The 108,471-nt window shown below is 43.5% G+C and carries 96 protein-coding genes, 1 tRNA gene and 1 riboswitch (2 of these 98 cut by a window edge); of the genes, 62 read left to right on the top strand and 35 right to left on the bottom strand.

Translation table 11 applies throughout. From position 1 onward, the window contains the following. The 10 genes from rplW to J8Z24_RS01160 form a co-directional block, all read left to right on the top strand. On the top strand, positions 1 to 273 hold the 3' portion of the coding sequence (rplW, locus tag J8Z24_RS01115) for a 50S ribosomal protein L23 (protein WP_095728987.1). Its footprint begins 30 nt before the window's first position; only the last 273 of its 303 coding nucleotides appear in the window; its start codon lies off the left edge, out of view; its stop codon occupies positions 271 to 273. Between the two features lie 17 nt (positions 274 to 290). Next, on the top strand, positions 291 to 1,115 hold the full coding sequence (rplB, locus tag J8Z24_RS01120) for a 50S ribosomal protein L2 (protein ID WP_010607737.1): 825 nt from the start codon (positions 291 to 293) through the stop codon (positions 1,113 to 1,115). A 16-nt stretch (positions 1,116 to 1,131) separates the two neighbouring features. Next, entirely contained in the window at positions 1,132 to 1,410 is a 279-nt protein-coding gene (gene rpsS / locus J8Z24_RS01125; protein WP_010376377.1) for a 30S ribosomal protein S19, read from the top strand. A 12-nt stretch (positions 1,411 to 1,422) separates the two neighbouring features. Continuing rightward, positions 1,423 to 1,755: a 50S ribosomal protein L22 gene (rplV, locus tag J8Z24_RS01130; protein ID WP_010376375.1), complete on the top strand. Its 333-nt coding sequence runs from the start codon at positions 1,423 to 1,425 to the stop codon at positions 1,753 to 1,755. Positions 1,756 to 1,767: 12 nt separating this feature from the next. After that, positions 1,768 to 2,469, top strand: a complete 702-nt coding sequence (gene rpsC / locus J8Z24_RS01135; RefSeq protein ID WP_010376374.1) for a 30S ribosomal protein S3 — start codon at positions 1,768 to 1,770, stop codon at positions 2,467 to 2,469. A gap of 13 nt (positions 2,470 to 2,482) precedes the next feature. Beyond that, entirely contained in the window at positions 2,483 to 2,896 is a 414-nt protein-coding gene (rplP, locus tag J8Z24_RS01140) for a 50S ribosomal protein L16 (RefSeq protein ID WP_095728988.1), read from the top strand. Next, positions 2,896 to 3,087, top strand: a complete 192-nt coding sequence (rpmC, locus tag J8Z24_RS01145; protein ID WP_058031280.1) for a 50S ribosomal protein L29 — start codon at positions 2,896 to 2,898, stop codon at positions 3,085 to 3,087. Before rplP ends, rpmC begins: the two co-directional genes overlap by 1 nt. Beyond that, positions 3,087 to 3,344 carry a 30S ribosomal protein S17 gene (gene rpsQ, locus J8Z24_RS01150; protein ID WP_125251479.1) on the top strand — a complete coding sequence of 86 codons (258 nt, stop codon included), beginning with the start codon at positions 3,087 to 3,089 and terminating at the stop codon, positions 3,342 to 3,344. Before rpmC ends, rpsQ (J8Z24_RS01150) begins: the two co-directional genes overlap by 1 nt. Before the next feature lie 56 nt (positions 3,345 to 3,400). Next, the gene (rpsQ, locus tag J8Z24_RS01155) at positions 3,401 to 3,673 is read left to right on the top strand and encodes a 30S ribosomal protein S17 (protein WP_167508225.1); all 273 of its coding nucleotides are present in this window, start codon (positions 3,401 to 3,403) and stop codon (positions 3,671 to 3,673) included. A 168-nt stretch (positions 3,674 to 3,841) separates the two neighbouring features. Then, positions 3,842 to 7,300, top strand: coding sequence for a PAS domain-containing hybrid sensor histidine kinase/response regulator (locus tag J8Z24_RS01160; protein ID WP_252095129.1), 3,459 nt, complete (start codon positions 3,842 to 3,844; stop codon positions 7,298 to 7,300). Here the strand turns inward: J8Z24_RS01160 and J8Z24_RS01165 are convergent, their stop codons facing one another. Continuing rightward, positions 7,301 to 7,966, bottom strand: coding sequence for a response regulator (locus J8Z24_RS01165; RefSeq protein WP_128730417.1), 666 nt, complete (start codon positions 7,964 to 7,966; stop codon positions 7,301 to 7,303). Positions 7,967 to 8,063: 97 nt separating this feature from the next. After that, a complete protein-coding gene (locus J8Z24_RS01170; protein WP_252095130.1) occupies positions 8,064 to 10,346 on the bottom strand; it encodes a TonB-dependent receptor in 2,283 nt (760 codons plus the stop codon). A 248-nt stretch (positions 10,347 to 10,594) separates the two neighbouring features. On the opposite strand from J8Z24_RS01170, the gene J8Z24_RS01175 reads away from it, so the two are divergent. The 3 genes from J8Z24_RS01175 to J8Z24_RS01185 are packed head-to-tail and all read left to right on the top strand — an operon-like array spanning position 10,595 to position 13,862. Then, positions 10,595 to 11,899, top strand: coding sequence for a GntP family permease (locus J8Z24_RS01175; RefSeq protein ID WP_252095131.1), 1,305 nt, complete (start codon positions 10,595 to 10,597; stop codon positions 11,897 to 11,899). A gap of 15 nt (positions 11,900 to 11,914) precedes the next feature. Next, complete coding sequence (locus tag J8Z24_RS01180; RefSeq protein WP_252095132.1) at positions 11,915 to 13,093, top strand: E22 family MetX-like putative esterase; 1,179 nt, start codon at positions 11,915 to 11,917, stop codon at positions 13,091 to 13,093. A 13-nt stretch (positions 13,094 to 13,106) separates the two neighbouring features. Next, positions 13,107 to 13,862: a 3-hydroxybutyrate dehydrogenase gene (locus tag J8Z24_RS01185; protein WP_252095133.1), complete on the top strand. Its 756-nt coding sequence runs from the start codon at positions 13,107 to 13,109 to the stop codon at positions 13,860 to 13,862. A gap of 77 nt (positions 13,863 to 13,939) precedes the next feature. Here the strand turns inward: J8Z24_RS01185 and J8Z24_RS01190 are convergent, their stop codons facing one another. Together J8Z24_RS01190 and J8Z24_RS01195 are read right to left on the bottom strand one after the other, a co-directional pair. Then, a complete protein-coding gene (locus tag J8Z24_RS01190) occupies positions 13,940 to 14,536 on the bottom strand; it encodes a PLAT/LH2 domain-containing protein (RefSeq protein WP_176033314.1) in 597 nt (198 codons plus the stop codon). 399 nt (positions 14,537 to 14,935) lie between these two features. Beyond that, positions 14,936 to 15,583, bottom strand: coding sequence for a DUF2959 domain-containing protein (locus J8Z24_RS01195; protein ID WP_125251486.1), 648 nt, complete (start codon positions 15,581 to 15,583; stop codon positions 14,936 to 14,938). 115 nt (positions 15,584 to 15,698) lie between these two features. On the opposite strand from J8Z24_RS01195, the gene J8Z24_RS01200 reads away from it, so the two are divergent. The 3 genes from J8Z24_RS01200 (at position 15,699) to dtd (ending at position 18,129) form a co-directional block, all read left to right on the top strand. Continuing rightward, positions 15,699 to 16,619, top strand: a complete 921-nt coding sequence (locus J8Z24_RS01200) for a virulence factor BrkB family protein (protein ID WP_404824207.1) — start codon at positions 15,699 to 15,701, stop codon at positions 16,617 to 16,619. 109 nt (positions 16,620 to 16,728) lie between these two features. After that, positions 16,729 to 17,673 (top strand): alpha/beta fold hydrolase, encoded by a 945-nt coding sequence (locus J8Z24_RS01205; RefSeq protein ID WP_125251487.1) that lies wholly within the window; start codon positions 16,729 to 16,731, stop codon positions 17,671 to 17,673. 15 nt (positions 17,674 to 17,688) lie between these two features. Then, on the top strand, positions 17,689 to 18,129 hold the full coding sequence (gene dtd / locus J8Z24_RS01210) for a D-aminoacyl-tRNA deacylase (RefSeq protein WP_252095134.1): 441 nt from the start codon (positions 17,689 to 17,691) through the stop codon (positions 18,127 to 18,129). A 92-nt stretch (positions 18,130 to 18,221) separates the two neighbouring features. Here dtd and J8Z24_RS01215 read toward each other — a convergent pair whose 3' ends face one another. Beyond that, positions 18,222 to 18,911: a spermidine synthase gene (locus J8Z24_RS01215; RefSeq protein WP_252095135.1), complete on the bottom strand. Its 690-nt coding sequence runs from the start codon at positions 18,909 to 18,911 to the stop codon at positions 18,222 to 18,224. Positions 18,912 to 19,080: 169 nt separating this feature from the next. Here J8Z24_RS01215 and J8Z24_RS01220 point away from each other — a divergent pair, with 169 nt between their 5' ends. Further along, entirely contained in the window at positions 19,081 to 19,980 is a 900-nt protein-coding gene (locus J8Z24_RS01220) for a bifunctional GNAT family N-acetyltransferase/hotdog fold thioesterase (protein WP_125251490.1), read from the top strand. Positions 19,981 to 20,028: 48 nt separating this feature from the next. On the opposite strand, the gene J8Z24_RS01225 is transcribed toward J8Z24_RS01220, so the two are convergent. From J8Z24_RS01225 to dapA, 5 genes are all read right to left on the bottom strand, one after another. Next, positions 20,029 to 21,051, bottom strand: coding sequence for a phospholipase A (locus tag J8Z24_RS01225; protein ID WP_128730400.1), 1,023 nt, complete (start codon positions 21,049 to 21,051; stop codon positions 20,029 to 20,031). A gap of 253 nt (positions 21,052 to 21,304) precedes the next feature. Continuing rightward, positions 21,305 to 22,417, bottom strand: a complete 1,113-nt coding sequence (locus tag J8Z24_RS01230; protein ID WP_252095136.1) for a succinylglutamate desuccinylase/aspartoacylase family protein — start codon at positions 22,415 to 22,417, stop codon at positions 21,305 to 21,307. A gap of 2 nt (positions 22,418 to 22,419) precedes the next feature. Then, a complete protein-coding gene (locus J8Z24_RS01235) occupies positions 22,420 to 23,625 on the bottom strand; it encodes a PLP-dependent decarboxylase (RefSeq protein WP_176033312.1) in 1,206 nt (401 codons plus the stop codon). Beyond that, positions 23,625 to 24,365 carry a 2,3,4,5-tetrahydropyridine-2,6-dicarboxylate N-succinyltransferase gene (locus tag J8Z24_RS01240; protein WP_176033311.1) on the bottom strand — a complete coding sequence of 247 codons (741 nt, stop codon included), beginning with the start codon at positions 24,363 to 24,365 and terminating at the stop codon, positions 23,625 to 23,627. The genes J8Z24_RS01235 and J8Z24_RS01240 overlap by 1 nt, the downstream gene beginning before the upstream one ends. A gap of 11 nt (positions 24,366 to 24,376) precedes the next feature. Beyond that, the gene (gene dapA, locus J8Z24_RS01245; protein WP_252095137.1) at positions 24,377 to 25,261 is read right to left on the bottom strand and encodes a 4-hydroxy-tetrahydrodipicolinate synthase; all 885 of its coding nucleotides are present in this window, start codon (positions 25,259 to 25,261) and stop codon (positions 24,377 to 24,379) included. A gap of 115 nt (positions 25,262 to 25,376) precedes the next feature. After that, positions 25,377 to 25,552, bottom strand: a riboswitch (Lysine riboswitch). A gap of 208 nt (positions 25,553 to 25,760) precedes the next feature. Here dapA and J8Z24_RS01250 point away from each other — a divergent pair. Beyond that, entirely contained in the window at positions 25,761 to 27,452 is a 1,692-nt protein-coding gene (locus J8Z24_RS01250; protein ID WP_176033309.1) for a response regulator, read from the top strand. A 6-nt stretch (positions 27,453 to 27,458) separates the two neighbouring features. On the opposite strand, the gene J8Z24_RS01255 is transcribed toward J8Z24_RS01250, so the two are convergent. Beyond that, positions 27,459 to 28,076 (bottom strand): hypothetical protein, encoded by a 618-nt coding sequence (locus tag J8Z24_RS01255; protein WP_147389187.1) that lies wholly within the window; start codon positions 28,074 to 28,076, stop codon positions 27,459 to 27,461. A gap of 158 nt (positions 28,077 to 28,234) precedes the next feature. Further along, positions 28,235 to 29,110, bottom strand: a complete 876-nt coding sequence (locus J8Z24_RS01260; RefSeq protein WP_125251498.1) for a TraB/GumN family protein — start codon at positions 29,108 to 29,110, stop codon at positions 28,235 to 28,237. A gap of 524 nt (positions 29,111 to 29,634) precedes the next feature. On the opposite strand from J8Z24_RS01260, the gene ilvG reads away from it, so the two are divergent. The 9 genes from ilvG (at position 29,635) to can (ending at position 39,565) form a co-directional block, all read left to right on the top strand. Next, positions 29,635 to 31,296: an acetolactate synthase 2 catalytic subunit gene (gene ilvG / locus J8Z24_RS01265; RefSeq protein ID WP_176033307.1), complete on the top strand. Its 1,662-nt coding sequence runs from the start codon at positions 29,635 to 29,637 to the stop codon at positions 31,294 to 31,296. Next, positions 31,293 to 31,535: an acetolactate synthase 2 small subunit gene (gene ilvM / locus J8Z24_RS01270; protein ID WP_125251500.1), complete on the top strand. Its 243-nt coding sequence runs from the start codon at positions 31,293 to 31,295 to the stop codon at positions 31,533 to 31,535. Before ilvG ends, ilvM begins: the two co-directional genes overlap by 4 nt. A gap of 25 nt (positions 31,536 to 31,560) precedes the next feature. After that, a complete protein-coding gene (locus J8Z24_RS01275; RefSeq protein WP_125251501.1) occupies positions 31,561 to 32,484 on the top strand; it encodes a branched-chain amino acid transaminase in 924 nt (307 codons plus the stop codon). An 88-nt stretch (positions 32,485 to 32,572) separates the two neighbouring features. Continuing rightward, positions 32,573 to 34,429 (top strand): dihydroxy-acid dehydratase, encoded by a 1,857-nt coding sequence (gene ilvD, locus J8Z24_RS01280; RefSeq protein ID WP_147389184.1) that lies wholly within the window; start codon positions 32,573 to 32,575, stop codon positions 34,427 to 34,429. A 2-nt stretch (positions 34,430 to 34,431) separates the two neighbouring features. Then, positions 34,432 to 35,973, top strand: a complete 1,542-nt coding sequence (gene ilvA, locus J8Z24_RS01285) for a threonine ammonia-lyase, biosynthetic (RefSeq protein ID WP_176033306.1) — start codon at positions 34,432 to 34,434, stop codon at positions 35,971 to 35,973. A 106-nt stretch (positions 35,974 to 36,079) separates the two neighbouring features. Then, the gene (locus J8Z24_RS01290) at positions 36,080 to 36,511 is read left to right on the top strand and encodes a hypothetical protein (protein ID WP_147389182.1); all 432 of its coding nucleotides are present in this window, start codon (positions 36,080 to 36,082) and stop codon (positions 36,509 to 36,511) included. A gap of 106 nt (positions 36,512 to 36,617) precedes the next feature. Continuing rightward, positions 36,618 to 37,670, top strand: a complete 1,053-nt coding sequence (locus J8Z24_RS01295) for an ABC transporter substrate-binding protein (RefSeq protein WP_252095138.1) — start codon at positions 36,618 to 36,620, stop codon at positions 37,668 to 37,670. Positions 37,671 to 37,706: 36 nt separating this feature from the next. After that, positions 37,707 to 38,879 (top strand): methyltransferase, encoded by a 1,173-nt coding sequence (locus tag J8Z24_RS01300; protein WP_128730423.1) that lies wholly within the window; start codon positions 37,707 to 37,709, stop codon positions 38,877 to 38,879. Positions 38,880 to 38,893: 14 nt separating this feature from the next. Then, entirely contained in the window at positions 38,894 to 39,565 is a 672-nt protein-coding gene (gene can / locus J8Z24_RS01305) for a carbonate dehydratase (RefSeq protein ID WP_176033303.1), read from the top strand. A 174-nt stretch (positions 39,566 to 39,739) separates the two neighbouring features. Here can and ubiK read toward each other — a convergent pair whose 3' ends face one another. Next, a complete protein-coding gene (gene ubiK, locus J8Z24_RS01310) occupies positions 39,740 to 40,009 on the bottom strand; it encodes a ubiquinone biosynthesis accessory factor UbiK (protein WP_125251507.1) in 270 nt (89 codons plus the stop codon). A gap of 194 nt (positions 40,010 to 40,203) precedes the next feature. Here ubiK and rep point away from each other — a divergent pair, with 194 nt between their 5' ends. Next, entirely contained in the window at positions 40,204 to 42,219 is a 2,016-nt protein-coding gene (gene rep, locus J8Z24_RS01315; RefSeq protein ID WP_176033302.1) for a DNA helicase Rep, read from the top strand. Here rep and J8Z24_RS01320 read toward each other — a convergent pair. The 3 genes from J8Z24_RS01320 to elbB all read right to left on the bottom strand — a co-directional run bounded on the left by J8Z24_RS01320 (position 42,205) and on the right by elbB (position 46,450). Then, positions 42,205 to 44,775 (bottom strand): bifunctional diguanylate cyclase/phosphodiesterase, encoded by a 2,571-nt coding sequence (locus J8Z24_RS01320; RefSeq protein WP_252095139.1) that lies wholly within the window; start codon positions 44,773 to 44,775, stop codon positions 42,205 to 42,207. The two genes, rep and J8Z24_RS01320, sit on opposite strands and share 15 nt — an antisense overlap. 349 nt (positions 44,776 to 45,124) lie before the next feature. Continuing rightward, positions 45,125 to 45,517, bottom strand: a complete 393-nt coding sequence (locus tag J8Z24_RS01325) for a c-type cytochrome (RefSeq protein ID WP_252095140.1) — start codon at positions 45,515 to 45,517, stop codon at positions 45,125 to 45,127. A gap of 282 nt (positions 45,518 to 45,799) precedes the next feature. Next, positions 45,800 to 46,450 (bottom strand): isoprenoid biosynthesis glyoxalase ElbB, encoded by a 651-nt coding sequence (gene elbB / locus J8Z24_RS01330; protein ID WP_147391116.1) that lies wholly within the window; start codon positions 46,448 to 46,450, stop codon positions 45,800 to 45,802. 432 nt (positions 46,451 to 46,882) lie between these two features. On the opposite strand from elbB, the gene polA reads away from it, so the two are divergent. The 3 genes from polA to J8Z24_RS01345 all read left to right on the top strand — a co-directional run bounded on the left by polA (position 46,883) and on the right by J8Z24_RS01345 (position 51,399). Continuing rightward, on the top strand, positions 46,883 to 49,639 hold the full coding sequence (gene polA / locus J8Z24_RS01335; RefSeq protein WP_252095141.1) for a DNA polymerase I: 2,757 nt from the start codon (positions 46,883 to 46,885) through the stop codon (positions 49,637 to 49,639). Positions 49,640 to 50,312: 673 nt separating this feature from the next. After that, on the top strand, positions 50,313 to 50,882 hold the full coding sequence (locus tag J8Z24_RS01340; RefSeq protein WP_128730791.1) for a YceI family protein: 570 nt from the start codon (positions 50,313 to 50,315) through the stop codon (positions 50,880 to 50,882). Beyond that, positions 50,869 to 51,399, top strand: coding sequence for a DUF1285 domain-containing protein (locus J8Z24_RS01345; protein ID WP_147391118.1), 531 nt, complete (start codon positions 50,869 to 50,871; stop codon positions 51,397 to 51,399). The genes J8Z24_RS01340 and J8Z24_RS01345 overlap by 14 nt, the downstream gene beginning before the upstream one ends. Positions 51,400 to 51,427: 28 nt before the next feature. On the opposite strand, the gene yihA is transcribed toward J8Z24_RS01345, so the two are convergent. Then, entirely contained in the window at positions 51,428 to 52,063 is a 636-nt protein-coding gene (yihA, locus tag J8Z24_RS01350; RefSeq protein ID WP_252095142.1) for a ribosome biogenesis GTP-binding protein YihA/YsxC, read from the bottom strand. A 457-nt stretch (positions 52,064 to 52,520) separates the two neighbouring features. Here yihA and J8Z24_RS01355 point away from each other — a divergent pair, with 457 nt between their 5' ends. The 4 genes from J8Z24_RS01355 (at position 52,521) to J8Z24_RS01370 (ending at position 55,566) form a co-directional block, all read left to right on the top strand. Beyond that, a complete protein-coding gene (locus tag J8Z24_RS01355; protein ID WP_125251517.1) occupies positions 52,521 to 53,153 on the top strand; it encodes a c-type cytochrome in 633 nt (210 codons plus the stop codon). Between the two features lie 632 nt (positions 53,154 to 53,785). Then, positions 53,786 to 54,457 carry a methyltransferase domain-containing protein gene (locus J8Z24_RS01360; RefSeq protein ID WP_252095143.1) on the top strand — a complete coding sequence of 224 codons (672 nt, stop codon included), beginning with the start codon at positions 53,786 to 53,788 and terminating at the stop codon, positions 54,455 to 54,457. Between the two features lie 6 nt (positions 54,458 to 54,463). After that, positions 54,464 to 55,051, top strand: a complete 588-nt coding sequence (yihI, locus tag J8Z24_RS01365; RefSeq protein ID WP_252095144.1) for a Der GTPase-activating protein YihI — start codon at positions 54,464 to 54,466, stop codon at positions 55,049 to 55,051. Further along, positions 55,051 to 55,566, top strand: a complete 516-nt coding sequence (locus tag J8Z24_RS01370) for a DUF2489 domain-containing protein (protein ID WP_252095145.1) — start codon at positions 55,051 to 55,053, stop codon at positions 55,564 to 55,566. Before yihI ends, J8Z24_RS01370 begins: the two co-directional genes overlap by 1 nt. A 309-nt stretch (positions 55,567 to 55,875) precedes the next feature. Here the strand turns inward: J8Z24_RS01370 and J8Z24_RS01375 are convergent, their stop codons facing one another. Together J8Z24_RS01375 and J8Z24_RS01380 are read right to left on the bottom strand one after the other, a co-directional pair. Then, a complete protein-coding gene (locus J8Z24_RS01375) occupies positions 55,876 to 56,568 on the bottom strand; it encodes a 4'-phosphopantetheinyl transferase family protein (protein WP_125251521.1) in 693 nt (230 codons plus the stop codon). A gap of 445 nt (positions 56,569 to 57,013) precedes the next feature. Next, the gene (locus J8Z24_RS01380; protein ID WP_125251522.1) at positions 57,014 to 57,580 is read right to left on the bottom strand and encodes an NADPH-dependent FMN reductase; all 567 of its coding nucleotides are present in this window, start codon (positions 57,578 to 57,580) and stop codon (positions 57,014 to 57,016) included. Between the two features lie 107 nt (positions 57,581 to 57,687). On the opposite strand from J8Z24_RS01380, the gene J8Z24_RS01385 reads away from it, so the two are divergent. After that, a complete protein-coding gene (locus J8Z24_RS01385) occupies positions 57,688 to 58,569 on the top strand; it encodes a LysR family transcriptional regulator (RefSeq protein WP_176033297.1) in 882 nt (293 codons plus the stop codon). Between the two features lie 216 nt (positions 58,570 to 58,785). Here J8Z24_RS01385 and J8Z24_RS01390 read toward each other — a convergent pair whose 3' ends face one another. The 3 genes from J8Z24_RS01390 to J8Z24_RS01400 all read right to left on the bottom strand — a co-directional run bounded on the left by J8Z24_RS01390 (position 58,786) and on the right by J8Z24_RS01400 (position 61,869). Next, a complete protein-coding gene (locus J8Z24_RS01390; protein ID WP_252095146.1) occupies positions 58,786 to 60,390 on the bottom strand; it encodes a S41 family peptidase in 1,605 nt (534 codons plus the stop codon). A 63-nt stretch (positions 60,391 to 60,453) separates the two neighbouring features. Further along, positions 60,454 to 61,074, bottom strand: a complete 621-nt coding sequence (locus J8Z24_RS01395) for an endonuclease (RefSeq protein ID WP_147389256.1) — start codon at positions 61,072 to 61,074, stop codon at positions 60,454 to 60,456. Between the two features lie 90 nt (positions 61,075 to 61,164). Beyond that, positions 61,165 to 61,869, bottom strand: coding sequence for a hypothetical protein (locus J8Z24_RS01400; protein ID WP_128730610.1), 705 nt, complete (start codon positions 61,867 to 61,869; stop codon positions 61,165 to 61,167). A gap of 178 nt (positions 61,870 to 62,047) precedes the next feature. Here J8Z24_RS01400 and J8Z24_RS01405 point away from each other — a divergent pair, with 178 nt between their 5' ends. Both J8Z24_RS01405 and J8Z24_RS01410 read left to right on the top strand, forming a co-directional pair. Then, positions 62,048 to 62,428 carry a hypothetical protein gene (locus tag J8Z24_RS01405; RefSeq protein ID WP_125251527.1) on the top strand — a complete coding sequence of 127 codons (381 nt, stop codon included), beginning with the start codon at positions 62,048 to 62,050 and terminating at the stop codon, positions 62,426 to 62,428. Positions 62,429 to 62,546: 118 nt separating this feature from the next. Further along, positions 62,547 to 63,713 (top strand): DUF3103 family protein, encoded by a 1,167-nt coding sequence (locus J8Z24_RS01410; protein WP_176033294.1) that lies wholly within the window; start codon positions 62,547 to 62,549, stop codon positions 63,711 to 63,713. Between the two features lie 93 nt (positions 63,714 to 63,806). Here the strand turns inward: J8Z24_RS01410 and J8Z24_RS01415 are convergent, their stop codons facing one another. Then, the gene (locus tag J8Z24_RS01415) at positions 63,807 to 65,417 is read right to left on the bottom strand and encodes an endonuclease (RefSeq protein WP_176033293.1); all 1,611 of its coding nucleotides are present in this window, start codon (positions 65,415 to 65,417) and stop codon (positions 63,807 to 63,809) included. A 297-nt stretch (positions 65,418 to 65,714) separates the two neighbouring features. On the opposite strand from J8Z24_RS01415, the gene J8Z24_RS01420 reads away from it, so the two are divergent. From J8Z24_RS01420 to J8Z24_RS01440, 5 genes are all read left to right on the top strand, one after another. After that, entirely contained in the window at positions 65,715 to 67,529 is a 1,815-nt protein-coding gene (locus tag J8Z24_RS01420) for an assimilatory sulfite reductase (NADPH) flavoprotein subunit (RefSeq protein WP_176033323.1), read from the top strand. Between the two features lie 44 nt (positions 67,530 to 67,573). Then, entirely contained in the window at positions 67,574 to 69,295 is a 1,722-nt protein-coding gene (gene cysI / locus J8Z24_RS01425) for an assimilatory sulfite reductase (NADPH) hemoprotein subunit (RefSeq protein WP_176033292.1), read from the top strand. Positions 69,296 to 69,333: 38 nt separating this feature from the next. Continuing rightward, the gene (locus tag J8Z24_RS01430) at positions 69,334 to 70,074 is read left to right on the top strand and encodes a phosphoadenylyl-sulfate reductase (RefSeq protein WP_176033291.1); all 741 of its coding nucleotides are present in this window, start codon (positions 69,334 to 69,336) and stop codon (positions 70,072 to 70,074) included. Between the two features lie 310 nt (positions 70,075 to 70,384). Further along, positions 70,385 to 71,215, top strand: coding sequence for a transporter substrate-binding domain-containing protein (locus J8Z24_RS01435; RefSeq protein ID WP_252095147.1), 831 nt, complete (start codon positions 70,385 to 70,387; stop codon positions 71,213 to 71,215). A gap of 4 nt (positions 71,216 to 71,219) precedes the next feature. Continuing rightward, positions 71,220 to 71,756, top strand: coding sequence for a DUF4124 domain-containing protein (locus J8Z24_RS01440; protein ID WP_176033290.1), 537 nt, complete (start codon positions 71,220 to 71,222; stop codon positions 71,754 to 71,756). A gap of 5 nt (positions 71,757 to 71,761) precedes the next feature. Here J8Z24_RS01440 and J8Z24_RS01445 read toward each other — a convergent pair whose 3' ends face one another. From J8Z24_RS01445 to J8Z24_RS01455, 3 genes are all read right to left on the bottom strand, one after another. Beyond that, positions 71,762 to 72,847, bottom strand: a complete 1,086-nt coding sequence (locus J8Z24_RS01445; RefSeq protein WP_252095148.1) for an NAD(P)/FAD-dependent oxidoreductase — start codon at positions 72,845 to 72,847, stop codon at positions 71,762 to 71,764. A 171-nt stretch (positions 72,848 to 73,018) separates the two neighbouring features. Continuing rightward, on the bottom strand, positions 73,019 to 73,237 hold the full coding sequence (locus J8Z24_RS01450; protein WP_176033288.1) for a hypothetical protein: 219 nt from the start codon (positions 73,235 to 73,237) through the stop codon (positions 73,019 to 73,021). A gap of 78 nt (positions 73,238 to 73,315) precedes the next feature. After that, positions 73,316 to 73,753 carry a PaaI family thioesterase gene (locus J8Z24_RS01455; protein WP_176033287.1) on the bottom strand — a complete coding sequence of 146 codons (438 nt, stop codon included), beginning with the start codon at positions 73,751 to 73,753 and terminating at the stop codon, positions 73,316 to 73,318. Between the two features lie 95 nt (positions 73,754 to 73,848). Between J8Z24_RS01455 and J8Z24_RS01460 the strand changes: the two genes are divergently transcribed. Further along, positions 73,849 to 74,610, top strand: coding sequence for a hypothetical protein (locus tag J8Z24_RS01460; protein WP_176033286.1), 762 nt, complete (start codon positions 73,849 to 73,851; stop codon positions 74,608 to 74,610). A gap of 199 nt (positions 74,611 to 74,809) precedes the next feature. On the opposite strand, the gene acnA is transcribed toward J8Z24_RS01460, so the two are convergent. Both acnA and J8Z24_RS01470 read right to left on the bottom strand, forming a co-directional pair. Continuing rightward, the gene (gene acnA / locus J8Z24_RS01465) at positions 74,810 to 77,548 is read right to left on the bottom strand and encodes an aconitate hydratase AcnA (protein ID WP_252095149.1); all 2,739 of its coding nucleotides are present in this window, start codon (positions 77,546 to 77,548) and stop codon (positions 74,810 to 74,812) included. Between the two features lie 198 nt (positions 77,549 to 77,746). Further along, positions 77,747 to 78,118, bottom strand: a complete 372-nt coding sequence (locus J8Z24_RS01470; protein ID WP_252095150.1) for an RNA-binding S4 domain-containing protein — start codon at positions 78,116 to 78,118, stop codon at positions 77,747 to 77,749. Positions 78,119 to 78,317: 199 nt separating this feature from the next. On the opposite strand from J8Z24_RS01470, the gene J8Z24_RS01475 reads away from it, so the two are divergent. Further along, a complete protein-coding gene (locus J8Z24_RS01475; protein ID WP_125251538.1) occupies positions 78,318 to 78,587 on the top strand; it encodes a hypothetical protein in 270 nt (89 codons plus the stop codon). 80 nt (positions 78,588 to 78,667) lie between these two features. Further along, positions 78,668 to 79,327, top strand: coding sequence for a hypothetical protein (locus J8Z24_RS01480; RefSeq protein WP_252095151.1), 660 nt, complete (start codon positions 78,668 to 78,670; stop codon positions 79,325 to 79,327). Here the strand turns inward: J8Z24_RS01480 and J8Z24_RS01485 are convergent. Beyond that, complete coding sequence (locus tag J8Z24_RS01485; protein WP_252095152.1) at positions 79,304 to 80,284, bottom strand: extracellular solute-binding protein; 981 nt, start codon at positions 80,282 to 80,284, stop codon at positions 79,304 to 79,306. The genes J8Z24_RS01480 and J8Z24_RS01485 overlap by 24 nt on opposite strands. Before the next feature lie 156 nt (positions 80,285 to 80,440). Between J8Z24_RS01485 and J8Z24_RS01490 the strand changes: the two genes are divergently transcribed. Together J8Z24_RS01490 and J8Z24_RS01495 are read left to right on the top strand one after the other, a co-directional pair. Further along, the gene (locus J8Z24_RS01490) at positions 80,441 to 83,098 is read left to right on the top strand and encodes a sensor domain-containing protein (protein ID WP_252095153.1); all 2,658 of its coding nucleotides are present in this window, start codon (positions 80,441 to 80,443) and stop codon (positions 83,096 to 83,098) included. Between the two features lie 98 nt (positions 83,099 to 83,196). After that, the gene (locus tag J8Z24_RS01495) at positions 83,197 to 84,015 is read left to right on the top strand and encodes an arylamine N-acetyltransferase family protein (RefSeq protein WP_252095154.1); all 819 of its coding nucleotides are present in this window, start codon (positions 83,197 to 83,199) and stop codon (positions 84,013 to 84,015) included. 79 nt (positions 84,016 to 84,094) lie between these two features. Here the strand turns inward: J8Z24_RS01495 and cysQ are convergent, their stop codons facing one another. The 6 genes from cysQ to cysG are packed head-to-tail and all read right to left on the bottom strand — an operon-like array spanning position 84,095 to position 91,013. After that, positions 84,095 to 84,865, bottom strand: a complete 771-nt coding sequence (cysQ, locus tag J8Z24_RS01500; protein WP_176033280.1) for a 3'(2'),5'-bisphosphate nucleotidase CysQ — start codon at positions 84,863 to 84,865, stop codon at positions 84,095 to 84,097. A 3-nt stretch (positions 84,866 to 84,868) separates the two neighbouring features. Continuing rightward, positions 84,869 to 85,465 (bottom strand): adenylyl-sulfate kinase, encoded by a 597-nt coding sequence (gene cysC / locus J8Z24_RS01505; protein ID WP_147389247.1) that lies wholly within the window; start codon positions 85,463 to 85,465, stop codon positions 84,869 to 84,871. Positions 85,466 to 85,476: 11 nt separating this feature from the next. Continuing rightward, entirely contained in the window at positions 85,477 to 87,201 is a 1,725-nt protein-coding gene (locus J8Z24_RS01510; protein WP_176033321.1) for an SLC13 family permease, read from the bottom strand. A 33-nt stretch (positions 87,202 to 87,234) separates the two neighbouring features. Beyond that, a complete protein-coding gene (gene cysN, locus J8Z24_RS01515) occupies positions 87,235 to 88,650 on the bottom strand; it encodes a sulfate adenylyltransferase subunit CysN (RefSeq protein WP_176033279.1) in 1,416 nt (471 codons plus the stop codon). Beyond that, positions 88,650 to 89,549: a sulfate adenylyltransferase subunit CysD gene (gene cysD, locus J8Z24_RS01520; protein WP_125251547.1), complete on the bottom strand. Its 900-nt coding sequence runs from the start codon at positions 89,547 to 89,549 to the stop codon at positions 88,650 to 88,652. The genes cysN and cysD overlap by 1 nt, the downstream gene beginning before the upstream one ends. 42 nt (positions 89,550 to 89,591) lie before the next feature. After that, the gene (gene cysG, locus J8Z24_RS01525) at positions 89,592 to 91,013 is read right to left on the bottom strand and encodes a siroheme synthase CysG (RefSeq protein ID WP_176033278.1); all 1,422 of its coding nucleotides are present in this window, start codon (positions 91,011 to 91,013) and stop codon (positions 89,592 to 89,594) included. Between the two features lie 350 nt (positions 91,014 to 91,363). Between cysG and deoC the strand changes: the two genes are divergently transcribed. From deoC to fusA, 14 genes are all read left to right on the top strand, one after another. Then, positions 91,364 to 92,119, top strand: a complete 756-nt coding sequence (gene deoC / locus J8Z24_RS01530; RefSeq protein WP_128730626.1) for a deoxyribose-phosphate aldolase — start codon at positions 91,364 to 91,366, stop codon at positions 92,117 to 92,119. Next, the gene (locus tag J8Z24_RS01535) at positions 92,097 to 92,597 is read left to right on the top strand and encodes a hypothetical protein (RefSeq protein ID WP_176033277.1); all 501 of its coding nucleotides are present in this window, start codon (positions 92,097 to 92,099) and stop codon (positions 92,595 to 92,597) included. Before deoC ends, J8Z24_RS01535 begins: the two co-directional genes overlap by 23 nt. A 96-nt stretch (positions 92,598 to 92,693) precedes the next feature. Further along, a tRNA-Trp gene (locus tag J8Z24_RS01540) sits at positions 92,694 to 92,770 on the top strand. A 133-nt stretch (positions 92,771 to 92,903) separates the two neighbouring features. Beyond that, positions 92,904 to 93,281: a preprotein translocase subunit SecE gene (secE, locus tag J8Z24_RS01545; RefSeq protein WP_010376231.1), complete on the top strand. Its 378-nt coding sequence runs from the start codon at positions 92,904 to 92,906 to the stop codon at positions 93,279 to 93,281. Positions 93,282 to 93,285: 4 nt separating this feature from the next. Further along, a complete protein-coding gene (gene nusG, locus J8Z24_RS01550) occupies positions 93,286 to 93,843 on the top strand; it encodes a transcription termination/antitermination protein NusG (RefSeq protein ID WP_010376230.1) in 558 nt (185 codons plus the stop codon). 167 nt (positions 93,844 to 94,010) lie between these two features. Further along, entirely contained in the window at positions 94,011 to 94,439 is a 429-nt protein-coding gene (rplK, locus tag J8Z24_RS01555; RefSeq protein WP_099642992.1) for a 50S ribosomal protein L11, read from the top strand. Between the two features lie 6 nt (positions 94,440 to 94,445). Then, positions 94,446 to 95,150, top strand: a complete 705-nt coding sequence (gene rplA, locus J8Z24_RS01560; RefSeq protein ID WP_125251551.1) for a 50S ribosomal protein L1 — start codon at positions 94,446 to 94,448, stop codon at positions 95,148 to 95,150. A 335-nt stretch (positions 95,151 to 95,485) separates the two neighbouring features. Further along, positions 95,486 to 95,980, top strand: a complete 495-nt coding sequence (gene rplJ, locus J8Z24_RS01565; protein ID WP_125251552.1) for a 50S ribosomal protein L10 — start codon at positions 95,486 to 95,488, stop codon at positions 95,978 to 95,980. 71 nt (positions 95,981 to 96,051) lie between these two features. Further along, positions 96,052 to 96,414, top strand: coding sequence for a 50S ribosomal protein L7/L12 (rplL, locus tag J8Z24_RS01570; RefSeq protein WP_125251553.1), 363 nt, complete (start codon positions 96,052 to 96,054; stop codon positions 96,412 to 96,414). A 347-nt stretch (positions 96,415 to 96,761) separates the two neighbouring features. Then, positions 96,762 to 100,787 carry a DNA-directed RNA polymerase subunit beta gene (rpoB, locus tag J8Z24_RS01575; protein WP_125251554.1) on the top strand — a complete coding sequence of 1,342 codons (4,026 nt, stop codon included), beginning with the start codon at positions 96,762 to 96,764 and terminating at the stop codon, positions 100,785 to 100,787. Between the two features lie 109 nt (positions 100,788 to 100,896). Continuing rightward, positions 100,897 to 105,078: a DNA-directed RNA polymerase subunit beta' gene (gene rpoC, locus J8Z24_RS01580; protein WP_147389240.1), complete on the top strand. Its 4,182-nt coding sequence runs from the start codon at positions 100,897 to 100,899 to the stop codon at positions 105,076 to 105,078. A gap of 385 nt (positions 105,079 to 105,463) precedes the next feature. Next, positions 105,464 to 105,838 carry a 30S ribosomal protein S12 gene (gene rpsL / locus J8Z24_RS01585; protein ID WP_010387308.1) on the top strand — a complete coding sequence of 125 codons (375 nt, stop codon included), beginning with the start codon at positions 105,464 to 105,466 and terminating at the stop codon, positions 105,836 to 105,838. Positions 105,839 to 105,939: 101 nt separating this feature from the next. Then, positions 105,940 to 106,410, top strand: a complete 471-nt coding sequence (gene rpsG, locus J8Z24_RS01590; protein ID WP_099031881.1) for a 30S ribosomal protein S7 — start codon at positions 105,940 to 105,942, stop codon at positions 106,408 to 106,410. Between the two features lie 27 nt (positions 106,411 to 106,437). Then, positions 106,438 to 108,471: the 5' portion of an elongation factor G gene (gene fusA, locus J8Z24_RS01595; RefSeq protein ID WP_125251556.1), read on the top strand. The gene runs 81 nt beyond the window's last position; 2,034 of the gene's 2,115 nt are visible here — the first part of the coding sequence; it begins with the start codon at positions 106,438 to 106,440; its stop codon lies beyond the right edge, outside the window.

Here is a 108,471-nt window from a genome sequence, read left to right on the forward strand (position 1 = left end):
ATCCTTGCTCCACACATCTCTGAGAAGAGCACTGTATCTGCTGAAGAAAACAACACGATTGTTTTCAAAGTAGCAAAAGATGCAAACAAAGCAGAAATTAAAGCTGCTATTGAAAAGCTTTTCGAAGTAGAAGTAACTGGTGTTCGCACTCTAAATGTTAAGGGTAAGACAAAGCGTACTGGTATGCGTTTTGGCCGTCGTAGCGATTGGAAAAAAGCATACGTTACTCTTAAAGAAGGTAGCGAGCTAGACTTTGTCGGCGGCGCCGAGTAATAAGGGGAGTTAGAATTATGGCACTTCAAAAGTGTAAACCAACTTCTGCGGGTCGTCGTCACGTCGTTAAAGTGGTTAACCCTGATCTACACAAGGGTAAGCCTTACGCTCCGCTACTAGAGAAAAACTCTAAATCAGGCGGTCGTAACAACAACGGTCGTATCACGGTTCGTCACATCGGTGGTGGTCATAAGCAACACTACCGTGTAATCGACTTTACACGCACAAAAGATGGCATTCCTGCTAAAGTTGAGCGTCTAGAGTACGATCCAAACCGTAGCGCAAACATCGCTCTTGTATTATATGCAGACGGTGAGCGTCGTTACATTATTGCACCTAAGGGTCTTAAAGCAGGTGATGCAATCCAATCTGGTGTTGATGCACCAATCAAGGTTGGTAACACACTACCTATGCGTAATATCCCTGTAGGTTCTACAGTACACAACGTTGAACTTAAACCTGGCAAAGGTGCACAAATTGCACGTTCTGCTGGTGCTTACGTACAGATCCTTGCTCGTGAAGGTCAATACGTAACACTACGTCTTCGCTCTGGTGAAGTTCGTAAGGTTGAGTCTGATTGTCGTGCGACTCTTGGCGAAGTAGGTAACGCAGAGCACATGCTACGTTCACTAGGTAAAGCTGGTGCAAATCGTTGGCGTGGTATCCGTCCTACAGTTCGTGGTGTTGCCATGAACCCGATTGACCACCCACACGGTGGTGGTGAAGGTCGTACTTCTGGTGGTCGTCACCCTGTATCTCCATGGGGCGTACCTACTAAGGGTTACAAGACTCGTAAGAACAAGCGTACTGATAAGTTCATCGTACGTCGTCGTACTAAATAATAGTTGAGGAATTGCCATGCCACGTTCTCTCAAGAAAGGTCCATTTATTGACCTACACTTGCTGAAGAAGGTAGAGAAAGCGTTGGAAAGCGGTGACAAGAAGCCAATTAAAACTTGGAGCCGTCGTTCAATGATCATACCTAACATGATCGGATTGACCATCGCTGTCCATAATGGTCGTCAGCACGTTCCTGTGTTCATCACAGACGAAATGATCGGTCACAAACTAGGTGAATTTGCACCTACACGTACTTACCGCGGTCACGCTGCGGATAAGAAAGCTAAGAAACGTTAATCGGAGGGTATGATGGAAGCATTAGCTAAACACAAATTCGCCTCTGGTTCGGCGCAGAAAGCACGTCTAGTGGCAGATCAGATCCGTGGACTTCCGGTTGATCGCGCGCTAGAAATCCTGGCGTACAGCCCGAAGAAAGCGGCTGTATTAGTTAAGAAAGTACTTGAGTCTGCTATCGCGAACGCGGAGCACAACGAAGGTGCTGACATTGATGAGCTTAAAGTGGCTAAAGTATTTGTAGACGAAGGTCCTACAATGAAACGCATTATGCCACGTGCTAAAGGACGCGCAGACCGCATCCTTAAGCGTACAAGCCACATCACTGTTGTGGTATCGGATAGCTAGGAGATATAAGTAATGGGACAAAAAGTTCATCCTACTGGTATTCGCCTAGGTATCTCAAAGCCTTGGGTATCTACTTGGTACGCGAATACAAAAGATTTCTCTGAACAGCTTTTTGGCGATCACAAAGTACGTCAATACCTTACTAAGGAATTGAAAAGTGCTTCTGTAGCTAAGATCGTTATCGAGCGTCCAGCTAAATCAATCCGTGTAACAATTCACACAGCTCGTCCTGGTGTTGTTATCGGTAAAAAAGGTGAAGATGTTGAAAAGCTTCGCCAAGCTGTAACTAAGCTTGCTGGTGTACCTGCGCAAATCAACATCGCAGAAGTACGTAAGCCAGAGCTAGATGCACAATTAGTTGCTGACGGTATTTCTTCTCAGTTAGAGCGTCGTGTTATGTTCCGTCGTGCTATGAAGCGCGCAGTACAAAACGCAATGCGTCTAGGTGCGAAGGGTATCAAAGTTGAAGTAAGCGGCCGTCTAGGCGGTGCTGAAATCGCACGTTCTGAGTGGTACCGTGAAGGTCGTGTGCCTCTACACACTCTACGTGCTGATATCGACTACGCAACTTCAGAAGCTTTGACCACTTACGGTATCATCGGTGTTAAGGTTTGGATCTTCAAAGGCGAAGTAATTGGTGGTCTTCCACTAGTTCAAGAGCAAGAGAAGCCAGCTAAACGTGCGCCGAAGAAAGCTAAAAAAAGTGCTAAGTAAGAGGTAGCGACTAATGTTACAGCCAAAACGTACAAAATTCCGTAAGGTACACAAAGGCCGCAACCGTGGTCTGGCTACCAGCGGTAACAAAGTTAGCTTCGGTTCTTTCGGCTTGAAAGCGACTGGCCGTGGCCGTATGACTGCTCGTCAAATCGAAGCAGCTCGTCGTGCTATGACACGTCACGTCAAGCGTCAAGGTAAAATCTGGATCCGTGTATTCCCAGATAAGCCAATTACAGAAAAGCCGCTTGAAGTTCGTATGGGTAAAGGTAAAGGTTCTGTTGAATACTGGGTTGCTGAAATTCAACCTGGTAAAGTGCTTTACGAAATGGAAGGTGTTTCTGAAGAGCTTGCTCGTGAAGCATTTAACCTTGCTTCTCGTAAACTACCATTCAAGACAACTTTCGTAACTCGGACGGTAATGTAATGAAAGCTAGCGAATTAAAAGACAAAAGCGTAGAAGAGCTAAATGCTGAACTTCTTGAGCTACTTCGTGAGCAGTTTAACCTGCGCATGCAAGCGAGCACTGGTCAGCTAGCTCAAACTCACGAACTGAGAAAAGTACGTCGCAACATTGCGCGTGTTAAAACGGTTATTAACCAGAAGGCAGGTGCATAATGAGCGATAAGATCCGTACTCTTCAAGGTCGTGTAGTAAGCGATAAAATGGACAAATCAATTGTTGTTGCTATCGAGCGTCAGGTTAAGCACCCGATCTACGGTAAGTTCATCAAGCGTACAACTAAGTTGCACGCACACGATGAAAACAACACGGCACTAGCAGGTGACGTCGTGACTATTCGCGAATGTGCGCCAATCTCTAAGAAAAAATCTTGGATGCTAGTTGACGTTATTGAACGTCCTAAGAAAGCTTAATTTTAGTTTTTAACTAAATTAGACTTTTGATAAAGCCCCAGCACATGCTGGGGCTTTTGCGTTCCTGGATAATTTTTATAAATGGCTATCGAACGTCAGATTTACTCATTCAAATTGAGCAAGTATTAAGTCAAATTGGTATTAAGCACCCGATCTACGGTACTCGTTATAAAAAGAAAGCATCAAGCGTACAACTAAGTTGCACGCACACGATGAAAACAACACGGCTACTCACAGGTGACGTCGTGACTATTCGCGAATGTGCGCCAATCTCTAAGAAAAAATCTTGGATGCTAGTTGACGTTATTGAACGTCCTAAGAAAGCTTAATTTTAGTTTTTAACTAAATTAGACTTTTGATAAAGCCCCGGCATTAGCTGGGGCTTTTGCGTTTCTGGGATGTTTTTTATCGCCTTGATGATCGGTAGCACTAAAGTGTGCTGTCTTTTTACGATACAGTCGTTATGCTAGAAAAAATAATAAAAAATCATCACAGTTATGTTTTCTATTGGACTTATCAGTCTTATTGCGCTGCTGTATTTAGCGCTTTTATTTACCATTGCATGGGGCGCGGATAGGGCAAGTACTAAATTTCGCTCTTATCATGCCAAGCAAGTTACCTATGCCTTGTCACTTGGGGTATATTGCACCTCTTGGGCGTTTTTTGGTACTACCGCGCAAGCTGCAAATAATGGTTGGTGGCTAGCGCCAACTTATGTTGGCACGATTTTACTGTTTATATTTGGTTGGCAAGTCTACACTCGTATTGCTGAAATCTGTCGCCAGCAGCAACTGACCTCTATGGCGGACTTTATTGCCACGCGTTACGGTAATTCCTCTAGTCTGTCAGGGTTAATTTCTCTGATCTCTGTCATTGCAGTCGTCCCCTATATTGCCCTTCAGCTTAATGCCACCAGTGCTAGTATCGGTATGCTAACAAGCGAAACCCAGCTGGTGAGTGCCGCATTTTGGCAAGATAGTACTTTTTACATTACGTTACTGTTGGCTCTATTTGCCATTTTGTTTGGCACACGTAGGCTGAGACCCAGTGAGCATAACCCTGGGTTGATGACTGCAATCGCCTTTGAGTCATTAATTAAGTTGCTGGCGTTTATGGGCGTTGGTGTTTACGTCTGTTTTGTGCTCTTTGAATCGCCAGCTCACTTATTTAACCAGGTGGAGCAGCAGGGAATTACCAAGCAAATAGAGGCAACCGCCAGCCCAACCTATGTTTATTTAGTCCATGTTCTCTTGGGTGCATTGGCAACGCTTTGTTTGCCACGACAATTCCATACCTCTTTTATTGAATATGATGAACAAAACCAATTTAAAACCGCACGCTGGCTATTTCCCGTTTATTTGCTGCTGATTAATTTATTTATTTTGCCAATCGCTTACGCCGGATTGGTGTATTTTAATGGTCAAGATATTGGTTACGATACGTTTGTGCTCGCCTTACCGCTGGGATCTGATGCACCTTTGGTTGCTTTAACTGCCTTTCTGGGAGGGTTCTCTGCGGCGACGAGCATGGTAATAGTTTCAGCCATCGTGCTATCTATTATGATCACCAATGATTTTATCAATCAATTTTTGTTGCGCCGCTCGCACTTAAATTCACACCATCGTGGTTTATCTAAGTTTAATCTGCTCAATGCTAGACGGGTGGTCATTGTTGGCATTTTATTGTTGAGTTACGCCAGTCATCGTGTGCTTGCTGAGGGTAACACATTAGCCAATATGGGACTCATGTCATTTGCTTTGGTAGCACAGTTTTCGCCCGCGATGGTGATTGGTTTGTGGTGGCGAGGAGCTTCGTGCTTAGGCGCGCAATTAGGTATTGTGACAGGTTTTGCTATTTGGTTTTACACCCTGTTGTTACCGAGCTTGATCAGTGGCCTTAACTTCGAAAGTCACTGGTTGAGCGCGGGGCCTATGGGTATCACATGGTTAGCACCGTTAGACTTTTTGAGTCTGGGGTTAGACAGTACGAGTCAGTCTGTGCTGATCTCGTTAAGTGCAAATTTGTTGGTTTATTTTCTGGTGCCATTTATTTCATCAGCACGTCTTGCTGAGCGCTTACAAAGCAATAAATTTGTTATGCCATCCAAATCTGCACAGTCTGCAAACACGGTGTTGAGTTACCACGACTTGGCAGCATTACTGCAGCGCTTTAGCGAGCAGGCGCGAGCACAGCAGCTTGTAGAGCTTCATTTCCCTAAAGAGCCCGGAAACTGGAAACTGCCAGCACCTTTGCAAGTTGAAAGTATCATTGAGCGGGAGATGTCGACCCTCGTTGGTGGGGCATCTGCGAAACTGATTTTAGATGTCGCCAAAGATGAAAAGCGTCAGCCTTTAGAGCAAGTTGCAGAGTTTGTCGATGAAGCGTCACAGGTATTACGTTTTAATCGTGACTTGCTACAGTCGACCATAGAAAATGTCAGTCAGGGGATTAGTGTAGTAGATAGCCAACTGCAACTGGTCGCTTGGAACCAGCGCTATGCAGAAATGTTTAACTATCCAGACAATGCACTGTTTATTGGTCGCCCTGTGGCTGAGCTTATTCGTTACAATGCACAGCGCGGACTATTTGGTGATGCTGATGTCGAGCAGCAAGTACAGAAGCGTCTATCACATTTACGACGAGGCAATGCGTATCGTTACCGCCGCGAGCACCACGATGGTCGCGTGTTTGAAATACAAGGTAACCCGCTTCCGGGTGGCGGGTTTGTAACAACCTACACTGACATCACGGAGTTTGTGAAACAGCAGTCCCTACTAGAACAAGTTAATACAAACCTAGAAGAAACGGTCGCAGCAAGAACCAAAGAGTTGATAGACGCCAACCATGCTTTATCTACTGCGAAACGCCAAGCTGAGCAGGCAACGGAGAGTAAGACCCGTTTTTTCGCAGCAGCAAGCCATGATCTGTTACAGCCATTTAACGCAGCGAGCCTGTTTTGTTCATTGATGAGTGAAAAAGCCCACGGGACTGAACTAGCTGAGCTTTCGCATAGCATCAAAAGTTCATTGGCAAGTGCTGAAGAGCTGTTGTCGAGCATTCTTGAACTCACAAAGTTAGAAGCCGGTGCGTTTAAGGTTAATCGCTCGCGCTTTGTATTATCGTCACTGTTGGAGCCATTAGAAAATGAATATGGGGCGATAGCGAAAGACAAAGGGTTAGCGTTTACTGTGCGGGTTTGTGATGCCATGCTCTACACCGATAAAGCACTCCTAAAAAGGGTGTTGGGAAACTTACTGAGTAACGCGATTCGTTACACTGAGTCTGGTACGATAAGGCTTATCGCTGAATCTCAGGGAGAGAGTGTTTCAATCATTGTTGAAGACACAGGCGTAGGCATTGCAAAGCAAGATCAGGACGCCATATTTCAAGAATTCAAACAGCTGCATAGTAAAGAGCTAGCGCAGGGATTAGGACTTGGACTTGCGATCAGTAAACGGATATGTGAAGTGTTGGAAATACCCATCACCCTTGGCTCACAACTTAATAAAGGCACGCAATTTACCTTAACACTGCCAAGTTATGGAATGCCGACGGATCAAAAGAGCGAAGTAATTGCTGACAAACCCAGTGGTGATGCGCAATTATCGGGTCTGTCTATCTGGCTACTCGATAATGATGCCAACGCACTTGATGCACTATCACAAGTATTGCTAAGTTGGGGGTGTAAGGTGGCCGTAGCGCGAGATGAAGCAGCGCTTAGCGCACTACAAGCAACGAGTCGGGCTGATATGTTGATTGCGGATTATCAGCTTGATCATGGTGTCACCGGACTTGAGGTAATTACGGCGCTTGCGCTGGACAATATGCCAATCATTATCAACACAGCTAACCACGACGAGGCTATTCGCGAGCAAGTAAGTGATGCCGGGATCCCATTACTTTATAAACCGCTTAAAATACCAGCCCTAAAGCGCATGATTAAACGACTAATTTAGTTAAGCACTCGCTTCATCGTCGAGGTGTACATCCGTAGCCAGCTGATTAAAGAGGATCCCAGCTTGGGTGCGGTTATACACATTGAGCTTTTTTAAAATTGCTGAAACATGCTGTTTGATGGTGGTCTCTTGAATCGACATTGCATACGCAATCTGCTTATTCAAAAGGCCGTCGGCAATCATGGTTAATACTCGATATTGCTGGGGAGTTAGTTTTTCTAAATTACGTGCAAATTGCGCTTGTTCGCTGTCACTTTCTGGCGCGATATCCACGATTTCAGGCAACCAAGTTTCTCCTTCAATAACGAGCTTGATAGCATCACTAATCACTTCTAGTGAGGAAGACTTGGGAATATAAGCGCTTGCCCCGAGGGCAACACATTGACTAATAATGGATGCTGATTCGTTGGCTGAAACCATGATCACTAGTATGTCTGGATACTGATTTCTTAACCGGGCAAGACCTTCGAGGCCTTTCGCCCCAGGAATAGACAAGTCCAAAAATACTAGCTCTGTCTCAGGATGCGCGAGCAACATCTCGAATAAGCTGTCTAAGGTACTGGCTTCTTTAATGGGGTCATGACCAATCGCTTGTGCAGCAGCGTGTTTAAGTGCGCTGCGAAATAATGGGTGGTCATCAGCGATGATTGCTTGCACCTGAGACATCCTTAACTAACTCCTAGTATCCGTTGTTATAGGGTATTTCCAAAACTACATCAAGCGATTGAGATAGCGAGACTCTCTTGCAGCCTCGCTTTCGGTGCTAAAAACGATAACCTACGGTAAGCGAAACGGTTCTTGGGTCGCCAAAGTAGCCTATCAAAGTATTATCACCACCAAGTCCTGGCGTGTATTTACTCACATTACTCGGATCGCTCGGATCTGGTGTCACGAACTGATAGCCTCCTATCATATATTCTTCATCGGTCAGGTTTTTCCCATGAAGACCAACACGCCAATTGCCACCTGTGCTATACCAATTAATACTCAGATTGACTAAACCATAGCTGTCCTGCGTCAGTAGGCTATCTTCCTCAAATAAGACATAATCACCACGATGGTAGTAGCTGGCATTGAATACCCAATCGCCAATATCGCTGTAGAGTTTATAGGTCGCCCCAAGGTTAAAAGTTAAATCAGGGGTGTTAGAAATACTAAAGCGGTCTGATTTGTCAAATGTCGCGCCTGTGTCTGGGTTAGTATCGAGTACCTCTTCAAAGTCGCTGTCTATATATCCTATCGCGGCGTCAAAACTCAGCGCCTCTGTAGCGACATAGCTCAGCTCGGCTTCGATACCATTTGCTGTAGACTTACCGATGTTGCCAAGTCTTTGGTTGAGATCGGCAGAAGTTGCACCGGGCAATATGGAAATATATTGGCGGTCTTTGTGATCTAATGTGAATAGCGTGATATTGGCTCTTAGATTGTCGTTCCACTCGCTTTTCATACCGATTTCGAATGAATCTACGATTTCAGGGTCTGCAGCAGGCTCCGCGGTGCTAGCTCTGGGGTTGAAGGTGCCGGATTTAAATCCTTGAGCATAGCTGGCAAAGAACATAATATCGCGGTTGTATTGATATTCCACTCCTACTCTTGGCGTAAACCGTGACCAATCTTCTTCATCATCGAGCACTGACGGTACCAGTTCACCTGCAGGGCGTGTATAACCTGGGATCCAATTTGATTCGGGATACACAACATCAAAGACCAAACCATTACTTACTTGTGCTTCTTTGCTGTCTTTAGTGTAACGAGCGCCTAATGTGAGCGACCACTGCTCTGCTAAATCAATGCTGCCTTGAATATACGCAGCTTTACTATTTGAGTTATTACAACCACTCACTTCTCGCGTAAGACCGGGAGCGCCCAAGCTTTGTCCTAATACCTCCAAAATTGCTTGGAATTGGCCGCATGACTCACCATCGTAATAATATAGACCTGAGACAAATTTATAGCCGTTACCTGCATGGCTTAGCTGTATCTCATGGGTGGTTTGTTCATCATCATAAATGGCGGGTACATCAAAGATCCGCAATGGCGTATTATCAAAGTCAATATTGGTCGGGGAGTAACTATCTCGGCTAGCGCCGATGTATTTTATTGTGGTGGCGTCAGAAAGATCCCAGCGAGCGGTCAAACTATATCCCTCAAGCTCGACTTTATTCCACGTTGGCATACTGGTGTAAGAATCAAATACGCTGTCAGGCACGGGGGCGTCAGTCAGTAAGCTAGACAACAAGCGGTAACCCCCTTTAGAGTTGGAGTCATCGTCGGTTTTATCCCATGCTAAACGGAAGAACAAATCATCGCTTGGACGATATTCCAAGGTTAACCGCGCAGCTTGAATTTCTTTATTGTAGTTTTCCTTGTCTTGGCCGGGCAGCGTTGAAACCTTGAACTCACCAAAGCCATCTCGATTCAAAGTCGCAAAGCCATAACCTAGGTAGAGTGTATCTTCCACGAGCGGCAGTTGACCTGTGATCTTAAGATCGCGTTGATTATAACTACCAACAGTCCCTTCCACGTTAAAAGTCGCATCGCCAGACATTTCCTTAGTGACATATTTTATAGCGCCACCAATAGTGTTCTTGCCATATAGCGTTCCTTGCGGTCCACGTAGTACTTCAATCTGTTGTACATCAAGGAGGTCTAGTACAGCCCCTTGCGGCCTTGCTAAGTAAATGTCATCGACGTAAATACCGACACCAGGTTCATAACCCCATAATGGATCTTGTTGCCCAACACCACGAATAAAGGCTGTGAGGGTAGAGTTAGTGCCACGGCTGGCTTGAAGTGTGGTATTAGGTGAAAACTGCTGGACTTCAGAGAGTACCGAAATGCCATTTTCGAGTAGATCGGTTTCACCGATAGAAGTCACTGCCACCGGAACGGTTTGAAGGTTTTCTACCGTCTTTCGTGCCGTGACCTCGATGCGCTCTAACTTGCCTTGTGATTGTATTGCTTGTTCTGCTGCCGCTGGGCTGACTTGAGTTGCCAGTGTAATAGCCAACGCGATAGCTGAATATCTAGGTTGGTAAATGTTCATCCAGTGATCCCTTTATTATTGTCATTTGGGGCTTGTTGTCACACCAAAGCATAGGGGAGTTGTAAAGTTTTTCTATTAGTACCTTAGTACTAATACCTTGATACGCTAGGATTAACACGGGGTGTAGGGCTTCTATAACCTTAGTACTATGGTTTTTATTGCGCCTGCACGCCACACTGATATTCATCAACAGTATGCCCAACACATCAATTTATAACGGGCATTAATAACAATAAAAGGAAGCCCTTATGCTCAGTATGCTTGGACTGGCAGGAGGACTTGGCCTACTTATTGGGCTAACTCTTCGTGGTGTAAATTTGTTTATTGCAGCTCCACTATGCTCATTATTGGTCGCACTAACCAGTGGCGTTGCTTTATTTCCTTCAGATGTGGTGCAAAGTAGCTTTATTACACTGTATATGGACGGCTTTGCAGGTTTTTTGAGCGCTTGGTTTTTTATGTTCTTGCTTGGTTCTTTATTTGGTAAGTTTATGGAAGACAGCGGTGCCGCTGATAGTGTAGCGCGTTATATTGTTAATAAACTCGGTATGAAACATGCTGTGTTAGCGGTAGTGATTGCCTGTGCGGTATTAACGTATGGCGGTGTAAGTGTTTTTATTGTGGCTTTCTCTGTCTACCCCATGGCGCTCAGCTTATTTAAAGATGCCAATTTACCAAGGCGCTTTATTCCCGCAACTCTGGCTTTCGGCTCTGTCACCTTTACCATGACTTCAGCAGGCTCTCCTGAAATTCAAAACTGGATCCCAATAAAGTATTTAGGTACTTCGCCTTATGCGGCTTGGGAAGTCAGTTTAGTGGTTGCCATATTTATGGCTATTACTGGCTATTGGTGGTTGAAAAAGATGATAACCAAAGCGGTGGCAAATGGTGAGCACTTTGAAGCGAGAGATGACGACCCTGAAATTCATGACCGCCATTATCCCCACCCAGTCACAGGTGTATTACCTCTGATTGTGGTGTTGATTTTGTCTTTTACCCTTCATGATGCGCTACAGCAAAGTGCGCTTATTGTAGCGTTGTTAGGTGGTGTACTCAGTATTATAGCGATCAACTTTAAGCATTTTCACAACATGGGGAATGCCATTAACTTAGGCACCACAGGAGCGCTAGTTGCTATCGGTAATACCAGTGCTGTAGTGGGGTTTGGTGCGGTCGCAAAAAACACTGAGGCATTTCAATTAGCGGTTGAAATGATGACACACATGCCGGGTAATGAGCTGCTTGGCGCCGCTGTGGCGGTGAGTGTGATAGCCGGTTTAACCGGGTCGGCATCTGGTGGGCAAGCCATTGCGTTACCTCTAGTGGCACCGCACTACATCGATGCAGGTGTCAATCCAGAGCAATTACACCGTGTTGTCGCTATTAGCTCAGGCGCTTTGGATACCTTACCGCACAACGGTTATGTGGTTACAACCATTCGCGCTATCTGTAAAGAAACACATCAACGAGCCTATTGGTCTATGGCAGCGTTGACTGCGGTCGTGCCGCTAGTGGGGGTTGCCCTCGCATTAACCCTATTTATCTTATTTTAATGGAGTGATACAGCAATGAAGCGGATTTTCCTGTTACTTTTGTTCGTTGCCAGCCATATTCTCTATGGCAGTGAGACAAACAAATCTATGCTGGTTGAAAAGCAAGTTTTTACACTCGCGCATTTTACTACAGAGTCTGGAGTCAGCATTCCTGACGTTACGGTCGGCTGGGAAAGCTATGGCAAATTAAATGCCGACAAAAGCAATGCAATTTTGATCACGCATTTCTTTTCTGGCACCTCTCACGCGGCGGGTAAGTATCGAGAGTCTGACGTATTAGCCGGTTACTGGGATGCCATTATCGGCCCTGGGAAAGCGATAGATACGAACAAGTACTTTGTGATAAGTTCAGATACTTTGGTCAACGCAAACTGGCATAATAAAGATGTGATCACAACGGGTCCTGCCTCCATTAACCCAAAGACAGGTAAACCTTACGGCTTGGATTTTCCCGTGGTGACCATAGGTGATTTTGTTGAAGTACAAAAGCAACTATTGGATAGCTTAGGTATCGACAAACTACATGCGGTGATGGGCGCGTCTATGGGATCTTTCCAAGCGTTAGAATGGTCGGTGCGCTACCCCGAAAAAGTGTCACGTTTAATTCATGTGATTGGCGCGGCAAAGATGGATGCTTGGACCGTTGCGGCGTTAGAGAAATGGGCTTTACCCATCCGCCTTGATCCAAATTGGCAGGGCGGGGACTACTACGACGGGGAAAGGCCACTTGCTGGACTGACGGCCACGATGCTTAATATTACTCAAGACGCGATGCACCCCGCTATTTATAACGCCAGTTTTCCAGACTTTATTGTGCTTGATCCCAAAGCAAAGCAAGATATTCGTCAGCTTCCTAAACTCAGCCAAACGCTAGCCACGCGCGCACGAGCGAGAGCCGAAACGCAAGATGCGAATTCAATCTTGTATTTAGTCCGCGCCTCGCAACTATACACCGCAGGTATGCAAGGTAATTTTGATAGCGCTATCGATAAAATCACAGCAAAGGTGTTATTGATGCCTGCAAGCAATGACTTGTTATTAAGACCTGAGCCTATTCGTAAGTTAGCACAGACCCTTAAAGCCAAGAATAAAGACGTGCAAATTACAGAAATAGAAGGCGTTTGGGGGCATTTAGACGGTATTTTTTCAATTCAATCACAGGCTGACACCATTGCTCAGTTCTTAGCAAAATAATCAAGGAGTGACGATGAAGACAGCGTTGATCACAGGGGCTGCAAGTGGCATTGGTCGCTATATCGCGATGGCCTTGAGCAAACAAGATTACAGCTTATTGCTTGTAGATTTGAATTTAGCGCAAGCACAGACGGTGGCTGAGTCTATCGTCAGTGAAGGCGGAAACGCACAAGCGTTTGCGCTCAATATTGCCAATAAGCAAGACATCGCTGACTTTATCCGTCAGCACGATAACATAGATGTGCTTATCAATAATGCAGGCGTGCAACACGTTGAAGCACTGGAGCATTTTCCAGAAGATAAATGGCAACTATTGCAAGACGTGATGCTAACAGGGCCTGCCATGCTGTGTAAGGCGGTATTGCCACATATGCGCAAAGGCGGCTTTGGTCGTATTGTTAATATCGGTTCTATCCACGCTCTAGTCGCTTCTAAATATAAGTCAGCTTACGTTGCTGCAAAACATGGATTGATCGGGTTTGGTAAAGTATTGGCACTGGAAACCGCAGACAGCGATATCACCGTGAATACCATTTGCCCCGCTTATGTAAAAACCCCCTTGGTGGAGCAGCAAATTACGGCGCAAGCAAACCAGCATGGGATCAGCGAAGATGCAGTGATAAACAATATTATGCTAGCGCCAATGCCGAAAAAGGCTTTTATTGGGTTGGATGAAATTGCCCATGCAGTCAATTTTTTACTCGCAAATGAATCTCGCAACATTACAGGGCAAACCATTGTGCTAGACGGCGGCTGGACAGTGCAGTAGCAGGGCTACCGCTGCAGTCATGTGCAGCGGTAGAAATACCGCAAAAACCACTCAAACAGAGTGGCCTAAACAGTGAATTAACGCAATCTTCTTGTTGAAGTTAAGCCAACAGACTTTGAAATCCAACGATTAAATTGGGCTGTAGCTATTTCTCCAGTACATGTGTCCTCAATAGAAATGCGTTCTACAAACCAGCCAGCCTTATCACCTGCGTTATTACTATTGATAGTGAGTGATGAATTGCGTAGTTGACCACCGTTGGGCATGAAAATATAGAAATCGTCTACAGAGCCTTTTTCGAAGTCATCTCTGCCCGTATCATCTAAATATTTCCATGCTGAAGGAGAGTTCGCTGCCCAGTTGATTTTCATTTTAATATCAGCATCAGTACCTGCTGACTTGATAGTTGAGGTATACACAGTAACAATATACTCAGTATTTTGTCCTTGACAGAATGATGAGCGTTCTAATACTTTCTCGGCTTCTCCATTTCCAAATTCAAAAATATATTCTTGAATATAAGATTCTTCATCTTGGTAGCCAGAGAGTGCCATCTTGCTTTCGAAGTTAGATATCTGTTTTGAAATTTTCGGTGTTGGTAAGTGCTCAGTCTGTTCTTTGGCAAATGAAATGGGTGAGATTAATATCCCTGCGGCTAGTAGCGATTTCAACATATATTTCATCTTAAAATTTCCTTTTTGATTTTCAAATTGTGCTGTTGCCTAGCTTGTGAAGTGACAACGCGAAGAGAGTATCAGTAGGTGTTTTTTGTTTCAATATTGTTTCATGGTTGTTTCTTTTGTGTGTTTTTTATTGTTTTGCGCTATGCACCAAAGCTCTAATTGGAGGCTAGAAATACGAGGTGGTTCCTGAAAAAGTAGAGAAGACGCCTCACATATTGTTTATTGATGTTGAATAATAATTATTTGTAATTTTTTGTAGGGCTGTGGCTTAAAAATCCTGAGAGTGGGTAGAAGGTTGTGGTCCCACTTTCAGGCTCTTGGCTTTAGTGGTATCAAATTACAGTCAACTGTATTTCAATAATAGTTCAGAGAGCCAAGCACTTTGCAGTATCAAGTTCTACGTGCATTCATCTCAGCAATAAACTTGTTAGAATCTTCAATTGAGCGATTCATATCTGCAATTAAGGCGCTTATATCACGCTTTAGTCCTGTAAACTCACCTTTAATAGCACTTACCGCTTGTGCATTTAGGTTATGTTTAAGATACAGCACATTGTCTTGTAGTGAGTCGAGTACGGGCTGCATTTTTGCTTCACTACTGCGCATAGAGCGAAGTAAGCGTTCAAATTGGCGTTGTGTTTGACTTAATTGCTTAGCACTCTCGCGTTTTAGGTTTGCACTCGAATATTGCTCAAGTTCATCTTGCCACTCGTCAAATAGTGCATTTGCCACATCTTCGACTTTGTCTATATTCGCACTTACTGCACTGGCAGCAGCAAGACTTGCTTGATAGTCATCATTGAGTAAATTATAGGCTTCTTGTAATTCCTTACCATCAAAATTTATTAGAGTCGTTAACCTATCTAATGCTGATTGGAACTCCTTTTGCGATTCTTGTTGAGAATCTTTGGTTTCTTCTACTCGATCAACGAGTATCTCTCGCTTGTGTACACCAAATTTTTCCATGGTGGCGTAATAAGCGCTTTGGCATCCAGTTACTAACAAAAGTAACGCTACACTCAAGGTCAGTTTCTTCATTCGTACTCCCAGACTATCAAGGGTGATTAATCAGTAAGTGGTCAACGACCGTCATTTTATTACGATTTACCGCTATAAATTATGGGGGGGATTGTTATGATGTGTAAAGTGATCCATGAATATTAACTTGATTATGAAGCAAACAATCACCGAAATGAAAGCTGTTGCCTTACGGTTTTCTCGTGCTCAACCACGCTGGTGGCAGCGCTATGCTAAGCGTTGTGTGGAAGATCAAATAACGGTCAACGCTGGGTATTTAGCATATGTGACGCTACTTTCATTGGTGCCACTTGTTGCCGTTGGCGTTGCAATATTTTCTGCTTTTCCCGGGTTCGAAGAGACCAGAGTAGCAATTGAACACTTTATTTTTAATAACTTTGTGCCTACCTCGACTGATACTATCAAAGAGCATATTAGCGCGTTTACAGGTAATGCAAATCAGATGACAGCCATAGGTGTAAGCTTTCTTGCGGTTATTGCTTTGTTACTTATCCGCAATGTAGATACAACGCTCAATCGAATATGGCGGATTGAAAAAAAACGTCCACTGATGATTTCATTTGCTATTTACTGGATGGTATTAACACTTGGCCCCGTGCTACTGGGGGCAAGTATTGGGATGACGTCCTATATTGTTTCTTTGGTCTCGTTTGCAGATCAAGGGATCCCGGGTTTTAGTGGTGCAATTATTAAAATGTTGCCCTACTTAATTTCCATGATTGGCTTCATCATGCTCTATACTTTAGTACCAAACACAAGTGTGTCATTTAAAGCGGCGGTACCGGGAGCGTTATTTGCTGCGCTGTTATTTGAGCTTACCAAAAAAGGTTTTGCACTTTATATCAGCCACTTTCCGTCTTACGAAGTAATCTACGGGGCGCTCGCGACAGTACCTATTTTATTTGTATGGGTTTATTTGTCATGGATAGTCGTGCTCTTGGGCGCTGAGTTTACTGTTTGCTTAACTCAAGATATGGAAGCGGCAGGAGTGGATACTCGCTCCGAGTTTGACCCACCAGATGCGCAAGGGTTGTAGTGCCGTAAAATATAAGTGACACAATAAGGGTAATGGCTAAGTTTCTTGCTTCAACAAAGCCACTTAGTTATCCATAGATCAGGCTTACTGGTGCGAAGTAAGGGGGATCATGAGCTTATTGTATCAGCATAGCAACGCTTTGCGTCGCTTCCACTTAGCTGTTGGTCATGGTCATCAACTCGACATTGAAGAGTATGGTGACCCTGCAGGCATTCCTATCATCGTACTCCATGGGGGACCAGGGCAAGGTCATTCCACAGCGGTACTGGGTTACTTTAACCCCAAAAAGTACCGCGTTATTTTGTTCAGTCAGCGGGGGTGTGGCAACTCAACGCCAAGTGATATTCGCCACATTAATACTGTCGCCTTATTGAATGATATAACTGCAATAAAAATACACTTAGGGTTGTCAAAGGTGATACTTGCAGGAGAGTCTTTTGGTGCAATGTTGGCACTACTTTACGCTCAGCAGTATCAGGATCAGATTGCTGGAATGGTATTGTGGTCAAGTTTTTTGGGAACAGAGGAAGACTTACATTGGTTGTATGGTAGACACGGCGCACCTGCTCAAATGTATCCTGAACAATATCATAAATTTGCACAAAACCTAGAGACGTTAACATCTATCCTGAATTGTTATCATCAAGCACTTTTTGGCGAGGATGAGCTGCGTAAAAGAACCATGGCAACACGTTGGTGCGAATGGGATAACTTAATTGCTATGGATGGCGACATTGAAAAAATCAGACTATGTAAAGGGGACAAACAGCTCATCAAGGCGCAGCAAATGGTGCACTTTTTTAGTCGCAACTGCTTTATGCAGCCCCAGCAAATACTCTCTCATGGGGAAAGTATCCGTCATTTACCCATCTGGTTTATTCATGGCCGTCATGATTTAATGTGCCGATATGCGCCGGTTTATCAGCTGGCGCAAAAAGTTAACGCACAGTTGTTTATTGTCGACGGTGTAGCGCATTGTGGAGCAACCTCTGCGTATGCAGAAGCTATCCGGCGTGCAGCGGATCTATTACTGTGCAAAATCCAGCATCATTAAAAATAGAGGTAGAGTGTGCAAGGACTAATTCAACGAGTTACAGAAGCAAAAGTCGAAGTTGGGGGGAAAGTAGTTGGGCAGATAGGTCAAGGTATAGTGTTACTGTTAGGGGTTGAAAAAGCAGACACGGAGCAAACGGCAGATAAGCTACTCCATAAGGTAAGCAACTATCGTATTTTTACAGACAGTAATGACAAAATGAATTTGAGTCTAAAAGATATTGAAGGCGAGTTATTGGTTGTATCGCAATTTACTTTGGCAGCCGATACCAAAAAAGGTATGAGGCCGAGCTTTTCAAGTGCTGGGACGCCTGAACAAGCAAATACCTTGTATCAATACTTTGTGGCGCAGGCTAAAGTAGCTGGGCTTAAAGTTGCCACAGGACAATTTGCGGCAGATATGAAAGTTAGCTTGGTAAACGATGGCCCCGTCACATTTAATTTCGCGATTACGTAAACAAATTGCTTTTGATTGAGCGCTTTTTACAATTGAGCGCAGGTATAGTAACGCCGCTGAAGCAGCAATAATGTACAGATAAAAGCTCGAGTCTAGCGCTTTACATCAATGATGATATTTGCGTAACCCGGTACCCTTTCGATATAAGGCTTTTTACCGAAATTAGTGATAAGTAAATGCTGAAGTTGCTTTAATTGCGATTCATGGTCGGTTAAAAAGTTGATATATAGCCTCCCGCCTTCATTTATAGCTGCTCGTAATAAGCGGTAAAATTGATGCTGAAACAAGAAAAGAGGAGGCTCTAACTCGCTGAATAAATCTAATACTATCCAATCATAACGCTTGCCCTGCTGTAGTGCTTTGAACACATCAATACAGTTAACATCACACAAGGGATCGCCGCCAAAATAACGCTTATAACAATGGATGACATCAGGGTTGTTATCAATGGTAGTGATATGGCAACTTGGATACGTGGCCTTCAGATAGTCACGGATAGCGCCTGCGCCAAGTCCTAATTCTAATACGCTTGTCGGTGGTGTTGCTAATTGCCAGCGGCTAGCAAATGTTTTTAAGTGGGGAAATAGCAAGTGTTCCGGGTGGTTTAGCTCCACAACGGATTGTAAGGTGTTGTTTATTAGCAGCCATCGCAACGACTTGTCTTGGCGAACCTGAATGCTGTTTCGGCCTTGTTTGTGCCAATATAGCAAGTGCCCTAGCTGGTGGCTATGAACCACAAAATCGTTACTAATAGTGCCTGAATGAGTAATAAATTCTCCCATGATAACATCAGCATAGACGAGGATTTTGTGAATGCCAGCTTGTTCATTAGTTTTTACACTAAAGACTAAGTGTTTTAGCGCATTTTATTCCCTACACTGAGGTTATCTTGTAGGGTGTATTCAACCTAAGAATAATAGCGATAAGGCTAACAAAAAACAGGAGTCAGTGATGTTTGAGGTAACTTCACCGCAAAGTAGCGAAGATTGGCAAGCTTACTATCAATTACGTTGGCAAGTACTTAGAGCGCCATGGGATCAACCGAGAGGTAGCGAACAGGATGACTTAGAGCAAGAAGCAGAGCATCGCTATATAAAAAACAACGAAGGTGAAGTGCTGGGGGTTGCTAGGCTCCACTTCAATAATCATCAGCAAGCTCAAGTACGATATATGGCTGTGGCTGAAGGGCATAGAGGCCATCATTTAGGTAGTCGTTTACTGCACGAGTTAGAGATCATCGCTTGGACTCAAAAAGCGCAAGAGTTAGTTTTATTTGCGCGTGAACGAGCCTTATCATTTTACCAGCGCCACGGCTATGAAGTAGTCGAGAAAGCGCATTTAGCCTACGGTGATGTTCAGCATTGGAAAATGGTTAAACAGCGGCCAACTGAACCTGGTTGGTTTAGACAACCAGACTGGACACATGTACTGCAAAATACATGGCGTGAGTCTATCCCCATCAGTGACGCCATGGGTATTAAAGTAGAAAGCTATACTGACTGGCAGTTTTCTACCAAGGCAGACTTAAAAGCGAACTTAAACTTACACAACTCAATGTTCGCAGGTTCCATTTACAGTATGGCGACGTTAACGGGTTGGGGAGCAACATACTTAGCGCTCAAAGAGCTTGGGCTTGAAGGTGATATAGTGTTGGCAGATGCTAATATCAAGTACTTAAAACCGCTAACAACAGCGCCTGCGGCGACAGTAACCATTGCAGACTGTGAAGGTGACCTACAAGCTTTGGTAAGTGATGCAAAGGCTAAGTATGTCGTGCCAGTAAATGTTTATGATGGAGATGTTCTAGTTGCCAAGTTTGAAGGGCAGTTTGTGGTGATAAAGCCACAATAAATAGAGCTGAAGTTAAAGCTCTGGTGATGCGCCAGAGCTTTTAAACCATTAGAGTATGTCTGTTAATAACACCCCAATGCCAAACCTTTGCGTATGCGTGTTGTAGTCAATTAGGCTTTCGCCATAACCATTGAAGTACTGTGCATAGCCACGTAATCTTCCCCAAATAGGGAAGGACCAATCCAATTGAATAGCACCTCGGTTGTCACTGCGTAAGTTATTACGCCACATGATGCCAAATTCGTGATCCTCATAACGATATACGCTGTTAAACTCAAAATGTCCGAGATATTCATCAATATTAGGGTTATCGTCACCGCGTGGATCTAATGGATCGTCTTTCGTGTTTTCAGGTAGTCGATACCAAGGCTTGAAGCTAAATACAAAGCCTCGATTCTCCCATATAAAGTTAGCATAGATACGGTTCCAAGAACGCGAGTTAGGTTGACTACGACCATTTGATTGATGAGAAATACCAAGTACAAAGGCCATCTCATCACCCCAAAGTACATTCTCGTCATCTAAAAAGTTGATCCAAAAGATTTCTGGTTCATAGTTGGTTTCACGAAAGGGCGAAGAGACATCTTTGTTGTAGACTTGCCAGTATGATTGCAGTGTGAAAGCAAAATAGATAGCCTGATCTTTGTCAGAAAAGCTCTTATAAATGGGTGCTTTCAATGAAATTTGATACTTAGCCTCAAAGTTATCAATTGGTTCCCCCTCTTCATCGTCAATCGCTTTTAAACCGTCAAAAGGTCGGCTATTTACATTGGTCATATAGGAAACTGGTAAGATGTAATTGCGCTTATGTGGCGTAAGGACATTCCGGTTTTTTTCTGTGACACGTTCCCGCGCCATACGTTTATCGAGTTGACTTAAATTTTTATCGGCGTCTGCTTCTGCACATTCTTGACGAACTTGTTCAATGGTTTTGTCTTTTTCACCGGTTAAGACCGTGTTGAGTACGCATTGTTTAACAAGGTCAATTTCATCTTCTTGCTGTGTATCTTGAGCGTAAAGCGGTAACGCCAATAACGCCAAAGCGGGTAGGGATAGGTGTGTCAGTTTCATTATCTTTGCGCCGAGAGTGAGTACAATTGATTACATTATTAACCAATGATAATGAAAGGGAAATGAATCAGTAAGGTCAACTATGCCCTGATAGCTAAAAACAGGTCTCGATAAAAAGGTGGCGGCGGCTGCCGCCATACCTTAGTAAGTGTTTACAGAAACAACCGAAAGAGCTAGATAATAGGTCAGTAAACATCTTTCTAACCTTTGATTGTTGCTATTTGACTTACTCTCACGCAATTGGTTACGTAAATTACAGTCGCTCAACTTGGGTAAAAAACTTGTATAGCTCTGTACCTTGGTTCACACTCGCAGAGGCAAAGTGCAAAATGGCAATTGCATCCTCGTCTAACTTGATTTCGTTCAAGGGCGTTTCCGATAAATAGCGTTCCATTCTTAATATCTTGGCAATTGTTTGCCCTGCTTTGATATGCTCTCCAAGTGTTGCTGTGTATTCGACCATACCACCCATCGGTGCGTAAAAAGTACGGTAGTTTTCTAATTGGCAAGTGTAACGAGTAATCTCTTTTGGCGCGAAGTGTGCACCATAAAAAGCTTGTTTATAATTGAGATAGCTGAGAATGCTGTTAGCATCATGCTGTGCTTCTGTCAGGTCAATTTTTTCTTGCGAGCCGAGTTCAACAGTAAATGCTTCAGTGAATACAGGGATGTTTCGTCCTTTTGCTTCATATGCCAATTTCAAGTGCCACCATGGACAAAAGCTTGCTTCATCCAAAGCCCCATCGAACTCGTTGGGAATAAGTAGCACATGTGGAATATCAAAATAGCGGGCACTTTCCTTGGCATATTCAGGGCAGTAAAGGTGTTTCGCTGAAATGGGACCGGTATGTAGGTCTAATACTAGCTCTGCTTCATGAGCCAAGCGCTGCAAATTTAATGCAATGCGTTTTCCCGTGGTGAGTCTATCTAGCGGGGCGTCTAATTGTGCTGTTGTATGCTCCAGCAACACTTGGCGAAACTGCGGCTTTATTTGCTCTAACGGAAGATCAACATACTTTTCGACAAATTCATATGCCAAAGAGCTATGGTCTTGATACATTCGGTTCCAGTTGGTTCCAGTTATTGGATCGAAGCGACCCAAAGTAAACTCTCCCGACTTTTGATTACAACCGATGGGGTTTGCATAAGGTACTAGAGTAATATCGGCTGCTAGTGACAATGTTTTAAGTTGCTCAAGAAGTTGATAAATGACTGCATTACCTTGGACTTCTGCACCGTGCATATTGGCTTGGATATAAACCTTTGGGCCGTTACCATCGTCTTTGATGCGATATACAGGAATGGTTAACGGCAAGCCGTTCGCTATTTCACCAACTTGAATATTCTGTTGTGTAATTATGTTCATCTCTACCTCAAATAGCTGGATGCAGGTTGCGCTGCGCGAGCGCAGGTAACTTCACCGCCAGAGATCACAAACTCCGCTGGTAATTCGTGGCACAGAAAAAATGGCATGCTTTCAGTGTAACCATAGGCACCACATTGACTAAACACCAACCAATCACCATCTGCACTGTCACTGGGTAAAGCTAAAGTGCCTAACTTGTCCAGCGCAGTACAAAGTGGACCATGAATATGAAAATCAGCTGTGTTGGCATCAGACTGACGTAGCAGTTCAGCTGGGAATGCTTGTCCAGTAACTGCTGGACGTAATAAGTGGTTCACACCGCCCGCGACAATAAGTTGGTGAGCACCGTAATTCTGTTTTTGTTCAACCACTGGGTTGAGGTAAAAACCGCACTCGCCGACAGCATAGCGTCCTAATTCCATCCACAGCTCATCAACTTGAGTGGCGGATTTAATTGATGCGAGTGTATCTAGCAGCTTTGTCCAATTAAGTGCGGTGCTGTGCGCGTCATAAGGGATCCCAAGACCACCGCCTAGGTCGAGCACTTTAAGCGCTATCCCAAGTTCAGAAGCCAACTGTACTAAGGGTGACACCATGGCTTGCCAAAGTTCAGCTAGGGTATCGCTACAGAGCATATTGCCCCATTGGAAAATATGCAGACCGACAAAATCTAAATGGGTGTAATCACTTAAAGTTAAAGCTTGCCACTGTTCACTACCTAGGCCAAAAGGGGTCAATGTATTACCACCTAGTGGATTGTGTTGTGCTTTATCAAAACGTAACTGAACCCGTAACAACACATCAAATTGAAGGTCGAACTCACAGGCTACTTGATTTAACCATACAACTTGGTTGTGACTCTCTGCTACGAAGATGCGAACACCTTGGTTTGCAAAGTGGCGGATTTGCTTTAGTGATTTCGCCGGACCTGTGTTGAGCACGCGCGCTGGAGTGACACCTTGTGATAAAACCTGATCCAACTCGCCACTAGAGGCCACATCAAAGTTAAACCCAGCGTGATCTAGGGTTTTAATAATGTGAGACAGTGGGTTGGCTTTAACGGCATACCATAGCTTTACAACTTGTTGATCAACTAGCGGCTTTACATGTGCGCTGAGTTTATCTAAGTCGTAGCAGAAAAAAGGGGTATCTTGTTGCTGTACTAAGCTTTGTGCAACAGCTCGTTGTGACGTGCTCAACCAGCTCATTAGCGTAATACCTCTTCTAGTGCAAGTGACGCATCGCTTTGCTCATCACGGTACTTGACTATAAGTGCACAGGACATGCTTAAACCTTGTTGGCGCGCCCACTCACTAGAGGCTGGGCGAGAGCCTGGGATCACAATTGCATTTTCAGGGATCGCCTCGTCTTTATCTAGTAAACGCTCATTGACACAATCATAAACTGGAATACTGGCAGATAAACGAACACCTGGCGCTAAGACAGCACCACGCTTTACGACAACACCTTCAACTAATACACAGCCCGCACCAATAAAAGCATCATCTTCAACAACAACCGGGCTTGCACCAACAGGCTCTAAAACTCCACCAACTTGAACAGCAGCACTTAGGTGAACATTTTTACCAATTTGCGCGCATGAACCGACCAAAGCATGACTATCTATCATAGTGCCAGCGTCAATATATGCGCCAATATTTACATAAGCCGGTGGCATGATGATGGTGCCTGCAGCGACATACGCACCACGTCTTACGCTGCTTCCACCGGGTACCATGCGCACGCCATCTTGTGCTGCAAAACCGCGTGGCGCTAGGTTATCTTTGTCCACGAAACCACCTGGGAATTCCGTATTTACGCCATTTTTGAATGCTTCAAGGATCCCTTTTTTTACTTCTACATTTGCATGCCATTGACCTTGTTCGTCTTGTGTTGCCGCACGTACAGTGCCGTTTTCGAGGTTGTTTAGTAGTGTTAACCAGCTCATGTTTTACTGCCTTAATTCCAAGATAAAATTGTTTCGTTGGCGCGTGTCAGCGCATCTGTGTGAGTAAGTTCTAAATGTGTCAAAGGAGGGCGTAGGTTTGGGCTTGTCAGCTTTCCTTGTAAATGCATCAAGACCTTAACCGGAATAGGGTTTGCCACTGCAAATAAGCTGTTCGCAGCTTTCGACCATGTAGTGAATAAATTAGGGGACGTGCCACTAAGAGAGCGCCTTACAAATTCGGCTGTTTGTTGCGGCCAAGCATTCGCAGCGACAGACACCAAGCCAGTTGCTCCCGCTTGGGCAAAGTAAGGCATTAAGCTATCATCACCGCTGTAGATTGCGACATTTGGGGCTGCTTGGCGAAATGCTTCGAAAGTTGCGATATTGCCGCTAGCTTCTTTGAGTGCCCAAAGGTTTGGGTGATTTGCAAGTTCCTCTAATAATTCAGGGGCGATGGCAACGGCACTTCGCCCTGGTACATTGTAGAGCATACATGGCACGTTGCTCTCGTTTAAGAGGGAATTAAACCAATGTGCAAGTCCCACTTTACCGGGTTTGGCATAAATTGGTGAGCCGAGTAACAAAGCATCAATGGGCTGTGTGTTGCAAAACTGCACCCACTGTATTTGTTGTTCAAGGTTGCTGCCACCCACTGCGACCATTAATGGTACGCAAGGCGCAAGTTGGCAAACAAACTCTACGATTTTTTGTTGCTCTGGCTGAGTAAGCGCAAGCCCTTCGCCGGTACTCCCAAGTAACAGAATACCATTTTGTGCCTGCTCTTGATCCCGTACAAGGGTCGTCAACGCGCTAAAATCGATCTGATTTTCAGCATCAAAAGGCGTAACTAAAGCCGTCCATAATGGATAGTCAGATAAGTTGAATTGTAATTTCATCTCTACCGAACTTAAATCATGTTCGTAGTAAGGAGGGTGTCCAAACTTCGAACCGTTAAAATTCGAAGAGCAATGGACTTAAAAAGGATAAGGCAGCCTGTGGCCTTATTTTTCTAAGACCAGAAGCTCTCCACCAAGTGTGTTGGTGACAGTCGCTGGGATTCAGCCCAGTCGCCCGAAACAGAGAATAGCAAAGTTGTCTGTTTCTCGGCGTGTATTCCCCTTACTAAGCTGCAACGGAGTTTGCTCTCCTTCACTTAGTTACCTGAATAACGCACCTCTTCCAGCCCTAATACCATTTGGTCTTAATATCTATTCGATTTAATTAAGCACCATTGGTATAAGTTTGACGCTTTGGCATCAAACTGCATAAATAGGGTGAGCTCGCATTGAAACATTTTGGCCGTCTAGGTGTCAAGTATAGGACTGTAAATAATATGATTGTCCACTACACTGAATAAGCGTGGGCATTTTTTAAAGAGGGAACAAATATACCAATATGTCGTTAATACCTAACATGAAGTTTCGCTACATAGGGGCGCTGTTGGCTATGGCTTTATTGCTGTCGATGGCCATGGTAGTGATGCAATACCTCCTCCACCAGCAGAGCCAGGATGCTCGAGTGATCAATCTTGCTGGTATGCAGCGGATGTTATCTCAACGGATTGCACTGTTCAGTTCGATAGATTCGCCGCAAGGGTTGGAGACGCTCAGATTAGCTATTGATGACTTTGAAGGTAACCATCACTTTTTAACAGAAAAAGAGGGGGGTCAGTATCACCACTTAAATGAGTCGCTTGAGTCACTGTATTATGAAAACCCAATACAATTACATCAGCAGAGTCTTACGTTTATTACTTTGGCAAAACGCCACTTAAAACAGCCAAATACTCAGTTGTCAGAAGGCATACTTACATTATCACAGACTTTATTACCTAACTTAAACCAAGCGGTCTCTCTGTTTGAACATCAAGCTAAGTTAAACACCGAGCGGGTTAGAAAAATAGAGTTATTAATTTGGCTATTAGGGCTGACGGTTTTATTTATTGAGGCTAAATTTGTATTTCGCCCAATGACAAAAGAGATAACCGAAGCTTTTAGGCAGCTTGAAGCATCAAAAAAGCTCGCGGATGACGCGCTACAATCGAAATCGCGCTTTTTGGCTCGTGTTAGTCATGAACTACGAACTCCACTTCAAGCGCTCCATGGTTACTTGGATGAATTTATAAAAAGTGCAGATGCAAAACAATTGGAGCATGTAAAGAGTGCCGCTAATCAGTTAGATATTTTGCTTTACTCGGTAGAAGATTTCAATAGTTTATCTCAGCAAGATATTGTCATTGAGCGGCATCAAATACAGCTGCACGATGTGATAAAAACAGCTTGTATCTCGTTCCAACTGAGCGCACATAACAAGTCTCTCACGTTTAATTTAGCCCTTGGGAATGCGCTAAATATGGCTTGTTTCGGTGATGCAAAACGGATAGCTTGGCTCGTTGGAGAACTTGTAAACAATGCGATTAAATTTACCGAGCGTGGTGGTATTCAAGTGTTTGCAGATATTGTGATGACTCAAGAGGCGTCTTATCTTGAGTTTATTGTTGAAGATACAGGAGAGGGGTTTGATTATAAACGTCTACAGGAGTCAATGCGAACAGAGCATTTTCAGGGGTCGCAACTTGGACTACAACGCTGTCAGTTGCTAGTGTCCGCGCTGGGTGGACAGCTTAAATTTACAGCTCGAAAGCCATTTGGGACGAGAGCAGAGCTTCAGATCCCGGTAGAAGTTGATATCGAGAACGTGCGCTCAAGCAAGCGTGAAAAATTATCTACCAATGTTTTACTCGTTGAGGATAACTTAATCAACGCCAGAGTGATTGAAAAAATGCTGCAACCGATAGCTAAGCAAGTAACACATGCTGAACATGGTGAGCAAGCACTTGAAATATATCAGGTTGGAAAGTTTGATGTGGTACTGATGGATCTAAATATGCCAATCATGAATGGCTTTGAGGCGACAAGAAAGATCAGAGCAATCGACCCTATCATTCCTATTCTCGTTGTGACCGCAAATACCAATAGTGCAGACTTAGACAAAGTATATGAGTTGGGCGCAACGGCTCATTTGTATAAGCCGCTACAAACAGAAGTATTAACAGATAAACTCACCGCTATGCTTGATAAAAGATAATCTCTGCTATTTTTTTATCAGGCTGATATTGCCCACACCAACTTCAGCATCGATAGCATAGCGTCCAGCACCGGAATAATCAGTTTTTGATCCTACCATGCTTTTTTTCGCTGTGTTACTAGCGGGGTACCCTGACATAGATGTTTTACCCACACCTGAGTCTAACGAGACCTGTTTAAAGTCAGAGGCCATCGCGGCAACCTTTATTTTACCAACACCTACCTCCAGCTCGGCAGAATTATTAAGGGCATTTACTTCGATTTTTCCCACTCCAACCTCAATATCTAGAGCCACACTTTGCGGTACTTTTACGTGCCAAGAGAGTTCATAATCATCTGACGGTACTTCAAGAGAGAGCTTATCAGCATGGCTTTTACTGGTTAATTCGGCATCATTGACGTCAGGTGTGCTAAACCAGCTGTCAGAGTCCTTTGGTGCAACTAGGATCTCAACCTCAATGGTGTCACCATGATAAGTTTCTAGATCAACTTTACCCACCGCAACATCTATTCCGAGTTCAATTACATCGCTACCTGAAAATGATGCTGTAATTGTTTTTGTTTCGTTTGCGTGAGCAGTGATTGCTGCACTACTCACCAATAAAGCGCAGATGATTCTTTTCATTCTTTTTACCTTTAAGGAGTGTCTTTGTAAGGTAAGTCGCAGTGTCAGGTGAAAAGGTTTAAATAGATTTTAATTTTTTTGAAGGCTCGGTGCAGTGTTGTATCAACGAGCCTTGAAAGGTGACCTGCGCTTTGGCTCTTTGCCAAGTTATGGCCATATTAAAGCGGCGTTATGGTATAACCTTCAGCTTTTAGTTGAGCGATCAGTCCGTACTGCTCGACCAGGTGCAGAGCACCTACTGCGACAAATAAGGAGGTGTTCGGTAATTGCTCTTTGAGTATTTCAATCCAATTATTGTTACGTTCAATGATCATCAATTGTTCGGCTAATTGACCATATTTATCATCAGAGAAGCTCACATTGTAATAATGAGATAGCTTTTTCAAGTCGCCGGAACGCCATGCCGCGACTAAATCCAAAAAGTAAGTATTTAAGTCCGCCATCTGTGCAAACGTCTCTTTTAGCATGTCGTTGCTATGTACACTCAATTGACTAAACATCTCAAGCTGATATTCAAGCGTTTCAAATTCATCAACTGCAATATTGCTTTCATTTGCAAACGCGATAACCTGCTTGTCTATCCCATTTTTGTCCGTGAAACCTAACTTCTGATATTCCAGCTGTAGCATAGTCACCATAACAGCCCAGGGGGCATAACGTTCAAATAAAGCAATATCTATTTGTTTTGCTGCAAAATAGGCTTTCAGCTTGTTATAGACTTCGGGGCTTAGTTGAGACGCTAAGGTTTGATTGCCTTTTAGTAGCATAAAAGGCATGGAGCGTTGTTGGATTGCCAACGGAGATAAGGCTTCTAGGTTCACCTCAACCATCACTTTGTCACTGTTTTTGATAGCGGTTTTAACTTTGACTGGCAACCCTTGCATTTGTTTATCACCAACATGCACAGTTCCAAACAAGTAGGATGTTTTTTGGCCTTTTTCTACTTTCCAAAGGCCAACTTCTGCATTTGCAAAAGCACTAAAAAGGCTTAGGAAAAAACAAAAAAATATAAATGGAGAAAGGAATTTTACCACTTTGATCCCCTGTTGATTTTATTAAAAAGGTAGTCTGCGATATAGCCTAGCGAATGTCACTAAAAAAGAAATGGGCAAGAAGTATAGAAAATTTCATATTGCCAAAATAAGAAAGTAAATTTTTCGTTATCGTTAAGCAAAACCAATATAAAATTCTCAATTTAGTATTTGTTGCTTTTTTAATTCTACTTATGGTGTTTTTGGGGTTTTTTTATGTTTTCAGTGTGCTTTTTTAAATTTAAATGGCATAGTTTTTTAGGTTGACTTGGGTGCTGTTCGCGCGGTATTAATAGAAAAAGAGGCAACGCAGTGTTTATACCTAGTCGTTAGCAAAGTTAAATTTTCGGAATTCAAGCAATGTTACTAACAGCAACTCTACTAGTCGTGATTATCAGCGTGGTGATTATTATTACCGCGGGGGCTAGTTAGTGCTGTAAGAAAACCATCAGCATAAGCGCCCCCCGCACCACAAGGTTCGGGGGGCGTTTTCGTTTTAGGGCAAAAAAGGCAACTGAGAGCAGAACATGAGCAATTCAACAACCGGCGCACAACTTGTTATCAAGGTGCTAGAAGAGCAAGGCGTCAAACACGTATTTGGCTACCCAGGGGGAGCCATCATGCCAATTTACGACGCTTTGTACGGTGCGCCTGTTAAGCACTATTTGACTCGCCACGAACAAGGTGCCGGATTTGCTGCCGTCGGTTATGCGCGTAGTACCGGGAAGTTAGGGGTATGTTTTGCAACATCAGGCCCCGGAGCGACTAACCTTATCACTGCGCTTGCAGATGCGATGATGGATTCAGTGCCTTTACTTGCCATTACAGGCCAAGTGCCAACTGCTGCGATTGGATCGGATGCGTTTCAAGAAGTCGATGTACTAGGTATGTCCTTATCTTGTACAAAGCACAGTTACATGGTTGAACGCTCAGAAGACCTTGCAGAAGTGCTCCAAGAAGCCATGTACCTTGCCCAATCCGGTCGCCCAGGCCCAGTTTTAGTTGATATTCCAAAAGATATTCAGCTCGCAAATGTGCATTTTCATCCATTTGCAGCGCCACAAGATGAATGTCCAATGCTATCACAAGCCGAGGTAGGGAAAGCTAATCAATTACTATGTGAAGCAAAAAGGCCAGTTGCATACATCGGCGGTGGTGTGCAAAACGCTGATGCTCAGCTTCAGTTGATGCAGTTTTTAGAGAAAACACGGATGCCGGCAGTGTCGACTCTAAAAGCACTAGGCAGTGTTACACCTGATTATGACTTTGACCTTGGTATGTTGGGTATGCACGGCACTCAGGCTGCCAACTTAGCTGTACAGCAATGTGATTTATTGGTGTGTATCGGGGCTCGATTTGACGACCGCGTGACGGGGAATTTAGCAAAGTTTGCTGCTGGCGCTAAGGTGATCCACTTAGATATTGACCCTGCTGAAGTCGGTAAACGAAAACCAGCAGCTGCATCACTGATTGCTGATTTGAAGCAATCGCTACCACAGCTTGAGTGTGTGGTTACTAACACGCAATGGCTTGAAACAATTGCAACCCTGCAACGACAACATGCGTGGCGTTATGACTATCCCGGTGAAAAAGTTTTTGCCCCTTATTTACTAAATCAACTTAGCCAAAAGCTGCCAAAAACTGCAGTGGTATGTTGCGATGTTGGTCAACATCAAATGTGGGTGGCGCAGCACATGAAATTTAGCCATCCGAGTAACCACTTAAGTAGCGGTGGTGCGGGCACTATGGGATTTGGCCTGCCAGCGGCTATTGGCGCGCAAATAGCACGTCCAGATAACACAGTGATCACGGTATCTGGCGATGGCTCCATCATGATGAATATTCAAGAGCTGGCAACTATTCGTAGAAACAACTTACCCGTTAAAATTTTGATACTTGATAACCAAAGATTAGGTATGGTGAGGCAGTGGCAGCAGCTCTTTTTTGACGGTCGTTACAGCGAAACAGACTTGTCAGATAATCCAGATTTTGTCGCATTGGCTGCTGTGTTTGGTATTCCAGGGCAGACAATTACTCACGCCAGTCAAGTTGATGAGGCTGTGGATGCACTGGTCAGTGCGCAAGGCCCCTATATTCTTCACGCTTGTATTGATGATAAAGAAAACGTATGGCCACTCGTTCCTCCAGGTGCTGCCAATGATGAAATGATGACGGAGAACTTTTCATGAAACACCATTTAACCGTTGCAGTAAAACAACAGAGTATTGCGATAGAGCGCTTTTTACGAGTGGCTAGACATCGGGGATTTCGTCTTACTAATTTAGAGCTTCAAGGGCAAGATGACTTATTCCACGTCAAAATGACAGTAGATAGTGACAAACCTATCTATTTATTAACCTCACAACTGAGTAAGCTAGTAGAGGTGCAGGCAGTTGACTTGCACACACTACAGAAACAGGCAATTTAAAAGAATTAATTAAGGTAGTTAAACAATGACACAGACATCAGAACTTATTTGGCACAACGGTGAAATGGTTCCTTACTTTCAAGCAACCACTCATGTGCTTAGTCATGCTCTGCATTATGGCAGCTCAGTTTTTGAAGGGATCCGTGCTTATGACACGCCAAATGGCCCTGCGGTTTTTCGTTTAAACGATCATATCCAGCGTTTATTTGATTCTGCAAAAATCTACCGTATGGAGATCCCATATACAAAAGAGGAAGTAATTGCTGCGTGTAAAGAGACGATACGAGCAAACAACTTTACCAATGCATATCTTCGTCCATTTGCCTTTTTAGGTCATGTAGGTCTTGGCTTGAATCCAAAATCACATCGCGCTGATATGACAGTTGCTGCAATGGAGTGGGGCGCGTACCTAGGTGAAGAGGGCTTAGCGCAAGGTGTGGATGTATGTGTGTCTTCGTGGAGTCGCTTGGCGCCAAATACCATGCCAACGGCAGCAAAAGCTGGTGGTAATTATCTGTCTTCTCAGCTTATTTCAGGCGAAGCGAAACGCAATGGTTATGCTGAAGGAATTGCGCTAGATGTGAATGGTTATCTCAGTGAAGGTGCGGGCGAAAACTTGTTTGTGGTGAAAAAAGGCGTGCTTTATACGCCACCCACGACAGCCTGCATCTTACCGGGCCTAACCCGTGACACTATTATTCATTTAGCCAAGCAGCGAGGTTATGAAGTGCGTGAAGAGGCGATTGCACGCGAAGCCCTGTATTTGGCGGATGAATTCTTTATGGTTGGAACCGCAGCTGAAGTTGTACCAGTTCGTAGCGTTGACAAAATCCCTGTCGGTAACGGCGGGCGTGGTCCAATCACAGAGGAACTGCAGCAAGCATACTTTGCACTTGTAAAGGGTGAGGCTGAAGACGAAAACGGCTGGTTAGAGTACGTAAACGATTAATCTTATTGCTTCAGGGTGATGCACCCTGAAGCAAAGCATTGTAAATTTTGGGAATGAGGAACTCGGAAAACCGAGCGTAAGGTGAGACATGGCTAAATTACGGAGTAAAACAACGACTGAAGGCAGGCAACGTGCGGGCGCCCGTGCGTTGTGGCGAGCAACAGGAATGACCGACAGTGACTTTCATAAACCTATAGTTGCAGTTGTAAATTCATATACCCAGTTTGTTCCGGGTCATGTTCACCTCAATCAACTCAGCGCATTGATGGCTGATGCGATAACAGAAGCAGGCGGCGTACCTCGTGAATTTAATACCATAGCAATTGACGATGGCATTGCCATGGGGCACGGCGGTATGCTGTATTCGTTGCCATCGAGAGACTTAATTGCTGATTCAGTCGAATACATGGTCAATGCCCATTGTGCTGATGCTATGGTGTGTATTTCTAACTGCGACAAGATCACCCCTGGTATGCTACTTGCCGCACTGCGGTTGAATATTCCGGTGATCTTTGTTTCCGGCGGCCCGATGGAAGCGGGTAAAACTCGCTTAGCGGATATCGATTTAAAGTTGGATCTTGTTGATGCCATGGTAAAAGGAGCGGATCCAACAGTCAGTGATGAGGAGTCTGAGCAAGTAGAGCGCTCTGCTTGCCCTACGTGCGGCTCATGCTCAGGTATGTTCACTGCAAACTCGATGAACTGCTTATTAGAAGCGCTGGGTTTAGCGCTGCCAGGTAATGGTACAACACTAGCGACACACAAAGACCGCCAACAGCTGTATTTGGGCGCAGCAAAGCGCATCATGGCTTTATGTGATGAATACTATGGCAAAGACAATGAGCAAGTGCTGCCACGCAATATTGCAAATCAAGCGGCATTTATGAATGCCATGACATTAGATATTGCGATGGGTGGATCATCCAATACGGTGCTGCATTTATTGGCGGCGGCACAAGAAGGTTTTGTCGACTTTGATATGAACGACATAGACCGTTTATCTCGCAGTACCCCATTTTTGTGTAAAGTGGCGCCAGCAACACAGCAATATCATATTGAAGATGTACACCGTGCAGGTGGCATTATGGCCATTCTAAACGAGCTTGCTAAAGGGGATAAATTAGACTTGTCGGTAGGGCATGTGGCTGGCGGAAATCTAGGTGAGGTTATTGCACGCTGGAATGCCGCAGACAGTAATAATGAACGGGCACAAACTTTCTATCGTGCGGGACCTGCTGGGATCCGTACTACTCAAGCAATGAGTCAAGCGTGTCGCTGGGACGAGCTAGATTTAGACCGTGAAGGCGGCTGTATTCGCTCTATCGAGCATGCCTTTAGACAAGACGGCGGCCTTGCCGTATTAAAAGGTAACTTAGCGCCTGACGGCTGTATCGTGAAAAGTGCAGGAGTGGCCGATGAAATGCTGCGCTTTACAGGGCCTGCTGTGGTATTCGAATCTCAAGACGATGCAGTCGAGGGGATACTGGGCGGCCAAGTTAAAAAAGGTGATGTAGTGATCATTCGTTACGAAGGGCCAAAAGGCGGCCCGGGTATGCAGGAAATGTTATACCCAACCAGTTACCTGAAGTCGATGGGTCTAGACAAAGACTGCGCTTTGCTCACCGATGGCCGCTTTTCTGGCGGTACTTCAGGGCTCTCTATTGGTCACGCGTCTCCAGAAGCTGCCAGTGGTGGTAATTTAGCGCTGGTTGAAAGCGGCGATGTTGTCGCTATCGACATCTATAACCGCAGTATTGATGTAAAGCTGGATGAAACTGAGCTAGCACTGCGCCATGAAAAACAGCTGGCTCGTGGTAAAGATGCTTATAAGCCACTAAATAGAGAGCGCTATGTGAGTCCCGCATTGAAAGCTTACGCACTCCTTGCAACTAGCGCTGACAAAGGTGCTGTTCGTGACTTACAAAAACTTGAGGAGTTGAGCTAGCGATGGTTTCCCAAGAGCTTGATTACTTCAGAGCCATCATTCAAGCGAATGTGGCACCGCTCGTTGAGGTAACGCAAGTCAATCAATTAGAGCAAATGTCAGCCCAGCTTGGTAATCAGATTTGGCTAAAGAGAGAAGATCAACAACCGGTTTATTCTTTCAAATTGCGTGGTGCATACAACAAACTGCGTCAGTTGCCGAAAGGGTCTCGGGTGTATACCGCTTCAGCGGGTAATCATGCTCAAGGAGTTGCACTAAGTGCAACGCATTTAGGTCAGCATGCCACTATTGTAATGCCTGTGACTACGCCAGAAATTAAAGTGAATGCCGTGCGTAAACTCGGTGGTGAAGTGATTTTACATGGCCACCACTTTGATGCTGCAAAACAATATGCCTTGGAGTTGTGTGAAGCGCAAAGTGGTGTATTTGTTCCTCCATTTGATGATAAAGACGTGATCATTGGTCAAGGTACGGTAGCGCGAGAGCTTATTCAACAGCTTGATGAGTTGGATGTGGTATTTATACCGGTTGGTGGTGGTGGTCTACTCGCGGGTATGGCGGTGTATTTAAAATCACTGCGGCCAGACATTCGTATTGTTGGAGTAGAAGCTGATGACAGTGCTTGTCTTAAGGCTGCAATGGCAGCTGGCAAGCCTGTGGAATTAGAGAGGGTTGGTGGCTTCGCCGATGGTGTTGCAGTTAAGCTTATTGGTACTGAGACCTTCAGGCTGGCACAAAAGTTTTGTGATGAGGTGATCACAGTTAATGCCGATGAAATATGCGCTGCGGTGCAAGATATTTTTGTTGAAATAAGAGCAACTGCAGAGCCGTCTGGGGCGTTATCAACAGCAGGTTTAAAAAAGTGGCTGGCACAAACTGGTGAAAAAGGGTTAAGTGTTGCTGCAATCCTATCTGGAGCTAACCTGAATTTTGATAGGCTTAGATATATTGCCGAAAGAACAGCATTAGGCGCGAAGCATGAAGCATTGCTTGGCGTATCAATTCCTGAAGAAAAAGGTAGCTTCAAACGCTTTTGTCACTCTCTAGGTGGACGCGCAATCACTGAGTTTAACTATCGCTATGCTGGCTGTGGAGAAGCACAGATTTTTGTTGGCGTAGGTTTGAGAAATGGGCAAAGTGAGCTGGATGAACTGAGGGCTTCATTACATCAAAATGGGTATCAGTTTGATGACCTATCAGACAACGAGCTTGCGAAATTACATGTTAGATACATGGTAGGTGGAAAGCCTCCTGCGGTAATGAACGAGCGTCTATTACGATTTGAGTTTCCAGAATATCCAGGGGCGTTGGCGCGGTTTTTAGACATGCTAGGTAGTAACTGGAATATAACATTATTTCACTATCGAAATCACGGTGCAGCACAGGGTAATGTATTAGCAGCGTTTGAGGTAGAACCAAAGGATTATGAATGTTTTGATGCTCATTTAGCTAAGCTGGCGTATCAATTTCAAGAGGAAACACAGAACCCTTGCTTTGCACGCTTTTTATATGGTGAGCAGTTGCAAAAGCAAAAAGCAGGCTAGTGGGGTTATGTTTGGGCGCTTAGAGAATATTATTGCCAATTTAATTTCACAGAGCAATGAGAGGGCGCTTTGCCATCTCGAGGAGTTTATTTAGCGGGAGAGACGAGTGTTACAGTCTGGTAAAACTAAATCAAGATGGGCTGCATTAATAAAGAAGCTTGTGTTACTAGCAGGCCTTTACGTAGTGCTAGTGATATGTTGGCCAGATTTTCAAAGTGGTATCTTCTTCTCTACAGCTTGCTTAATGCTGATGTTATCTATGGTATTAGGCGGTGACGGATATGGTAACCAAAGAGTGGAATCATTATTAACAAAGGTAGGCGATACACTGATCATCTCACATGGGATCGGAAAAGTAACCATACCGATAGCGCGTATAGAGTCTATTGCGATAGGCAAAAACTACTTGGGGCTGATAGAACAAAACAACGGTAATGGTTACGACATTACATGCACAGGAAGTCGCGACCAAATTCATCATCATATTAAAAATCTACTCGCAGAGCATTTTGAAAACTGTACTGTACATAGTATATAGCACTCACTTTCCTTAAGCTGTTTTTGAAATCGCGGCTATTGCTATGGCAAGCTTCTGCCCATCGACTATAGTTAGCCATTATTCTCGTACAAGAAATAAGGACATAATGTCTAAGTATTTTGCAGTGTTATTGCTTCTTATCTTCAGTACCCAAATACAGGCATTAGAGAAGGTAACGCTTCAGTTGAAGTGGACGCATCAGTTCCAGTTTGCTGGATACTATATGGCAAAAGAAAAGGGCTTTTATCAAGAAGAAGGGCTTGACGTTATCATTGTCCCCGCTGATCCGAACAACCCTAATGTTGACTTTCGTGTGCTATACGGACAAGCGCAATTTGGTGTGTTTCACTCTGGTTTACTAAAACAACGCCTTGAAGGAAAACCTTTTGTGGCGCTGGCTGCATTATTACAATCCTCTCCTTACTGTTGGATGGTTAAAGCGCAAAGCGGGATATATGTCCCACGTGATTTTCAAGGAAAGCGCATCAGCCACCTTGGGCATACTGAAAATGGTGAGTTGCTGATGATGTTGCAACGAGCCGGTGTAAATACCGACAGCATGTTGCTCTATTCAGGCAAGAAACCCTTTGATGATTTCATCGCTGGAAAGTTTGATGCGATGCAGGTTTATAGCACAAACGAACCCTATCAGGCACAGCAATTGGGCGTGGCGACTCGAGAAATTTGCCCTAAACAGTTTGGTTTAAATGTCTACGCAGACGTGCTATTTACGACCGAAGCAATGTTACGCGATCGTCCGCAGCAGGTAATGCGATTTCGTCGTGCCAGTCTCAAAGGTTGGCGATATGCGATGCTCCATTTAGAAGAGTCGCTTGCCGTTACCAAAGCGAACTATGCAACTCATAAGTCACTCGCACAATTGGCTTATGAAGCAGAGAAGCTCAAAGATTTTATTAGGGTTTCGGGTATCCCTATCGGAAAAATGTCAGCTGCAAAGTGGCTGTGGATAGCACAGCTGTATCATTTGGATGTAAGCCAATTTCACGAACATAAGGCTGATTTTATTTACTCAGAAGTCAAGCAAGATCCGGCCTCATTATCTTGGGTGTTAATAATTGCCGCTGTTTTAACCTTAGTTTGTATTCCCATGTATATTCAGCTCATCTTTTCTCGGAAAAATAAGTCACATTTACGCTAGAATAAGCATATTGTATTGCTGGTGGTTGTAACTACTGTGGACTTAAGTACGCGTTTTCTACGTTTAGATAAATTATTATTTGATACTCGTCAGTATTGGCAGATCGTTGCATTTGAGCATTTAGCCATTCCTTGGCCTGAGCTTGAGTCTACGTTACTGCAACTTAGCGATCAGGCCGTGCATGAGTTAGACAACAACGAGCAAGCGCATCGTGATTTCTTCAAAAGTACTATCCCTGAACTGGAGCAATTACATACCCTTTGTATGCTGCCCAAGATTGAAGGTCATCGAGATGCACTGCCATTTTGGCTAAGTAATGGAATTAAAGGGCGTAAGCTTGAGCAGCTACAAGACTTTGTTGCTGCTATAAACGAAACCAAGTCTGCTGTGCTTGAATGGTGTGCTGGTAAAGGGCACTTAGGGCGTATGCTTGCCTACCATGGTGCGCCTGAAGTCAATAGTATTGAGCTACAACAAGATTTATGTCGTCAAGGAGAGGAGAGTGCAAAACGGCAGAATCTAAACCTTCACTTTCATTGTGCTGATGTACTCAAAGATGATATTCATCACCATTTTGTTGAAAATCGCCATGGTATTGCATTACATGCTTGTGGTGAATTACACCGTGTATTTATCCGCCAAGCTGTTGATAATGGAATGAAAAAGCTATCGCTTTCTCCTTGCTGCTATCACCTTTTTACACCACAACAGTATGAAGCGATGAGCGTAGAAGCTAGCGCCAGTGCGCTGAACTTATCTCATCATGATATGAAGCTAGCATTACAAGAAACCGTCACCGCACCGGGCAGAGTCGCGGCAGTTCGCAAAAAAGAAGTGAGTTGGCGACTGGGTTTTGATGCGTTGAGAAGAGAGTTGGACGGTAGTGATAACTATGTCTCGGTTCCCTCTGTGAATAAAGCCATTTTTTCAGGGACGTTTGATGAGTTTTGTTACTGGGCGGCAGAGCAAAAACAAATCATCTTACCTGCAAGCATCGACTTTGAAAGGTATGAGCGAATTGGCCGCCAGAGAAAGCAAGTTACTGACAGAGTTGAGTTGGTTCGTCATTTGTTCCGCCGTGCTATTGAAATATGGTTAGTGCTAGATAGAGCTTTATATTTACAAGCATCGGGGTATGATGTTGAGCTTAGTACTTTTTGCGAAAAGTCACTCACCCCAAGGAATATTTTGATACAGGCTGAACGTTAGCCGGAGAACCACTAATGTGTAATTCTAGTTCGAGCCCGCTGAGCCATTTGCTCAATAGCAATAAGCAATGGGCAGAGCGCACAAATGCCAGTGACCCTGAATTTTTTAAAAAGTTGTCGCAGCAGCAAAACCCTGATTATCTCTGGATAGGGTGCTCAGATTCTCGAGTACCGGCCAACGAAATTGTTGATTTAATGCCCGGTGAACTATTTGTTCACCGTAATGTTGCAAATGTAGTGGTACATACTGATCATAATTGTTTATCGGTAATGCAGTATGCAGTAGAAGTACTTAAAGTCGATCATATTATGGTAGTTGGCCACTATGGTTGCGGTGGTGTTCAAGCGGTGCTAGACAATGCAAAGTTTGGACTAATTGACAACTGGCTTCGTCATGTTGCTGATGTCAAAGAGAAGCATCAGGCAATTATTGAGCGCATAGCTGATGAGCAACAATGCGCAGCATTATGTGAACTTAATGTGGTGGAGCAAGTGCGCAATGTTTGTCAGAGCAACATTGTGCAGGATGCGTGGTTACGTGGTCAAACACTGACCGTACACGGTTGGGTATATGGCCTTGCTGATGGATTATTAAATGAGGTTGTTGGTGCAGTGGCTGACAGTGAGCAGCTATCTTTGTGCTATGAAAAGTCGTTACTCGGTGTGAATCAACGCTATTGCTCTTAAACTGCAAGCGAACAACGGATGTCTATGATATTAGCGTCAGGCTATACAGGTTGCAGCACTAATATCCTGCGTCCACAAAACCTTGATGTTATATCAACAATTAAGGCTAATTGGTATTAAACACCAGACAATGAGATGGCAGCAAAACACCAACGCAGTGCTGCCAGTACGGTATTACTCGTGAGAGTCTGTTTGCTTGTCAGCCAGTTGCGCTTCAAGCTGTGCTACTTTTTCTTCGAGCTCTACTAGCTTTTCACGGGTGCGGATCAATACTTTGCTTTGAATATCGAATTCTTCTCTGCTGACGAAGTCCATCTCTGATAGTTTACTTTGAATAGCTTGCTTGGTTCTGGCTTCAAACGTTTCGGCAAGGCTCTTAACACCTTGTGGCATATTGCTTGAAATCTGTTTGGCAATCTCTTCAATTTTGGCTGGGTTAATCATTTTCTTACCTTAGCTTGCGAGTCAGTATACATGTACCATCTTACCTTATGCACGAGAGGTCGAAAAGGTTCGCTTCATAGTTTTACATTGATACGGTAAACTAGCGCGCTTAGTTTATAAGAATTCCTCAACCCCTCTGCACTCAAAGTTGTAACCAAAAGTGCGTCAAGCGAGAAGATAACCGGATTAGTTGCATGAAGCTCAACCCAAAACAAGACGAAGCAGTAAAGTATATTAGTGGCCCATGCCTTGTGTTAGCGGGGGCAGGCTCTGGTAAAACCCGTGTTATTACCAATAAAATTGCCTACTTAGTACAACAGTGTGAATACAAAGCGAGAAATATCGCTGCGGTCACCTTTACCAACAAAGCCGCCAAAGAAATGCGTGAACGTGTAGCGCAAACATTAGGCAAACAAGAAGCTAAAGGGCTGTGGGTTTCGACTTTTCATACATTGGGTCTGGAGATCATCAAAAAAGAGGTTAAAACCTTAGGCTACAAGCCAGGCTTTTCTTTGTTTGATGATCAAGATACCAACCAGTTGTTAAGTGAACTGACTGAAAAAGAGCTGGAGCGTGACAAAGATCTGCTTAACTTGCTAAAAATGCAAATTGGTAATTGGAAAAATGAACTGATCTTACCCGAACGTGCTATTCGAGAAGCTCGAGAGCCTCAAAAAGCGCTGTTCGCTCAGTTGTATGCCCGTTACCAGACTCAGCTTCGTGCATATAACGCACTAGACTTTGACGATCTCATCATGATCCCAACATTGCTGCTGAATCAGTCGGTTGATGTTAGAGAGCGTTGGCAGCAGCGTTTTCGTTATTTATTAGTCGACGAATATCAGGATACCAATACCAGCCAATATCAGCTGGTAAAGCGCTTAGTGGGGGAGCGTGCTCGCTTCACTGTGGTAGGTGATGATGACCAATCGATTTACTCATGGCGTGGTGCTAAACCACAAAACCTAGTACTACTAAGTAAAGATTTTCCTGGTTTAAGGCTGATTAAATTAGAACAAAACTACCGTAGTGCTGGACGGATCTTAAAAGCAGCTAATATTCTAATCGCGAATAACCCACACGAGTTTGATAAGCAACTATTTAGTGAACTAGGGTACGGTGATCCTATTCGGGTGATTGCTACCCGTGACGAAGAGCACGAAGCTGAGCGAGTAGTAGCTGAAATTATTTCGCATAAATTTATGAAGCGCACGAGCTATCGGGACTATGCTTTGCTTTATCGCGGAAACCACCAAGCTCGGGTATTTGAGAAAGCTTTAATGACCAACCGTATCCCTTATAAAATCAGTGGTGGTATGTCGTTTTTTGCTCGCAGTGAAATCAAAGACATCATGGCATATTTACGATTCTTGGTAAATCAAGATGATGACAATGCGTTTTTGCGTATAGTTAATACACCAAGACGTGAGATTGGCCCGGTGACTTTAGAAAAGCTTGGCAGTTTTGCCAATGAACGTCATATTAGTTTATTTGAAGCATGCTTTGAGTCTGAACTTTTAGAGCGTATGACGGGACGAGGGCTAAAGGCCTTAATGGGATTTGCTCGTTGGGTAGTTGAGCTTTCTGATAGAGCCACTCGGGGCGATACTTTGGAAGCCGTTAAAGATATGATCCGAGAAATCAACTACGAGGCTTATCTATACGAATCATCCCCAAGTGCTAAAGCGGCAGAGATGAGGATGAAAAATGTCTCGGAATTATATCGCTGGATCAGTGATATGCTAACAGGGGATGCAGATAATCCGGCGATGACCTTGCCAGAGGTTGTTAGTAAACTGACGCTGAGGGATATGCTTGAGCGCAATGAGGAAGAGGATGATTCTGATGCCGTGCAGCTGTTAACGTTACATGCTTCTAAAGGATTAGAATACCCACACGTGTTTATGGTTGGCATGGAAGAAGGCCTGTTACCTCATCAAACTAGTATCGATGAAGACAATGTTGAAGAAGAAAGGCGTTTGGCTTATGTAGGGATCACTCGTGCTCAGCAAACGTTAACGTTGACTTATACAAAAAGTCGCCGTCAATTTGGTGAGCAGATCACTCCTGAGTTGAGCCGCTTTGTGCAAGAGTTACCTCAAGACGATCTGCAAATTGAAGGTAAAAAGCCTGTGGCGACACAGGCAGAACGAATGGAAAAAGGAAAATCTAACGTGGCGAATCTACGCGCTATGTTAAGAAGGGATTGATTCGTTATCAAAAGTGGGGATAAAGGCGCATGTTTCTTGCCCTTTATCTAAAGCTTGTTGCTTGCCAAAAAACAGCTGCAAGCCATGCTTTTCTAACAAACTTCTGAAATTTAATATTGCAGGTCCGCGAGCAATGACTTTAATGCCTTTTACTTGGGTAACGGCCAAAATGCCCTGCAATTGAACCTCATAGCTCGTTTGCTGAAGTACACGTTTACTAAAGGTAGAGCTAAGTAGAACATAGGTAAAGTCAATTTGGCTGATCAGGGTAAGATCGCAACGATCTTTGCCAAAGTTATTTAACCCGATAGGGATCCCCATTTCAGCCAACGACTTTAAGTTTAAAATTTGCTGACTAGAAGCAAAACGAATTTCACTTTCTTCAAACAATAAGCAAAGTGCGTTACCTTCAGTGACTAACTGTTGCTTTAGTACATCAAAATGGTTGTTTTCCAACAACATGGTTGAACAGTTAAATAAAATGTCGTCATTCCGACAAGCCGCAACATCTTGAGCTTTTTTAAGTAATTGCAATTCGATCTCAAGGTGTTGGGGTTTTTCAGCTGCAAACTTCTTTAGAATATCAAAGCTTGTGCTACCTAGTACTGGGTGTTCACCAAAAGCCTCGATAAATCCGATGGGCTCTGCACTGTCAGACCAGTTGACTATCTCGGTATAGCGAAAATGTGTTGGTAGCTTATCAAGGTGGTGCTGATCATGTTGTTTCTGAGCGCTAGAGCTGGCACTGAGTAGCGGATGATAAAACTCGTAGCGGCCACGACCGGCATTCTTTGCGTAATACATTGCAGCATCTGCATCTCGAATAATTTCATCGGTATTGCGATATAGCTTGTTACTATACGTTATGCCGATACTTGCACCGCTTTGCATACATACGCCTTTGAGGCAAAATGGTTGTTGCATTACCTTGATTATCCGTTTCGCCACGTCTTCTGCTTGTTGGCGATCGGTTAGATGATCAAGTAAAACCACAAATTCATCACCAGCTAGTCTGGCTAGCAAATCATGTTCACGAATACACTCTGAGAATGATTGTGATACCCAAACCAAAAACTGATCGCCAGCCTGATGACCAAGTTCATCATTAATATCTTTAAACTTGTCTAAATCAATAAACAGCACAGCAAAGTTATCTTCAGGATAGCGGTGATGTTTCTTCAATGTTTTTTCAAGTTGGGTTAAAAATAGGCTGCGGTTTGGTAGACCGGTAAGTGAGTCGTGGTGGGCGTCGTGATATAGCTGCTGCTCTATTTTTTTGCGCTCTTCCATTTGCATTTGTAAATGCAAATTCGTTTGCTGTAATTCTTTGGTCTTCTCTGCAACGCGATGTTCGAGTTGCTGGTGACTGATCTTTAATGCCTGATTTGCTAAATGAGTCTGTAATACCGATGCAATCTGATTTGATACAAACGAAATTAGCTCAACATCGTCATAGTCAAATTCATATTTATGATCATACGCTTGGCATGCTATTAAGCCAATAACGCCAGTGGCGGTTTTTAATGGAGCACCGAGCCAACTTGTCGCGGCTAAATTATGGTTGTATCCCGCTGGTCGCTCTACAATCCCCTCCATCGCGAGAGCTTTGGCTCGAGTGCAGTCGATCAGTTGACTTTGCTCCGTGCGAATAACCAGCTCGCTATATCCTTTTGCAAAAGATCTGGTTTTATAGCGAGTTTTTTCATCAACACTATAGGGGAAGGTTAGCCATTGTTCTTCTTTATTATAAAGCGCGATATACAAGTTATCGGCAAAGGTAATTGACCGGATAATGTCATGAACCTGTTTATAAACATCATCGATATCAGAAAACTGAGTTGCCAGTTCTGATATTTGAAACAAGATCTGCTGCCTTTCTAGCGCACGTTTACGATTATCAATTTCCTTGTTCAGCGCTTCATTGCTTTGCATTAACGCGCGAGTGCGTATCTTAACTTCTGACTCGAGTAATTCGCGTTTTTTGACTCTCTCGATTGCAGTCGCTAGGTATAGCGACATCACTTCAAGCAGCTCAACTTGATGCTCACTGTATGACTGCTCAGCCTCATAGCTTTGTGACACCATGACACCAATAATCGCGCCATCGCGATATATTGGCACCCCTACCCAATGTTCTGCTTGGCTACCAAGGATTTTGAACTCACCAGCTTTTGCTCGCGACAACATCTCTTCTTTGGTGAGGTAAACTGTTTTGCCAGTTTTAAAAACATGACCTGTAACGCCATCTTTGAAGTGATGTGCCTCATGTAAGGGAATAGCCACAGCATCTTTTTCATCTACAAAGTAAGAAAGTTCAAGTGCTTGTGTAAAGCGGTTTTGTAATACCACATAGAAGCTCTTGCCTGGTAGATATTGAGAAAGAATATTATGAATTGCGGGGTACAACAGGGTTAACTCAGCAACAGTACTTGCCTGTTCTGATAATTGAATTAATGTGTATTGAAGTTGAGACTTTCTTTTATATTTTTCTAGTAAAGACTCTAATCTTGCGGCTCGTCGAGATAGTCTCTTAACCTGTTGTTGTGGCTCTTCCAATGATGAAAACCGGTTCTTATTTTTGTTTAATTATTGAGCTTAATAATTTCACTTTTAACCTAAGTGGTCAAGTGCAATTTTCTCATTCCTACAAGCTTGTTTTGTGGCTTGATCTGTCATACCAATTAGAATTAATACTTGCTCAATTTGAAGGAGTAAATCTGACGCTAACTGCGTTAAAAATTTCTTGTTTAGAACAAATAAATAGTAAGCCTTTCATGCCTTAAAATAGACCGCTTAATTAAGATAATTGGTATAAATTGTCATGATATTTTAGAGAAAAAGTGCAGCGATAAAGGCTGCACTTTTTAATGTATTTTTGGTTACCATGACAGCAACGAGCTAATACCTAGTTTTTTGTCATGAACTTGATAGCTGCTGCGATTTCATCATCAGAACAGTCCATACAAGTACCACGAGGTGGCATTGCATTAAACCCATTAATCGCATGGTCTAGTAGTACTTCAGAGCCTTTGGCCAGACGTGCAGCCCAGTCATCAGCTGTTTTAGGAGCACCTAGCGCGCCAGTACCGTGACAAGCAAAACAAGAAGCTTGGTAAACTTGTTCGCCTGAGCGAGGGCCAGTTGGTACCGCTGCTGCTGCACTTTCAGCACCAGCTAAATATACTGAACCGATTGGCTGAAGGCGTTGTTTAATCGCTTCTTCAGTTAAAGAATTGTCATATGGTTGCGCAACTGCGGCTGTTGATAGCAATAAAAGTGCTGCTGAAAGTTTTTTCATTTACCTTGCTCACTTCGTTTGAACGTGTTCAATCACGATGATGGATGACGGAATTATTGCGATTATAACGCCACCTGTTCATTTATAAAACGTAAACTTGAGTATAAATGGTTAAAACCATTAATTTATTGCGTTAGGGCAAGCTTTTTGCCCAAATTCGTAGAACCACAGCCAAGTTTTGTGGTTGTCACGAATACGCGTTAAGTAAGATACGCAATTTACCTAAGAATGGATTAGAGCCTGCTAACTTGGATAAGTCTGACAGACTCGTAAATTTCTATATTAAGCCATTTCTACTAACTTTGAGATGGCTTTTTCAATTCCAGAAGCTGCCTCTAGCACCGAGGATGCCAACATATACGCTGGTGTTGATATCACTTTTTCACCTTCATCAACTACGATGTCAGATACTGTACACTCAACATGCTTTGCTCCTAACGTATTAATAGCAGCTGCGGTATCAACATCAGAGCCTATGGTTGCAAGCGTACCTGGTGCATGAATATGTGGGATGAGCGCCGGTGCAATACATAAATATGCTATTGGTTTTTGTTGGCTGTTAAACGCACGACATACGATTTTTATACTTTCTAAAATCGTTGATTCGGCACCTTTAAAAGCGAAATCAGACAGGTTTTTCGCGACACCAAAGCCGCCAGGTATGACAAGTGCATCAAATTCATCTGCATTGAGAGTCTCCAAGTCTGCTATTTCTCCACGCGCGATACGTGCAGCTTCCACTAGTACATTACGACGTTCTTCTTGTGTCTCGCCTGTTAAGTGGTTGATCACATGGAACTGATCAATATTAGGTGCAAAACACTGGTAGCTTGCTCCTACTTTTTCTAGATTAAGTAAGGTTAGTACCGATTCATGGATCTCTGCACCGTCAAATACACCACAGCCACTAAAAATTACTGCTACTTTTTTCATTCATTTCTCCTTCTAACGTCTTGTTGCGCGCGCTATATACATAAAAAGAATTATGGCCTAATTAAAAAATTATAAAGGATCTTCTATGATCTTTGATCATTTGTGGTAGTATACTCCTCCGCTTGAGAAAATCAGGCTATTTTTTGTTCATACGTTCTAAAATGTGTGACCAATAAAATTCTTTATCCACAAATGGCTAAAGATAATAACAACTAAAAAAGCTCTAAAAACGCAAGTAAACCAAAGCCTTAAATCGTACTCTGACTTCAAATTGAAAGTTCTGGAGCAACTTTTCGTGTTTGTCTACAAAGTTATCCACAGGCTCAACTTGCAATATCCAAATGATAGGCTAACGTGAAACTCGTTTTATCTTGTGCCTTGTGGCATCCTTACATTCTACTCTGTAAAAGACTAATTTAGGATCCAATATTTATGTCTCAGATCCCTCAAAACCCTTTGATCTTGGTTGATGGTTCTTCCTATCTGTTCCGTGCTTATCATGCGCCACCGCATTTAACTAACTCAAAAGGTGAGGCGACGGGGGCAATCTATGGCGTGATAAATATGCTCAAGAGTTTACTGAAGCAATATCAGCCTAGTCATATGGTTGTAGTCTTTGACGCAAAAGGGCCAACCTTTCGTAATGAAATGTACAGCGAATACAAGGCACATCGCCCACCTATGCCTGATGATCTCAGAACGCAGATCGAACCAATCCATGAAATTATAAAAGCAATGGGCTTACCACTTGTCAGTATCAGTGGTGTAGAAGCTGACGATGTGATCGGCACCTTCTCTAAAATCGCCTCAGAGCAAAGTCGTCACGTACTAATAAGTACAGGTGATAAAGACATGGCGCAATTGGTTAATGAGCATGTTACTTTGATCAACACGATGACAAACACCATTTTAGATCCCGCAGGCGTGGTGGAAAAGTTTGGCATCGGTCCTGAACTGATCATTGATTATCTCGCGCTGATGGGTGACAAAGTAGATAATATTCCGGGTGTACCTGGAGTGGGTGAAAAGACAGCGCTTGCCATGCTTCAAGGATTAGGGTCGATAGACTCACTGTATGATAATCTAGATAAAATCGCTGGTTTGGGTTTCCGTGGTTCCAAAACCATGGCGAAGAAGCTAGAAGAGCATCAAGCACAACTGAAGCTCTCATACGAATTGGCAACGATTAAGCTTGATTGTGAAGTTGAGCAAGATCTAGAGCAATTTAAAATTGCAGAAATGGACAAAGATCGCCTGATTGAGCTGTATGGTGAGTGTGAATTTAAGCGCTGGCTGGCTGAGTTATTGGATGGTCAACAACAATCAGATATCGTTACCATTGAAGCGGAGGGATCAGCACCAGCGGCAGCCCAAGTAGAAACTCACTACGAAACGATCCTTACAAAAACACAACTTGAGCAGTGGGTTAGCAAACTAAAAGCTGCTGATTTAATCGCTTTTGATACTGAAACGACCAGTGTTAATTATATGCAAGCGGATCTGGTTGGAATGAGTTTTGCTGTTGCACCGGGTGAAGCAGCTTATTTACCCATCCATCATGATTACGTCGGCGCACCAGAGCAACTTACCCAAGAAGCGGTGTTTGAGGTGATGGCGCCATTACTTGCCGATCCCCAGATCAAAAAAGTGGGTCAAAATCTAAAATACGATCAAAGTGTACTTGCCCGTGCAGGGCTTGAGCTAAACGGAATCGCTTTTGATACTATGCTAGAGTCGTACGTGTTTAACAGCGTGGGAACTCGCCACGATATGGACTCATTGGCGCTTAAATATCTGGGTCATAAAACAATTAGCTTTGAAGACATTGCGGGCAAAGGCAAGAATCAACTGACATTTAACCAGATTGAGTTGGAAAAAGCGGCACCTTATGCAGCAGAAGATGCTGACATTACGCTTAGGTTACATCAACACCTTTGGCCATTAATTGAGAAAGAAAATAGTCTAAAACAGGTCTTCACAGAGATTGAATTGCCGCTATTAAGCGTGTTGTCTCGAATTGAGCGCACAGGGGTACACATTGATGGTGATATGCTTGCAAAACAAAGTGTTGAGATAGAGAAGCGTTTAGGAGAGTTGGAACAGCAAGCTTTTGAAATTGCAGGTGAGGAATTCAACCTCAGTTCGACCAAACAACTGCAGGCAATATTGTTCGACAAGCTTGAGCTACCGGTGATCAAGAAAACTCCAAAGGGTGCGCCGTCAACAGCGGAAGAGGTGCTGCAAGAGTTAGCGCATGACTACCCATTGCCTAAGCTTATCATCGAGCACCGCGGTTTATCGAAGTTGAAGTCTACTTACACTGATAAATTACCGAAGTTAGTGAATGCTGATACTGGTCGTGTACATACTTCATATCATCAGGCTGTAACGGCGACAGGACGTTTAAGTTCAAGTGATCCGAATTTACAAAACATTCCAATTCGCAATGAAGCTGGTCGTCGTATTCGCCAAGCATTTGTTGCAGATACCAACAAACAAATTGTTGCAGCAGACTACAGCCAGATTGAGCTTAGGATCATGGCGCACTTATCTCAAGACAAGGGGCTACTTAGCGCTTTTGCAGAAGGAAAAGATGTGCACAGTGCTACAGCTTCAGAGGTGTTTTCTGTGCCGCTTGAAGAAGTGACATCAGATATGCGTCGAAAAGCTAAAGCGGTTAACTTTGGTTTGATTTATGGCATGAGTGCCTTTGGTCTTTCGCGACAACTCGATATTCCAAGAAACGAAGCACAGCATTATATGGATACTTACTTTGAGCGTTTCCCTGGAGTGCTGGAATATATGGAACGTACAAGGGAAGAAGCGGCCGAGAAAGGGTATGTTGAGACTTTATTTGGCCGACGCTTGTATTTACCCGATATAAAAGCGCGTAATGGTGCTCGCAGAAAGGCTGCTGAACGTGCTGCGATTAATGCTCCTATGCAAGGTACTGCTGCTGACATTATTAAAAAGGCCATGATTAAAGTGGATGAGTGGCTGCAAACGCGCAGCCGTGACGACATTCAATTATTGATGCAAGTGCATGATGAATTGGTGTTTGAAGTCCATAGCGATAAAGTGGCAGAGTACAGTGAAAAGATCTGTGAGTTAATGAGTGCTGCAGCATCACTAGATGTCCCGTTACTGGTAGAAGCTGACAGTGGTGATAATTGGGAACAGGCACACTAACTAGAAATCGGGATAATAGCCTATTCTCTAGCAGCTGTTATCCTGGGCTATTGACGCACAAGTTTGCCGTGTATTAAGCAATAATCTCTGGCTAGCTTGATATTGCGCCTGTTGAGCTTAGGTGACTTAGCGGATTAACTCACTGCTTAACACGAGAGGCAAAGCCGCAAACTTTAATGTATTAGCGCCGTATCATCTTTCTAGGTGATACGGTTTTTTTGTGGATGACTTAACTTATGTGTGCAAGTAAACACTAGCGGTATAGCGTCTTAAATTTGTAGCTTCTGTTAATCTTCAGTAACAAAAAAAAACTTAACGTTGAAAGTTTATCAAATTGGCTTAAGTTTTGCTTTTTGGTGTTTATTTCTGGACATCTATTTGTTAGAGTTCGCGCCGTCCTCATCCTGTAGGACATCCTGTTGATGATGTATCTCTCGTAAGAGGATACAGTGTATTGATAGCTTCTCCCCAGATTGCTATAGCGGCTCGTTATTTTGACGAGCCGTCTTTTTCTCTGCTTTAGTGTCTTCCAATTATCGTCTCAATTTCCTTTTCAGCAATAGTCTGCAACTAGGTATTAAAACCCTTAGCGAGAAGGGCTTTATTTAATTTTAACTGCGTTTTACACTGGGTGCACAAACGTTATGTTCTCTCAATTAATAAGGAAGTCGTCATGCTTAAATACCTACTGTTAGGTAGTGCACTTTTTTCTGCTCAGTCTTTTGCGTCTTGGCAGCTTGATCAACAACATAGTAATGTCAGCTTTGTTTCTGTGAAACAGACACATATTGCGGAAGTACATCATTTTAAGAAAATAGCAGGCTCGCTATCTAAGCAAGGTGAACTTGAGATCAACATTGATCTTGCCAGTGTAGAAACCATGATCCCCATCCGTAACGAGCGGATGCAAACCATGTTATTCAATGTTGCGGATCATCCACACGCGAAGATAACGGCCAATGTCTCTAAATCACTTAGTAATTTAGTTATGGGGCCTCAGACAATCACTGGAGTTAATGCTGCGCTAACGCTTCATGGTCAAACTCAAGAGATCACCCTAGACTTGCTCGTGACTAAAAATGCTGACGGTTTAGTCGTTACTCCAGTAAACGTGGTTGTACTTGACGCAACACAGTTCGGTTTTAGTGCGGGGATCGAAGCGCTCACCAAGATCGCTGGGTTAAAAACGATTTCCACCAGTGTGCCTATCACCTTTAATTTAGTTTTTGATGAACAAAATTGATGAATTAATTGCACAGTATGTGACAGCCCATGCGCCGACAGAAAGCTGGTCGGCACCTTCGTGTGGCTTTTCCGAGATAGTGATTGATACGGATGGACGCTGGTTTCATCAAAAAAGTGAGATAAAAAGAGCATCGCTCGTTGCGTTATTCGCGAGTGTATTAAGCTATGATGGAACACATTATTGGCTAAAAACTCCGGCAGAAAGCTGCATTGTGAAGGTGATGGCACATCCTTTTGTGATTGAGCAGTGGTACTTTTGTGAACATGCTTCAAGCTTGTCACTTGCTCCGTGCATCATTGCTGTGGACAACATAGGACGTGAATGGCCGATTAGTAGTATGTTTCCACTGGCGCTAGAACGAGCAAATGGCGTTGATATTCCCTTTTTGCGGCTCAATTACGGATTAACTGCTAGAGTGTCACGAAATGTCTACTACCAGTGGGTGGAGATATTGCAAGAAGATAAAAATGGATTTTATCTAATGTCGGCAAAGACGCGCTTCTATCTTGGATAGGCGCGCCTCTATTTCGTCATGGCGCTTTTTACTCTGTAGCTTCAGTCTTGTCTTTAACAAAAGGGCCCAGGTACCATTCGTCTAATTTCCAAGCCAGCTCATTCAAGCCGATACCTTTCAAAGACGAAAACGCATGTACCGTTATGTCGCCATTTAGCTCTGCTAAGGCACGGCGAACTTGAAGCACTTCAGCTTTGCGCTTACCTTGTTTTAGCTTATCCGCTTTGGTCAGTAGCGCAAGCACGGGTATATTGCTACTAATTGCCCAATTGATAAGATCCATATCAAGATCTTTCAGCGGGTGGCGAATATCCATTAGCACCACAATCCCTTTTAAGCATTTACGACGCTGTAGGTATTCACCCAGTGCTTTTTGCCACTTCTTTTTCATTTCTAGTGGTACTTTGGCAAAGCCATAGCCAGGCAAATCGATAAGACGCTGATCCTCGCTCAAAGAAAAGGTATTAATAAGCTGGGTACGGCCGGGGGTTTTACTCGTTCTAGCAAGCTTTTGATCGGTTAATGTATTGAGAGCACTTGATTTACCTGCATTAGAACGACCCGCAAAAGCCACTTCAATTCCAGTATCCGGTGGTAGTTTACTGATATCTGGGGCACTGGTAATAAACTGTGCCTGATTATATTTCACGCGAGATTTTAGCACGCTGACTCCTAACTGATTAAACTTTCGCGGATTGAATTGCGTATTTTATAACAGTATGGCTGAAACCAAAAGCGTTACGCTAACAGTTATGTGTGCTGCTTTTTGAGCGTAAGGCGGGGATTGATGCGCCATTATTAATTAATCTAGGTCAAATCCCTGTAAATTATAAGCTTAATATGGGCAGAAAACGTGCCAGAGAAAGTAATATCGTGTAGAATGTAGAAATTGCAATGTCAATCTAAAGAGTATACCCATCAGTAGTCACTACTGAACGAGGCATATTTGGGTGGATCGGTGCTGTTTGGCGTTATTATTGCTGAGTACTGCATGTAAGATTCATCTGATTAAGATAACAACCTAATTTTAGTACTGATTGGTATTATTTACCCAAGCGATAAAGAGAGCGACTTTAGTTCGCATGGGTGCAAATTACAGGGTCGGAAACAGAGAATTTACCATGAAAAAAATAGCATTAACTTTAACAATGTTGCTTGGTACGTTGTCAGCAAGCAACGCATCGGCATTCGATGGTGACGCAGAAGCAGGTAAGGCGAAATCTGCAACGTGTGCAGCATGTCACGGTCCAGATGGCAACGCCCCTGTGACTATGTATCCAAAAATCGCAGGACAGCATGCTGATTATATTTACAAGCAACTGCAAGAGTTTAAGCTAGGAATGACCTCAGGTGGTAAAGAAGGGCGTATGGATCCGGTAATGAGTGGTATGGCTATGCCTCTTTCAGATCAAGATATGAAAGACTTAGCTGCGTATTTCTCTACCTTATCTATGTCTGCTGGTACAACACCTGAAGATGTGGTTGCTGTTGGTCAGCAATTATATAAAGCGGGTGATGCTGAAAGAGGGATCCCTTCTTGTGCAGCATGTCATGGTCCTCGAGGCAATGGTACATCATTGGCTAAATTTCCTAAGATATCTTTCCAGCATCCTGAGTACATCAAAGCCCAGCTTGAAAAGTTCCGCGACGGTACTCGCAATAACGATATGAACGGCATGATGCGTGACATCGCGAAAAAGCTTACTGACAAAGATATTGAAGTACTATCTAAATATTTAGGTGGACTACACTAAAGTCGTATATTGAGTTTATGGCGCTCGCTGTAAACTCCTACTATTGAAAAAAGGGCAGCACACGCTGCCTTTTTTTATATCCTAAAATGTGAGACATATCTCACTTTTTCTGTGAGATATTGTCTTTGCTTAATTGTAAGTTTTAGCTTAATTTTAAGCTTTGGTTCATTGTAAGTTAATGTAATCAATATGATTTCTGTTTGATTAAAAAATTTAAGGTAAGAAATTTGTTATTGAACAGTTGTAACTCAGGCTCAGGAGCGTAAATTATTCGTTGTCGCCAAGCAATACAAAAAAAGGGACAATGCGATACGGAAGCGTAGGTGGCAATATTTAGTATCTAGATTGATACAAAGGACTATCAAGAAAGCGTTAGGAAGACCGAGAATAAGAAATTCATGGAAGTCTCATAACAATAACAATATGGAAATGTCACGGAAGTCTAAAATAAAAACAATACGGACGACAATAAAATAATAAGAATAATAAGGCTTAAAAGTCGAAGGGAGAAGTGTCCAGTTGTGACGCTCAGATTAGTAGGCGGTAGAGAGTAATCTCTGCCGCCTTTTTATTTGGTTGCTTTTCGCTTACCTGATACAATAGCCTTCTTATTAAGCAATTATTGTTAACCATTGCAAGATTCAACTCTGATAAGTTGTGGCCTATGTCTAGGTGAGCAGCTTGAAACCTATCACCAAGACAAACATAGACTATATTGGCAATGTCAGTGCTGCCATCTGGTTATGGCGGATCCAAATTCAAGGCTAACACCAGCGCAAGAAAAAGCGATTTATGATAGTCATGAGAATGATTTGGAAGATGCAGGCTATCGCCGCTTTTTAACTCGGGTTTCTGAACCGCTAATAGCTCGCCTATCGAAGCCAAGTTTAGGGTTAGATTTTGGTTGTGGGCCTGGCCCCTTGCTTGCAAAAATGTTGGAAGAGGCAGGACATCAAGTTTCATTGTTTGACTTGTACTACGCCAATATTCCCGAGGTGCTAAAACAACAGTATGATTTTATTGTTAGCACCGAAGTGGTTGAGCACCTTGCCAAACCAAGACAGGTACTACAGCAATTATTAGCACTGCTAGATTGCGGGCAACCGCTCGTATTAATGACTAAACTTGTAATAGATAAATCGCGCTTTGCTAATTGGCATTATAAGAATGACTTAACACATATTTCGTTTTTTAGTCAGAAAACCTTTGCGTATTTTGCTGCGCAGCAAGATTGTGATTTAGAATTTATAGGGAATGATGTCATCATTCTCACCAAGCGTAATACACGCCAGAATTTTGAGTAATTGATTATGACCAGAAAGAAAAAGACACGTAAAATTGCGACCAATGGTACACCTAGGTTAAGTAAAGAAAAGCTTCAAGAATTACGCGCAATAAAAGAGATGCGTAATAAAAAAACGAAAGGTAAAAAGCCTGGCTCAAGAAATGCGCCAGACATATCACCAAAAGCGCAGTCTGAAGTGACAGCAAAAAAAGATCCTCGAGCTGGAAGTAAAAAACCTATTTCTCTGGTTGTTGAGTCGCAACCGGTTAAAGAAAATACACAGCCTGAAATGAAGCGTCATTTACAGCCGCAAGCGCAGTTACATAACGCCGCTGAGGTGCTGACGCCAGAGCAAGAGTTAGAGCAACTTGAAAATGACGAGCGTTTAATGTCGTTGCTTGAGCGCCATGAGCAGGGTGAATTACTCACAGGCAAAGATGCTAAATACTTCAATCGTGGTATTGCACGTCATCAAGAATTATGTGAACTTTTAGGTATTGATGATGAATTTGAAGAAGGTGACATGGAAGAAGATGATCCGTTAGATCAATTTATGAGTAATGACTTAGCAAATGAATGGCTAGATGATGACTTAGAGGAAGATAACAAATAATGAACACTGCATGGATTGTCGCACTTTTTATCGGCGCTGTGATCATTGCTGGTTTGGCATTTTACGCAGGTAAATTGCTATGGCAGTTGAAGGTGCAAAAAGAAAAAATTGCCAAGCATCGTGAAGAAAAAGCGATAGAATTAGAGAAGTCGCGCCAACAGCGCAATAGCAAGATAGCTGATAGCGTAAACCTTATCGCTCGGGCGATGAAAGAGAAACAGTGTGAGTACTCTGAAGGCTGCCTCAGAGTCTGGGTGCTTATCTCTCAATATAGCTTTGATAATGAGGTGGATTTACAGCGAGATTACCCAGGTGTCTATCAGATGTATGAGGAGGTGAAGGAAATGCCGACTCATGACGCACGTAAGAAATACTCTAAAAAAGAAATCTATAAAATGGATAGTCAGCGCTGGCGTGCAGAAGAGCGTTTGGAATCAGAGATTTTGAAAGATTGTGAGAAATTGATCGCGCGTTTTAAAGCTGCGGCAGGCAGTGAAAACGTGGTGTTTCAATAATACCAATTTAACTTAATACTTGTTCAATTTGAAGGAGTCAATCTGACGCTAACCACGTTAAAAATTTCTCATTTAGAACCACTAAATAGCAAAATTTTTGCCTAGTTATCGACAAGATTTTCTCGCTTCAAAATAGACTACTTAATTAAGCAAATTGGTATAACGTAAAACTAGGGTCTGTTGACTCTTGCCATTTGATTTTTGTTCCACTGAGTGCGTTTTGGTCGCAGCGCTCAACTTGCCGCCCAGTAATCTAAGCAAAAGTTGAACATAAAGAATAAACGCCCAGTGGAGCGTTTATTCATTATGTCATGCTGAGGTGATATGGTATTCACACTCGGTCAAAACCAATCCTGTCGTGCATTGATAAAATACTTTGATAGTTTGACCCATGCTCAATTGTGGATGTAAATTTTCCATAAGAGTGAAATACAAGGTATGGGTATCGAATTGACTCAATTTCACTGCATCGAATCCAAAAAATCGATTTACCGTCCCGTAAAGTGCTTTGTAGATGCTCTCTTTAGCTGAAAAGATGACGGTTAACGGGCAATGTACGTGTTTTGCCAGTCCACGAAAGCTCTCGAATTCAGCCGGATGTAAAATTTGTCGTTGTAATTCGATTTCTTGTTTTGGCTTCATGTCTCTTTCAATATCAATACCTAAACCAATGGTATGCGTATTGTTAGTGGCAATAGCAGCAGCAATTCCACGGGTATGGGTGATACTCGCGACTACATTGTTAGGCCAAATTGGGGCGCGGTCAGAGCCGTTCAGTACGGTAAAGTTATCATGACCTAATGCTGTTAAACTCGCTTTCGCGCAGATCCTTCCTGCTAAAAATTCAGCTTTTCTCTTTGCAACTGCTTTCTCTAAAGTATCAGGAAGGAAGATGTTATGTTGCTCAAAAGACTGCTCAGAATAACTATCTGGGTCAAACTGAATACAATGAAAGTGATGTTGCAAAAACGGGGTAAATAGATGGCTGTGATTGCTTTGCAAAGCTAGCTCCTGTTATTCCTGTCCATAATGCCAGTTTGCGAGCTATCTACTTAGCCTAAAGTTGAGAAGAGCTGGCTGATTGCCCTGTAACGTTCACTGTAAATACTGGCGAGCATGTTTAGTGAGATTAATACAGCAGGCGATAAAACCGGCAACCAAAGAGGTGTTCGTTATCGAAACTTAGCGTGATATCAATTTTCTTAATTAAGTGGTCTATTGTGAGGCGAGAAAATCTTGTCGATAACTAGGTAAAGAATTTGCTATTTAGTGGTTCTAAATGAGAAATTTTTAACGTGGTTAGCGTCAGATTGACTCCTTCAAATTGAGCAAGTATTAAGTCAAATTGGTATTATTACCTGTTTGGTTAAAATTGTCATTTGCTTTGGACGCTTAGTGTGCATGAGCTAAACGTCCATAGCAAGATATATGCAAAGCTATCTGTCCGTTATTTTAGTTTACTTGCAACAGATACTAGTTGCAGAGCAAGGTTAGAAACTTTTTCTGCTAGATCTGGGTCTTTAATTTTACCTTGTTCGTCAAAGGTATTAAATGCACTTGGAACCGCGAGCTGATCTGCCAGTACTAGGCTGCCAATTCCTGATAGTACGTCACGAACATGGTTTAAACCACGCAAGCCGCCAAGACCGCCGGGTGATGCGGCGTAAAGTGCAACAACTTTGTTTCTAAACGCAGGCACTGCACCTTGCTCTGTACGCGATGCCCAATCAATTGCGTTTTTGAGCGCGGCGGTAAATGAGCCGTTGTATTCAGGGCTAGCCAATAGGATCCCATCGGCATTACGAAGCTTTTCTTTGAGTAGTTGAACACCTTGTGGCGTACCTTGAGCTTCTAGATCTTCATCAAACATTGGAATATCTAAATCTCGTAATTTTACGACCTCTACCTCGGCACCACTTTCCAGTGCATAATTTGCCGCGGCTTGAATGAGAAGTTGGTTATAGCTGTCTTTTCTTAAACTGCCTGCTAGAGCGATAATTTTAGCTGTAGTCATCTTGCTGATACCTTATTTTGTTTCGTTGAATTTATAGTAGCAAAATTTCACTTGCATAAAAGCTGAATAAACGCAAAGCTTGTGTGCATATATGCACAGAGGTGGTTATGGATAAATTCACAGATTGGCAAGATCTCAAAGTCGCTTACACAGTAGCGAAGCTCGGCACGCTGTCTGCAGCAGCTGAGTATCTGCACATACATCACAGTACAGTACTTAGGCGTATTAATAACTTAGAAAAAGAGTTAGGTACGCGTTTGTTTCACCGTCATGCTCGTGGCTATCAAGTGACACAAACGGGGGAAAAGCTGTTAGCAACGGCGACGATTATCGACGAGCGTTTGATGGAATTGAGTACCTCAATCGTTGCATCAGATAGTCAGCTAAGAGGCAAGCTATTAGTGACGACAGTCAGTGGTTTTATGGATATATTGTCAGAGCCTTGTCTTGCTTTTCAGCAGCAACATCCCCAGGTGCAACTAGAAGTGTTGCTTGATCAAAAGCGTTTGCGGTTAGATCACGGTCAAGCACATGTTGCAGTAAGAGCCGGACCTAAGCCGGATGAACCAGATTACGTGGTGCAACAATTGACTACTTTAGAAGCAGGATTGTACGCGTCCTCCGATTACATTAAGCGTATGGGAATACCGACGACAGTAGATGCACTACGGGAGCATAATTTCGTCTCGGGGGTGAGTGGGTTTAATGCTAGAGTCCCTTATTTTGCTTGGGTCGATGAGCATATTGCAGAGTCTCAAGTCACCTTCAGAGTATCAGAAACTTCAGATGCTACACGGGCAATTGTGAATGGTCTTGGTATTGGCGGTGTTCAGCACAATGTTGCGAGACGCTACCCTGATTTACTGCCGATACTAAAAGAAGAGCTAAGGTGGTGTAGTCAGGTATGGTTAGTCACCCATGTGTTAGTACATCGCACAGCAAAAGTACAAGCGTTATGTGAGGTGTTAAAGCGCCACTTTAACAACTGACAGCTCTTTAGCGCACGCTTTTCTTTTTTGCCTGGATTATTAGGCGGTAAGCCGAGCGCCGCGACCAAACCATATTCAGGGTAAAAAAATCAAACAGGAAAGGTCAACAGACCCCAGCTAGTTTGGCTTTTTATGCTTGCTGAGCAGGAAGCGCAAGTAAGTATATGCTCGCTCGCACTTCCTGTAGACAGTAGCGCAATTAATACAATATGCGGATCACTGTGACTCCTTTGGCTTCAGTAAGATTGCGTTATCGCGTAGAGGGTAATGTGGCAGCGTCACTGCATTACCTGATCTATCTCCTTGTCCATATTGCGTAGGTGCAAGCCTCGGAGCTGATTGGATAGTCTCAGGACATTTACCAGTATCTATATGAGAGAGTGCAGCGGCGAGCAAATCTTCATTTTGACTGCCGAGTGACTCAGAGAAGTCATCAGCCACAATACAACCTGGCACTTGTGACGACAAACCTATCTCACCATTACTGGACGCTCCAGAAGGTGTAAAGCCGTCAGCATAGTCATCAAAACCTTTGGCATTTTCTGAGCCAAACTGAATTGTGTAGTAAACTGTGCCGCAATTTTGTGCTGGTACAAATCCATATGGTTTACCTCTCGTAGTGGTGCCAATGAGAAACACCTCAACATCAATACCACGTAATCCGTTGATCACATTCTCGCTGGCCGATGCTGTGCCTCGGCTTGAGAGGATATACACTCTAGGGAGGGAAACTGTAGGTAAATTGGTCGATGTAAAGGTGTTTTCAGCCCAGTTAATTACTCTGGACTCGAACTCTGTACGTTCTTCTTCTGCGGTACGCTTGTCGTTCAAGGTACTAAACGTAAACGTTTTGTTTAGGCTATTATTCCCAGCAATCATATAACCTAGCTGAGCCGCCATAATTACACGACCCCCGCCGTTGTAACGCATGTCTAGTATTAGGTCATCGATCTGTCTTGTTTTGAATAGGTTGAACGCCTCGATTAGACCATCTTGAGCGGTTGGAATAAACTGATTAAATTGCACATACCCTACTTGCTTACCCGCGTAGTTAATAATTTGAGCATTTTGAATGGGGGATGTTTTGAAATCTACAGAGGTCAAAGTAACCGATTTTTGGTTACCTGCTTGGTCTTCAAATACGAACTCATGCTGTTCACTTTGAGCAGGAGACAGCCCTGCATTGAGTGTGGCACTGTCAGAGCTGGAGATAAAGTCGATTCCATCAATGGATAATACTTTATCGCCTCGTTGAATGCCTGCGGCAGCGGCGGGAGAGTTTGGCTCCACCGCTGCAACGGTAAAGTTGCGTGGCGGTAAAGTAGAGATTACTGCCCAGCGAATACCATAGCCAGTTGTGAACCCAGCTTGCGCTTGCTTTTGGAAGCTGTCGTAAGACTCATAAAAGTGAAATTGATCTTTATCATTACCTGAAGGAGTTTTTTGGTTCGTTTTCAGTTGATCAAAGTAATCAGTAACCGTGTCAAATTGTGCAGGGTCGTTGTCAATGACCTCGTCATACCATAAGTAAGTTTCGTTGGTAAAAGACCGGAGCCACATCTTTTCGTGCATAGCGGTACCAACCTTATCGGGATAAGGTTGGTCGTTGTTGAATTGGTCGGTGCCAGTGCGTGGCGTTGCACAGTAATTAATGAACTGGCTCGAAGGTGAAAATTGGTTAAATGTCCAAATTGGCGGCTCGGTTTGCCCAGTATTATTGCCAGGGTTGTCAGTGCCTAAGGAGTCGCTACCACCGCCTCCGCATGCTGCCAATACTAGGCTTATCACTGTTGATGCGAAAACTAGAGTAATACGTTGCATCGTATTTACGTTCCTGTTTTAGTTGTATAACTAAAAGCTAGCATCGCTTTGCTCATCTAGCAATCACTGTTTCTGCCAAGCTGTGAATAACTTTCGTTGTTGAGTCGATATTTTCAAACCATAGGTTTTTTCCATATAAAAATAGGCGTCAGCAATGCGTTTTCTTGCATAGTAAGGCGGCTCGATACGACGTAGTTTAAAGTCGATTTTAACAGGGCAAGCGCCATAATTTGCTTCGGTATTAGGGAGCATAGAAAAACGGTAATTAGATCTATCACCATTTATTTCGCCGATAGCAGGGGCAAGGTTGTGAATGTCAGCTTCCATTTTTCTAAACTTTTCACTCACTTTTCGACAGTGTTTTCTACCTCCCTGTTGCCAACATTGCAGTTGATGACCAAACTCCCATGCCGAGACTATATGCTCCCATTCAATGCGATTTGCTCGAGCATTTTCTTTGCCGTTTCTTGTATAAGGCAACCTAGCGGTATACCCACAGCTTGTGGTGTCGGGTACCAGCTTTTTACCCCGCTTGGTGATACCACAGTTACAATATAAGGTGCGGCTATCTTCAGTGACCTGTTTTGAAAGATATTTCTTAGCTTGTGAGAAAGAGCTGAAATCTTGCGCACTGGCGGTTAGTGCAAAGAAGTAGAGCACTATAATGTAGAAAAAGCGTGACATAACCTCTCACCTTAGGGTGGAATACAGGGAATATCACTATATCAAAAAACTCATCAATACTAACAACGAAATAGGGCGGTACACGCCGTATTATGTATACCGTCGGCGTTTACGCCAAGGAGGAGACTGTAGTAATAGCAATAAACCGGTTATGCAGAATAAGACGCTTGTTGCCGCAAATGAGACAAGTAATGGGTTATTAAAGTCCTCACGTTCGTCGTAATCCATAATGTGTAACATCCAGAAAAAATCGAAAATACGCCAAAGGCTGCTACGCACTGTAATGACTTCTCCATTGCTTGCGCTCAGATAAAGTGTGGTATTGAGCGCATCACCATACTCAACTTTCCATACGTTTTTTCTATAACCTATTTCTCTAGGCCCTTGGGCAAGGTGTGTCGCGCTAATCACCTGTGCAGTGATTAATACATGTTTATCAGCTTGCTGAATTATTTGCATTTTACTAGGTGCTGCCAGAGGGGCGCCAGTTATGCCATTAAATACTTGTGTCTCGTCATGATTTAGTTTGATGATAGGTAAACCAAGAAAGTGACTAAACTGGATATGCTCCAACTTCGTTGACTGCTGTACTAATTTATTGATGTCAGCACGATAGTCAGCAGAGGAAAACGGATTATCGAGTTTGCGCAAAGCAAGATGTTTGCCATGCACTTTTTCTAGAGGAATAGCACTCATCACTAAGCCCCCAAGCAGCCAGGCAAAAATCTGGAGGAAGAGTAAGTAACCAAGATATTTATGGAGTTTACGGGCAGGCTTTAGCAGTTTTTTAATCATCACAATATGTTATTCTAGTTATTCGTGAATATGATAACGATAACATACGCAGTGTAGAATGCGTCACATTGTCGCATTCTGGATAACCTAAGTGTAGATTAGGTAATTGCTTACTTTTACAAAATCTCAGGTTATTAAGCCATTATAACATTTAGTTTTACAAGGTAGCTTTTAACACATGTCTGAAATTCAATTTTTAAATGTCGATTTGGAACTAGAGTCTAAGCAAGATATCAGCACGTTAGTTTCAGATTTGAAGAAAAACGCTATCGTGTTGCATTATGATCAAGATGATTATCGTCAGTTGGCTAGAATTGAAGCGAATACTACCGAACTAACACCTGATAAGGCGATTAACCAGCTGTGTGAGCTGATTGAATCCTGCTCCAAGGTCGCATTAAAGCAATGGCTTAGTTGCACAAAACGCACCTTTGATATTGGTTTTAGTTCTGGCAAGTCTCCAAAGTGCTTTTCTCAAGCACTGCATGTTGATACGTTGCTCAGAATTTCTGCAATTGGTGCTGGAATAGAAATAACGCTCTACCCAATTGAAGAATAAAAACTCTAAAACTTAGAATAAATTGTTTTATATGTTAACCTTGTTAACTTGTTGATAAATTATTCCTGTTGTTTTATCTTGTTTGTTCACTAAGACGGATTATTTCTAGGAACGCAAGATGAAACAACATGTAACACTTTCTACCCTAACACTTGCCATGCTTGGTAGTGTAACTTTTTCAAGCGTAGCTACTGCACAGACGACAAATGCTTACAGCTCACTTCAAGGGCTTGATGTTTTTAACGCAGCACCTGTTCAGGTGGCAGATATAAAGAAACAGATAGCAAAAAATTTAGCACTATCGTTGCATCAAATTAATACTCAAGTACAGACCCAGCTTAGTGAATACCAAGACACTATCTCATTAGAACAATTACAAGTTGGTGGGGCGGCTGCAAAGTTAATGACAGAGGCTAGTCAATACACTCGTGCGTTGAAAGGGTTAACTGATAACACGTCTAACCTTTATCAACTACGTATTGCCTCAAGCCAAATGCTTACAAAATGGCAGCAAGGTGAAGTGCCTCTAATCGCATTTGCACCCAAGGGCGATGATAAGTCGTGGCAATATGTCGAAGCATTCGATCAACATGGACAATTGCATTTACTGGATGCACACAAGATGCCTGAGCGGCCAGTGCTTATCGTGGAGCTTGACGCAAAGAAAACCAAAGCTGAAGGGCTTGAGGTCATGAAGCGAGTATTTGCAAAGCAAGGAATGATGATGCCATCGGCTGAAATGCAGACTAATGACGAAGCTGCGCCGATTTCTACCAGTGTGCTAAAAAAGATTAGGTTGAATAATGACCAAGAGCCTTGGGTGTCTGGCGCAGCAGAAGTATATGGTATTGTGACAGGTGTTAACCCTTCGCGCGACGAGCCTGTACTTGATATTGTTGATATGCCATATCTAGATCATGATGGTAGAGACTACACACCAAATCAAATTATCATTCACTGGGAAAGATATCGTTGGCAAGCGGCTGATTTGTTATTGATGGAACAGGATGACAACACCAATTATCAAGAATTGGCGACAACTTTCTTAGATATTGTGACACAAGTGATGCGTGCTATCCCTGATCCAAACGTTCAAGGATATGCGCTGATCCCACAGCTAACCAACCAATTGATAAAGGCCATGCCAAGTCACTGGTTTACTAATGACGATGATTACGTTGATGTGTACTACACCTTATTTGAAGGTCAACGCTATAACGACCATATGGGGGCAAGCGGCAACGCCAAGATAACCTTAGAGCCGTTGACGATAAATCCGCGTTAGTGAAATACCATTCAGCAACTTTTGATAAGTTGTGTAGACTAGTCCTCCTCGTAAGGAGGACTAGGTTGTAAAGTCTAATTGTAGACTTTTACATTACCAAATTGCTTCAACAAATTCAGGGTGATCTACAAAAGGATTACGATTCCCTTGGAATTCATAAGCCGCTTGGTTGCGAGCTTGTTCAAGCGCATCAACAGGATCTTCGTTATGCCATCTCTTTAGCATATTAACAACCCAAGTCTCGAACACCTGATCCTGACTGCCATTTAATACAGCGTCACTATAGCTGGTGTTATTTTGCCAGTTAGCGATAACATCTTGATAGCGTGTTGCCATATAAAAATAGGCGCGAGCAAAGTCACCTTTAAAAGCATCGATAGGCTCAAATACTGTACCACTATAGTTAATACCCGTAGCAGAACCTACGCGACTACCATTACTTGAGGTATAAGAGGCACTGCCGACTTCACCAAAAGGGAAGTTACTCCGTTTTGAATTAACATAACCATCAGAGGCGAAAATATGATGGATGTCTGAATTCATCGGCTCTACTTTTCCGCCAAACCAAGATTTAGGGAAAGAGTGCTCACGGTTATAGCAGTCTCCTTCTACACGGTAGGTGCCACACTGTGAACCGGTTGAAACATAAGTGATGCTGTCACTTACCGATGGTTTTTCAGAGTACCTATCAAGAATACTATTATCTTTTTCAAAGTAGTTATCTCGTTCACTTTGATCTATGAAGCCCCAAATTGCCGAGTAGCCCTGAGATTGATGATTTCGGATGATACGGTGCAGTTCCGTTTTAAGTGCATAACCGCTTAGCCCCGCGGTAGTGGCGTAGTATCCATCTCCCGTTGGTGGTGGTAACGTGCTACCAAGGCTAAAGCTATGATCTTGACGGCTGGTAAACTGTCCCCCAGATGCAATCGTTTTAGAGCCATGTGTTAAAGTATATTGCCCACTACCATTGCTACAACAAATGCCATCACCGTAGCTATCTAAAATAGTGAAGGTGTAATTACCATCGGTAAGGCAAATTCCCTCGTTAACGGATTGGTTGTTGCTATAATTACCGCCACTTGCCATTGTACTACCTGCGGTATTGGTAATTTTCCAACTGGTTTCACTGGCATAGTTATCAGTGATCAAAGCAAGATTTAAGCTGTTGCTTTGACAACTTGTCGGTGGTTCTGGCGTCACATTACTTGGTGCAAAGCCGTCAACATAAACGGTTTCACTGCCATCAAAGCCACTTCCATCATAAAAGCGTAAACCAACATTGATAGTAGTCGTTGCGGTTGCTGTATAGGTGTGATTAATCTGCTGCCATTGTCCGACATTAAACTGGTCTGAGTAACCATGATAGCCATCCACCACTAACCTTGCTTTGACACCACCCTCAGTATGATAAACCCATGCGCTAAATTGATAGCTTTTTCCCGCTTCAACATTAACTTGTTGTTGCAAGTCTGTACTACTTTGAGTTGCAGTATTAACCTGAATTGCGGCAGCATAGTTGCCATCTTTTACAGGGCTTGTGACTGAAGATAGCGTTATCCCAGAATCAATCGTCGTCCATCCACTTGGAGCCTGTCCACTCCAGCTTTCAAAGCTGCCATTTTGCACTTGTGCAGTGGCGTTTAGGCTCAATAGTGAACAGCACGACCCGATGAGCAGGTGTTTATATTTCCCGTGTTTCATTTTTACTCTCATTATTATCATTATCTATATTATTGATTTGTCTATTTGACAGGTTGATTTTACATCAACTCTGTTACGGCAATGTTAATACTTTTAAAGGCTAAATATTGCACTTCTTTTAAGTTATTTTCTTTGGACTTTTTCATCTTCAATAACTAAAAGGAATATAAAAGCAGATTCTATTCTTTTTGATCTTATCTTTTGCCACGTATGCTTCAGGCTTATAAAAGCAGGCTCCGCTGTGAGCGAGCCAATGATGCAATGAGCAAGCAAACCTTTTGGGTACGGGGATCCATGATGTTGTTAAGTCAACTTAGTGCTGCAGCAAGTCCGCTGACAAATGAACAACTGCAAAAATTACAAGGCTTAGTTGGGGAGCTAAATCCAATCCAGCAGGCATGGGTGAGTGGCTACTTAGCAGCGACAGCCAATTCGGCTGCTTTATCAGGTGTAGCTGGTCAAGCAACTGCGAGTGTTGGTGATTCTGCACCATTAACTATTTTATATGGTTCACAAACTGGCAACGCAAAAGGCGTCGCAACGCTTATCAAGACCCAAGCTGAAGCGCGGGGATTGACGACCAAGCTCGTTAATATGGCAGATTACAAACCAGCTAACCTAAAAAAAGAAAAGTTTTTGGTGATTGCTGTTTCAACTTATGGTGATGGTGAACCGCCTGAAGATGCTGAAGCATTACATGAATTTTTGGTGAGTAAAAAAGCTCCTAAACTTGCTGGCGTGAAACAAGCTGTTATCGGTCTTGGAGATACCAGTTATGAATTTTTCTGCCAGACAGCAAAAGATTTTGAAGCGCGCCTAGGCGCGTTAGGTGCTGAGATTGCCGTCCCCCGTATTGACTTAGATGTAGACTATGAAGCGCAAGCACAAGAGTGGATAACACAAGCATTAGATGTATTTGAGCCAGAGCTCAAAGCGCAGCAAACCGGAGGTGGTAATGTCATCAACATGCCCTATGGCATGCCAGAGCCTGCCGCCAGTCAATATACCAAACAAAATCCGTTTGCCGCAGAGCTAAATGTGGTTCAAAAAATAACCGGGAGAAATTCCAGTAAAGATGTTCGTCATATCGAGATTTCACTTGAAGGCTCTGATATTACTTATCAACCAGGAGACTCTCTTGGCGTGTACTTCTTAAATGATCCACAAGAAGTGGCTGCTATTCTTGAGGTACTTAACCTTGATAAAGCGCAAACTGTCATGCTGGGTGACCTAACTGTTTCAGTAGAAACAGCCTTAATTGAGCATCTTGAGCTAACACAGTCATATCCAGGCTTTGTTGAAAAATATGCGATAGCGACTGGGAATGAGGAACTAAGCGCACTTGCAAACGATAAAGCGGCATTACGTGCCTATATTGAAGAGCGACAGATCTTTGATGTGATTAAACAAAACCCTGCGAACATTGAGGCGCAAGCGTTGGTTGATTGCTGTCGTAAATTGCAAGCGCGTTTGTATTCCATCGCGTCAAGTCAAGCGGAAGTTGAAGAGGAAGTACACCTCACCGTTGGCTTAGTGGAGTTTGATGCTTTTGGTGAAAAACACTTCGGCGGCTGCTCAGGCTACTTAGCGAATCGTGCTGAAGAAGGGGCTAAAGTTAAAGTATTCAGTGAGCATAATGATAACTTTAGGTTGCCGAGTGACAATACAACACCTGTGATTATGGTAGGGCCAGGTACTGGTATCGCGCCGTTCAGAGCCTTCCTACAAGAGCGTGAAGCACGAGACGCTGAAGGTGAAAACTGGCTGTTTTTTGGCAATCCACACTTCACTGAAGATTTCCTATATCAAGTAGAAATTCAAAAATACGTAAAGTCGGGTCTATTGACCCATGTAGATTTAGCGTTTAGCCGTGATCAGGCAGAAAAGATTTACGTGCAAGATAGGTTGAGAGAGAAAGGCGAAGCTGTGTTTGCTTGGCTTGAAAAGGGTGCCCATTTTTACGTTTGTGGCGATGCCACTAGAATGGCTAAGGATGTACATCAAGCACTTATCGACATCATTAAAACCCATGGAGGGAAAGATGATGAACAAGCTGAGCAATATCTAAAAGCATTGCGCAGCGCAAACCGTTATCAGAAAGACGTTTACTAACACGTCTTGTTATACCGTCAGCCAATTTTAATGTAGGAAAGACAATGAGCAATTCTGAAATCAAACCGAATAGTAAGCTCGATGCAAACGCAAAGTTTTCTGATAACGAGCGTTTGAAGTCACAAAGTGCCCACTTGCGAGGCACAATTTCAACGGATCTGACCGATCAGCTAACCGGTGGCTTTACAGCGGATAATTTTCAACTTATCCGCTTCCACGGTATGTATCAGCAAGACGACCGCGATATCCGCCCAGAGCGTACTAAGCAACGCCTTGAGCCACTGCATAACGTGATGCTTCGTGCTCGTATGCCTGGCGGCATCATTAAACCACATCAATGGTTGGCCATTGATGAATTTGCAGCTGATAAAACCATGTACGGTAGTATTCGTCTAACAACGCGCCAAACTTTCCAATTCCATGGTGTATTGAAGCCAAACATCAAAGGCATGCACCAATTGCTAAATAGCGTCGGGATCGACTCTATTGCGACGGCTGGTGACGTAAACCGTAACGTGTTATGTACCACAAACCCGGTTGAGTCTGAGTTACATCAAGAAGCTTATGAGTGGGCGGCCAAGATTTCTGAGCACTTATTACCAAAAACCAAAGCATATGCCGAGATCTGGTTGAACGGTGAAAAAACGGAAACAACAGCAGAACCGATTTTAGGTGATACTTATCTACCGCGTAAGTTCAAAACTACGGTAACCATTCCACCAAATAACGAAGTAGACGTACATGCGAATGACCTCAACTTTGTTGCTATTGCTGATGACGGCAAACTAGTTGGCTTCAATGTGCTTGTGGGCGGTGGTTTGGCGATGACCCATGGTGATGTGAATACCTATCCACGTAAAGCAGATGACCTCGGTTTTATCCCGCTTGAGCACACGCTTGCTGTTGCTGAGCATGTGGTCTCTGTGCAGCGTGACTGGGGTAACCGAGTAAACCGTAAAAACGCAAAAACCAAATATACGCTAGATACATTTGGCACTGAGGTGTTTAAGGCGGAAGTTGAAAATCGTGCCGGTATGAAATTTGAATCAAGCCGCCCCTATGAATTTACGCATCGTGGTGACCGGTTTGGTTGGGTTGAAGGTATCGATGGTAAACATCACTTAACGGTGTTTATCGAAAATGGTCGTATTTTAGATTTCCCAGATAAACCGCTTAAAACAGGTTGTCGCAAAATTGCAGAGATCCACAAAGGGGATTTCCGCATGACAGCAAACCAAAACTTAATTATTGCGGGAGTTGCAGCTGAAGATAAAGCGCAAATCGAGCAAATCGCCCGCGAGCATGGTTTGATTGATAGTAAGCATTCAGAGCAGCGCAAAAACTCCATGGCATGTGTGTCACTACCAACATGTCCATTGGCAATGGCAGAAGCAGAACGCTATTTACCAGGGCTTGTCACACAAGTCGAAGATTTGCTCGCTAAGCACGGGGTGGCTGAGGAGAATATTATTCTTCGTGTCGTTGGTTGTCCTAATGGCTGTGGCCGAGCGATGCTAGCTGAAGTTGGGTTCGTTGGTAAAGGACCTGGTAAATACAATATGTATTTAGGCGGTAACCGCGCGGGTACTCGTATTCCTAAACTGTACTTGGAAAATGTCGGTGAAGAGGTATTTCTTCCCGCTCTTGATGAGCTGATTGGGCAGTGGGTTAAAGAGCGTAACGAAGGCGAGTGTTTTGGTGATTATGTTATCCGCAAAGAAATTGTTGCGGAAGTCAAAGTATCAAAAACTGATTTCCACGCTTGACTTAGAACGGGCAGCTAAGCTGCCCATTGGATGAGAAAATGAGTAATTTTAAACAAATATTAACTCTTGATGGCGCAACCCAGCAAATGTTACTTGCTGATGCTAATGCCTTATTGAGTGATAAAACAGCCGAGCAAAGAGTCGCTTGGGCACTGGAAAATTTACCGGATACTCACTTTTTGTCTTCTAGTTTCGGTATTCAAGCAGCGGTTATGCTACACCTTCTGACTCAACAAAAGCCAGATATTCCAGTGGTACTGACCGATACGGGCTACTTGTTTCCGGAAACGTATCAATTTATTGAATCGTTAACAGAGCGCTTGGCACTGAATCTTAAAATATACCGCGCTAAACAAAGTCCAGCTTGGCAAGAAGCAGTATACGGCAAGCTTTGGGAGCAAGGTGAAGAGGGGATTAAGCAGTATAATACCCTAAATAAAGTGGAGCCCATGACTCAAGCATTGCGTGAGCTTAATGCAGGTACATGGTTTAGTGGCCTGCGCCGACAACAGTCTGCGACACGCGCTGACAAACCGATTGTTGAGTTAAGTCGAGGAACTGTTAAATTCTACCCTATCATTGATTGGCATAATCGAGATGTATATCAATACCTCACCAAATTTGATCTGCCTTATCATCCACTGTGGGAGCAAGGCTATGTATCAATGGGGGATGTACATACTACTCGCAAGCTCGAGCCAGGTATGACTGAGGAAGAAACGCGCTTCTTTGGTTTGAATCGCGAATGTGGGTTGCATATTGATGGTGACGGTATTTAATGCCAACTACGACAACGTTTCAACCTAATAGAAGGCCGGGCTACTATATAGTGAGCGTGGCCGTATAAAAGATGCCGCCTCGCCTATGCAAGTCATTGGCTGCTGTGAGCGAGGATAGAGCGGCACAAGTGCGCTCTGCAGTTTGAGTATCACCAAGCAACGCGGTGTGTACTTCATGAATACCCTCCTTGTTATGCTCATTTGAGCATCCAGTCAATTTTGAAAAAACCAGTGTTACCCAAAGACGCGTATTCGTCTATTTTTGTGTGTATGCCTCATATAACTGAGCCGAATTATCAAAGGCATTAACTTGGAAATTGGTGGCTATCAGTCATACTTAGACTATTACTTAATCAAAGTCGAGGAGGTGGCTTTGATCTCGTTTGTAAAAGTGGGTTATTTCTGTACATGTCTTTGCACTTTGCTAACTGTTGTATCGGGGCGTGTTGCTAGTAGTGAGGAGCATGTTAATTTTGCCATTCAATATTACCCTCCTTTTATTATTGAGCATGGCGCTGAGCAAGGGCTTATTATTGATGTGTTTAAACTCTTCGCAGCGCAGTATCGATATAAAATCAACTATCTACTGTACCCTGAAAGGCGCTCATCAGTTGAAATCGAAAAGGGAACAGTTGAGGTTAGAATGGAATCAGAGCTGTGGTATCGAGGTATAACTCCGATGTGTTGGAGTGAGCCTCTTTATGTTATTGAAGATGTGATCGTGACACATAAACAAGCCGAACAGTTTGATATGACGGACGTAAAATCGCATTTGTTTCTTGGGCGTTTTGGCTATACCTACCCTCAGTTGGAGCCGTATTTAGAACATGACCAGTTACAAAGGAAAGATTATTACTCTGAGCATGATGTTTTATCTGTGCTCGCCGGTGGCGGGCATAAGGCAATCGCTTTTACTATTATTGGCAAACCTACCCTACGTTGGTACCAGCTACAACACGCCCATTTTGATGAGAAGCTAGTGATTCAAGGTATATCTGATGTTGCACCATTGCAATTACAATTTGGATACAGTCAAAAAGCAAAAACGCTTTGCAATGATTTTAATCATTTTCTAACTGACTTTAAAAAGACTGAACAATTTAAAAAGATACTGCTAAAGTATGGGCTCAAAGGACAATGAAGAGATGAAAATGAAAGCCGCGAGTTATTTGATGATTATGGTCATGCTAGTCGCAGTAGCCTGTTTATTTGTGCTCAAACGACCAGATGGAAAGCCTTGGTTAAGTGTGCAGTCGATAACCCAGTCGGTAGAACACAATGCAAATGAGTTGAAGCGCCAAGGAATAGATGCAATTGATCAAGTCAAATCACATACAAACGACTTGTTAGGTGACAGTAAGCCAGCGTCGAGTTCGCATACACAAGTATATCGCTGGCAGGATGCAAAGGGACAGTGGCATTATTCCGATAAGCCAAACCCGCATGGTCATTCTCAAGCATATCAAATAGACGAGAGTAAAATTACAGTCATAGCAGCTGAAGATACAAGTGTTCTTGCCGCCAAGGCTGAACAAGAGCCCAATAACTCCTCTTCAAAAGTAGTACCGACAGCGTTAAACCCTGCTGCGGTGCAGCAGTTAATGAAGGACACCCAAGACGTACAAAAGTTAATGGACGAGAGAGCAAAAAAAATAGATGAGGCGCTAAAGGAAAACCGCTAAACAGTCTATAAGTGCTGCTCAACATACTCAGCAATCGCTAAGCTTGCAGTTAGGCCTGGAGATTCAATCCCCATCAAATTGACAAAGTTAGCGATACCGTGTGTTGCCTCGAACTGAATCACAAAATCACTTTGTTGGTGGCGGCTGAGCTTTGGCCTGATCCCGGTATAGTCTGGTGTCAGTCTAGAGGGGTCGAGTTGTGGCCAGTATTGAGTTATCGCTTTTATAAACTGTGCCTTGTGCGAGTCGTCAAAACGATAATCTATGTTGTCTACATACTCGGTGTCAGGCCCAAACTTTAACTGTCCAGCCAAATCTAATGTGGCATGTACCCCAAGGCCATGTCTATTAGGAATAGGATAAACTAAGTGTTGGAATGGGTGTTTCCCTTGATAGCGGTAATAGCGACCACGACAATAATAAGCGTCCACTTGGGGGTTATTACCAGTTATTTTGTTCAGTATATCAGGCGCTGACAGCCCTGCGCTGTTAATAAGTTGACTACAACACAGTTCATAATACTCGTCCTTACAGCGCATCGCTATGACAAAGCCTTCGGCCAGCTTCTGAACATCCATGAATGCTGTTTGGGTTGCAACAATACCACCGTTGGCTTCAATTTCGGCAATCAAAGACAGCATCAACTGATGACTATCCACAATACCAGTGGTAGGAGAAAACAACGCACTGTGAATGCTTAAATGGCTTAATTGTTGGCTAATGGTTTGAGACGAAACGAAGCTCAGATCCGTGACGGTGTTGTTATACGCTGTCTGCTTGATTACGTCGAGTTGCTGCGCCTCACTTTCATCGGTCGCGACGATAAACTTACCGAGTTGCTTGTAAGGGATATTAAGTTGTTTACAACGTGCATAAAGAAGCGCTTTACCCCTAACACATAACAGCTGCTTGAGGCTATCTAAAGAGTAGTAAATTCCGGCATGGATTACTTCACTGTTACGGCTACTGGTATGTTCGCCAACATGAGTTTCCTTGTCGATGACAAGCACACTACGGTTATGGCTAAGCTTTGCTGCAATAGCAAGGCCGACAACGCCCGCGCCAATAATGATAGTATCAACTTTATCCACTGTTTAACGCCTATCTCAAACTCTTGGTTTAGGGTGCAGTAATCACACTCTAATATCAAGTAATACTGAGCAACTAGGTATTAAGCACCACATGTTATAACTCAATACTCCATTGCACTTAGACATTATTGTAGTTAACTAACAGACTTCTGAAATTAAGCTCAGAACATATCACCCTTTATGCTCGCGGCGCATGAGTAAAATAGTAAGATAGATTTTGGTGGGTAGTGAGCAAGTAAGGCCAAGAGCAATACAGCTGGCACCTACTACAAGCCCCTTTGGCCCCAACTCATGCAGCCATTGAGTCGTCAGTATAGTATGACCTATCACAATGAGCGCAAGCCCTGATACGATAAGTAGGTGTAAAGGCCAGAGTTTGGAAGCCGGCATTATATTCACCTCACCATGCTTGTTGGTGCAATAATCATGAGGTGAATTGCATCGTTATGAATTGTGGTAGATCAAGCTTTAACGTGATACCACTGCTGCTGTCATTCGTGAGATACAACATAGTTCATTTTTACTATTAGTAATGCGTATTTCCCACACTGAAGAGCGTTTTCCTAGGTGGATAGGTTTAGCAACAGCTCGCAGTATACCGTTTCGCGAGGCTTTTAAGTGATTTGCATTAATCTCCTGACCGACACAGTAAAATCGTTCGGTATCTACGACAAAGTTTGCCGCATAACTTGCGACGGTTTCCGCTAACACCACATTTGCACCACCATGGACAATTCCCATAGGGTTGTGATGCTGAGGGGTCGCAGGCATAGTCGCTACAAGATAATCATCGCCTATTTCGCTAATCTCGATACCCAAAGTTTTCATTAATGTACCTTTACCCGTCGCTCCCTCATCTAGTGATTTACACAACTCAAGGCTAATTGGGGAAAACCAAATGGACATGTTTGTCTCCTTTTCTTATACATATGCTTACATTTTTTTACTATGGCGATTTTTTCTCATCGTTACAATCTTTGCATTAACGTAAAGGGGAAAACATGAGAGTACTACCAATACTAGGGTTATTACTTTATTCCGGTATGAGTGCAGCCAATTCACACGAAGTAAGTATCGGTTTCGGTGAGTTTTTGGAAATTGAGGATGGATTCTTAGGTGTTCAGTATAAGCATTATCTGACAACTTTGAAAAACAATAGCACACCTTATAGCTTGCAGGGGTATTTACAGAAAAGCGATAACTTTTCCATTGGGGGATTTACAAATGATGATTGGCAATTGTACCAAGCTGATGCTGAGCTGTTTATTGGGCGGTACTGGCGGGTGGCGGTAGATGTCACTCAATTTAGTGATGATGAGGCATTTTCTGTGTCCACCAAAGATACCATTGCACTGTTACAGGTGGGTCGTTTCGTCAGTCGAAATATGCAGTTAGGCTTAACATTTATCGGTCAACGTTCAGAATTTGATGGCTTTGGTGTAGATGATCATAGTACTGAAACAGCACTTGCGCCCTTTTTTAGGTATACCGAGGTTGAGGATGGTGTTGGGTGGGATGTGAAGATGCAAAAAGTGGCAGCAGATACGGACTTTTGGCAAGTACAAGCTGGTTATTACTTCAACAAAAGCTGGCAAGTTGCGGTGTCTGCGAGGCTACAAGAAGAAGAGTTTAATGAGTCAATCGTTGAGCTGCAAACAGAGTACTGGTTTAATGCTCATTCAGCGGTTCGATTTGGTTTAGGGTCGGATCTAAACGATGCCGACCTTAACACTGTTACACTTATTTATACGGGACGGTTTTGATACTTAACCTGAAGTTTGGGTAAGGTGCGCTTACTCTTTAACGCTCGAAAACCCTGAAATATTCGCAGTTCAGGTGATTCAAGTTTGCACTGGCATATCAGCGATGACAACAGCAAACGAGCTTCGCTGAAGCTCGGTATCAAAGTAGAGCATAGCGCTGATTTCAGCTTAAGTGCTATGCTCTTCTAATGTTGTTAGATTAATTGAGCATTTGTCTCAGCACATACTGTAATATCCCACCATGTTGATAGTACTCCCACTCTTTTGGGGTATCTATGCGAATGTCTGCTGAAAACTGTTTTTCCTCACCTTTGGCATTTTTGGCGGTAACGATGACTTCAGTTGCGGTGTCGTAGATCCCTTCTATTTCAAATTCCTCCTCACCACTTAAACTAAGCTCTTCATGACCTTCGTCTGGTTTGAACTGCAAAGGCAACACACCCATACCAATAAGATTAGAGCGATGGATACGCTCATAACTTTTTGCCAGAACTGCTTTGATGCCAAGGAGTAATGAACCCTTAGCAGCCCAATCTCTCGATGAGCCTGTACCATATTCACTACCGGCTAAGATCACCAATGGTGTATTACGTTGTCGGTACTGTTCAGCTGCATCAAATATACTCATAAGAGCGCCATCAGGTAATAACCTAGTGATCCCTCCTTCGGTACCCGGGGCTAGCTGATTGCGTAAGCGCACATTCGCAAAGGTGCCACGCATCATTACCTCATGATTACCACGGCGTGAGCCATAAGAGTTAAAATCCGCTTGCTTCACGCCTTGTGATTGTAAATATTCCCCAGCGGGAGCTGACGCTTTAATGTTCCCGGCAGGAGAGATGTGATCGGTAGTAACTGAATCTGCGAGTTTAGCAAGGCACCTTGCGCCTTTGATGTTTGGGATCCCTGGTGGCTCTTTGCTCATATCATCAAAAAAGGGTGCTTTACGAATATAAGTAGAGCTATCTTGCCAGTGATAGCGTTCGCTTTGATTAACAGCGATCTCTTGCCAATGTTTATCCCCTTGATAAACATCGGCATAGTTTTCAGCAAACATGGCTTGGGTCACAGTTTGAGAAACTAGTTCACTGACTTCAGAGACCGATGGCCAAATGTCTTTTAAGAATACATCCTGTCCGTCATCAGCTTGGCACAATGCTTCATTGTAGACGTCAATATCAGTTCGCCCTGCGATTGCATAGGCCACGACAAGTGGCGGCGATGCGAGGAAGTTCATTTTTACATCTTGGTGGATCCGCCCTTCGAAGTTACGATTTCCAGATAGAATTGAGCTGACGACCAGCTGATGCTTAACGATGGCGTCGTTAATTTCTTTTGGTAATGGGCCGGAGTTACCGATACAAGTTGTACAGCCGTAGCCGACTAAATCAAAACCGAGTTCCGCAAGTGGCGCTAAAAGGTCAGCTTGTTTTAGATAATCAGTGACTACTTTTGAGCCTGGAGCTAATGACGTTTTCACCCAAGGCTTAGGCTTTAATCCAAGTGCTTTGGCTTTTTTTGCAACAAGACCAGCAGCAAGTATGACACTTGGGTTTGAGGTGTTTGTGCAGCTTGTGATAGCCGCAATAACGCAGGCACCGTCGACTAATTCAAACTCTTGTTTTTTAAATTTAACCTTACCAACACCGAGGGTTGCCGGTTCGTTTTGGTCAACCCGAGAAGCCCCACCTTCACTAACGGTGCGAGCTTCATCTTGATCCGACGCGGCATTTTTTTCACTGCGCTCATGTTGAAATTCTCCTAAATGGGCTTGGATAATTTTACCGGCGTCATTGAGAGGGATTCTATCTTGTGGGCGCTTTGGACCTGCAAGACTTGGAACGACAGTCGCTAAGTCTAGTGTCAAAACGTCGGTGTAAAGTGGCTCATCACCGGGCTCGCGCCACATGCCTTGATGTTTTGCGTAACCTTCAATCAGCGCTATCTTCTCTTCGTCACGGTTGGTGAGGCGAAGGTATTCAAGGGTTTCATCATCAATAGGAAAGATCCCACATGTGGCACCATACTCAGGCGCCATATTAGCAATCGTGGCTCTGTCAGCTAGTGGCAGGTCAGCTAAGCCATCACCAAAGAACTCAACAAACTTACCCACAACGCCGTGCTCACGTAACATCTGCGTTACTGTTAGAACTAAGTCGGTTGCGGTTGTCCCTTCAGGTAATTGACCTTCTAATTTAAAGCCAACCACTTGAGGGATGAGTAAGGAAATAGGTTGACCAAGCATTGCGGCTTCAGCCTCAATCCCTCCTACGCCCCAGCCTAATATGCCAAGGCCGTTGATCATGGTTGTATGTGAGTCTGTACCGACAAGTGTGTCGGGGTAGGCGAAGGGCATGCCATTGATATCTTTTTCAAACACGACTCGTGCCAAATACTCTAAATTTACCTGATGCACGATACCCGTTGCTGGTGGCACAACCTTTAGGTTGTCGAATGCGCCTTGCCCCCAACGCAGGAATTCATACCTTTCTTTATTGCGTTGATACTCAAGTTTTGCATTTAAATCAAATGCGCCATCATGACCGTATTCGTCTACTTGCACTGAGTGATCTATGACCATTTCAGCAGGAGACAGGGGATTGATTTTATTTGGGTCACCACCTAGCTTTGCCATCGCATCACGCATTGCTGCAAGGTCGACGATTGCGGGCACGCCGGTGAAGTCTTGCATTACGACGCGGGCTGGGGTAAAAGCCACTTCTTTGCTTGGTTTTTCTTCAGGCTTCCAGTTAAGTAGCGCATCGATGTCCTTGGCAGTAACATTTTTACCATCTTCATGGCGTAGTAGGTTTTCGAGTAAGATTTTCAGAGAAAATGGCAGTCTCTTTGCCCTATCGCTCAACGCTGGTAGTGAGTGAATGTGCACCTGACGCTCGCCGACGGTAAGCTGAGTCAGGGTATTATATGAATTGTTCATGCTTGACCCTTTTCCTTATTCTAATCATGCAAAGAAATTTGCATAGAATGTACCAATTGCAAACCTGCTGCATTTTTGTACATCTATAGTCCTAGTGTTGAAAAGGGAATTTTTCAAGAGATGAGTGCACTCTAGCGGGGCATTAGTGCACTACAGCGGTGAGAAAAGAGTTGTGGTTTGCTGTCAAAGCGATACGAGTTAACCAAAAGAAATGGGCTTACGGCCTGTATTTTTGTCCACTTGTGTGTAAGATTTTCCCGACTTTTGTCGTTTTTTCTTACTGGCAGTCTGCGTTGCAGTTGATGGTTTTGGTGTTGCAACTGCTCTAGGCTGTGGTGTCGCGTCTGGTGCTAACGTTAAATGAAATTCATCGCCATCAAAATGCAGAATATCGCCCGAGTAAATCTTTTTACGTTTTTGCGTACATATTTCATCGTTGACTGCTACATAACCTTCAGTGATCAATAACTTTGCATGTCCTCCAGTTTCTGCTAAGTCGAGCACTTTCAAAAGGTTGCACAACTCTATCGGCTCTTCTTCGAGCTCAATTTCAATAAACCCATCTTGCATTTTTATAACCTCAACATGCCGTATTTACCTAACACAGCGAGTGTCTTATTGCCTTATACGACAGTATATAAAATTACTACGATTAATGACGAAACTTTTTTGCTAAAACCTGTGTCTTTAACATTACTGAAGTATTTGGTGTGTATTTTGCAAGTCGTCCACGCGATTTGTTTTTATCAGTATGTTAATGGAGGCAACGATGGGGATTCGCACAGCATTGAGAAAAGAGCTTATGCAGGTCGATAAGACAGATCTAATGACCGCGGATGATGTACGTCACTATGTCAATGAGTCGCTTACTCAAGCCAAAGACAAGCTCTCAGTCATCTCACGTTTTAATGAGCATCACAGTCAAATCCAAGCAGGGTTACCGAGTCAAGAGCAACATTTACATCATCAACAGCACCATCTTTTCAAAGATATTCTTTATCCAAAATCTGCAGTTGAAACTTGGCTATCTAGGTGTTAACTTGGAGCAAAAATAGCACCAAACTTGAAGGCAAGTGGATAATATAATTCAGCCTCAAGTTATCGTGCTCAAGGATGAATATGAGATATATTTATTTAGTAGCCGCTTGCTTGCTGAGCGGTTGTAGTACCCAAACTTTACACATTTTTGAATCAGGGCTAGACGACACCACGAGACAAAATCTGATGCGTGAGTTAGCGCAGCGAGAGGTTAATTTTCGCTTTACTTCACTGCCTGTTCCTGAAAAGTATGATAGTGCACGTTTGAATATTGCGCCGATGACATCGGGTGAGAGATGGCTTGGAGAAGTTGAGGCGGCTGTAAAAGCGGTTGGTTTTGAATCGCTCACCACTTCTGAATTTAACATGGAAGGGCATCGCTATACTCCCGGGAATGCTGGGCTGTACTTGGTTAAAAATAGAGCCGTGCAGTTACTTCCAAACCTATTATTTTCTCATCAATGTGACGATGCGCTGCAATTGCAGCTCCACCCAAGGGGGAGCTGGGAGCAGGTTGGGAGCCACTATCAGGGTCGCTGGCGTTATGAAGGTGGTCATCTTACCTTGACGTGGCGTGAAAATGATAACAAATACCCCTATCAACAAGTATATTCAGAGCGTGAGCACAGTGTACAAACCTTACAGGGTCCAAAGCCGGCTAAAACATTTACCAGAATACAATTAGCCAAACGACCTGTACCAATATTTAATTGTGACTTACAGGTGATTTTCGCTAATTGATTTAATCACCGCCTGTGCTCGTTTTACTTGCTTTAAACCTTGTTTGATTTGTTCAATAGCTGGATGAAACGGCACAAGGTTGTATTGTGCGCTGCCAAGGACAGGATATTCGTGAAGTAACTCAGCATACATAGACTGGGTACTTGGTTTTAATAAAAACTCCACAAACTGCATGGCTGCCTTGGCATTAGGCGCATGTCGTGAAATTGCTGCTGTGGTTGTGGAAACTGGAGTTTTACCCGAGTGCATTTTTATATGGTGGATCTCGAGTTGCTCTGCCAGTATCTTGTCTCTTTTATTGTCAGAGTGGTGCATCATTAGCCAGTAATAATGATTAGCAAACGCCAGTTCACATTGCCCAAGAGCAAGTGCTCTAAGTTGATCTCTATCACCGCCAACTGGGCGTTTTGCTAGCAATGTATTGGCTTGTTCTAGCCACATGTAATCGCCAGAGTATGAAGAAGTATAGAGTATTGATGCCAGAGCGAGGTTATAACTATGAGACCACTGACGAATACAAAACTTCCCTTTAAATTGTGGCTTATTCAGATCAGAATAAACCTGCGGTAACGGTGTATTTGAAGCTTTTCTTCTAAATATGGCGCGAGTTCGCATCGAAACGCTGACCCAGCGTTTATCATCATCTTTAAACGCAGGATTAATGATGTGCCAACTTCCAATCTCATCTAATGGGCGTAGTAGATCTTTATAGTCATGCAATTGGATCAGATCAGAAGTCAGTAGTACGTCTGCTTGCGAGTTAATTCCATCAGTTCTTAAGCGTGAGAGGAGCTGCTGTGACTTGCCATTGACGAGATTGACACTTATGCCCGTCTCTTGCTCAAAAGCGTGAATAACAGGTTGGATAAGCTTGTATTTTCGAAATGAATAAACGTTAACTTGTGGCTGTGATGATTGCAGCGCGATGGCTTGATCAAAATGTACCCAAAAAAGCAAAAAAAGGAAAAGTTTACTTTTATTCATTGTAAATAAGAATTATTATCGAATGGCAGTAGCATACAATGTTTAGTAAATATGTCCAGATTTAAACGACCGCTAATTAGTAATATCAAAGATGTTAAAGCCTTGCGTACCATACGGCGATGCTTGCCAATGTTTGGTTTATTGTTTTTGTTTACGTCTTTGCTCTACGTAGGCGTGATTGTCAATATTTACTACCAAGAGCAGCTAGATCATAAACAAGAGCAGGAGTTATCAAGGCTTGAGTATTTACTTAATGGTAAATTGCAACATGTGGCTCATTTGCTTTATTCAATAGATGCTTATTTAAACCGACATCAAAGTGCTGATTTTTATGAAATTGCTCAGTCTCAGCTAGCTACAACCAATTTAGGGTTGAGTATGGAAACATATGTATTGGTTGAGCCCGGACAGTTCTCAGCACTTGAAACCGCACAGCGAAATCGTGGTTATTTTGACTTTAAAATCCGTCATAACGAGGTAAGTGAATCTGGCCGCTGGTTGGTGGTAACTAAAGCTGCACCAGTCTCAGAAGTTGGTCAAACCGTGGGGCAGGCTGAGCTTTTGACAGAAGATATATTTACTCAACAAAATCAAAATGCACTATCTACTTTTGTGTGGCCAAATCAAAAGAAGCTCAGCCTCTTAATACAGCAAGCTAAAGGGGACGAGTTTAACGTAATACTTGGGTTAAGCTTTGAATTGCCTATTTTGCTGGAATCATTATTTGGTCAACTCTACCAACAACGCAAACAGCATCTCGTGGTTGCCTCCAAGGGGGAGGCTATTTATAGTTCCGATTGGCAACAGCAATTTGCTTTGGATGAATTCACACCAAGTGCTGAGCGAACCATCAACTTCTATGGTATGCCCATTACCATGCAGTTGTTTGATGAGTCTCTTTTGCATCCCAGCTGGTTAAATAATCATAAAATCTTAATTGTGCTTTTCTTATCCGTTGTCACTGTGTGTATTCTTTTGGTTTGGTTGCAGCTGCAACAGCTAAAGAATCGCAACAAAACAGTAAATAATCTCGTGGTTGAGAGAACCAAACGATTGGAAATTACCAATCAAAGGTTACAAAGCGAGTCAAATAAACGACTAGGGGCACTGCAGCAACAGGTAGCGGCTGAACGAAAGTATAAAAGCCTGTTTATCAATAGTCATGAAGGGCTATTCGTTTTAAATCAAGATGGTAACATAGTAGACTCAAACCCAGCATTCAATCAGCTTTTGTTTGCGGGCAATCCGCCTAAGCCTGAAACCAGTTTTGCGACACTCATGCAAGATTATGAGTGCAAAGGTCTATGGCAAGACATTGTAAAGAATAAGCACGCGCACCAAGAAATGGAGTGGCTGGCAACGTCTGAGTGTGGTGAGCATATTTGGCTTAGGCACTCAGGAAACTGGTTGCACCTCCCTGATTCATGTCTGTATGAAGGCCGAGTAACAGACATTACTCAAGGAAAATTACTTCAAGAGCAGCTGAGGTATAAAGCACAACATGATAGCCTCACCGATCTCCTTAACCGACAAAGTTTTATTTCTTTAGTTGATAAAGTGCGCGAAAAACAGAGCGCAAAATATACACTGTTATACATTGATTTAGATAGGTTTAAATTGATAAATGACATGTTAGGACATCAAGCTGGCGATAAGTTATTAGCTGAGTTTGCTTCGCGCATGCGTGGGTTGCTAAGTGGTTACGCTGAGATTGCACGACTTGGAGGCGATGAGTTTGCCGTCCTCATTGATGATAAGCAACTACCGCAACCGATAGAAGGGGTATTAGAAGATGTTTTAGTACAGATCCGTGCACCCTTTTCACTAAAAGATCAAGCGCATAGTGTAAGTGGCAGTATAGGAGTAAGGCATTTCACAACACCTTGCATCAGCTGTGACGCTGAAAAGTTACTGCATGATGCTGATATTTCGATGTATGAAGCCAAAAAGCGCGGCAAAAATACGTATCATATTTTTACTAACGCGATTGCTAACGAGGCGGGACGAAAGATTCAATTGGAGCAGGCATTGAACGTGATGAACCCTGTTCAAGAGCTGACGTTAAATCTGCAGCCTGTGTATTGTCAGCAAGGTAAATGCTTGAAGGGGTTTGAAGCATTGTTACGATGGCACAATCCTTTGCTCGGTGATGTAAGCCCAGCTGAGTTTATTCCCATCGCTGAGCAGTGTGGAAAAATTACCATGCTTGGTCAGTGGGTTTTTGAACAAGCGCTGAGTTTCATTCATGATGTGGGGGATGACAGTATGTTTGTTGCTGTCAATGTGTCTCCGTTACAGCTACATTCTCAGCAATTTGTGGATTGGCTGATAGAACAGTGTGAAGTCGCATCGATCTCTGTATCACAAATTAAGCTAGAGCTAACCGAATCTGCGATGATGGCAGAGGAGAATATGCTAGTTGAGCCATTAAAACGCTTACATGACGCAGGATTTGGGATCTATATTGATGACTTTGGTACTGGTTACAGCAGTCTGGCTAGGCTCAATCATCTGCCAATTGACGGAGTAAAAATCGATAGATCATTTATCGCAGGGATTGAGTATGATGACAAAGCCGAGCAGCTTATTGAGGCAATTTGCGCTATTGCTAAGAGCTTCAATCTTGTCGTAACAGCAGAAGGGATAGAAACGGCGGCGCAATTAGCTGTGATGTCTCGGCTTTATTGTCAGCAAAGTCAGGGGTATTTAATGTCAAAACCTTTATCAGTAGAGCGCGCAAAGCACCTACTTTTATCAGACTCAAAAATACATCAGTTGTTTGCATGATGTTGATGGTAAAAAGTTTATATTAAGTATTGACCTAAACTTAAGTCGAGGTTTTAACCTGCTCCCATCAACTTAAGGATTCAGTGATGGAATTAGCAATGAATATTAAATATTACCTAGATAGCTTGTCTCTAGAGCAGGGCTCAGGCCTTGCACTTGTAACTGAGTTGCAGCAAAAACATTTAGATCGATACGCCTTTTCAAGTATTAATGCTATGTATGGTGAACGCTTATTACTTGATGAAGACGCTTTATTTAATCGCCTAATCACCCAAAAGCAAGGTGGCTATTGTTTTGAACAAAACAAGATTGCCTATTTGGCGTTACAACAGCTAGGCTTTACGGTTCGACCTGTGCTTGCAAGGGTAATGCTCAATGGTCAACAGGACAACCCTCGCTCTCATCGCATGACGCTACTAGAACTGGAGGGGGAGGAGTACTTAGTTGACGTTGGTTTTGGGGTAAAGTCTCCCCGAGCACCCATCAATATCAACCAAGCGCTTAGTATACAAGGACGCCAAACTTATCAGGTACAAAAATCATCTGATTATGTGAAAGTGACATTGTTAGAGGAAGGAGAAGCTCCGCTCACTTTGTATCATGTTGACTTGGGTGAAATCTTTGAATCAGATTGTGAAATAGGCCATTTTTTCTCTCATCAACACCCTGATGCTGGGTTTGTTAATAACTTGATTGTATCTCGTGTCAGTCATTGCCATCGCTACTTGATCCGAAACCAAAGCTACTTTGAATGGCATGAGTGCGATGGAAATGTAGTAGAACAACCGATCGAAAGCTTTGCGCAGCTTGAGAAGTTAGTAAGAGAACAATTTTCTTTAACTGTACCCAGCGAAGTTTTAAAACAGGTGTACGATAAAGTACTGACTCGGGCTGCGAATAAACCAACCAATACTTAGCATAAGTAAACCCTACGCCAAGATTGGCGGTATCGGTTGAATTAATCTCGGGCTAACATGTATAAGCGACTATGTGGTATCACTCTTCTAATCTAGACACCACAAAGTAGGGATTGAGATAGTCAGCTTTTTGGTTATACCGTAGCGGCTCACCATTGAGCTGGACTACGCTTGCTCCAGCGATATTTGCAACTGCATGTCCAGCGCCTGTATCCCATTCAGAAGTGGGGCCTAGGCGTGGGTATACATCGGCTTTGCCTTCTGCGACTAAGCATAACTTCAATGAGCTTCCCTTTGGTACCATATCAACTTGTTCAAAACGGGTAAGATATTGTGCAAGATCAGCTGACGGGTGGGAGCGCGAACCAACCACTTTAATTACGCCTTGGTTTGGTTTAGTGGTGACTTTAAGTTCAATGCGCGCTTCACCGGTTTGTTTGAAAGCGCCAATGCTTTGTTCAGCGAGGTAGCTTTCATTGAGTGCCGGAGCATGAACGACACCCAGAATGGGTTCGCCGTTGTTGATAAGTGCGATGTTGACGGTAAACTCCCCATTTTTTTTGATAAATTCCTTTGTGCCATCGATTGGGTCAACTAGCCAGTATGATTGCCACTGGCGGCGTTCTTCCCAGTCAATTACCGCACTTTCCTCGCTTAAAATTGGGAGCTCTGGGGTAAGTTCTTTTAGTCCTGCAACTATCACTTTATGTGCAGCAAGATCTGCCTCAGTGACTGGACTCTCATCTTCTTTAAATTCAATGTTAAAGTCCTTGGCATAAATCTTCATAATTGCTTCACCAGCGCGAATACTCAGATTTAATACTTCTTCTAGCAGATCCGTATGATTCATGACTTACCTTATGATATTTTTTGACAGTAGATACTCTATTAGTTGCTGGACAGAACATTCCAACGACTGCTCAGAAGTATTTAAACATATTTCTGGGTTAATTGGGGGCTCATACGCAGAATCAATGCCGGTAAAATGTTTTATCTCGCCTGCACGCGCTTTTTTATACAGTCCTTTTGGGTCTCTCTGCTCACAAACGTCGAGTGGAGTATCAAGGTAAACCTCAATAAACTCACCTTCAGACACCAAGTCACGAACCATATCTCGCTCGGCTTGAAAAGGCGAAATAAAAGCGGTGAGCACGAGCAGTCCGGCATCGACCATTAGCTTACTTAACTCACCAACCCGGCGAATATTTTCGACACGATCAGCATCGCTAAATCCTAAATCTTTACAGAGCCCATGTCTGACATTATCGCCATCTAATAGATAGGTATGTATATTTCGCGCTAACAGTGCATGTTCTAAGGCATTGGCTACAGTACTTTTTCCCGAGCCTGAAAAGCCAGTAAACCAAAGTATACAAGGTCTATGAGCTTTTAATTGGCTGCGTTTGGTTTTATCTACGGCATAGTGATGCCAAACAATATTTTCGTCCATATTCTGCTCTGTTAAAATGGAAAGACAAATGGAATTACAATGAGTACCGTTGCGGAATAAATCAGCGACAAGGGCAGCCCTATGGTGATGTAGTCACGAATACGGTAGTTGCCTGCGCTATACACCATTAGGTTTGTTTGGTAACCAAATGGTGAAATAAAACTTGCTGATGCACCAAACGCGACCGCCATCACAAAAGGCAAGGGGTTGACCCCAAAGCCGCTCGCGAGTGCATAGGCAACCGGAAATGACAGTGCGGCTGCCGCGTTGTTAGTAATAAGCTCTGTAAATACTACCGTCATCACAAAAATAGCGATAAAGGCACCATAAGGACCAAAATCTCCGAGTAGCCACAGCAGGCTAGATGAAATTTCAGCTGCCAACCCGGTTTCAATCATGAGTTTGGCGAGCCCAATTGCACTGCCGACGATCGCGACCAGCTCGATGGGAAAGCGACGTTTCATCTCAGGTACTTTAATAGTACCAAGTAGTACAAGTGCGCCTAATAAAACAATTAGCCCTTTAACTAGCGGCACAATACCAAAGATACTCAAGCCAATGACGGTGGCAAAACTAGCCAACACCGTATTAGACTTATTGCTAGAAAGGTGTGCTTGAAGGTCTAGTCCTGAAATATAGACAAACTCGCGTTTCAGGTTTGGCAGTGCATAAAAGTCACTACTCGGTGCCAAAATTAATGAGTCACCTGCTTGTAACTTAACTTGCCCGATCCCTCCTTGTAGTCGATCATGTCCACGACGAATGGCGATAATCGCAGCATGAAACTGTTCTCTAAAGCGGATCTCTTTAATGGTTTTCCCTAAGAATCGAGACGATTGGCTAACAACGACTTCGACTAAATGCTCCACGTCTTTTTCGTGTTTATCATGGACTATCTTGAGTCCATCAAAACGTTGCAAGAGGGGGACTGAATTGATGTCTCCAACAAATAATAATACGTCGCCTGAAAGGATCTCTTGTTGTGGCGTAACTGCACAAATACGCCTTTCTCCACGTATGATTTCGGCAAGGAATAAGTCTTTCAAGTCGCGCAGACCATTTTCCTCTACGGTACGACCGACGAGTTTTGAGCTAGGCTCTACTCTTCCTTCAAGATAGAACGGCACCACTTCGTCATCATTTTTTCCATTATCAGGCAAATACTTAAGCATGATGGTGATAGTCACCAAACCAACGGCCAAAACCGCCAGTCCTACCAAGGTAAAATCAAAGAAGCCAAATGGCGCCATACCAGCTTCAACAGCAAAACCATTGACGATTAAGTTTGTTGATGTCCCTATTAATGTCAAAGTTCCACCTAAGATGGCGGTATATGACAATGGGAGTAGAAGCTTAGAGGGGGCGTGGGTTTTACTCTCCTTAACCTTAGTAATGAGAGATGCCACTACAGCTGTATTATTGGTAAAAGAAGATAAAAATGCAGTTGATAGTCCAAGCTTTAAAACCGCTTTTGTTAAGCTCCCTTGTGCCATTGACTGGGCAAGTTTGCTTACCAGCGTTGTTTTTTCTATTGCTATGGAAACCAAAATGAGCAAAACAAGCGTGATCAACGAAGGATTAGCATAATTGGCTAGCATGGATTCTAAATCGATCAATCCAGTCAAATAACTCGTTGCAATTGCACCTGTAAACAGCCAAGCTGCGTTAATACGTGTGGCAAATAGACACACGATTAACGCTAGCATAATGCCTGTTAAAATGACTTGTTCCATAATACTGTCATACCTCGACTAACAGGCGCTGGTGCATTATTTTAATTTCGAAATATCAAGCGCTTGCCAATGTGGAAAATGCTTGCGAACTAATGCGTTAAACTCAATCTCAAAGTCGCTAAATTGACTTGAGGATGTGGTGGTCGCAGTTTGTACCTCTGCTACCATACCTGCACCAATGGTTAGGTTGGTGAGGCGGTCAATTAAAATGAACGAGCCAGTTTCATGATTGTGGCTATACTCGTCAGCAACTACATTTTCAGTAAGCTCGAGTGTTACAATGGCAATTTCATTTAATGATAATGAATCTGCCTGGCCATGCTCAAGAGTATTGACATCAATTGTATAGTCAATGTGCGTTATGGTTGCAGTGGTTTTCTTGCTGCCTAGTTTGATGTTGTAGCTCTTACCAAGTTGTAGCGGTGTTTCATGCATCCATACAAGCTTAGCACTAAGCTTATTGGTAACTTGAGCGCTGGAGTTGGCTGGCACAATGACATCTCCACGGCTGACATCTACTTCGTCATTGAGGGTGATGGTGAATGCTTGACCCGTTTCTGCCTGTGCTAGGTTACCATCAAATGTCACCAACTCTTTAATCGTTGACGTTTTGCCTGAAGGTAGGATCTTAACGGCGTCACCTACACGTAAGCTGCCAGATGTTAGGGTTCCCTGAAATCCACGAAAATCTAAGTTGGGTCGCACTACATACTGTACTGGGAAACGCGCTTCGAATGTGTGATTCGGTTCTGCTGCCGGAGAATCTTCGAGTAGCTCAAGTAGTGGCTTATCATTGTAATAAGGTGTTTTTTCTGAGCGATTAACAACGTTGTCACCTTTCAATGCAGACATTGGCACAAAGCGAATATCTTCTACATTCAGTTGCTCAGCAAACTTTAAATAGTCAGCTTTAATGCGTTCAAAAACGGCTTCTTCAAAGTCAACAATATCCATTTTGTTTATCGCGACTACAAACTGCTTGATGCCTAAAGAGTCACAGATAAAACTATGACGCTTTGTTTGTACTTGAACACCATATCGGGCATCAACCAGAATAATGGCTAAATCACTGGTCGAGGCTCCTGTTACCATGTTGCGGGTGTATTGCTCGTGTCCCGGCGTATCGGCAATAATAAATTTACGCTTCGCTGTCGAGAAATAGCGGTAAGCCACATCAATGGTAATACCTTGTTCACGCTCAGCCTGTAAGCCATCAACAAGTAATGCTAAATCTAGCTCTTCACCAGCATTGCCGACTTTTTCATTGTCTTTGTGTAGTGCCGCTAGTTGGTCTTCATAAATTTGGTGACTATCGTGGAGCAGGCGACCAATCAGTGTTGACTTACCGTCATCAACGCTGCCACAGGTCATCATGCGCAACAAGCTTTTGTCTTGTTGACGCGTTAAATAGGTTTCAATGCCTAATTCTTTTACTTCATTTGCCGTTGACATTAGAAATACCCCTCACGCTTTTTCTTCTCCATTGACCCTGCTGAATCATGATCAATGACTCGGCCCTCACGTTCTGACGACGTTGATAGCAACATCTCTTCAATAATACCAGTTAATGTATCTGCTTCTGACTCAACAGCGCCCGTTAGCGGGTAGCAGCCAAGTGTTCTGAAGCGTACAGATTTCATTTCCGGCACTTCACCTTCAGCAAGTGGCATACGATCATCATCAACCATGATAAGTGTACCGTTTCTTTCTACTACAGGGCGGGGCTTAGAGAGATACAACGGAACGATTTCAATTTGCTCTTGATAGATGTATTGCCAAATATCAAGCTCAGTCCAATTAGATAATGGGAATACGCGGATGCTCTCACCAGGATTCACTTGGCCGTTATAGGTATTCCACAGCTCTGGTCGTTGATTTTTTGGATCCCAGCGGTGGTGTTTATCTCTAAATGAGTAAACTCGCTCCTTTGCTCTGGATTTCTCTTCATCACGACGGGCGCCGCCAAATGCAGCGTCAAAGCCATATTGGTCAAGAGCCTGCTTTAGGCCTTGTGTTTTCATAATGTCGGTATGCTTGGCGGAGCCGTGGACGAAGGGGCTAATATTCATTTCGAGCCCTTCAGGGTTTTTGTGCACAAGCAATTCAAAGCCATATTCTTTTGCTAAGCGATCGCGAAATTCAATCATTTCTCTGAATTTCCAGTTAGTATCAACATGGAGCAAAGGAAATGGTATTTTTGCAGGGAAGAATGCCTTTCTCGCCAGGTGCAGCAGTACCGAAGAGTCTTTGCCAATAGAATACAACATTACTGGGTTTTCAAACTCAGCGGCAACCTCACGAATAATCTTTATGCTCTCAGCTTCTAATTGCTGGAGATGAGTTAAAGCCATGATTTATGTCCTACTTATAAATTTAACTATCTTGTACAGTGATTACGCAACTTGCGTAATCGGTTGAGCGAAACTGCTTATTTGATTGTTCTTATTAAACCAAGCTAGTTGCTCATGTAATGCAGCGACCTCACCGATTATCAGCAGAGCAGGCGAGCATATACTATGTTCATCGATTGCTTTGGCTAATTGGTCAAGCTGTGTCCTTATTACCCGCTGTGATTGTCGCGTGCCATTCTCAACTATGGCGACAGGGGTGCTAGGTGAACGACCATGCGCAAGCAATTGTGCTTGAATATGGGGAGATTTGATCACACCCATGTAAACCGCGAGGGTCTGGTTGGCTTTCGCTAACCCATCCCAATCTAATTCTTGGCCATCTTGTTTACAGTGGCCAGTAACGAATTGGATCGCTTGAGCATGATCTCTATGCGTTAGCGGGATCCCTGCATAGGCGCTACAGCCAGCTGCTGCTGTGATCCCAGGTACGATTTGATATTGGATCCCATGCTCTGCAAGTACTTGAACTTCTTCTCCACCTCGGCCATAAATAAAGGGATCTCCCCCTTTTATACGACAAACTTTCTTGCCTTGTTTTGCGAGATCTAACAGAATTTGATTGGTTTGTTCTTGCTTTACACTATGGTTGCCTGCTTTTTTACCGACGCAGATCAAATCAGCGTCGCGACGTACAAGTTCCATGATTTCATCAGAAACTAAGTAATCATACACCACAACATCTGCTTGTTGCATTAGTTGTAATGCCTTAAGCGTCAGTAGCTCTGGGTCGCCAGGGCCCGCACCGACGACATAAACCTCACCTTCAGGTGAAGGAGTACTTGCTAACATGGCTTCAAGTTGCATTTGTGCACTTTCATTATTGCCAGCTTGTACTTCACTAACTACATTTGAATCGAAAACTGATTCCCAAAATTGTCGTCTATCAGCAAAGTGCTTAAACCGTGACTTTACCTTATGTCTAAATTGGCCCACTAAATTCGCAAGTGGGCCGATATGTTGAGGTATCAGTGTTTCTAATTTTTCACGTAAGCGCCTTGCAAGTACCGGAGCTGTGCCTGCACTGGATATGGCGATGGTAATTGGATTTCTGTCGACAATAGAGGGGAAGATAAAGTTACACTTCGGTTGGTCATCGACAACGTTAACAAATAGGTTACGTGCTTCTGCTAATTGCGCGACTTCGGCGTTGACAGCTTCAATGTCGGTGGCTGCAATTACCAGCATCGCATTATCTAAATCTGTTTCGTCAAACTTTTTATTTCTAAGTGTCACTTGAGCTTCGGCAGCAAGTGTTTCAAGTTCAGAGCAAAATATTGGAGCGACTAACGTAACAGCTGCATTTACTTTCAAGAAGGCGCGACACTTTCTTAGTGCAACTTCACCACCGCCTATGATTAACACAGGTTTATTTTCTAATTTGGTAAAAATAGGCAAGTATTGCACAGCGACCTCTTAACTTTTTGATAATGGATGTCAGACCGATGTCCAGCATCATTGATAGTTGGCAGCATATAGAGTTGCAAAACGAGGAAAAAATAATTTAAACCGACCCCATATAACCAAAAGTTATAAAAATCACAGTTTAAATTAATTTTTCTATTTTTTCATGCGGTTAAGTTTGTTTTGACCCAGCCTAAGTTAATATATAGCCTTTGGTTATGAGTTATTCATTATAAAGTAGCAAGAGCCACAGTATGGGTAGTTATCCATCAAAGTGCGGACATTTGTCCTATTGCTGTTTTAGCGTATGCTTTTAACTTGGCTTTCTAAATACAGTGAAAAGGAAAACAATAATGACAGTTAAAGCTGATGCTCAGCTGGCACTGAGTTTGATGGATTTAACCTCGTTGAAAGACAATGACACTACGCAAAGTATCATGGCGTTGCTAGACAGCATAGATCCAACTATTGGTTTACCTGCCGCCATTTGCGTGTACCCACAATTCGTCACACTGGTGAAGCAGCAACTGCAAATACGCCAGTGGCAAACAATAAAAATAGCAACGGTTACAAACTTTCCGTCAGGGGAACAAAAGCTAGAGCAAGTACTGAAGCAGACTCAGCAGGCCATTGCCGATGGCGCTGATGAGATAGACCTGGTATTGCCTTATCAACAATTGATAGCCGGAGACCCTGATACGCCATGGCAATATGTACAATCTAGTAAGGCGCTGTGTGCGGGGAAAGCCAAACTAAAAGTGATTATTGAAAGTGGTGTGCTAGCAACATCTAAGTTAATTGCAGAAGCGTCGCAATTAGCGATTATGGCGGGTGCTGACTTTGTCAAAACAAGTACAGGCAAGGTTACGGTGAATGCAACACCTGAAGCGGCTGAAGTGATCTTGCAGGTCATTAAAAATAGCGGTAAAGACGTTGGTTTCAAAGCGGCAGGTGGCGTAAAGTCAGTAACTGAAGCCCAAGTCTATTTACGCATGGCAGAGGAGATTATGGGCGCAAATTGGTTGAACGCTGATAATTTTAGGTTCGGTGCTTCAAGCTTATTGAGTGATGTTGCAGTGGTTGTAAATGGACAGAGCAAGCGAAGCTGAAAAAATTAAATTAGAGCATGATGCCGTGAAACTGTTTTTACGTTGCTATGAAGAACAGTTTTCGGTACCTATGCGTCATATTTGGCATAACCAGCCGAATAAGCCGGATGCGAGCTGCTATCAAGGAGAATACAAACTTGATATAGAGGTTGCCCATTTTTATGCCAGCGAACAAGAAGCCATGGCGGTGCTCGGGCGTCCATTATCACTTTCTATTCAACGCGAATTGGCGGCAATGAGTCAAACTGTTAATAGCGATCCTTTAAGTATCGGGCTGCAACGTCTGTTAAATCAAAAAGCCAAAAAGAAATATGATTCAGAGCGCGTATGGCTACTAATTCGAAATGCTAGCCCCATTTATCATAGTGAGGATTTTAAACGTCTCAAAAACAGCTGGGCGATACCGGATAGCCATCCATTTGAGGAGGTTTGGCTACTTTGTGATTTTTATCAAGGGGAGCTTTTGCAGCTTTTTTAATCGCGATACAAATTCAAGATCTGATTAATTGCTACTTTGCACATCTTTTACACTTGTTTTCGTTTGCTTCGTCAGTATAATGGGCATCCACTTTGCAGGGGCGTAGTTCCAATTGGTAGAACAGCGGTCTCCAAAACCGATGGTTGCGGGTTCGAGTCCTGCCGCCCCTGCCAATTCAGCAACAAGTCCACATTTAAAATAACGTGACCCAAAACCACTTAAGTCGCTTATTTGTAAATTTGGATTGAATGGATTTACCCTGTTCTATGCAGGGTTGTTGTGTCTGTATTTAAGGTAAAATTGATTATGAGCACTAATGTTGAAAACTCGTCAAGCTCGATGGACACGGTAAAGTGGCTAGCTGCTATTGCACTTCTAACTGGTGCCGTAGTTGGTAATTATCTATATGCCGATTTATCTGTTTTAGTACGCGCTGTTGGCGTAGTTGCGGCTATCGCTGCGGCTTTGGGCATTTTGGTAACGACTGAGAAAGGCCGTACCTTTATCGCTTTTGCTAAAGAATCACGTATTGAAGTACGTAAAGTTATCTGGCCAACGCGTCAGGAAGCGACTCACACTACTTTCATCGTGATCATTGCAACGGTGATTATGGCATTAATCCTATGGGGATTAGATGGTATACTTTTCCGTGCAGTAGGCTTTTTAACTGGATTGGAGATCTGATCCCATGTCGGATGAGAATAAAGAAAAGAAATTACGTTGGTACGTGATCCAAGCGTTTTCAGGTTTTGAAAAACGCGTAGCACAAACCATTATCGAGCATATTAAAATCGAAGGGCTAGAAGACCTATTCGGTGAGATCCTTGTGCCGACTGAAGAAGTGGTTGAAATGCGTGCAGGTCAGAAACGTAAATCTGAGCGTAAATTCTTCCCTGGCTATGTCTTGGTTCAAATGGTAATGGACGATGCGTCTTGGCACTTGGTGAATAGCACACCACGTGTAATGGGCTTTGTTGGTGGTACGTCAGACCGCCCTGCACCAATCAGTCAGAAAGAAGCTGATCGTATTCTTAACCGTCTGCAAGAAAACGCGGAAGCACCGAAACCAGCGACATTGTTTGAACCTGGTGAAGTCGTTCGTGTTACCGATGGTCCATTTGCTGACTTCAACGGTGTGGTTGAAGAAGTGGATTACGAAAAAAGCCGCTTAAAGGTATCGGTACTTATCTTCGGTCGTTCAACGCCTGTAGACCTAGAATTTGGTCAGGTTGAGAAAGACAAGTAAAATCTAACTTGAAAAAGTTGTCAAAGGCCGCTGATTAATCTATAATCAGCGGCCTTTTTGTTATTGCGTAAAAAAACGCGACAAAAAGACTGTTTTTTTAACTGGGAAGCCGTTTGAGTACGCGTCCTCGCGCGCACGAGGCAAAGACCCACAATTGAGGTATTATCATGGCTAAGAAAGTTGAAGCTTTAATCAAGCTACAAGTTGCTGCTGGTATGGCTAACCCTAGTCCTCCAGTAGGTCCTGCACTAGGTCAACACGGTGTGAACATCATGGAATTCTGTAAAGCGTTCAACGCACGTACAGAGTCTCTAGAGAAAGGTGCACCTGTTCCTGTAATTATTTCTGTTTACAGTGACCGTTCATTCACTTTTGACATGAAGACTCCACCTGCTGCATACCTTCTTAAGAAGGCTGCTGGTATCAAGTCTGGTTCTGGTCGTCCTAACACTGAGAAAGTTGGTACAGTTACTCGTGCTCAGCTTGAAGAGATCGTTGAGATGAAACGTCCAGATCTTACTGCTGCTGATATGGATGCAGCTGTACGCACGATCGCAGGTTCTGCACGTGCAATGGGCTTGAACGTAGAGGAGTAATAGAGAATGGCTAAATTAACTAAGCGTATGCGTACTATCCGCGAAAAAGTGGATGTCACTAAAGAGTACGAAATCAACGAAGCTGTTGCTCTTCTTAAAGAACTTGCTACTGCTAAGTTTGTTGAAAGTGTAGACGTTGCTGTAAACCTGGGTATCGATGCTCGTAAATCTGACCAAAACGTACGTGGTGCAACTGTACTACCTCACGGTACTGGTCGTGAAGTACGCGTAGCGGTATTCACTCAAGGTGCAAATGCTGAAGCTGCTAAAGAAGCTGGTGCTGATTTAGTAGGCATGGAAGACCTTGCTGAGCAAGTTAAAAAAGGCGAAATGAACTTTGACGTTGTTGTTGCTTCTCCAGATGCAATGCGCGTTGTTGGTCAACTAGGTCAAATCCTAGGTCCACGTGGTCTTATGCCTAACCCTAAGACAGGTACTGTAACACCTAACGTTGCAGAAGCTGTTAAGAACGCTAAAGCTGGTCAGGTTCGTTACCGCAACGACAAAAACGGTATCATCCACACTACTATCGGTAAAGTAGACTTTGACGCTAACCAACTTCAAGAAAACCTTGAAGCGCTAATCATTGCGCTTAAGAAGGCTAAGCCTTCTACTGCAAAAGGTACTTTTGTGAAGAAAGTAAGCATCTCTACTACGATGGGTGCAGGTGTTGCTGTAGACCAAGCTACACTAAATACTCAAGTAGTATAATTTAGAGTTTGGCGTTTACATGGCGTAAAAATTAGACTATAATTTTGCGCCATTTTGTAGAGAAGTGTGCTTCTTTACAAAGCAAAGAATTCGGGTTGAAGCGTATAATTTCGAAAATTGTTGTCTTAATAGTCTACAATAAATCGATAAATTGCGTTTCCGTCCAAGACCGTAGGTGCAAAAGCTTGCTTTTGCTTAATTAATCGCCTACGTAGACGGTGTGAATCCCAGCTAGATTTTCCTAATCTTCTGGTTCTCGCCGTAAAAAGCAGCTCTACTTCGGTAGAGTAAAGTAGAACTGGGAAGTTTTTCCCAACAAACCAGGAGTAACACCCATGGCTTTAAATCTTCAAGACAAAAAGGCAATTGTTGCTGAAGTCAACGAAGCTGCCAAAGGTGCTCTATCTGCAGTTGTTGCAGATTCTCGTGGTGTGACAGTAGACGCGATCACTGCTCTTCGTAAAGAAGCTCGTGAAGCGGGTGTATGGATGAAAGTCGTTCGTAACACTCTAGCTAAACGTGCTGTTGAAGGCACTGACTATGAATGTCTTAACGAGTCGCTAGTAGGCCCAAGCCTAATCGCTTTCTCTTCAGAGCACCCAGGTGCTGCTGCGCGTATCTTTGCTGATTTCGCGAAAAAGAACGAAGCATTTGAGCTTAAAACTGCTGCATTCGAAGGTAACATCGTTGACGTAGAAATGCTTGCTAAGCTACCTACTTACGACGAAGCTGTTGCACGCTTAATGAGCGCTATGAAAGAAGCGTCTGCCGGTAAATTGTGTAAAACAATTGAAGCAGTACGTGTACAGAAAGCTGAGCAAGCTGCTTAATCCAAGCACCGCTCCTTTCATCAATAAATTTTTAGAACCACTTGGGTTCGTGAATAATTAGGAAATTTGAAATGTCTGTAACTAAAGACCAAATCCTTGACGCGATTGCTGAAATGTCAGTAATGGAAGTTGTTGAACTAGTTGAAGCTATGGAAGAGAAGTTCGGTGTAACTGCAGCTGCTGCTGTTGTTGCTGCTGGTCCTGCTGAAGCTGCTGAAGAAAAGACTGAGTTCGACGTAATCCTAGCTGCTGCTGGCGGTAACAAAGTTGCTGCAATCAAAGCGGTACGTGGCGCAACAGGTCTAGGCCTTAAAGAAGCTAAGGCGCTAGTTGAGTCTGCTCCTGCACCTATCAAAGAAGGTGTATCTAAGGACGAAGCTGAAGCACTTAAGAAAGATCTTGAAGAAGCTGGTGCTGAAGTTGAGATCAAGTAATCTAGCTCCCGCTAGGTTCGCTGCCTGAGAAATCAGGCAAGGGCTGGTGATTATTTAATCACCGGCCTTTTTGCGCTATAGAGCGATGTATTTCTATCGTGCATATAACTTCAAATTTCAGTGTAATTTTCAATAACTTAGATCTTTGTTGAAAATCGCAATGGCGTTTGAAGATACACTGTCTTGGTTACACTAGAACTTCAATAAAGCGCAACTGATGCGTATTAAAGTCCCTAGTTAAGCAAGTTAGTGTGACAATTTAGATGTTGTTATCATGGCTTAGATGCCAGTGAAGTCTGTTCAATTTTGGACAGGTTGGGTCAAAGATCAGCAAGCTGAGGAACCCCATGGCTTACTCTTATTCTGAAAAGAAACGTATCCGTAAGGATTTTGGTAAACGTCCACAGGTTTTGGATATACCTTTCCTACTGCAAATGCAGTTGGAATCGTTCGATAAGTTCATTGCGCCTGACGCTGATGGTGATACTGGACTGGAAGCTGCATTCCGTTCTGTATTTCCTATCAAGAGCTACTCGGGCAATTCTGAGCTTCAATACGTTAGTTATCGTATTGGCGAGCCAGTATTTGACGTTAAAGAATGTCAAATCCGCGGTGTGACATATTCTGCTCCACTTCGCGTTAAACTACGTCTTGTGCTAATGGACAAAGATGCACCTGGCACGGTCAAAGACATAAAAGAGCAAGAAGTTTACATGGGCGAAATCCCGCTCATGACTGACACCGGTACTTTTGTAATTAATGGTACTGAGCGTGTTATCGTTTCTCAGCTACACCGTTCACCTGGTGTATTCTTTGATAACGACCGTGGTAAATCACATTCATCTGGTAAAGTACTATATAACGCACGTGTAATTCCTTACCGTGGTTCATGGTTAGACTTTGAATTCGATGTAAAAGATAACCTTTACGTACGTATTGACCGTCGTCGTAAATTACCTGCATCTATCATCTTACGTGCACTTGAGTACACGACTGAAGAGATTTTGGCACTATTCTTTGAGACAACCAGTTTCGAAGTAAAAGATGGTAAAGTGTTGATGGAGCTTGTACCTTCACGTCTGCGTGGTGAAACCGCAGCATTTGACATCAAAGATGCAAATGGTGATGTACTAGTTGAGCAAGGCCGTCGTATTACTGCACGTCATATTAAGAGTATCGAAAAGCAAGGTATTGATACCCTTGAAGTACCGCATGAGTACATCATTGGGCGTATCGTTGCTAACAACTATATTGACGAGTCAACAGGCGAAATCATTGCAGAAGCGAACGCTGAGCTTTCTCTTGAGCTTATGGCTGAACTGGTAAAAGCTGGTCACACGAAGATTGATACCCTTTATATCAATGAAGTCGACAGCGGTGCGTACATGTCAGAAACAGTACGTATTGACTCTACAAATAACCGCCTAGAGGCATTGGTAGAAATCTACCGCATGATGCGCCCTGGTGAGCCACCGACAAAAGAAGCTGCAGAAGCGTTATTTGATAACCTATTCTTCTCTGAAGAGCGTTACGATCTATCGACTGTTGGTCGTATGAAGTTCAATAGCCGAGTTGGTTATGATTCAGACGAAGGCGAAGGCACGTTATCTAAAGAAGACATCGTTAGTGTGATGAAGGTGTTAATCGACATCCGTAACGGTAAAGGCGATGTAGATGATATCGACCACTTAGGTAACCGTCGTATTCGTTCTGTAGGTGAAATGGCAGAAAACCAATTCCGTGTAGGTCTTGTACGTGTTGAGCGTGCGGTACGTGAGCGTCTAAGTCTTGGTGACCTAGATAACGTGATGCCACAGGATTTGATCAACGCTAAGCCAATCTCAGCAGCAGTAAAAGAATTCTTTGGTTCTTCACAGCTTTCACAGTTTATGGATCAGAACAACCCGCTTTCAGAAGTAACGCACAAGCGTCGTATTTCTGCATTAGGTCCGGGTGGTTTAACACGTGAACGTGCAGGCTTCGAGGTACGAGACGTACACGTAACGCACTATGGTCGTGTTTGTCCAATCGAAACGCCTGAAGGTCCAAACATCGGTCTAATCAACTCACTATCTACTTACGCGCGTACAAACGACTATGGTTTCCTAGAGACTCCATACCGCAAAGTAGTAGATGGAATCGTTACTGACGATGTTGATTACCTATCAGCAATTGAAGAAGGTCAGTTCGTTATCGCACAGGCGAATACAACGCTAACTGATGATAACCAATTTGCTGAAGAACTAATTCCTTGTCGTTTTAAAGGTGAATCAACCTTTATGCCAAGCGACAGCATTCAGTATATGGACGTATCTCCACAGCAGGTAATCTCTGTGGCCGCGGCACTTATTCCATTCCTAGAGCACGATGACGCAAACCGTGCATTGATGGGATCGAACATGCAACGTCAAGCTGTACCTACACTACGTGCTGATAAGCCGTTAGTTGGTACTGGTATCGAGCGTACACTAGCAAAAGACTCTGGTGTAACTATCGTTGCGAAGCGTGGTGGTATTGTTAAATATGCTGATGCGAGCCGTATTGTTGTTAACGTTAATGAAGATGAGCGTATCCCTGGTGAAGCGGGTATCGACATCTATAACTTAACTAAGTACACACGCTCAAACCAAAACACTTGTATTAACCAGAAACCAACTTGTATGGTTGGTGAGCCGGTAGTACGTGGTGATGTACTTGCTGATGGTCCTTCAACAGACCTTGGTGACTTAGCACTTGGTCAAAACCTTCGTGTGGCGTTCATGCCTTGGAATGGTTACAACTTCGAGGATTCAATCCTACTTTCAGAGAACGTTGTAAAAGAAGATCGTCTAACGACTATCCACATCCAAGAGCTTCAATGTATTGCCCGTGATACTAAGCTTGGCCCAGAAGAGATCACTGCGGATATTCCAAACGTGGGTGAATCTGCACTAGGCAAACTTGATGAGTCTGGTGTTGTATACATCGGTGCTGAAGTAAAAGGCGGCGATATCCTTGTAGGTAAAGTAACACCTAAAGGCGAAACGCAGCTAACACCAGAAGAAAAGCTACTACGTGCAATCTTCGGTGAAAAAGCATCTGACGTAAAAGATAGCTCGCTACGTGTACCAAACTCAGTATCTGGTACAGTAATCGATGTACAAGTGTTTACGCGTGATGGCGTTGAAAAAGACAAACGTGCATTAGAAGTTGAAGAAATGCAGCTTCGTGAAGCGAAGAAAGACTTCAACGAAGAGTTTAGAATCCTTGAAGGCGGTATCCTAACTCACGCTCGTAACCTACTGATCAAAGCAGGTATGAGTGAAGAGCAAATAGCTGGCTTTAATACTGAGAAATTGCTAACGCAAAGTCTTGCGGATGAAGAGCATCAAGCAGAGCTTGAGCAACTAGCTGCGCAGTATGACGAGCTTAAAGCTGACTACGACAAGCGTTTCGAGAACAAGCGTCGCAAGATCACTCAAGGTGATGATCTAGCACCTGGCGTACTTAAGATTGTTAAAGTATACCTAGCAGTTAAACGTCGTATCCAACCTGGTGATAAGATGGCTGGTCGTCACGGTAACAAGGGTGTTATTTCAACTATCGTTCCTGTTGAAGATATGCCTTACGATGACAAAGGTCGTACTGTAGACATCGTACTTAACCCTCTAGGTGTACCGTCTCGTATGAACATCGGTCAGATCCTAGAAACCCACATGGGTCTAGCTGCTCGTGGTATCGGTGAACGTCTTGAAGAAATGATGAAAGAGCAACGCGAAATTCATGAGCTGCGTGAATTCATCAAGAAAGCTTACGAAATTGGTGATTGTCGCCAGAAAGTAGATATTGCTAACTTCTCTGATGATGAAATCCGTCGCTTGGCAGCAAACCTTAAAGGTGGTCTACCAATCGCAACTCCAGCATTTGACGGTGCGCGTGAAGCTGAAATCAAAGACATGTTAGAGCTTGGTGGTTATCCGAGAAGTGGTCAGGTTACGCTATATGACGGTCGTACTGGTGATGCGTTTGAGCGTCAGGTGACAGTGGGCTACATGTACATGCTGAAACTGAACCACCTAGTTGATGACAAGATGCACGCGCGTTCAACTGGTTCTTATAGCCTAGTAACTCAGCAGCCGCTGGGTGGTAAGGCACAGTTCGGTGGTCAGCGTTTCGGTGAGATGGAGGTATGGGCACTAGAAGCATACGGTGCTGCCTACACGCTACAAGAAATGTTGACAGTGAAGTCGGATGACGTAAACGGTCGTACCAAGATGTATAAAAACATCGTTGACGGTAACCACAAGATGGAACCGGGTATGCCTGAGTCGTTCAACGTATTGTTGAAAGAAATCCGCTCACTAGGTATCAACATCGAGTTGGAAGAAATTTAATCCGACCGCCGCAGTGCGCTGCGGCGTTGCTTAACAGCAGCCGGACTGAAAAGAATGTAGGGGTAAACAGCGTTTACCCTCAAGATTAACCTCCGACAGGAGAGCTAAGGTGAAAGACTTACTTAAGTTTCTGAAGCAACAAAATAAGACCGAAGAATTCGACGCAATTCGCATTGGTCTTGCTTCGCCAGACATGGTGCGTTCATGGTCTTACGGTGAAGTAAAGAAACCTGAGACAATCAACTATCGTACTTTCAAGCCTGAGCGTGATGGCTTATTCTGTGCCCGTATTTTCGGCCCAGTAAAAGATTACGAGTGTTTGTGTGGTAAATACAAGCGCTTGAAGCACCGTGGTGTTATCTGTGAAAAGTGTGGCGTTGAAGTAACGCTAACAAAAGTACGTCGTGACCGTATGGGTCACATTGAGCTGGCTAGCCCAGTTGCACATATTTGGTTCTTGAAATCACTTCCGTCACGTATTGGCTTAATGCTAGATATGACGCTTCGTGATATCGAACGTGTACTTTACTTCGAATCATTCGTGGTAACTGAGCCAGGTATGACTACGCTTGAGCGCGGTCAATTACTAGGTGAAGAAGAATACCTAGATGCGCTTGAAGAGCACGGTGATGAGTTTGAAGCTAAGATGGGTGCAGAAGCTGTACTTGATCTACTTCGCGAGCTAGACCTGGGTCAGTTAATCGCTGAAATGCGTGAAGAGTTACCAACAATCAACTCTGAAACCAAGCGTAAGAAAATCACCAAGCGCCTAAAACTAATGGAAGCGTTCCACCAATCAGGTAACAACCCTGAGTGGATGGTAATGAGCGTATTACCAGTACTTCCACCAGATCTACGTCCTCTAGTACCACTAGATGGCGGTCGTTTTGCGACTTCAGATCTGAACGACCTTTACCGTCGTGTAATCAACCGTAACAACCGTTTGAAGCGTCTTCTAGACTTAGCTGCACCTGACATCATCGTACGTAACGAAAAGCGTATGCTTCAAGAAGCGGTTGATGCGCTACTTGATAATGGTCGTCGTGGCCGTGCAATTACAGGTTCTAACAAGCGTCCACTTAAGTCGCTTGCAGACATGATTAAAGGTAAGCAAGGTCGTTTCCGTCAAAACCTTCTAGGTAAGCGTGTTGACTACTCAGGCCGTTCTGTTATCACCGTTGGTCCTACGCTGAAACTACATCAGTGTGGTCTACCTAAGAAGATGGCACTTGAGCTATTCAAGCCATTTATCTACGGTAAATTAGAGCGCCGTGGTATGGCGACAACCATCAAAGCTGCGAAGAAGATGGTTGAGCGTGAAGTACCTGAGGTTTGGGACGTACTAGACGAAGTTATCCGTGAGCATCCGGTTTTACTTAACCGTGCACCAACACTTCACCGTCTAGGTATCCAAGCATTCGAACCTGTACTTATCGAAGGTAAAGCGATTCACCTGCACCCGCTAGTGTGTGCGGCGTACAACGCTGACTTCGATGGTGACCAAATGGCGGTTCACGTTCCACTGACGCTTGAAGCGCAGTTGGAAGCGCGTGCATTGATGATGTCTACCAACAACATCCTAGCACCAGCGAACGGTGAGCCAATTATCGTTCCTTCACAGGACGTTGTACTAGGTCTTTACTACATGACTCGCGATCGCATCAACGGTAAAGGTGAAGGCACTGTATTTAAAGATGCAAAAGAAGCTGAAAAAGCATACCGTGTAGGTGCTGCTGAGCTTCATGCTCGTGTTAAAGTGCGTATCACAGAAGTGACTATCGACGAAGAAACACGTGAGCGCGGCACGTTAACTCACCTAGTAGATACGACAGTAGGTCGTGCAATCCTTTCATTGAATATCCCTGAAGGTTTGCCGTTTGAACTGATCAATAAACCACTAGGTAAGAAACAAATTTCAGGTCTTCTTAATGAGTGTTACCGTCGTCTAGGTCTTAAAGATACAGTTATCTTTGCTGACCAAGTGATGTATACCGGTTTCCACTACGCGATGAAGTCTGGTGTTTCTATCGGTATCAATGACATGGTAATCCCACCAACTAAAGGTGAGATCATCGATCGTGCGGAAGCTGAGGTTGCAGAAATCAACCAACAGTTCCAATCAGGTCTTGTAACTGCCGGTGAGAAATACAACAAAGTTATCGATATCTGGTCACGTGTAAACGAAAACCTTTCTCGCGAGATGATGGCTAACCTTTCAAAAGAAACGGTTATCAACGCTGAAGGCAACGAAGAAGAGCAACCGTCATTTAACTCAGTGTTTATGATGGCAGACTCGGGCGCTCGTGGTAGTGCTGCTCAGATCCGTCAGCTAGCGGGTATGCGTGGTCTAATGGCACGTCCAGATGGTTCAATCATCGAAACGCCAATTACAGCGAACTTCCGTGAAGGTCTAAACGTACTACAGTACTTTATCTCGACGCACGGTGCACGTAAGGGTCTAGCGGATACAGCACTTAAGACAGCGAACTCGGGTTACCTAACTCGTCGTCTAGTAGACGTAGCACAAGATTTGGTTATCAACGAATCAGACTGTGGCACCGAAGAAGGTCTAGTAATGAAGCCGCTAATCGAAGGTGGTGACGTTGTAGAACCACTTCGCGAGCGAGTACTAGGTCGTGTTGTTGCGGAAGATGTATGTAAGCCAGGTACTACTGAAGTACTTGTTGCACGTAACGTAATGCTTGACGAAAAACTGTGTGATCTTTTAGAAGAGCATTCAGTAGACGAAGTTAAAGTACGTTCTGTAATCACCTGTCAAAACGACTTTGGTGTGTGTGCACACTGTTACGGTCGTGACTTGGCCCGTGGCCATATCATCAATCCTGGTGAAGCAGTTGGTGTAATCGCGGCACAGTCAATCGGTGAGCCGGGTACACAGCTTACGATGCGTACATTCCACATCGGTGGTGCGGCATCTCGAGCGTCTGCAGAGAACAGTGTTCAAGTTAAGAACAATGGTAACTTGAAGCTGCACAATGCGAAGTTTGTAATCAATGCTGATGGCAAAATCGTTATCACGTCTCGTTCAACCGAGATCACGATTATCGATGAGCACGGTCGTGAGAAAGAGCGTTATAAAGTACCTTACGGTGCAGTATTAACTGTACAAGATGGTGCTGACGTTAAAGGTAACGACATCGTTGCTACTTGGGATCCGCATAGTCACCCAATCATCATTGAACATGAATCAAAAGTATCGTTCAGCGATATCGACGATTCAAACACTGAAGCACAGACTGATGAGTTAACTGGTCTAACACGTGTGGTTGTTAAGGATCTTGCGAAAGTAAACGCGAAAGAGCCTAAACTAATCATTGAGAACGAAGAGCGTGGTCTTCAAGAGATCCGTCTACCTTCATTCACAACGATTGAAATCACAGATGGTGCAACAGTACTACCAGGTTCTGTACTAGCTCGTATCCCACAAGAAGGTTCGAAGACACGTGACATTACAGGTGGTCTACCTCGAGTTGCTGACCTATTCGAAGCGCGTAAACCAAAAGATCCTGCAATTCTTGCAGAAATCACAGGTACTGTTAGCTTCGGTAAAGAGACTAAAGGTAAGAAGCGCCTTGTGATCACACCTGATGAAGGTGATGCGTACGAAGAAATGATCCCGAAATGGCGTCAGCTTAACGTGTTCGAAGGTGAGCAAGTGGCTAAAGGTGAAGTTATTGCCGATGGTCCAGAATCACCGCACGACATCCTACGTTTGCGTGGTGTTACTGATGTATCTAATTACATCACTAACGAGGTACAAGAAGTATACCGCCTGCAGGGTGTAAAGATTAACGATAAGCATATTGAGACTATCGTTCGTCAGATGCTTCGTAAGTGTATCATCCTTGATGGTGGTGACAGCGAATTCCTAGCAGGTGAGCAAGCAGAAGTTGCGCGCGTTAACATCGCAAATCGTGAGCTAGAAAAGCAAGGTAAGATCCCAGCTAAGTTTGAAATTCAGCTGATGGGTATTACCAAAGCATCACTTGCGACTGAGTCGTTCATCTCAGCTGCATCGTTCCAAGAAACAACTCGTGTTCTAACAGAAGCGGCTGTGAATGGTAAGAGCGATGAGCTACGTGGTCTGAAAGAAAACGTAATCGTGGGTCGTTTGATCCCAGCGGGTACAGGTTTTGCTTACCATGAAGAGCGTATCAATCGTCGTAAGCAAGGCGAAGCTGCACTTGAAGAACAAACAGTAAGTGCGGAAGAAGCAACTCAAGCGCTAACAGACGCATTAAACGCTGATTTACTAGGTGGCAACGAGTAATCGAGTCAGTTAGCTAAATAAGTTAAAAGCCGCTGTGCTAACTCCACAGCGGTTTTTTTATGCCTATACTATTATGGTCTATTTAAGGAAAAGCATGCCAAAGTTGCGACCTGTCGTGTTGCCATCAAAACGTCATATGAATATGTATACTGCAATAATCGTTTTTCCGCTAATCCCATAAGATTTGTTAACTTTCAATAAGTTCAAGCTGAAAATAGGCTAGGTTCAAGGTATTTAAAGACCGCTAATGATTACTTTTGGTTGACAGGTTAAACTTTGGTCATTAAAATTCGGCCACCCATTTTAGTCGTTCAATAAATTGAAGCGCGCTTAAATGGTAAGATTTTATTTTTCAGTAGTAATTTATTAATTCAGGAGCTATTTAATGGCAACTATTAACCAGCTAGTGCGTAAGCCACGTCGTAGCAAGGTTACTAAGAGCAACTCAGCTGCTCTTAAAGCTTGTCCACAAAAGCGTGGAGTATGTACTCGTGTATATACAACGACACCAAAGAAACCAAACTCTGCATTACGTAAAGTAGCGCGTGTTCGTCTAACGAACGGTTTCGAAGTAACTTCATACATTGGCGGTGAAGGCCACAACCTTCAAGAGCACAGTGTAATCCTAATCCGTGGTGGTCGTGTTAAAGACTTACCAGGTGTGCGTTTCCACACAGTTCGTGGTGCGCTTGACTGTGCGGGTGTTAACGACCGTAAGCAAGGTCGTTCTAAGTACGGTGCAAAACGTCCTAAGGGCTAATGGTTCTCCGTTAGTAAGGCCAAGCACTTAAGTTTTAAATTTTTATATATTGTTTTGGGAATCCGTGTAACACACGGACCTGAAGATACCGGAGAAAGAAAATGCCTAGAAGACGCGTAATAGGTCAACGTAAAATTCTTCCAGATCCGAAGTTCGGATCAGAGCTTCTTGCTAAATTCGTTAACGTAGTAATGCTTGACGGCAAGAAATCTACTGCTGAAAAAATCGTATATGGTGCGCTAGACGTGGCTGCTGAAAAATCAGGCAAGTCGCACCTAGAAATCTTTGAAGCTGCACTTGATAACGTTCGCCCACAGGTAGAGGTTAAATCTCGCCGTGTTGGTGGTTCAACGTACCAAGTACCAGTAGAAGTACGTCCAGTGCGTCGTAACGCACTAGGTATGCGTTGGTTGGTTGAAGCTGCTCGTAAGCGTGGCGAAAAATCAATGGGTCTTCGTCTTGCTCAAGAGATGATCGACGCTGCTGAAAACAAAGGCACTGCGGTTAAGAAACGTGAAGACGTTCACCGTATGGCTGAAGCGAACAAAGCATTCGCTCACTACCGTTGGTAATCTGCTAACACCCTTTAAGAGGATATTATGGCACGGACAACTCCTATTGAGCGCTACCGTAACATCGGTATTTGTGCTCACGTAGATGCGGGTAAAACAACTACGACCGAGCGCGTACTTTTCTATACTGGTCTTTCTCATAAGATTGGTGAAGTACACGACGGTGCCGCAACTATGGACTGGATGGAGCAGGAGCAAGAGCGTGGTATCACGATCACTTCTGCTGCAACAACGTGTTTTTGGAAAGGGATGGATGCTCAGTTTGATGAGCATCGTATAAACATCATCGATACTCCAGGACACGTAGATTTTACTATCGAAGTAGAGCGCTCATTGCGTGTACTTGATGGTGCTGTTGTTGTGTTGTGTGCTTCATCAGGTGTGCAACCGCAAACTGAGACGGTTTGGCGTCAGGCAAATAAGTATGAAGTGCCACGTATGATTTTTGTCAATAAGATGGATCGTACGGGTGCAGATTTCTTGTCTGTAGTTGAGCAGGTTAAAAAACGTCTTGGTGCTACACCTGTGCCTATTCAGTTGCCGATTGGTGCTGAAGACGAATTTAAAGGTGTTATTGACCTCATCAAAATGAAAGCGATTAACTGGAATGAAGAAGACCAGGGGATGACTTTCACTTACGAAGAGGTCCCTGCAGACCTTCAGGAGCTTGCTGAAGAATGGCGCTCTCATCTAATTGAGAGTGCAGCAGAAGCTTCTGAAGAACTAATGGAAAAATATCTTGAAGATGGTGAGTTGAGCGAAGAAGAGATTAAATCAGCCCTTCGCCAACGCACATTGGCCAATGAAATTGTGCCTATGACGACAGGTAGCGCATTCAAGAACAAAGGTGTTCAAGCTGTGCTTGACGCTGTAATTGAATTCATGCCGTCGCCTACTGAAGTAAAGGCTATCCAAGGTGTCTTAGATGACGAAACCGAAGATACGCGTGAAGCTGACGATAATGCACCGTTTGCGGCGCTTGCATTTAAGATCGCAACCGATCCATTCGTCGGCACACTTACTTTCTTCCGAGTTTATTCTGGTAAAGTGAGCCAGGGTGATTCGGTACTAAATCCTGTTAAAGGTAAAAAAGAGCGTTTTGGACGTATTGTTCAAATGCACTCTAACTCGCGTGAAGAGATTAAAGAAGTTCATGCGGGTGACATCGCGGCTGCTATCGGCCTAAAAGATGTAACTACTGGTGATACACTTTGTGCTCAAGAAGCGCCAATTACGTTAGAACGTATGGAATTTCCTGAGCCCGTAATCTCAGTCGCAGTAGAACCTAAAACAGTAGCTGACCAAGAAAAAATGGGCGTTGCACTCGGTAAACTTGCAGCAGAAGATCCTTCATTCCGCGTAGAAACGGACGAAGAATCAGGTCAAACGATTATCTCTGGTATGGGTGAGCTTCACTTAGATATCATTGTCGATCGTATGAAGCGTGAGTTTAACGTTGTGTGTAACGTTGGTAAGCCTCAGGTTGCATACCGTGAAACTATCCGAGCTTCTGTTGAAGCTGAAGGTAAGTTTGTGCGTCAATCTGGTGGTCGTGGTCAATATGGTCACGTTTGGTTGAAGCTAGAACCAATGGATGTCTCTGATGACGATGCGCCAATATATGAATTCGTTAACGAAATCGTAGGTGGTACAGTACCAAAAGAGTATATCCCAGCGGTTGATAAAGGGATTCAAGAGCAGATGAAGCAAGGTGTTCTTGCTGGTTATCCGCTATTGGGTGTCAAAGCCACTTTGTTTGATGGCTCGTTCCACGATGTCGATTCAAACGAGATGGCGTTTAAAATCGCCGGTTCGATGGGCTTTAGAAATGGTGCGCTAGAAGCAAGTCCAGTTTTACTTGAGCCTGTCATGAAAGTAGAAGTAATCACCCCTGAAGAAAACATGGGTGATGTAGTAGGCGACTTAAACCGTCGTCGTGGCATAATTGAAGGCATGGAAGAAGCATTTGGTGGCTCTAAGCAAGTTAATGCTCAGGTACCGCTTTCTGAAATGTTTGGTTATGCAACAGATTTACGCTCTGCTACTCAGGGTCGCGCATCA

The sequence above is a fragment of the Pseudoalteromonas sp. SCSIO 43201 genome, assembly GCF_023716725.1.
Classification (GTDB): Bacteria; Pseudomonadota; Gammaproteobacteria; order Enterobacterales; family Alteromonadaceae; genus Pseudoalteromonas; species Pseudoalteromonas peptidolytica.

Excerpts from the sequence above, each read along its gene's own strand:
- can (WP_176033303.1), top strand. The coding sequence starts at position 38,894 with ATGTGTAATTCTAGTTCGAGCCCGCTGAGCCATTTGCTCAATAGCAAT.
- rplJ (WP_125251552.1), top strand. The coding sequence starts at position 95,486 with ATGGCTTTAAATCTTCAAGACAAAAAGGCAATTGTTGCTGAAGTCAAC.
- J8Z24_RS01455 (WP_176033287.1), bottom strand. The coding sequence starts at position 73,753 with ATGTCCATTTGGTTTTCCCCAATTAGCCTTGAGTTGTGTAAATCACTA.
- J8Z24_RS01385 (WP_176033297.1), top strand. The coding sequence starts at position 57,688 with ATGGATAAATTCACAGATTGGCAAGATCTCAAAGTCGCTTACACAGTA.
- rpsC (WP_010376374.1), top strand. The coding sequence starts at position 1,768 with ATGGGACAAAAAGTTCATCCTACTGGTATTCGCCTAGGTATCTCAAAG.
- ilvG (WP_176033307.1), top strand. The coding sequence starts at position 29,635 with ATGAGCAATTCAACAACCGGCGCACAACTTGTTATCAAGGTGCTAGAA.
- J8Z24_RS01495 (WP_252095154.1), top strand. The coding sequence starts at position 83,197 with ATGAATATTAAATATTACCTAGATAGCTTGTCTCTAGAGCAGGGCTCA.
- J8Z24_RS01430 (WP_176033291.1), top strand. The coding sequence starts at position 69,334 with ATGAGTAATTTTAAACAAATATTAACTCTTGATGGCGCAACCCAGCAA.
- rpmC (WP_058031280.1), top strand. The coding sequence starts at position 2,896 with ATGAAAGCTAGCGAATTAAAAGACAAAAGCGTAGAAGAGCTAAATGCT.
- J8Z24_RS01345 (WP_147391118.1), top strand. The coding sequence starts at position 50,869 with ATGAACAAAATTGATGAATTAATTGCACAGTATGTGACAGCCCATGCG.
- rplA (WP_125251551.1), top strand. The coding sequence starts at position 94,446 with ATGGCTAAATTAACTAAGCGTATGCGTACTATCCGCGAAAAAGTGGAT.
- ubiK (WP_125251507.1), bottom strand. The coding sequence starts at position 40,009 with ATGATTAACCCAGCCAAAATTGAAGAGATTGCCAAACAGATTTCAAGC.
- rplP (WP_095728988.1), top strand. The coding sequence starts at position 2,483 with ATGTTACAGCCAAAACGTACAAAATTCCGTAAGGTACACAAAGGCCGC.
- J8Z24_RS01230 (WP_252095136.1), bottom strand. The coding sequence starts at position 22,417 with ATGAACATAATTACACAACAGAATATTCAAGTTGGTGAAATAGCGAAC.
- J8Z24_RS01370 (WP_252095145.1), top strand. The coding sequence starts at position 55,051 with ATGAACACTGCATGGATTGTCGCACTTTTTATCGGCGCTGTGATCATT.
- rpsL (WP_010387308.1), top strand. The coding sequence starts at position 105,464 with ATGGCAACTATTAACCAGCTAGTGCGTAAGCCACGTCGTAGCAAGGTT.
- J8Z24_RS01380 (WP_125251522.1), bottom strand. The coding sequence starts at position 57,580 with ATGACTACAGCTAAAATTATCGCTCTAGCAGGCAGTTTAAGAAAAGAC.
- ilvD (WP_147389184.1), top strand. The coding sequence starts at position 32,573 with ATGGCTAAATTACGGAGTAAAACAACGACTGAAGGCAGGCAACGTGCG.
- J8Z24_RS01170 (WP_252095130.1), bottom strand. The coding sequence starts at position 10,346 with ATGAACATTTACCAACCTAGATATTCAGCTATCGCGTTGGCTATTACA.
- J8Z24_RS01240 (WP_176033311.1), bottom strand. The coding sequence starts at position 24,365 with ATGAGCTGGTTAACACTACTAAACAACCTCGAAAACGGCACTGTACGT.
- J8Z24_RS01160 (WP_252095129.1), top strand. The coding sequence starts at position 3,842 with ATGTTTTCTATTGGACTTATCAGTCTTATTGCGCTGCTGTATTTAGCG.
- J8Z24_RS01535 (WP_176033277.1), top strand. The coding sequence starts at position 92,097 with ATGGACAGAGCAAGCGAAGCTGAAAAAATTAAATTAGAGCATGATGCC.
- cysQ (WP_176033280.1), bottom strand. The coding sequence starts at position 84,865 with ATGAATCATACGGATCTGCTAGAAGAAGTATTAAATCTGAGTATTCGC.
- rpsG (WP_099031881.1), top strand. The coding sequence starts at position 105,940 with ATGCCTAGAAGACGCGTAATAGGTCAACGTAAAATTCTTCCAGATCCG.
- J8Z24_RS01410 (WP_176033294.1), top strand. The coding sequence starts at position 62,547 with ATGAAACAACATGTAACACTTTCTACCCTAACACTTGCCATGCTTGGT.
- rplL (WP_125251553.1), top strand. The coding sequence starts at position 96,052 with ATGTCTGTAACTAAAGACCAAATCCTTGACGCGATTGCTGAAATGTCA.
- rplK (WP_099642992.1), top strand. The coding sequence starts at position 94,011 with ATGGCTAAGAAAGTTGAAGCTTTAATCAAGCTACAAGTTGCTGCTGGT.
- cysC (WP_147389247.1), bottom strand. The coding sequence starts at position 85,465 with ATGGACGAAAATATTGTTTGGCATCACTATGCCGTAGATAAAACCAAA.
- rpoB (WP_125251554.1), top strand. The coding sequence starts at position 96,762 with ATGGCTTACTCTTATTCTGAAAAGAAACGTATCCGTAAGGATTTTGGT.
- J8Z24_RS01480 (WP_252095151.1), top strand. The coding sequence starts at position 78,668 with ATGAGATATATTTATTTAGTAGCCGCTTGCTTGCTGAGCGGTTGTAGT.
- cysI (WP_176033292.1), top strand. The coding sequence starts at position 67,574 with ATGAGCAATTCTGAAATCAAACCGAATAGTAAGCTCGATGCAAACGCA.
- cysD (WP_125251547.1), bottom strand. The coding sequence starts at position 89,549 with ATGGCTTTAACTCATCTCCAGCAATTAGAAGCTGAGAGCATAAAGATT.
- J8Z24_RS01220 (WP_125251490.1), top strand. The coding sequence starts at position 19,081 with ATGTTTGAGGTAACTTCACCGCAAAGTAGCGAAGATTGGCAAGCTTAC.
- J8Z24_RS01190 (WP_176033314.1), bottom strand. The coding sequence starts at position 14,536 with ATGTTGAAATCGCTACTAGCCGCAGGGATATTAATCTCACCCATTTCA.
- cysN (WP_176033279.1), bottom strand. The coding sequence starts at position 88,650 with ATGTCAACGGCAAATGAAGTAAAAGAATTAGGCATTGAAACCTATTTA.
- J8Z24_RS01215 (WP_252095135.1), bottom strand. The coding sequence starts at position 18,911 with ATGGGAGAATTTATTACTCATTCAGGCACTATTAGTAACGATTTTGTG.
- J8Z24_RS01415 (WP_176033293.1), bottom strand. The coding sequence starts at position 65,417 with ATGAAACACGGGAAATATAAACACCTGCTCATCGGGTCGTGCTGTTCA.
- J8Z24_RS01340 (WP_128730791.1), top strand. The coding sequence starts at position 50,313 with ATGCTTAAATACCTACTGTTAGGTAGTGCACTTTTTTCTGCTCAGTCT.
- rpsQ (WP_125251479.1), top strand. The coding sequence starts at position 3,087 with ATGAGCGATAAGATCCGTACTCTTCAAGGTCGTGTAGTAAGCGATAAA.
- J8Z24_RS01175 (WP_252095131.1), top strand. The coding sequence starts at position 10,595 with ATGCTCAGTATGCTTGGACTGGCAGGAGGACTTGGCCTACTTATTGGG.
- J8Z24_RS01490 (WP_252095153.1), top strand. The coding sequence starts at position 80,441 with ATGTTTGGTTTATTGTTTTTGTTTACGTCTTTGCTCTACGTAGGCGTG.
- J8Z24_RS01395 (WP_147389256.1), bottom strand. The coding sequence starts at position 61,074 with ATGTCACGCTTTTTCTACATTATAGTGCTCTACTTCTTTGCACTAACC.
- dapA (WP_252095137.1), bottom strand. The coding sequence starts at position 25,261 with ATGAAATTACAATTCAACTTATCTGACTATCCATTATGGACGGCTTTA.
- ilvM (WP_125251500.1), top strand. The coding sequence starts at position 31,293 with ATGAAACACCATTTAACCGTTGCAGTAAAACAACAGAGTATTGCGATA.
- J8Z24_RS01400 (WP_128730610.1), bottom strand. The coding sequence starts at position 61,869 with ATGATTAAAAAACTGCTAAAGCCTGCCCGTAAACTCCATAAATATCTT.
- secE (WP_010376231.1), top strand. The coding sequence starts at position 92,904 with ATGAGCACTAATGTTGAAAACTCGTCAAGCTCGATGGACACGGTAAAG.
- rplV (WP_010376375.1), top strand. The coding sequence starts at position 1,423 with ATGGAAGCATTAGCTAAACACAAATTCGCCTCTGGTTCGGCGCAGAAA.
- J8Z24_RS01405 (WP_125251527.1), top strand. The coding sequence starts at position 62,048 with ATGTCTGAAATTCAATTTTTAAATGTCGATTTGGAACTAGAGTCTAAG.
- J8Z24_RS01475 (WP_125251538.1), top strand. The coding sequence starts at position 78,318 with ATGGGGATTCGCACAGCATTGAGAAAAGAGCTTATGCAGGTCGATAAG.
- J8Z24_RS01275 (WP_125251501.1), top strand. The coding sequence starts at position 31,561 with ATGACACAGACATCAGAACTTATTTGGCACAACGGTGAAATGGTTCCT.
- J8Z24_RS01325 (WP_252095140.1), bottom strand. The coding sequence starts at position 45,517 with ATGAAAAAACTTTCAGCAGCACTTTTATTGCTATCAACAGCCGCAGTT.
- J8Z24_RS01470 (WP_252095150.1), bottom strand. The coding sequence starts at position 78,118 with ATGCAAGATGGGTTTATTGAAATTGAGCTCGAAGAAGAGCCGATAGAG.
- deoC (WP_128730626.1), top strand. The coding sequence starts at position 91,364 with ATGACAGTTAAAGCTGATGCTCAGCTGGCACTGAGTTTGATGGATTTA.
- polA (WP_252095141.1), top strand. The coding sequence starts at position 46,883 with ATGTCTCAGATCCCTCAAAACCCTTTGATCTTGGTTGATGGTTCTTCC.
- J8Z24_RS01235 (WP_176033312.1), bottom strand. The coding sequence starts at position 23,625 with ATGAGCTGGTTGAGCACGTCACAACGAGCTGTTGCACAAAGCTTAGTA.
- J8Z24_RS01440 (WP_176033290.1), top strand. The coding sequence starts at position 71,220 with ATGAAAATGAAAGCCGCGAGTTATTTGATGATTATGGTCATGCTAGTC.
- J8Z24_RS01420 (WP_176033323.1), top strand. The coding sequence starts at position 65,715 with ATGTTGTTAAGTCAACTTAGTGCTGCAGCAAGTCCGCTGACAAATGAA.
- elbB (WP_147391116.1), bottom strand. The coding sequence starts at position 46,450 with ATGAAAAAAGTAGCAGTAATTTTTAGTGGCTGTGGTGTATTTGACGGT.
- J8Z24_RS01185 (WP_252095133.1), top strand. The coding sequence starts at position 13,107 with ATGAAGACAGCGTTGATCACAGGGGCTGCAAGTGGCATTGGTCGCTAT.
- J8Z24_RS01165 (WP_128730417.1), bottom strand. The coding sequence starts at position 7,966 with ATGTCTCAGGTGCAAGCAATCATCGCTGATGACCACCCATTATTTCGC.
- J8Z24_RS01460 (WP_176033286.1), top strand. The coding sequence starts at position 73,849 with ATGAGAGTACTACCAATACTAGGGTTATTACTTTATTCCGGTATGAGT.
- nusG (WP_010376230.1), top strand. The coding sequence starts at position 93,286 with ATGTCGGATGAGAATAAAGAAAAGAAATTACGTTGGTACGTGATCCAA.
- rpsS (WP_010376377.1), top strand. The coding sequence starts at position 1,132 with ATGCCACGTTCTCTCAAGAAAGGTCCATTTATTGACCTACACTTGCTG.
- J8Z24_RS01450 (WP_176033288.1), bottom strand. The coding sequence starts at position 73,237 with ATGCCGGCTTCCAAACTCTGGCCTTTACACCTACTTATCGTATCAGGG.
- J8Z24_RS01390 (WP_252095146.1), bottom strand. The coding sequence starts at position 60,390 with ATGCAACGTATTACTCTAGTTTTCGCATCAACAGTGATAAGCCTAGTA.
- J8Z24_RS01200 (WP_404824207.1), top strand. The coding sequence starts at position 15,699 with ATGAATATTAACTTGATTATGAAGCAAACAATCACCGAAATGAAAGCT.
- J8Z24_RS01195 (WP_125251486.1), bottom strand. The coding sequence starts at position 15,583 with ATGAAGAAACTGACCTTGAGTGTAGCGTTACTTTTGTTAGTAACTGGA.
- J8Z24_RS01250 (WP_176033309.1), top strand. The coding sequence starts at position 25,761 with ATGTCGTTAATACCTAACATGAAGTTTCGCTACATAGGGGCGCTGTTG.
- ilvA (WP_176033306.1), top strand. The coding sequence starts at position 34,432 with ATGGTTTCCCAAGAGCTTGATTACTTCAGAGCCATCATTCAAGCGAAT.
- J8Z24_RS01295 (WP_252095138.1), top strand. The coding sequence starts at position 36,618 with ATGTCTAAGTATTTTGCAGTGTTATTGCTTCTTATCTTCAGTACCCAA.
- rplB (WP_010607737.1), top strand. The coding sequence starts at position 291 with ATGGCACTTCAAAAGTGTAAACCAACTTCTGCGGGTCGTCGTCACGTC.
- acnA (WP_252095149.1), bottom strand. The coding sequence starts at position 77,548 with ATGAACAATTCATATAATACCCTGACTCAGCTTACCGTCGGCGAGCGT.
- J8Z24_RS01355 (WP_125251517.1), top strand. The coding sequence starts at position 52,521 with ATGAAAAAAATAGCATTAACTTTAACAATGTTGCTTGGTACGTTGTCA.
- rep (WP_176033302.1), top strand. The coding sequence starts at position 40,204 with ATGAAGCTCAACCCAAAACAAGACGAAGCAGTAAAGTATATTAGTGGC.
- yihI (WP_252095144.1), top strand. The coding sequence starts at position 54,464 with ATGACCAGAAAGAAAAAGACACGTAAAATTGCGACCAATGGTACACCT.
- J8Z24_RS01180 (WP_252095132.1), top strand. The coding sequence starts at position 11,915 with ATGAAGCGGATTTTCCTGTTACTTTTGTTCGTTGCCAGCCATATTCTC.
- J8Z24_RS01255 (WP_147389187.1), bottom strand. The coding sequence starts at position 28,076 with ATGAAAAGAATCATCTGCGCTTTATTGGTGAGTAGTGCAGCAATCACT.
- J8Z24_RS01205 (WP_125251487.1), top strand. The coding sequence starts at position 16,729 with ATGAGCTTATTGTATCAGCATAGCAACGCTTTGCGTCGCTTCCACTTA.
- J8Z24_RS01225 (WP_128730400.1), bottom strand. The coding sequence starts at position 21,051 with ATGAAACTGACACACCTATCCCTACCCGCTTTGGCGTTATTGGCGTTA.